General features: G+C 46.0%; 94 protein-coding genes, 1 tRNA gene, 1 pseudogene and 3 other annotated features (1 of these 99 running past the window's edge). Of the genes and pseudogenes, 12 read left to right on the top strand and 84 right to left on the bottom strand.

Going from position 1 to position 115,343, the window contains the following annotated elements; all coding sequences use genetic code 11:
* From yihA to CHL76_RS09820, 24 genes are all read right to left on the bottom strand, one after another.
* Positions 1-502, bottom strand: partial view of a ribosome biogenesis GTP-binding protein YihA/YsxC gene (yihA, locus tag CHL76_RS09935; RefSeq protein WP_079475815.1) — the 5' portion only. It extends 80 nt beyond the left edge of the window; 502 of the gene's 582 nt are visible here — the first part of the coding sequence; it begins with the start codon at positions 500-502; its stop codon lies beyond the left edge, outside the window.
* Complete coding sequence (lon, locus tag CHL76_RS09930) at positions 489-2,822, bottom strand: endopeptidase La (protein WP_094908464.1); 2,334 nt, start codon at positions 2,820-2,822, stop codon at positions 489-491. Before lon ends, yihA begins: the two co-directional genes overlap by 14 nt.
* Before the next feature lie 232 nt (positions 2,823-3,054).
* Complete coding sequence (gene clpX, locus CHL76_RS09925) at positions 3,055-4,329, bottom strand: ATP-dependent protease ATP-binding subunit ClpX (protein WP_079475813.1); 1,275 nt, start codon at positions 4,327-4,329, stop codon at positions 3,055-3,057.
* A 327-nt stretch (positions 4,330-4,656) separates the two neighbouring features.
* Positions 4,657-5,994, bottom strand: coding sequence for a trigger factor (tig, locus tag CHL76_RS09920; protein WP_079475812.1), 1,338 nt, complete (start codon positions 5,992-5,994; stop codon positions 4,657-4,659).
* A 143-nt stretch (positions 5,995-6,137) separates the two neighbouring features.
* Complete coding sequence (locus CHL76_RS09915) at positions 6,138-7,160, bottom strand: tetratricopeptide repeat protein (RefSeq protein ID WP_094908463.1); 1,023 nt, start codon at positions 7,158-7,160, stop codon at positions 6,138-6,140.
* Positions 7,161-7,302: 142 nt separating this feature from the next.
* On the bottom strand, positions 7,303-7,893 hold the full coding sequence (gene leuD / locus CHL76_RS09910) for a 3-isopropylmalate dehydratase small subunit (RefSeq protein WP_094908462.1): 591 nt from the start codon (positions 7,891-7,893) through the stop codon (positions 7,303-7,305).
* 12 nt (positions 7,894-7,905) lie between these two features.
* Positions 7,906-9,321, bottom strand: a complete 1,416-nt coding sequence (gene leuC, locus CHL76_RS09905; protein ID WP_079475809.1) for a 3-isopropylmalate dehydratase large subunit — start codon at positions 9,319-9,321, stop codon at positions 7,906-7,908.
* Positions 9,322-9,338: 17 nt separating this feature from the next.
* A complete protein-coding gene (gene leuB / locus CHL76_RS09900) occupies positions 9,339-10,427 on the bottom strand; it encodes a 3-isopropylmalate dehydrogenase (RefSeq protein ID WP_079475808.1) in 1,089 nt (362 codons plus the stop codon).
* Positions 10,428-10,464: 37 nt separating this feature from the next.
* Positions 10,465-12,018: a 2-isopropylmalate synthase gene (locus CHL76_RS09895; protein WP_094908461.1), complete on the bottom strand. Its 1,554-nt coding sequence runs from the start codon at positions 12,016-12,018 to the stop codon at positions 10,465-10,467.
* 4 nt (positions 12,019-12,022) lie between these two features.
* Entirely contained in the window at positions 12,023-13,027 is a 1,005-nt protein-coding gene (ilvC, locus tag CHL76_RS09890; protein ID WP_079475807.1) for a ketol-acid reductoisomerase, read from the bottom strand.
* Between the two features lie 30 nt (positions 13,028-13,057).
* Complete coding sequence (gene ilvN, locus CHL76_RS09885; protein WP_079475806.1) at positions 13,058-13,576, bottom strand: acetolactate synthase small subunit; 519 nt, start codon at positions 13,574-13,576, stop codon at positions 13,058-13,060.
* The gene (ilvB, locus tag CHL76_RS09880) at positions 13,573-15,300 is read right to left on the bottom strand and encodes an acetolactate synthase large subunit (protein ID WP_079475805.1); all 1,728 of its coding nucleotides are present in this window, start codon (positions 15,298-15,300) and stop codon (positions 13,573-13,575) included. Before ilvB ends, ilvN begins: the two co-directional genes overlap by 4 nt.
* Positions 15,301-15,428: 128 nt before the next feature.
* Positions 15,429-15,681 (bottom strand) — a binding site (T-box leader).
* A 37-nt stretch (positions 15,682-15,718) separates the two neighbouring features.
* Positions 15,719-16,624, bottom strand: coding sequence for a branched-chain-amino-acid transaminase (ilvE, locus tag CHL76_RS09875; protein WP_079475804.1), 906 nt, complete (start codon positions 16,622-16,624; stop codon positions 15,719-15,721).
* Positions 16,625-16,961: 337 nt separating this feature from the next.
* A tRNA-Arg gene (locus tag CHL76_RS09870) sits at positions 16,962-17,038 on the bottom strand.
* Positions 17,039-17,110: 72 nt separating this feature from the next.
* Complete coding sequence (locus tag CHL76_RS09865) at positions 17,111-17,671, bottom strand: metallophosphoesterase (protein WP_158219145.1); 561 nt, start codon at positions 17,669-17,671, stop codon at positions 17,111-17,113.
* Between the two features lie 10 nt (positions 17,672-17,681).
* Positions 17,682-18,278: an XTP/dITP diphosphatase gene (locus tag CHL76_RS09860; protein WP_079475802.1), complete on the bottom strand. Its 597-nt coding sequence runs from the start codon at positions 18,276-18,278 to the stop codon at positions 17,682-17,684.
* Positions 18,279-19,055: a ribonuclease PH gene (rph, locus tag CHL76_RS09855; protein WP_079475801.1), complete on the bottom strand. Its 777-nt coding sequence runs from the start codon at positions 19,053-19,055 to the stop codon at positions 18,279-18,281. It lies immediately after the preceding gene.
* Positions 19,024-19,893 carry a glutamate racemase gene (racE, locus tag CHL76_RS09850; protein ID WP_079475800.1) on the bottom strand — a complete coding sequence of 290 codons (870 nt, stop codon included), beginning with the start codon at positions 19,891-19,893 and terminating at the stop codon, positions 19,024-19,026. The genes rph and racE overlap by 32 nt, the downstream gene beginning before the upstream one ends.
* Positions 19,894-20,121: 228 nt before the next feature.
* Positions 20,122-21,843: a phosphoenolpyruvate--protein phosphotransferase gene (gene ptsP, locus CHL76_RS09845; RefSeq protein WP_079475799.1), complete on the bottom strand. Its 1,722-nt coding sequence runs from the start codon at positions 21,841-21,843 to the stop codon at positions 20,122-20,124.
* On the bottom strand, positions 21,843-22,106 hold the full coding sequence (locus CHL76_RS09840; protein WP_022793139.1) for a phosphocarrier protein HPr: 264 nt from the start codon (positions 22,104-22,106) through the stop codon (positions 21,843-21,845). The genes ptsP and CHL76_RS09840 overlap by 1 nt, the downstream gene beginning before the upstream one ends.
* Positions 22,107-22,448: 342 nt before the next feature.
* Positions 22,449-23,246, bottom strand: coding sequence for a succinate dehydrogenase iron-sulfur subunit (sdhB, locus tag CHL76_RS09835; protein WP_079475798.1), 798 nt, complete (start codon positions 23,244-23,246; stop codon positions 22,449-22,451).
* Positions 23,246-25,024, bottom strand: coding sequence for a succinate dehydrogenase flavoprotein subunit (gene sdhA, locus CHL76_RS09830; protein ID WP_079475797.1), 1,779 nt, complete (start codon positions 25,022-25,024; stop codon positions 23,246-23,248). The genes sdhB and sdhA overlap by 1 nt, the downstream gene beginning before the upstream one ends.
* 39 nt (positions 25,025-25,063) lie before the next feature.
* A complete protein-coding gene (locus CHL76_RS09825) occupies positions 25,064-25,675 on the bottom strand; it encodes a succinate dehydrogenase cytochrome b558 subunit (protein WP_079475796.1) in 612 nt (203 codons plus the stop codon).
* Between the two features lie 390 nt (positions 25,676-26,065).
* Complete coding sequence (locus tag CHL76_RS09820; RefSeq protein ID WP_094908460.1) at positions 26,066-27,415, bottom strand: TrkH family potassium uptake protein; 1,350 nt, start codon at positions 27,413-27,415, stop codon at positions 26,066-26,068.
* A gap of 91 nt (positions 27,416-27,506) precedes the next feature.
* On the opposite strand from CHL76_RS09820, the gene CHL76_RS09815 reads away from it, so the two are divergent.
* Positions 27,507-27,908 (top strand): DUF2507 domain-containing protein, encoded by a 402-nt coding sequence (locus tag CHL76_RS09815; RefSeq protein WP_094908459.1) that lies wholly within the window; start codon positions 27,507-27,509, stop codon positions 27,906-27,908.
* A gap of 54 nt (positions 27,909-27,962) precedes the next feature.
* Here CHL76_RS09815 and uvrC read toward each other — a convergent pair whose 3' ends face one another.
* From uvrC to CHL76_RS09755, 12 genes are all read right to left on the bottom strand, one after another.
* Positions 27,963-29,750, bottom strand: a complete 1,788-nt coding sequence (gene uvrC / locus CHL76_RS09810) for an excinuclease ABC subunit UvrC (protein ID WP_094908458.1) — start codon at positions 29,748-29,750, stop codon at positions 27,963-27,965.
* A gap of 100 nt (positions 29,751-29,850) precedes the next feature.
* Entirely contained in the window at positions 29,851-30,165 is a 315-nt protein-coding gene (gene trxA / locus CHL76_RS09805; RefSeq protein ID WP_022793132.1) for a thioredoxin, read from the bottom strand.
* A gap of 112 nt (positions 30,166-30,277) precedes the next feature.
* The gene (locus tag CHL76_RS09800; RefSeq protein ID WP_094908457.1) at positions 30,278-30,868 is read right to left on the bottom strand and encodes a TetR/AcrR family transcriptional regulator; all 591 of its coding nucleotides are present in this window, start codon (positions 30,866-30,868) and stop codon (positions 30,278-30,280) included.
* Between the two features lie 248 nt (positions 30,869-31,116).
* Positions 31,117-31,515 (bottom strand): DUF350 domain-containing protein, encoded by a 399-nt coding sequence (locus CHL76_RS09795; RefSeq protein ID WP_079477010.1) that lies wholly within the window; start codon positions 31,513-31,515, stop codon positions 31,117-31,119.
* 26 nt (positions 31,516-31,541) lie between these two features.
* The gene (locus CHL76_RS09790; protein WP_094908500.1) at positions 31,542-33,899 is read right to left on the bottom strand and encodes an endonuclease MutS2; all 2,358 of its coding nucleotides are present in this window, start codon (positions 33,897-33,899) and stop codon (positions 31,542-31,544) included.
* Positions 33,900-33,922: 23 nt separating this feature from the next.
* A complete protein-coding gene (gene polX / locus CHL76_RS09785) occupies positions 33,923-35,638 on the bottom strand; it encodes a DNA polymerase/3'-5' exonuclease PolX (RefSeq protein WP_094908456.1) in 1,716 nt (571 codons plus the stop codon).
* Between the two features lie 137 nt (positions 35,639-35,775).
* The gene (locus tag CHL76_RS09780) at positions 35,776-36,348 is read right to left on the bottom strand and encodes a CvpA family protein (RefSeq protein WP_158219144.1); all 573 of its coding nucleotides are present in this window, start codon (positions 36,346-36,348) and stop codon (positions 35,776-35,778) included.
* A gap of 5 nt (positions 36,349-36,353) precedes the next feature.
* Entirely contained in the window at positions 36,354-36,605 is a 252-nt protein-coding gene (gene zapA, locus CHL76_RS09775) for a cell division protein ZapA (protein WP_022793126.1), read from the bottom strand.
* Between the two features lie 117 nt (positions 36,606-36,722).
* Positions 36,723-39,146, bottom strand: a complete 2,424-nt coding sequence (gene pheT, locus CHL76_RS09770; RefSeq protein WP_094908454.1) for a phenylalanine--tRNA ligase subunit beta — start codon at positions 39,144-39,146, stop codon at positions 36,723-36,725.
* A gap of 15 nt (positions 39,147-39,161) precedes the next feature.
* The gene (gene pheS / locus CHL76_RS09765; protein WP_079475788.1) at positions 39,162-40,196 is read right to left on the bottom strand and encodes a phenylalanine--tRNA ligase subunit alpha; all 1,035 of its coding nucleotides are present in this window, start codon (positions 40,194-40,196) and stop codon (positions 39,162-39,164) included.
* 49 nt (positions 40,197-40,245) lie between these two features.
* Positions 40,246-40,464: a binding site (T-box leader), on the bottom strand.
* A 55-nt stretch (positions 40,465-40,519) separates the two neighbouring features.
* On the bottom strand, positions 40,520-41,317 hold the full coding sequence (locus tag CHL76_RS09760; protein ID WP_233133329.1) for a TrmH family RNA methyltransferase: 798 nt from the start codon (positions 41,315-41,317) through the stop codon (positions 40,520-40,522).
* Positions 41,318-41,393: 76 nt separating this feature from the next.
* A complete protein-coding gene (locus tag CHL76_RS09755) occupies positions 41,394-42,482 on the bottom strand; it encodes a M42 family metallopeptidase (protein WP_079475786.1) in 1,089 nt (362 codons plus the stop codon).
* Between the two features lie 266 nt (positions 42,483-42,748).
* Between CHL76_RS09755 and CHL76_RS09750 the strand changes: the two genes are divergently transcribed.
* A complete protein-coding gene (locus tag CHL76_RS09750; protein WP_079475785.1) occupies positions 42,749-43,156 on the top strand; it encodes a sigma-w pathway protein ysdB in 408 nt (135 codons plus the stop codon).
* 43 nt (positions 43,157-43,199) lie between these two features.
* Here the strand turns inward: CHL76_RS09750 and rplT are convergent, their stop codons facing one another.
* The 13 genes from rplT to polA all read right to left on the bottom strand — a co-directional run bounded on the left by rplT (position 43,200) and on the right by polA (position 57,192).
* Positions 43,200-43,556: a 50S ribosomal protein L20 gene (rplT, locus tag CHL76_RS09745; RefSeq protein WP_079475784.1), complete on the bottom strand. Its 357-nt coding sequence runs from the start codon at positions 43,554-43,556 to the stop codon at positions 43,200-43,202.
* Between the two features lie 41 nt (positions 43,557-43,597).
* A complete protein-coding gene (gene rpmI, locus CHL76_RS09740) occupies positions 43,598-43,801 on the bottom strand; it encodes a 50S ribosomal protein L35 (RefSeq protein ID WP_022793119.1) in 204 nt (67 codons plus the stop codon).
* Positions 43,802-43,844: 43 nt separating this feature from the next.
* Positions 43,845-44,399 carry a translation initiation factor IF-3 gene (gene infC / locus CHL76_RS09735; protein WP_079475783.1) on the bottom strand — a complete coding sequence of 185 codons (555 nt, stop codon included), beginning with the start codon at positions 44,397-44,399 and terminating at the stop codon, positions 43,845-43,847.
* A gap of 256 nt (positions 44,400-44,655) precedes the next feature.
* Complete coding sequence (gene thrS, locus CHL76_RS09730) at positions 44,656-46,596, bottom strand: threonine--tRNA ligase (protein ID WP_079475782.1); 1,941 nt, start codon at positions 46,594-46,596, stop codon at positions 44,656-44,658.
* A gap of 329 nt (positions 46,597-46,925) precedes the next feature.
* Entirely contained in the window at positions 46,926-48,035 is a 1,110-nt protein-coding gene (gene mqnC / locus CHL76_RS09725) for a cyclic dehypoxanthinyl futalosine synthase (protein WP_079475781.1), read from the bottom strand.
* Positions 48,036-48,178: 143 nt separating this feature from the next.
* Positions 48,179-49,105: a primosomal protein DnaI gene (gene dnaI, locus CHL76_RS09720; protein ID WP_079475780.1), complete on the bottom strand. Its 927-nt coding sequence runs from the start codon at positions 49,103-49,105 to the stop codon at positions 48,179-48,181.
* An 18-nt stretch (positions 49,106-49,123) separates the two neighbouring features.
* Positions 49,124-50,533, bottom strand: coding sequence for a replication initiation and membrane attachment family protein (locus tag CHL76_RS09715; RefSeq protein WP_094908453.1), 1,410 nt, complete (start codon positions 50,531-50,533; stop codon positions 49,124-49,126).
* 16 nt (positions 50,534-50,549) lie between these two features.
* Entirely contained in the window at positions 50,550-51,029 is a 480-nt protein-coding gene (gene nrdR / locus CHL76_RS09710) for a transcriptional regulator NrdR (RefSeq protein WP_022793114.1), read from the bottom strand.
* A gap of 170 nt (positions 51,030-51,199) precedes the next feature.
* The gene (gene speD / locus CHL76_RS09705) at positions 51,200-51,583 is read right to left on the bottom strand and encodes an adenosylmethionine decarboxylase (protein WP_079475778.1); all 384 of its coding nucleotides are present in this window, start codon (positions 51,581-51,583) and stop codon (positions 51,200-51,202) included.
* Between the two features lie 371 nt (positions 51,584-51,954).
* Complete coding sequence (locus tag CHL76_RS09700) at positions 51,955-52,986, bottom strand: glyceraldehyde-3-phosphate dehydrogenase (protein ID WP_094908452.1); 1,032 nt, start codon at positions 52,984-52,986, stop codon at positions 51,955-51,957.
* A gap of 139 nt (positions 52,987-53,125) precedes the next feature.
* Positions 53,126-53,719 (bottom strand): dephospho-CoA kinase, encoded by a 594-nt coding sequence (coaE, locus tag CHL76_RS09695; RefSeq protein ID WP_094908451.1) that lies wholly within the window; start codon positions 53,717-53,719, stop codon positions 53,126-53,128.
* On the bottom strand, positions 53,692-54,555 hold the full coding sequence (mutM, locus tag CHL76_RS09690; protein WP_094908450.1) for a DNA-formamidopyrimidine glycosylase: 864 nt from the start codon (positions 54,553-54,555) through the stop codon (positions 53,692-53,694). The genes coaE and mutM overlap by 28 nt, the downstream gene beginning before the upstream one ends.
* Before the next feature lie 12 nt (positions 54,556-54,567).
* Positions 54,568-57,192, bottom strand: a complete 2,625-nt coding sequence (gene polA / locus CHL76_RS09685) for a DNA polymerase I (protein ID WP_094908449.1) — start codon at positions 57,190-57,192, stop codon at positions 54,568-54,570.
* 65 nt (positions 57,193-57,257) lie between these two features.
* Here polA and CHL76_RS17070 point away from each other — a divergent pair, with 65 nt between their 5' ends.
* On the top strand, positions 57,258-57,428 hold the full coding sequence (locus CHL76_RS17070; protein WP_158219143.1) for a hypothetical protein: 171 nt from the start codon (positions 57,258-57,260) through the stop codon (positions 57,426-57,428).
* Positions 57,429-57,453: 25 nt separating this feature from the next.
* Here CHL76_RS17070 and pnpS read toward each other — a convergent pair whose 3' ends face one another.
* From pnpS to CHL76_RS09600, 17 genes are all read right to left on the bottom strand, one after another.
* Positions 57,454-59,235, bottom strand: a complete 1,782-nt coding sequence (gene pnpS, locus CHL76_RS09680; RefSeq protein ID WP_094908448.1) for a two-component system histidine kinase PnpS — start codon at positions 59,233-59,235, stop codon at positions 57,454-57,456.
* Positions 59,232-59,942 (bottom strand): response regulator transcription factor, encoded by a 711-nt coding sequence (locus CHL76_RS09675; protein WP_079475772.1) that lies wholly within the window; start codon positions 59,940-59,942, stop codon positions 59,232-59,234. Before CHL76_RS09675 ends, pnpS begins: the two co-directional genes overlap by 4 nt.
* Before the next feature lie 170 nt (positions 59,943-60,112).
* Positions 60,113-61,057 carry a malate dehydrogenase gene (gene mdh / locus CHL76_RS09670; protein WP_094908447.1) on the bottom strand — a complete coding sequence of 315 codons (945 nt, stop codon included), beginning with the start codon at positions 61,055-61,057 and terminating at the stop codon, positions 60,113-60,115.
* Positions 61,058-61,086: 29 nt separating this feature from the next.
* On the bottom strand, positions 61,087-62,355 hold the full coding sequence (gene icd / locus CHL76_RS09665; RefSeq protein ID WP_079475771.1) for an NADP-dependent isocitrate dehydrogenase: 1,269 nt from the start codon (positions 62,353-62,355) through the stop codon (positions 61,087-61,089).
* 114 nt (positions 62,356-62,469) lie between these two features.
* Positions 62,470-63,585 carry a citrate synthase gene (citZ, locus tag CHL76_RS09660; RefSeq protein WP_079475770.1) on the bottom strand — a complete coding sequence of 372 codons (1,116 nt, stop codon included), beginning with the start codon at positions 63,583-63,585 and terminating at the stop codon, positions 62,470-62,472.
* 233 nt (positions 63,586-63,818) lie between these two features.
* On the bottom strand, positions 63,819-64,292 hold the full coding sequence (locus CHL76_RS09655) for a DUF441 domain-containing protein (RefSeq protein WP_079475769.1): 474 nt from the start codon (positions 64,290-64,292) through the stop codon (positions 63,819-63,821).
* A 118-nt stretch (positions 64,293-64,410) separates the two neighbouring features.
* The gene (locus CHL76_RS09650; RefSeq protein ID WP_079475768.1) at positions 64,411-64,809 is read right to left on the bottom strand and encodes an FxsA family protein; all 399 of its coding nucleotides are present in this window, start codon (positions 64,807-64,809) and stop codon (positions 64,411-64,413) included.
* Positions 64,810-64,894: 85 nt separating this feature from the next.
* On the bottom strand, positions 64,895-66,649 hold the full coding sequence (gene pyk / locus CHL76_RS09645; RefSeq protein ID WP_094908446.1) for a pyruvate kinase: 1,755 nt from the start codon (positions 66,647-66,649) through the stop codon (positions 64,895-64,897).
* An 84-nt stretch (positions 66,650-66,733) separates the two neighbouring features.
* Entirely contained in the window at positions 66,734-67,693 is a 960-nt protein-coding gene (gene pfkA, locus CHL76_RS09640; protein ID WP_094908445.1) for a 6-phosphofructokinase, read from the bottom strand.
* Positions 67,694-67,901: 208 nt separating this feature from the next.
* Positions 67,902-68,864 (bottom strand): acetyl-CoA carboxylase carboxyltransferase subunit alpha, encoded by a 963-nt coding sequence (locus CHL76_RS09635; RefSeq protein ID WP_079475765.1) that lies wholly within the window; start codon positions 68,862-68,864, stop codon positions 67,902-67,904.
* Positions 68,865-68,879: 15 nt separating this feature from the next.
* Positions 68,880-69,725 (bottom strand): acetyl-CoA carboxylase, carboxyltransferase subunit beta, encoded by an 846-nt coding sequence (gene accD, locus CHL76_RS09630; RefSeq protein WP_079477008.1) that lies wholly within the window; start codon positions 69,723-69,725, stop codon positions 68,880-68,882.
* A gap of 265 nt (positions 69,726-69,990) precedes the next feature.
* On the bottom strand, positions 69,991-71,226 hold the full coding sequence (gene ystJ / locus CHL76_RS09625; RefSeq protein ID WP_094908444.1) for an NADP-dependent malic enzyme: 1,236 nt from the start codon (positions 71,224-71,226) through the stop codon (positions 69,991-69,993).
* A gap of 114 nt (positions 71,227-71,340) precedes the next feature.
* Positions 71,341-74,637 carry a DNA polymerase III subunit alpha gene (locus tag CHL76_RS09620; protein WP_094908443.1) on the bottom strand — a complete coding sequence of 1,099 codons (3,297 nt, stop codon included), beginning with the start codon at positions 74,635-74,637 and terminating at the stop codon, positions 71,341-71,343.
* Between the two features lie 40 nt (positions 74,638-74,677).
* Positions 74,678-75,637 (bottom strand): DHH family phosphoesterase, encoded by a 960-nt coding sequence (locus tag CHL76_RS09615; protein ID WP_094908442.1) that lies wholly within the window; start codon positions 75,635-75,637, stop codon positions 74,678-74,680.
* A gap of 17 nt (positions 75,638-75,654) precedes the next feature.
* Entirely contained in the window at positions 75,655-76,965 is a 1,311-nt protein-coding gene (locus CHL76_RS09610; RefSeq protein ID WP_079475761.1) for a CBS domain-containing protein, read from the bottom strand.
* Positions 76,966-77,163: 198 nt separating this feature from the next.
* Positions 77,164-77,847, bottom strand: a complete 684-nt coding sequence (locus CHL76_RS09605) for a metal-dependent hydrolase (protein WP_079475760.1) — start codon at positions 77,845-77,847, stop codon at positions 77,164-77,166.
* Between the two features lie 77 nt (positions 77,848-77,924).
* A complete protein-coding gene (locus tag CHL76_RS09600) occupies positions 77,925-78,683 on the bottom strand; it encodes an SDR family oxidoreductase (RefSeq protein ID WP_079475759.1) in 759 nt (252 codons plus the stop codon).
* A gap of 172 nt (positions 78,684-78,855) precedes the next feature.
* Here CHL76_RS09600 and CHL76_RS09595 point away from each other — a divergent pair, with 172 nt between their 5' ends.
* The gene (locus CHL76_RS09595) at positions 78,856-79,296 is read left to right on the top strand and encodes a universal stress protein (RefSeq protein WP_079475758.1); all 441 of its coding nucleotides are present in this window, start codon (positions 78,856-78,858) and stop codon (positions 79,294-79,296) included.
* 123 nt (positions 79,297-79,419) lie between these two features.
* Here the strand turns inward: CHL76_RS09595 and argH are convergent, their stop codons facing one another.
* The 12 genes from argH to CHL76_RS09535 all read right to left on the bottom strand — a co-directional run bounded on the left by argH (position 79,420) and on the right by CHL76_RS09535 (position 95,190).
* On the bottom strand, positions 79,420-80,802 hold the full coding sequence (gene argH / locus CHL76_RS09590; RefSeq protein ID WP_094908441.1) for an argininosuccinate lyase: 1,383 nt from the start codon (positions 80,800-80,802) through the stop codon (positions 79,420-79,422).
* Positions 80,799-82,004, bottom strand: coding sequence for an argininosuccinate synthase (locus tag CHL76_RS09585; protein ID WP_079475756.1), 1,206 nt, complete (start codon positions 82,002-82,004; stop codon positions 80,799-80,801). Before CHL76_RS09585 ends, argH begins: the two co-directional genes overlap by 4 nt.
* A 337-nt stretch (positions 82,005-82,341) precedes the next feature.
* Positions 82,342-84,720, bottom strand: coding sequence for a Lon protease family protein (locus CHL76_RS09580; protein WP_094908440.1), 2,379 nt, complete (start codon positions 84,718-84,720; stop codon positions 82,342-82,344).
* A 121-nt stretch (positions 84,721-84,841) separates the two neighbouring features.
* Complete coding sequence (locus CHL76_RS09575) at positions 84,842-86,035, bottom strand: acetate/propionate family kinase (RefSeq protein WP_079475754.1); 1,194 nt, start codon at positions 86,033-86,035, stop codon at positions 84,842-84,844.
* Positions 86,036-86,064: 29 nt separating this feature from the next.
* Entirely contained in the window at positions 86,065-87,063 is a 999-nt protein-coding gene (locus CHL76_RS09570) for a class I SAM-dependent methyltransferase (protein WP_079475753.1), read from the bottom strand.
* 167 nt (positions 87,064-87,230) lie between these two features.
* Positions 87,231-87,731, bottom strand: coding sequence for a thiol peroxidase (gene tpx / locus CHL76_RS09565; protein WP_079475752.1), 501 nt, complete (start codon positions 87,729-87,731; stop codon positions 87,231-87,233).
* A 31-nt stretch (positions 87,732-87,762) separates the two neighbouring features.
* The gene (locus CHL76_RS09560; protein ID WP_094908439.1) at positions 87,763-88,323 is read right to left on the bottom strand and encodes an RDD family protein; all 561 of its coding nucleotides are present in this window, start codon (positions 88,321-88,323) and stop codon (positions 87,763-87,765) included.
* A gap of 11 nt (positions 88,324-88,334) precedes the next feature.
* Positions 88,335-89,333 carry a signal peptide peptidase SppA gene (gene sppA, locus CHL76_RS09555; protein WP_233133327.1) on the bottom strand — a complete coding sequence of 333 codons (999 nt, stop codon included), beginning with the start codon at positions 89,331-89,333 and terminating at the stop codon, positions 88,335-88,337.
* Complete coding sequence (locus tag CHL76_RS09550) at positions 89,333-90,958, bottom strand: amidohydrolase (protein WP_094908438.1); 1,626 nt, start codon at positions 90,956-90,958, stop codon at positions 89,333-89,335. The genes sppA and CHL76_RS09550 overlap by 1 nt, the downstream gene beginning before the upstream one ends.
* A gap of 97 nt (positions 90,959-91,055) precedes the next feature.
* Complete coding sequence (thiI, locus tag CHL76_RS09545; RefSeq protein WP_094908437.1) at positions 91,056-92,261, bottom strand: tRNA uracil 4-sulfurtransferase ThiI; 1,206 nt, start codon at positions 92,259-92,261, stop codon at positions 91,056-91,058.
* Positions 92,258-93,403 (bottom strand): cysteine desulfurase family protein, encoded by a 1,146-nt coding sequence (locus CHL76_RS09540; RefSeq protein ID WP_094908436.1) that lies wholly within the window; start codon positions 93,401-93,403, stop codon positions 92,258-92,260. Before CHL76_RS09540 ends, thiI begins: the two co-directional genes overlap by 4 nt.
* Before the next feature lie 77 nt (positions 93,404-93,480).
* A complete protein-coding gene (locus CHL76_RS09535; RefSeq protein WP_158219142.1) occupies positions 93,481-95,190 on the bottom strand; it encodes a septation ring formation regulator EzrA in 1,710 nt (569 codons plus the stop codon).
* 266 nt (positions 95,191-95,456) lie between these two features.
* Between CHL76_RS09535 and hisJ the strand changes: the two genes are divergently transcribed.
* The 3 genes from hisJ to rpsD all read left to right on the top strand — a co-directional run bounded on the left by hisJ (position 95,457) and on the right by rpsD (position 97,730).
* A complete protein-coding gene (hisJ, locus tag CHL76_RS09530; RefSeq protein WP_094908434.1) occupies positions 95,457-96,278 on the top strand; it encodes a histidinol-phosphatase HisJ in 822 nt (273 codons plus the stop codon).
* Between the two features lie 13 nt (positions 96,279-96,291).
* Complete coding sequence (locus tag CHL76_RS09525) at positions 96,292-96,798, top strand: GAF domain-containing protein (RefSeq protein ID WP_079475744.1); 507 nt, start codon at positions 96,292-96,294, stop codon at positions 96,796-96,798.
* A 329-nt stretch (positions 96,799-97,127) separates the two neighbouring features.
* Positions 97,128-97,730, top strand: a complete 603-nt coding sequence (rpsD, locus tag CHL76_RS09520; RefSeq protein ID WP_079475743.1) for a 30S ribosomal protein S4 — start codon at positions 97,128-97,130, stop codon at positions 97,728-97,730.
* A 236-nt stretch (positions 97,731-97,966) separates the two neighbouring features.
* Here rpsD and CHL76_RS09515 read toward each other — a convergent pair whose 3' ends face one another.
* The 3 genes from CHL76_RS09515 to CHL76_RS09505 are packed head-to-tail and all read right to left on the bottom strand — an operon-like array spanning position 97,967 to position 103,144.
* A complete protein-coding gene (locus CHL76_RS09515) occupies positions 97,967-99,811 on the bottom strand; it encodes a DUF2357 domain-containing protein (protein WP_094908433.1) in 1,845 nt (614 codons plus the stop codon).
* Entirely contained in the window at positions 99,795-101,843 is a 2,049-nt protein-coding gene (locus tag CHL76_RS09510) for an McrB family protein (protein WP_094908432.1), read from the bottom strand. The genes CHL76_RS09515 and CHL76_RS09510 overlap by 17 nt, the downstream gene beginning before the upstream one ends.
* The gene (locus tag CHL76_RS09505; protein ID WP_094908431.1) at positions 101,840-103,144 is read right to left on the bottom strand and encodes a hypothetical protein; all 1,305 of its coding nucleotides are present in this window, start codon (positions 103,142-103,144) and stop codon (positions 101,840-101,842) included. Before CHL76_RS09505 ends, CHL76_RS09510 begins: the two co-directional genes overlap by 4 nt.
* A gap of 978 nt (positions 103,145-104,122) precedes the next feature.
* Here CHL76_RS09505 and CHL76_RS09500 point away from each other — a divergent pair.
* Positions 104,123-105,268, top strand: a pseudogene (locus CHL76_RS09500) (IS3 family transposase).
* Between the two features lie 84 nt (positions 105,269-105,352).
* On the opposite strand, the gene tyrS reads toward CHL76_RS09500, so the two are convergent.
* Positions 105,353-106,630 carry a tyrosine--tRNA ligase gene (tyrS, locus tag CHL76_RS09495; RefSeq protein ID WP_094908430.1) on the bottom strand — a complete coding sequence of 426 codons (1,278 nt, stop codon included), beginning with the start codon at positions 106,628-106,630 and terminating at the stop codon, positions 105,353-105,355.
* An 86-nt stretch (positions 106,631-106,716) separates the two neighbouring features.
* Positions 106,717-106,938, bottom strand: a binding site (T-box leader).
* 112 nt (positions 106,939-107,050) lie between these two features.
* On the opposite strand from tyrS, the gene CHL76_RS09490 reads away from it, so the two are divergent.
* On the top strand, positions 107,051-110,497 hold the full coding sequence (locus CHL76_RS09490; RefSeq protein ID WP_094908429.1) for a transglycosylase domain-containing protein: 3,447 nt from the start codon (positions 107,051-107,053) through the stop codon (positions 110,495-110,497).
* A gap of 34 nt (positions 110,498-110,531) precedes the next feature.
* On the opposite strand, the gene CHL76_RS17065 is transcribed toward CHL76_RS09490, so the two are convergent.
* Together CHL76_RS17065 and acsA are read right to left on the bottom strand one after the other, a co-directional pair.
* Positions 110,532-110,690, bottom strand: a complete 159-nt coding sequence (locus CHL76_RS17065; RefSeq protein WP_158219141.1) for a hypothetical protein — start codon at positions 110,688-110,690, stop codon at positions 110,532-110,534.
* Between the two features lie 110 nt (positions 110,691-110,800).
* Entirely contained in the window at positions 110,801-112,519 is a 1,719-nt protein-coding gene (gene acsA / locus CHL76_RS09485; protein WP_079475740.1) for an acetate--CoA ligase, read from the bottom strand.
* Between the two features lie 173 nt (positions 112,520-112,692).
* Here acsA and CHL76_RS09480 point away from each other — a divergent pair, with 173 nt between their 5' ends.
* The 3 genes from CHL76_RS09480 to CHL76_RS09470 are packed head-to-tail and all read left to right on the top strand — an operon-like array spanning position 112,693 to position 115,160.
* Complete coding sequence (locus tag CHL76_RS09480) at positions 112,693-113,325, top strand: GNAT family N-acetyltransferase (protein WP_079477007.1); 633 nt, start codon at positions 112,693-112,695, stop codon at positions 113,323-113,325.
* Between the two features lie 33 nt (positions 113,326-113,358).
* The gene (locus tag CHL76_RS09475) at positions 113,359-114,000 is read left to right on the top strand and encodes an acetoin utilization AcuB family protein (RefSeq protein WP_233133333.1); all 642 of its coding nucleotides are present in this window, start codon (positions 113,359-113,361) and stop codon (positions 113,998-114,000) included.
* Positions 113,994-115,160: an acetoin utilization protein AcuC gene (locus CHL76_RS09470; RefSeq protein WP_371862286.1), complete on the top strand. Its 1,167-nt coding sequence runs from the start codon at positions 113,994-113,996 to the stop codon at positions 115,158-115,160. Before CHL76_RS09475 ends, CHL76_RS09470 begins: the two co-directional genes overlap by 7 nt.
* Positions 115,161-115,343: the final 183 nt, after the last annotated feature.

Raw genomic sequence — 115,343 nt, 5'->3', positions numbered from 1 at the left:
CTGATTTAAGATTAAGCGTTTCTTTGACACGCTTTAAATGCCGGGGACGTTTGTTTTTTGTAATTTTGTCCGCCTTTGTGGCGATAATGACTACCGGAAGCTCGTGGAATTTCAGGTAATCGTACATCGCGATATCATCTTTTGTCGGCTCGTGGCGAAAATCAATAATCAAAAAAGCGGCTTTAAGCACATCTCTGCTTTTAAGATATTCTTCCATCATTTCGCCCCAGGCAGCCCGCTCACTTTTTGAAACTTTCGCGTAGCCGTAGCCGGGGACGTCTACAAACAAAAAACGATCCTCGATATTATAAAAGTTGAGCGTGCGTGTTTTACCGGGTTTTGAGGAAGTCCGGGCCAGATTTTTTCTTGCCAGCAGGGAATTAATAAATGAAGACTTCCCTACGTTGGACCTTCCGGCCAAAGCAATTTCCGGAAGCCCCCCCTCAGGGTACTGCTTAGGGCTGACCGCGCTTATCACCAGCTCCGATTTATGAACTTTCATGTTTCTCCTCCAATGCTTCTTTTAACACTTCATCAAGATGTTTCACCGTGATAAATGTAATGTCTTTTTTGATGCTCTCCGGTATATCTTCCAGATCCTTTTCATTATCGGCCGGTATTAGGATCGTCGTTAGACCGGCCCGGTGGGCGCTCATTGATTTTTCCTTCAGTCCGCCGATCGGCAGCACTCTGCCGCGCAGAGTGATTTCTCCGGTCATTCCTACTTCCTTTTTCACTTTTCGTCCGGACAATGCAGACACCAGGGCTGTTGCAATCGTAATACCAGCGGAAGGCCCGTCCTTTGGAGTGGCTCCTTCCGGGACGTGGATATGAATATCCCATTTTTCCTGAAAATCAGGATCCACTCCCCAATCGTCCGCTTTTGCCCGAATATAGCTGAAAGCGGCCTGGGCGGATTCTTTCATAACATCGCCTAGTTTTCCGGTTAACTGGAGCTGGCCGTTTCCTTTTGCAAGAGAAACTTCGATAGATAGAGTTGTGCCGCCAGCCGAGGTATAGGCAAGGCCGGTAGCTGCCCCCACCTGGTCTTCTTCTTCCGCGCGTCCATAGCGGTATCTTGGACGTCCAAGCAGTTCTTCAATTTTCCCTGGCGTTACTACTACCTTTTTATTTTCACCCATAACGATCAGCTTTGCTGCTTTCCGGCAAACCGCTGCAATTTCTCTTTCCAGTCCCCGGACGCCTGCTTCTCTCGTGTACTCGCGGATCAGCTTCAAAAGAGCCCCCTGCCGGAATTGAATACTGCCCTTTGTCAAGCCATTCTCTTTAATCTGCTTTTCTACAAGGTGATTTTTGGCGATGCCTTCTTTTTCAACTTCGGTATACCCGGCTATTCGGATAACCTCCATACGGTCAAGCAGCGGCTCAGGAATGGAATTCATATTGTTGGCGGTGGTGATAAACATCGTTTTGGAAAGGTCGTACGGCTCTTCCACATAATGATCTTCAAATGTATTATTTTGTTCCGGATCTAATACTTCAAGCATGGCTGAGGACGGGTCTCCGCGGAAATCACTTGCCATCTTGTCGATCTCGTCAAGCAGAAATACCGGATTAACAGTTCCAGCTTTTTTCATGCCCTGAATAATGCGTCCGGGCATAGCGCCGACATACGTTCTTCGGTGGCCGCGTATCTCTGCTTCATCCCGGATGCCTCCGAGGCTCATTCTCGTGAAGTTACGGTCGAGCGAGCGGGCAATGGAACGTGCTAAGGATGTTTTTCCAACACCTGGCGGTCCGGTAAGGCACAAAATAGGTCCCTTCACTGATTCTGTCAGCTGTTGTACAGCTAAGTGCTCGAGCACCCGGTCTTTGACTTTTTCGAGGCCGTAATGATCTTCGTCGAGCACACGCTGGGCACGCTTAATGTCGAGCTGGTCTTCAGTTTCCTCATACCACGGTATATCCACAAGCCATTCGATATATGTCCGGATAACGGAAGTCTCTGCAGAAGCCCCAGGCATTTTTTCGTATCTCCGGAGCTCCCTTTCGGCCTTTTCCTGAACCTGCTCCGGCATGTTTGCCTGCTGAATTTTTTCCCGCAGTTCATCGACTTCGCTTTCTTTTCCATCAGATTCTCCGAGTTCTTTTTGGATGGCCCGCATTTGTTCGCGCAGGTAGTATTCCCGCTGCGTCTTTTCCATGGATTTTTTCACGCGCTGGCCAATCTGGTTTTCAAGTCCTAATACTTCTTGTTCTTTCTGCAGAATATCGATAATTTTACGAAGCCGCTCCGATGCAGTGAACTGTTCAAGCAGCTCCTGCTTCTCTGCCACTTTTAACGGCAGATGGGAACTGATCATATCAGCGAGCCGGTCAGCTCCTGCTATATCCTGCACCGACTGTATTGTTTCACTGGAAATACGCTTGGAGGCAGTGGCGTATTGTTCAAAAGCCTCGAGTGCTTTTCTCATAAGCGCCTGCTCTTCAGCCGAATCTGTATGCTCTTCTGTAGGCAGTACTTCCATTTCCACTTCGAAAAAATCGTCTTTGTCGATAAACTCTTTTATTTCTGCGCGTTCCAGACCTTCCACCAGCACACGGATAGTTCCGTTTGGAAGCTTCAGCATCTGCTTGATTTTTGCCACCGTACCGACATGATACACATCAGCTTCTCCCGGATTATCTACTGATAAATCTTTCTGCGTTACGAGCAGAATGCGGCTGTCTTTCGCATTAGCCTGTTCAAGGGCTTCTACTGATTTATCTCTTCCCACATCCAAATGAAGCACCATCGAAGGGAAAACAAGCAGCCCGCGAAGCGGCAGCATCGGAATGGAGATCGTGGTTGTATTTGGCATTCATTAACACCTCTATCGTCAAATTATGTTCGTTTGCTGGGCAATAATACAGTTGTTACGTTCTAAAGGTATACTATTTATTTTATCCTATTTATAAATTTACTGTCTATGAAACATTACTCATTGACAGGAAGTGGCGTATAAATACTATGTATAAATAATCAGAACCCCCGCACCATACGGATGCGGGGGTTTCTGTATAAGGTCCCTTTTCATTCAGGCGAAAAACCGTTTATGCACTTTCTTTCGGTTTGTACTGTTTTAATGTCACTTCTTTGCCGTCTTTTGTTTTTAGAAGAGGGGATCCATCACTATCTACGCTTTCTGCTGTAATAGTGCAGGAAACAATTTCTTCTTTGGAAGGCAGATCATACATGACATCAAGCATGATGCCTTCGATAATGGAACGAAGTCCCCGAGCCCCGGTTTTACGCTCAATTGCTTTGCGGGCAATCGCACGTAGCGCGTCTTCAGTGAATTCAAGCTCCACTTCGTCCATTTCCAGCAGCTTCTGATACTGCTTAACGAGCGCGTTTTTCGGCTGCGTAAGAATTTCAATCAATGCTTCCTCGTCCAATTGCGACAAGCTGGAAATAACCGGGATACGGCCGATAAATTCAGGAATCAGGCCATAACGGAGCAGGTCTTCCGGCAGAATCCGGCTCATGTATTCATCGTGGCCCATCTCTGCATTTTCAGATTCCGCTCCGAAACCGATAATTTTACGGCCGAGACGTTCTTTTACAATCTGCTCGATACCATCAAATGCACCGCCGCAGATGAAAAGCACGTTGCTTGTATCGATCTGGATGAATTCCTGATGAGGATGCTTTCTGCCGCCTTGCGGTGGAACACTTGCTGTTGTTCCTTCCAGAATTTTCAGGAGGGCCTGCTGCACCCCTTCCCCGGACACATCACGAGTAATAGACGGGTTTTCTGATTTACGGGCTACTTTATCGATTTCATCAATATAAATAATCCCTTTTTCAGCTTTTTCTGTATCGTAATCAGCTGCCTGGATCAACTTCAGCAGAATATTTTCCACGTCTTCGCCTACGTACCCTGCTTCTGTTAAAGAAGTCGCATCCGCGATCGCAAACGGGACGTTCAGAATACGGGCCAGCGTCTGGGCTAATAACGTTTTCCCGCTACCGGTCGGGCCTAGAAGCGCTATATTACTTTTGGCCAACTCCACATCGTCGGTTTTCTTAGTCGAATTTACACGTTTGTAGTGATTATAGACCGCTACAGAAAGTGATTTTTTCGCTCTTTCCTGGCCGATAACATAATCATCAAGTGTCTCATTAATTTCGTACGGCTTCGGAATTTCTTCGAATTCCACTTCTTCTTCTGAACCTAATTCTTCTTCCACGATCTCCGTGCACAGTTCGATACATTCATCACAAATGTATACCCCGGGCCCGGCGACCAGTTTACGAACCTGATCCTGAGTTTTTCCACAGAAGGAACATTTCAACTGACCTTTTTCTTCATTGAATTTAATCAACTGGTTCACCCCTCACCTAAATATGAAACGCTTGAAACAGCGTAATGTATACAATCAAACCGTCTGATTGAGCCTTCCAGCTATTCTTCTCAGCGCGGCATATTCTCTGTTCTATCTACAAACAAATATTAATTCTTCGTTTACTATATAGGAGATTTTTAAATAACACAATTATTGCGCTTGAGTTGAATTGTATCATACTTTCCTATGGAAATCGAAACAATACCCTCCGCCCTGCGCAGGTCAAAACAATTGGGTTTTGAGCGTTTTAGGCGGAAAAATCCTGAAGGCACACTTCACCCTCAGGATTTTTACAGCATTTATGCCTTATTCGCTTTCGGCTTCTTCAGCTTCTGGTTTTTCCTTCTTCGGTACAGTTTTGCTGTGCTCTACAAGGTAATCAATCGCACGCTGCAGACGAAGATCCTGTTTCAACATATCCACGCCGCCCTGCATTTCGATGAGGCTGCGGATTTCTTCTTTATCACGCTGGTACATGTCAGCCATTTTTTGAAGTTCGTTTTCCACGTCTTCTTCACTTGCTTCGAGGTTTTCCTGCTCGGCTACAGCTTCGAGTGTCAGATTCATGCGGACACGTTTTTCAGCTTCCGGCTGGAACTGCTCTTTCATGCCTTCTTCGTCCGTACCAGTAACCTGCTGATACATTTCAAGAGTCATTCCCTGGGACTGGAGACGCTGGCTGAATTCCTGAAGCATACGGTCGGATTCTGTGTTGATCATTGCCTGCGGAATTTCTGCTGAAGCTTTCTCCGCTGCTTGTTCAACTACTGTGTCACGCTCGTGATGCTCTTTTTCATGCTCACGATCATGTTCGAGCTGATGGCGCACTGCTTCTTTAAGTTCGTCGAGTGTTTCTGCTTCGTGCTCTTCTACGTCCTTCGCGAATTCATCGTCGAGCTCTGGAAGCTCTTTACGCTTGATTTCATGAAGTTTGACATGGAAGACAGCTTCTTGCCCGGCAAGGTTTTCAGCATGGTATTCTTCCGGAAAAGTAACCGTAATGTCTTTTTCTGTACCCGGCTGCATGCCTACAACCTGCTCTTCAAATCCTGGAATGAAGGAATCGGAGCCGATTTCAAGCGAATGATTTTCCGCACTGCCGCCTTCAAAAGCTTCTCCGTCTACGAAGCCTTCGAAATCAAGTACAGCAGTATCCCCGTCCTGAACTTCGCCTTCTTCGACCACGGCAAGATCTGCATATTTGCTTTGAAGATTTTCAAGCTCTTCATTCACTTCTTCATCTGATACAGAGGTATCGAACTCTTCTACTTCAAGCCCTTTAATTTCGCCGAGCTCTACTTCCGGCTTCACGGTAACTGTTGCTGTGAATTTCAGGTCTTTGCCCTTTTCCACTTCTTCCACATCAATTTCCGGCCGGTCAACTGGTTCAATCCCCGCTTCATCCACTGCTTCGGCATAAACATCCGGAAGCAGGATATCCAATGCGTCCTGATATAAAGACTCTACTCCAAAACGGCTTTCAAAAAGCTTCCGCGGTACTTTTCCTTTACGGAATCCTGGAATAGATACATCGTTTTTCACTTTATTAAATGCTTGATCCAGAGCTTTATCAAACCGTTCCGACTCTACGTCTACGGTTAAGACTCCCTGGTTTCCTTCTTTCTTTTCCCAACTGGCATTCATTCAAATTCCCTCCAAATAACTAGGTTCTACCGTGTAAACAACTACCCTATTATAACATAACACTAAACCATTTCAATGAATGAATCATTTTCCGCTAAACTTACTCCCACAAGGGATTAAACAATACTCTCAAATGGGGTGTTTCAGATTTCCTGAATGAACCCCTGAATCCTTTCATATTCCTGCTGCATCGACTTAAATCCTGGTTCAGCCACCCCGTAAAAATCCCTGATACCCTGTTCGTCCGGGAGCGGTTCAAACTGCCGGAGCGTCTCGAAGTGCAGAACTGCTGCCAGCACTTCAATCTGGACTGAAGGCGGGAAAGGATAGTAGTACAACAGCAGCTGCTGCAGCAGCTCTTTTGCATGCTGCAGAAGAACCGGGTCTTTGTCGCTGAGCGAGCTGTCCAGCAGAAACGAGGACTCCTTATATGAACTGCTTTCTTCCAAAGCCGGCAGCGTCGAGGGGGCAAATTCCCCTTTCCTTCCCAGCTTCTCCACCCATATAGTCTCCTCGACCTGCCAGTCCTTTAAGAGCAGCAGAAGGAAACTCTTCATTAAAGGAGAAGTCTCCGGGCGGGCAAGCAGCTCCCTTATCGCAGACATCCATGTTTCCGGCCCTTCTTTTCGAAGCACGTTTAACACATTCAGTTTCTGCTCCTCCGTGCCCATTTGAAGTATCATTTCCCATTCCACCGGCAGCGAAGAACGGTCCTCCAGTATTGGATTATTATATTGTTCTGTATCAACTTCCGTCTGCATCATTCCGCCAGCCAGGGTATACAACTCCTCGAACTGCTCCCGAAGATGGCTGGGGATGCTTTTTGTCTCCTGTACTTCGTCCAGCGTTTCAACTACCTGGTCGTACCTGCCCAGTTGGGCCAGGACCGGCACATATACTTGCAGGATTTCGAGAAAATCACTGGTCCTGTCTTGCAGCAGCTCTTCCCCCCATGCGGCTGCCTTCTGCATTTGCCCTGCTTCAGCATACGCCAACAGAAGACCATAGGAAGCATCCGGGTTAACACTGTCATGCATCAGTGCATGACGAAACACATGTACTGCCTGTTCTTTTTCCCCCGCTTTCAGTTGTTCAAGTCCCTGCTTAACCAATTGGCTGGCTGTTCCGGGGAAAGAAACAACCTTCTGCTTCGGCATTTTACCCATCTGAAGCCTCCTTCTGTGCAAATCCGCTATGCCAGTAGATCATACATTTTCGGGCGGGCAGGTCAAATTATATATATGTATAAAGCTATGCAGCAAATCTTAATGTACAAAAGAAGACGGCCGCTATGGGCCGCCTATCCCGTTAAACTTTGACCCGTTTTTCATACGCTTCGATGTCTTCTTCATATTGAAGCGTAATACTAATTTCATCCCATCCGTTTAACAGCATCTCTTTCCAATAAGGATCTATTTCAAATGTCGCCTGAAAACCTTCATTTTTATCAGAGATCTGCTGATTTTGTAAATCTACTGTTAAGTGGTACTCTCTATTCTTCCCGTTCTGCATCAGTTCATAAACCTGATTTTCGGGCAGTCTTACCGGCAGTATACCGTTTTTAACACAATTGTTGTAAAAAATATCTGAATAGCTGGGTGCGACAATAACCCGAAACCCATAGTCCTGAAGGGCCCACGGGGCGTGTTCCCTCGACGAGCCTGAACCAAAATTGTGATCAGCAATCAAAATCGAAGCATTGACTGCCGATGGATAGTTCAGTTCAAAAGAAGGGTCTTCTTCCCCGTCTGACTTGAAACGCCAGTCGAAAAATAAAAATTGACCGAACCCAGTACGCTCCACGCGCTTTAAGAACTGCTTCGGAATAATCTGGTCTGTGTCCACATTAGCCCTTTCCAGTACAGCCGTATTTCCTTCATGCACCGTGAGTGCTTCCATCCCGGTCCCTCCTTATGACGAAACTGTTTTATCTAAATTGCGCACATCTACGAAGTGTCCATAAATAGCAGCTCCTGCTGCCATAGCCGGACTGACCAGATGTGTCCTTGCACCTTTTCCCTGCCTGCCTTCAAAGTTCCTGTTGGAGGTGGAGGCACACCGCTCTCCCTCCGGCACGAAATCAGGGTTCATACCGAGGCACATGCTGCACCCCGAGTCTCTCCATTCAAATCCAGCTTCCTTGAATACCTGGTCGAGTCCTTCCTCTTCCGCCTGCAGCTTTACCTGCTGGGAGCCCGGCACCACCATTGCCCGGATGCCCTCAGCTACTTTGTTGCCGCGGATAATTTTAGCAGCTTCACGAAGGTCTCCGATCCGTGCATTAGTACAGGAACCAAGAAACACATGCTGCACATGGATATCTGTAATTTTCGTCCCGGGCTCCAGTGCCATGTAATCCAGCGATGTTTTAATCACTTTTTTTTCAGTGGCATTTCTGCCGTCTTCCGGATACGGAACGGTGCCATGGATACCTACACCCTGAGATGGATTGGTCCCCCATGTTACCATTGGCTCAATTTCGTCTCCGGCGATCACCACGCGTTCATCGTATTCGGCTCCTTCGTCTGTAGCAAGCTGGCGCCACTGGTTCACTTTTTCATCAAACGCTGCACCTTCCGGTACAAATCGGCGGCCTTTCAAGTAATCAAACGTTACCTGGTCCGGGCTGATCAGACCGGCACGCGCGCCGGCTTCGATAGACATGTTGCATATCGTCATCCGCTCTTCCATTGTCAGTCCACGGATTGCCTCGCCTGTATATTCCAGTACATAACCGCTGCCGAAATCAACGCCGAATTTTGCAATGATCGACAAAATAATATCCTTGGCTGTTACCCCGGTGCCCAGTCTTCCATCCACATGGACCTCCATCGTTTTCGGAGGAGACTGCCACAACGTCTGCGTGGCAAGCACATGCTCCACTTCACTTGTACCAATTCCAAAAGCAAGAGCTCCAAAAGCACCGTGAGTAGACGTGTGACTGTCACCGCAAACTATCGTTTTCCCTGGCTGGGTCAGTCCGAGCTCTGGACCGATAATATGCACGATACCGTTATTTGGGCTGTGAATATCAGCAAGCTCCACGCCAAACTCTTTACAGTTATCAAAAAGAGTATCAATCTGCTTTTTCGAAATGGCGTCTGTAATAGACTCCCGGTTCAACGTCGGCACATTATGATCCATCGTCGCAAAGGTCAGATCCGGCCGCCTTACCGGGCGTCCGCTCAGCCGGAGTCCTTCAAAGGCCTGCGGGGACGTGACTTCGTGGACCATGTGAAGGTCAACATACATTAAATTCGGTTTACCGGCTTCGGCACGAACTGCATGCTCATTCCAGATCTTATCAATGATAGTTCTAGGCTTCATGGAACTTCCTCCTTTTATTATTTTAATGCCAGCCTTTCAATATGACGGCATACAGCTTTTGTGATTTCGTCGGTCGAGGCAGCAGAGGTTTCACCCCTGCTTAGGTCTGCTGGAAGAAGCCCCTCTAAAAGTACCTGTTCAATAGCTTCTTCTACGACATCTGACTCTCTCTGAAGGCCGAATGAATATTTCAGCATCATGGCACTTGAAGCGATCGTAGCCAGAGGATTGGCTATTTTCTTTCCGGCGATATCAGGTGCCGACCCGTGGACCGGTTCATATAAAGCTGGCTTTTCACTGCCTATGCTCGCAGACGGCAGCATGCCGAGTGACCCTGTCAGCATGGACGCTTCATCGCTTAAAATATCTCCAAACATGTTTTCCGTTACGATGACATCCAGCTTTTTGGGATCATACATAATTTGCATGGCAGCGTTATCTACAAGCATATGCTCAAGCTCCACGTCCGGGTAATCTCTGGCTGTTTCTTCGGCTGTTTCCCGCCACAGGCGGCTTGATTCAAGAACGTTCGCTTTATCAACTGATATTACTTTTTGCGTGCGTAAACGGGCAATTTCAAAAGCCTGCTGAACGATTCTTTGAATCTCTGATTTTTTATATACTAATGTGTCCACCGCTGCTTCTTCCCCATCGATGGTCCGGCGTTCTCTCGGCTCACCAAAATAGAGACCTCCGGTTAGTTCCCGGACAATCATCACGTCGACTCCATCAATAACTTCTTCACGCAGAGGCGAACTGTGCAGCAAACTTTTGAAACTGCGGACCGGGCGCAGATTGGCAAACAGTCTTAATTCTTTACGGATGCGGAGCAGCCCCTTTTCCGGACGTTTTTCTCCCGGAAGGTGGTCCCACGCCGGGCCTCCTACTGCCCCGAGCAGAATGGCATCGCTTTTTTTACAAATATCAAGCGTATGAGCAGGAAGCGGGTCATCGTACTTGTCCACCGCACCTCCGCCGATATCTGCATACTCAAACGTAAATGAATGGTTAAACGATGTTTCAACCTGCTTCAGCACCTGAGCTGCAGCCTCTGTTACTTCCCGTCCGATACCGTCACCGGGCAGGATCGCAATCTTCTTTTCCATCTCGATCTCTCCCTTGTCCGCTGCTTCAGTAATTATTTTATGGCGTGGATATATTTGCTACTTTCGGCTGGTTTTCTGCACGCCGCTGGTTCATTACACGATTCACCGCGTTAATATACGCTTTTGCAGAAGCTTCAAGCACATCGTTATCTGTTCCGCGTCCACTTGATTCTGTTTCTTCAAATGCCAGGCGCACAAATACTTCTGCTAACGCATCGCGGCCACCGGTGGTGGACTGGATACGATAATCCTGAAGTGTAAATCCTTCACCAACAATTTTTTCAAGCGTGTTGTAAAGAGCTTCCACACTTCCCGAGCCAGTACCTGCATGCTCGAGGCGCTCTCCTGCCTGATCCAATACCGTAACCGTAGCAGTTGGTATATTGGCGGTTCCATACGTGACCTGCAGAGTTTCAAGAGTATAGTATTTTACCGCATCGCCGGCTTTCTCATCGGCCATTAAAGCAAAAATATCTTCATCCGTAATCTCTTTTTTCTTATCTGCCAGTTCTTTAAATGATTTGAAGACTTTATTGATCTCTTCTTCGGTGGCATTGTAACCAAGAGAAATAATTTTTTCTTTAAAGGCGTGCCGGCCGGAAAGTTTGCCGAGCACCATCCGGTTCGCTTCTACACCGACAAGCTCCGGCGTAATAATTTCATACGTTGACGTTTCTTTCAATACGCCGTCCTGATGAATACCGGATTCATGGGCAAAAGCATTGTCGCCGACGACGGCTTTGTTGTTTGGAACCTGCATACCCATCAGGGAACTGACAAGGCTGCTCGTCCGTTTAATTTCGTTTAGCGTAATATTGGTCGATTTGCCATAAAAATCATTCCGGATATGCAGAGCAACTGCAATTTCTTCCAACGAAGCATTGCCAGCACGTTCTCCAACCGCGTTGATGGTACATTCCACCTGCTCGGCGCCGCCTTCTACAGCAGCCAGCGAGTTAGCGGTCGCCATGCCGAGATCGTCATGGCAATGCGCTGACAGTACAGCTTTATCGGCGTTCGGTACCTCATTCTTAATATAGCGGAACATACTGCGGATTTCCTCCGGCATAATAAAGCCGACTGTGTCCGGCAGGTTCACTACGTCGGCGCCGGCATCGATAACTGCTTCGACGACTTCTGCCAGGAATGGCAGCTCTGTCCGGCAGGCATCCTCTGCAGAAAACTGGACTTTGGCAAAACGTTCTTTTGCATAGCGTACCGCGTTAACCGCTGTCTCAATTACCTGTGCCTGTGTCATATGAAGCTTGTGCTCACGATGGATGGGGGAAGTAGCCAAAAACACGTGAATTCTTGGCTCCGCCCCTCCTTTTAACGCTTCCCAGCAGGCATCGATATCAGAAGTAAGCGCCCGGGACAAGCCGGTTACTGAACTGTTTTTGACAGTATCCGCGATTTCCTTTACAGAACGGAGGTCGCCTTTAGAAGCAGCTGGAAATCCCGCTTCAATAATATCAACACCCAGACGTTCGAGCTGTTTCGCAATTTGAAGCTTTTCTTCAAAGTTCAGGTTGACGCCCGGCGTCTGCTCTCCATCTCGAAGCGTCGTATCGAAAACGTTAATGTTTTTCACAGCATTACACTCCCTTGGAATTTGGGTTAACAAACGGCATCATTTCGCGGAGTTCACGGCCTACCTGCTCAACGAGGTGATTTCTTTCCCGGGCGTTGGTAGCGTTGAATTCTGGACGGTTCGCCTGGTTTTCTGCAATCCATCCTTTAGCAAAACGGCCGGTTTGAATATCAGTCAGAATGCCTTTCATGGCCTGTTTGGTATCTTCTGTTACAATGCGCGGTCCAGCCTGGAAATCTCCCCACTGGGCGGTGTCTGAAATAGAATAGCGCATACCTTCAAGACCGCCTTCATACATCAAATCAACGATCAGCTTCAGCTCGTGCAGGCACTCAAAATAGGCAATTTCCGGCTGATATCCGGCTTCAACAAGCGTTTCGAACCCGGCTTTAACAAGCGCGGACGTTCCGCCGCAAAGAACAGCCTGTTCCCCGAAGAGATCGGTTTCTGTTTCTTCCTGGAAAGACGTTTCTAAAATACCGGCACGACCGGCGCCAATTTGTTTTGCATAAGCAAGTGCAGAGTTCATGGCATTTCCACTTGCATCCTGATACACAGCATACAGGGCAGGCACACCGGCTCCCTGTTCGAATGTCCGGCGCACAATATGTCCCGGCCCTTTAGGTGCTACCATGAATACGTCCACATCTTCCGGTGGCACAATCTGGCTGAAATGAATATTGAAACCGTGCGCAAACGCAATCGCTTTTCCAGCTTTAAGCTCCGGCTTGATTTCTTCTGTGTAGATCGTCGGCTGATACTCATCCGGAAGGAGGATCATGATAACGTCTGCTTTTGCTGACGCTTCTTTTACAGAATATACTTCAAATCCATCCTCCGACGCCTTGTCCCATGACTTTCCTCTGCGAAGTCCAATGATAACGTGAACGCCGCTTTCGCGAAGGTTTTGGGCGTGGGCGTGGCCCTGAGAGCCATAACCTACGATTGCTACTGTTTTCTCCTGAAGTGCTGCCTCATTTACATCGTTGTTATAAAATACCTTTGCCATTGCTAGAACCTCTCCTTTTATGAATACTCATTAATTAATAATGGAATACCTGGTTTGATCATTGCTTTTTTTCGTAGCTCTTTGGAAAGCCGTTACACCCGTGCGGGCCATTTCTTTAATGCCGTACGGCCTTAAGAGATCGATGAGCGCCTCTACTTTCGGTGTGTCCCCAGTTACCTGAATCGTGACGCTTTCTCTGCCGACATCGATGACTGTGGCACGGAACGGGGCAATTAAATCCGATATTTCTCCACGCTGGCCGGAACCTGTCATGACTTTAATCATCGCGAGTTCTCTGGCTACAATCGCTTCATCGGTAATATCACGGACTTTTAGTACGTCCACCTGTTTGTTCAGCTGCTTGATGACCTGGTCGAGCCCCCGTTGGTCACTCACGTTCACCACGAATGTCATTCTCGACACCTCCGGGTTTTCCGTCATCCCAACCGTGATGCTTTCAATATTAAAATGACGGCGGGCAAACAGGCCCGTAATGCGGTTCATTACTCCTGTTGTATTGTTTACTGTCGCTGTAATGGTCCGCCTCATGGTTTCACTCCTTCCATTTGATGATGCCCCTGCCCGGGAGCGATCATCGGATACACATTTTCTTCTTCGTGTACTCTGCAGTCGATAACCACCGGGCCATTATAATTAAATGCTTCTTCAAGCACTCCTGCTACTTCATTTTCGTCAGTGATTTTGTACCCTTTAATATCGTACGCTTCCGCCATTTTCACGAAATCCGGCTGGATCGGGAACAGGGAGTTCGAATACCGCTCTTCATAAAAGAGCTGCTGCCACTGGCGGACCATACCAAGGGAGGCATTATTGACCAAAAGCACTTTCACCGGCAGATTCAGCTCCTGCAGAATCGATAGCTCCTGCATTGTCATTTGAAAGCCGGCATCTCCAAGAATAGCTACCACCTGACGGTCCGGCTCAGCAAACTGGGCACCGATTGCAGCTGGAAACCCGAATCCCATTGTTCCGAGTCCTCCGCTTGTCACCCAGGCGTTCGGATGGTCGAATTTATAATACTGGGCAGCCCACATTTGGTGCTGGCCAACGTCCGTCGTGATAATCGCTTCGCCATTAGTTTTCTCATACACTAACTCTGTAAGCTTCTGCGGTTTAATATACTCAGAGCCTTCCTTGTACCAGAGCGGGAATTCCTGCTGCCATTCGTCCACTTTCATTCTCCAGCGCACGCTTTCGCCAGGCTGTGGGTTTACTTCATTCAAAAGGCGAAGGGCTTCTTTGGCATCCCCCACTACCGGGATATGCGTTTCAATGATTTTACCGATCTCTGCCGGATCAACGTCAATGTGGGCGACTGTCGCTTGCGGGGCGAAGTGCTCCAGATTCCCGGTGACACGGTCGTCAAAGCGGGCGCCAATATTGATAAGCAGGTCAGCTTCGTGGAGGGCCATATTGGCTGCATACGTTCCGTGCATTCCGGCCATGCCAAGCGCCAGTTCATGAGTACCTGGAAATCCGCCAAGTCCAAGAAGCGTTGAAGCAACCGGAATCTGCTGCTGTTCAACGAATTCAAGCAGTTCCGGGGAAGCACCGGCATGCAGAATGCCCGCTCCGGAGAGAATTACCGGACGCTTGGCTTTCGTTACTGCCTCGGCAAGCTTGCGGATCTGAAGTTTGTTTGGTGTGTACGTTGGCTGGTAGCCAGGGAGGTTCGGCTCATCATCGTAATGAAACATTCCAGAGGCAATGGATACGTCTTTAGGAAGGTCAATTACGACCGGTCCCGGACGCCCTGTGGTAGCAATATGGAATGCTTCCCTGATAATTCTCGGCAGGTCTTCTACCGTTCGTGCCTGAAAATTATGCTTCGTGATCGGCATCGTAATACCCAGGATATCTGCTTCCTGAAAAGCGTCCGTACCAATCACGGAGGTAGCTACCTGACCGGTCACAACCACAAGAGGGAGAGAGTCAATCATAGCGTCAGCAATGCCGGTGACCACGTTTGTAGCTCCTGGTCCTGACGTTACGACACACACACCGGGCTTCCCTGAAACTCTTGCATATCCCTCTGCTGCATGAATGGCCCCCTGCTCATGCCGCGAAAGGATATGACGGATACCGGTACGGTAGATTTCGTCGTAAGTGGGAAGAATAGCCCCGCCGGGATAGCCGAAAATAGTGTCTACATTTTCCCTGGCCAAAGCCTGGATCAGCATGCTTGAGCCACTCATTTCCTGGTTTTCGTCTTTCAGTTCGCGCCCTTTTACTTCTCTCACTCTTGTATTCATACTCGCTCCTCCTTTTATACTCAAATCTTTTCTTTCTCACTGCCTGCCTCTATATACGCCCTCCGAGAAGGGAACTACTGGATAATAAAAAACGCCCTTTCACCTCCAATAGACAGCTGCTGCTGCTCTAAAGGGGCGAAAAGACGTCTGCTTTTCACGGTACCACCCTTTTTTACAATAAGCTCGCACTTATTGCCTTAAGAACCGCTTTTCCGGTTCGGTTTGCCATAACGGAGGCCCACTCGGCATCCGGCTTTCCCTACTCAGGTTCAGGAAAGCTCTCAAGGGGGAGTTCAATACGATTTCCTGCTGCTCTTTCAGCCACGGCAGCTCTCTGTGAAGGAAAATACATTATTTACTGGTCCCTGTCGTCGATTTCTCAATACTATTTAATTATATTGTACATCTATTCAGTCAATTAGCCAATCTCTATGCGGGAATTGTCTGAATAAACTTTTACTCCGTCCTCTACTACTTTCTGTCTGAAAGCGCGCAGAAGACGGTTTGTTTCTTCTCCCGGCTCCCCGTCCCCAATTATTCTTCCGTCTACCTTCACAACGGCAATGACTTCTGCAGCTGTGCCGGTCAGAAAGACCTCCTCGGCGGTATAGACGTCGTGTCTTGTAAAGGCCTCTTCGCGCACGTCGTATCCCATGTCTGCAGCCATTTCCAGAATCGCCTGCCGGGTGATTCCCTCTAAAGCTCCAATGTATCCCGGCGGCGTCATCAGCGCTCCATTTCTAATAATAAAGATATTATCTGCGGACCCTTCCGCGACATACCCCTGATCGTTCAGCATCAATGCCTCACTGACGCCGGCCAGGCTTGCTTCCATTTTCACCAGTATATTATTCAGATAATTTAATGATTTCACCTTAGGACTTAACACATCCGGCCGGTTCCGCCGGGTCGCCACTGTCACAATTTCAAGGCCGTGCTCATAAAATTCTTTTGGATAGATTGCAAGCTCCTCTGCGATAACTATGATAGAAGGATTTGCACACGATGCAGGATCCAGGCCAAGGTTTCCTACGCCTCTTGAAACGACAAGCCGGATATAAGCATCTTCAAGTTTATTTTTCTGCAGTGTCTGCCTGATGATTTCCGTCATCTCTTCTTTAGATTGAGGTATATCAAGCATGATCGATTTCGCAGAGTGGTATAAACGCAAAAGGTGTTCATCCAGCTTGTAAATATTGCCATTGTATACGCGAATGCCTTCGAAAACGCCATCGCCGTATAAAAAACCATGATCATATACGGAGATTTTGGCATCTTCCTTTTTGACGAATTCTCCGTCCAAAAATATCCATTGTTCCGACACTGATATCACCTCTGCGTCCCTTCAATCTATCGTCTGCCTTTCTAATTTAACAGGGTAATGTGTACACCCTCAAAAGGCAAATGTTCTTTCTCTGACTACATTTTTAACGTTTGACGTATATATTACGCCCAATCTAGTTTGTGGTCAACCATTTTAAATAAACTTTTTAGATAATTTGTACTTCTGCATCAGATATAAGTTCCAGTGTCCACTATGCTGAAATATAATCTTCCATATTTTCCGCTTTTCTCTTTTCCAACAGCGGTTTGAAAGTAAAATAAAAGGGACAGAAAAGGAGGCCCCTTTTCTGTCCCTTGAACATATCGATAATTAAAAATGGCGTCCCAGGCAGGACTCGAACCTGCGGCCTACAGCTTAGAAGGCTGTTGCTCTATCCAGCTGAGCTACTGGGACATCTGTTTTTTGCGACATTCATTATGTTAAAATATTTTTCCTTAAAAGTCAATAAAGGTTTCCAGAGGGATTTTATTCACCCTCTGGAAACGGAAAGCTTTTTGAAAGATCAAGAAGTTCATTGCCTGAGTCTCTCTCGTAAAAATGGACGTTAATCGACTGGCCCTGATTGGAGACATTTACGATAGCATACGTCTGTTCGGGCCGTTCCTGCGGAAGCAGCAGGCTTCCGGGATTCACAAAAATTGTTCCGTCTTCTTCGAACGCCCCAGCTACGTGAGTATGGCCGGAGCATACCAGGTCAGCGTTGATTTGCTCAGCTTTAGAAAAGAGCGAAGCATACGATGTTTTTACCTGGTATAAATGTCCGTGAGTAAGATACGTTTTAATGTGCCCCACATCTACCGTTAATTCATCAGGGAAATTTCCCGGACTGTCGACATTGCCCTGTACGATGTGCACATTATTTAACATTTTGTCATCCGGCGAGGCTTCCGAATCCCCGCAGTGCAGCACAGCGCTTACTCCTTCCTGATGACGGTCCAGTACCTGCTTTAATACTTCTTCGCTTCCATGATTGTCGCTTACCACTAAAATGTCCATTGATTCTGCCTCCAACTCTTTATGATTCATAAAATTATTTTCAGCTGTCCAGCAGCAGCTTCCGGCCCTGAGCCCAAAGCTTTTCAAGCGCCCTGCCCCGATGACTGATACGGTGCTTTTCTTCTGCATTCAACTCTGCCATCGTCTTTTTGTAGCCTGGCAAATAGAACACAGGATCATAACCAAAACCGTTAGTTCCAGCCCGCGCCTCTGCTATTTCCCCTTCACACGTTCCCGTAAATGTATGCACACTTCCGTCTGGCAGTGCCACGGCCAGCACACAAACAAAACGGGCGCTGCGTCTATCACGAGGAATATGCTTTAATTCCTGTAAAACTTTTTCCATGTTCGCTTCGTCATCTTTGTTTTCTCCTGCATACCGGGCAGAGTACACGCCCGGACGGCCGTCTAAAGCATCAATCTCCAGACCTGAATCGTCTGCAATCACTGTACAGTTGAGATGGTCTCTCACAGCCTCTGCTTTAATAATGGCATTTTCTTCAAAGGTAACGCCTGTTTCAGGGATATCGTCAATCTTTTTCTCCAGTAAAGATTCCACTTTATACTGACTGCCAAACATGTGTTCAAACTCTTTTACTTTGCCAGCGTTTTTTGTAGCTATTACGATCGTTTTCAATTACACCATCCTTCCGCTGCCATCATCTGAAAACTTTTCTTCGATAGAAGCCGCTGCGGGCCCAATAACCTGCTTTTGAAGCTGAATGATCTCATATACTCCTGTCTCTGCAGTATCGAGCATATCATTAAGCTGCCCTCTTGTATACGAGGCTTCTTCCCCTGTACCCTGTACTTCTACGTATTCCCCGTTTCCAGTCATCACTACGTTCATATCTACATTTGCCTGTGAATCTTCTGAATAAGCAAGGTCGAGGATGGTCTTCTGTTCAGCGTCAAGCCCTACAGATACAGCCGCTAAATAATCCGTTATGGGAAAGCCTTTAAATTTCCCCTGCTCGTGGTAGGACTGCACAGCCATAGCAAGTGCAATAAAGGCTCCTGTTACCGAAGCGGTACGAGTCCCTCCGTCAGCCTGAATGACATCGCAGTCAATCCATACGGTGCGTTCACCGAGAAGTTTTAGATCCACTACCGCCCGGAGCGCACGCCCAATTAAGCGCTGAATTTCCATAGTCCTTCCCGTAAGCTTGCCCCGTGCCGCTTCCCGGATATTACGGGTTTCAGTCGCTCGTGGCAGCATCGAGTATTCTGCCGCAATCCATCCTCTTTTCTCCCCACGCATAAAAGGGGGGACCCGTTCTTCAATACTCGCCGTACAAATCACCTTTGTCTGTCCAAAGGAAATCAGCACCGAGCCTTCAGGATGCTTTAAATAATCTGTTTCAATTTGAATAGAACGAAGTTCATTCCATTCCCTTCCGTCCAATCGATTCATACAATCTTCCTTTCTTTTCACTCCCGGTAAACCTTCCGCTAGTATCAAGCCGAATAGAAACTACCTGTTCTATATGCTGGTCCATCCATTGGTTTGCTATGTTTCGGAATTCTGTTTCAGGGCCTGTAGTATAAAACCTGTGAATTGGAGGAATATCTCCCGCATTTAAGGTTTCATGATAATTAAGCAGCGTGCTTACTTCCCTGGCTGTTTCATCGCCGGAGGAAATCAACTGGATGTCCGGCCCAACTGCTTCCTGGATGACACTTTCAAGCAATGGGTAGTGAGTACAGCCTAAAATCAGCGTATCATACGAAACGTGCTCTAATGGCAGCAGTGTCTGCTTCACGATATCGAGAACGGCCTTCCCCTCGCATTGCCCCTGCTCAACAAGCGGAACGAATGGCACACATGCAAGCGAGGTGACTTCTACCTCTTCATTTATGGACTTCAAGGCCCGTTCGTATGCGCCGCTGCTGACGGTGCCACTCGTACCGATAACGGCTACCTGATCTGTCTTTGTTACTTTCAGTGCGGAGATGGCTCCAGGAGTTATTACACCTACGACCGGAATGTCCAACGCCTGTTTTACTTCTTCAAGAACCACGGCTGTTGCTGTGTTACAGGCGATCACAAGCATTTTAATATTCTCAGACTGCAGCCGCTCAATCATCTGCCAGGTAAAGATCCTTACTTCTTCAATCGGCCGCGGGCCATACGGACATCTGGCAGTGTCCCCTATGTATATCATTTCTTCTTTTGGCAGCTGCCTTAAAATTTCCCGGGCAACAGTCAGGCCTCCGAGGCCTGAATCAATAACGCCAATAGGTTGTTTCATGTTTGCTTCTCTCCATTTTCAGCCCGTGTTGTCCGGACTTGGACTAACCAGGTTTTTTCACTCTATGCCCTGCCTCAGGACTACTACCAATATTATAATTTTTGTAAAGAGCTTTTTCACTCAGGAACATCAACTTTTTCAGTATACAAGAAAATGAGCGTTTCATCACCCACAAAAAAGCCTGGAACCTATCAACGGTTCCAGACTTTTCACTTGCCTGCGTCCTGCTTACTGAATGATAAACCCTCTGTTTTCCACAAGCTCAGCGATTTCATCCGCTGTGGCACATTTCATCGCTTCTTCTACAAGCCCTTCTGCATCTGTTTTCTTCAACGAACGCAGCTGGGTTCTTGCCGGGAGCACTGAGGTGGCGCTCATGCTGAATTCATCCAATCCTAGCCCTAACAGAAGAGGAACCGCTGCAGGTTCGCCAGCCATTTCGCCGCACATTCCTGCCCACTTGCCTTCTTTATGAGCAGCGTCGATTACGTTTTTAACTAAACGAAGAATCGCCGGGTGGTAAGGCTGATACAGATGAGCAACTTTTTCGCTCATCCGGTCCGCAGCAAGTGTGTATTGGATTAAATCGTTAGTACCTATACTGAAGAAGTCCACTTCTTTAGCAAAAATTTCTGCTGCCGCCGCTGTGGAAGGAATTTCTACCATAATACCTACTTCAATATCATCGGAAACTTCGATATTTTCACCCTGGAGCTCTTCTTTTGCCTCCGCGAGCATCGCTTTGGCTTCACGGACTTCTTCTACTGTAGCAACCATCGGGAACATAATTTTTAACTTCCCGTAGGAGCTCGCCCGCAAGAGAGCGCGGAGCTGTGTCCGAAACATATCTTTTTTTTCGAGGCACAGACGGATCGCTCGAAAGCCGAGAAACGGATTCATTTCTTTTGGCAGATCCAAGTATGGAAGTTCTTTATCGCCGCCGATATCAAGCGTACGTATAACTACTGGTTTTCCTTGCATGCGCTCAAGCACTTCTTTATAAGCCTCAAACTGCTCTTCTTCAGAAGGAAGTTCATTTCTGCCCATGTACAAAAACTCTGTCCGGTATAAACCGATGCCTTCTGCTCCGTTAGCTAAGACGCCGTCGAGGTCGTTCGGGGTACCAATATTAGCTGCCAGTTCTACCGTGTGCCCGTCCTCTGTTTCCGTCGGCTCGTTGACCAGCTTCGCCCACTCTTCTTTCTGGCGGTTAAACTGTTCTAGCTTTTCTTTGTACTCCTGGACTTCGGCATCACTTGGATTAACGATAACCCGGCCCTCCAGGCCGTCTACAATCAAAAGGTCGTCCTGATTAATCGTGTCCGTTGCTTCTTTTGTGCCCACGACAGCCGGAATTTCCATCGATCTGGCCATAATAGCAGAATGAGACGTACGCCCGCCGATGTCTGTAGCAAAGCCTCGAACATATTCGTTCAATTGGGCCGTATCAGACGGGGTCAGGTCATCAGCAATAACTACTACTTCCTGGTCAATCGTTGCCAGGCTGGTGTTCTCAAGACCAAATAAATGCATAAGAACACGTTTTGACACATCCCGGATATCTGCGGCGCGCTCTTTCATGTATTCATTATCCATGTTCTCAAACATATCCACATACATATTGGCTACTTCGCTGAGAGCATATTCTGCATTGGCGCTCTCTTCCGTAATTTTACTGGAGACACCATCCATAATCTCAGGATCCTCCAGAACGAGCAGATGGGCAGAGAAAATCTCCGCCTGGTCTTCTCCCATGTCCTGAAGTGTTTTTTCCTTAATCACCTGAAGTTCATGCTTGGACTCCTGAACTGCTTCTTTAAATCTTGTGATCTCGTCCTGGGCGCTATCCACCGTTTTTTTACTTACGTCTAATTCCGGTTCTTCCAAAAGAAAAGCTTTTGCAATCGCTATTCCTTTTGAGGCAGCAATCCCTGTCAGGCTGGCACTCATTATTCTCCAAGCCCTTCTTTAATCACTTGATCCACTGCTTCCATCGCTTCCTCTTCATCGTTGCCTTCAATTTTAACCGTTACCTCGGATCCTTTTCCAACGCCGAGAGACATAACGCCCATGATGGATTTCAAGTTTACCGATTTGCCGTTGTATTCTAAAGAAATGTCTGAAGAAAACTGGCCGGCTTTGTTTACAAGCTGCGTCGCCGGACGCGCGTGGATTCCTGTTTCGTTTGTAATAGTGAATGTTTTTTCCTGCATGATTTATACCCCTTTTCAATATAGATCGCTTTCACTAAGAAGCACGCACCATGTGCGCTTTTCTGGAAAGCAGGCTTTTTATATTGTACTTCACCCTTAATAAAGTCGCAACTGCGATCTGCTCCATAAACCCGGAGCCTTGTACACTGCTATTATCAACGGTTTCAGTATGTAAATACTGTTATATTGTACCACTGAGTTTTATGGGAAACAAGAATAGGCGCAGCAGCCGGCTTTCTTATAGTGAACAAAGCTGCTTTCGCTGTATTGGCAGGCAAAACGGTCAGTGACTTTTCATAAATATAATAAAAAAGACAGCCCGGGGGCTGCCTTTTTATTGTATTAGTTTCCGCCGCCAAAAAAGTTTTTAAACGACTGAATGTTTGTTTCACGATTCATCGCTGCAATGGAAGTTGTTAAAGGGATCCCCTTCGGACATACTTCCACACAGTTCTGAGAGTTACTGCAGCTGCTGATGCCGCCTTCGCCCATCAAAGCTTCCAGCCGGTCGGATTTATTCATTTCTCCTGTCGGGTGGGAGTTGAATAAACGAACCTGGGAGATAGCTGCCGGTCCGATAAACGAAGAATTATCATTTACGTTCGGGCAGGCTTCGAGGCATACTCCACACGTCATGCATTTGGAAAGCTCATATGACCATTGACGTTTGTTCTCTGCCATTCTAGGCCCAGGGCCCAGGTCATATGTGCCGTCAATTGGAATCCATGCCTTCACTTTTTTCAGCGAATCAAACATCCGGCTTCTGTCTACCTGAAGATCTCTCATAACCGGGAATGTTTTCATCGGTTCTAGACGAATCGGCTGCTCAAGCTGATCAATAAGGGCAGTACAGGACTGGCGGGCCGTTCCGTTAATAATCATCGAACATGCACCGCATACTTCCTCTAAACAGTTCATATCCCAGATAACAGGGTTCGCCTGATTGCCCTGGCTGTCGATAGGATTTCTACGGATTTCCATTAGAGCAGAAATGACGTTCATATTTTCTCTGTAAGGAACCTCAAATTCCTGGTCATAGGAGGGGCTGTCCGGGTCGTCTTGCCGGGTAATTATAAACTTCACTTTTTTTGCGTCGGTTTCTTCCGGGTTACGCGTTTCTTGTGCTTGTGCATCACTCATTAGTTACTTGCTCCTTTCTCAGAAGATGCTTTTGCCTGGGAGTAGTCCCGTTTTCTCGGCTTAATCAGCGAAGTGTCGACATCTTCATACTCAAATTCAGGGTGATTAGTCTGCGGGTTGTATTGAGCCTTCGTCGTTTTCAGGAAGTCTTCATCATTACGCTCCGGAAACTCTGGCTTATAATGCGCACCGCGGCTTTCATTACGGTGGTAAGCCCCCAGAGTCATCACGCGGGCCAAATGAATCATTCCTTTAAGCTGGCGCGTAAACATGGCCGCATGGTTGTTCCATTTGGAACTATCGTGCATGTTGATATTTTCCCAGCGCTCGAGAAGCTCCTGGAGCTTGTCATCTGTCTCAAGCAGCTTATCATTATGCCGGACCACGGTCATATTGTTTGTCATCCACTCGCCAAGTTCATTATGAAGTGCATATGCATTCTCAGTGCCGTCCATATTCATAATTTTGTCGAACTCCTGCTGTTCTTCCTGTTTCTTTGTTTCAAAAAGCGAAGAAGAAAGATCTTCCGCTGATTTCTCCAGGCCGTTGGCGTATTCTACTGCATTCGGCCCGGCGACCATGCCGCCGTAAATAGCGGAGAGCAGAGAGTTGGCACCAAGACGGTTACCACCGTGCTGGGAATAGTCGCACTCACCGGCGGCGAAAATGCCGGGGATGTTTGTCATTTGATTATAATCTACCCACATGCCGCCCATGGAATAGTGTACGGCAGGGAAAATTTTCATTGGAACTTTCCTTGGATCATCACCCATGAACTTTTCATAGATTTCCATAATACCGCCGAGTTTTACATCAAGCTCCTGCGGATCTTTATGGGAAAGATCCAGATAAACCATGTTTTCTCCATTAATGCCCAGTTTCTGGTTAACACAAACATCAAAGATTTCGCGTGTGGCAATGTCCCTAGGAACCAGATTACCATAAGCCGGATACTTTTCTTCCAGGAAGTACCATGGCTTGCCGTCTTTGTATGTCCAGATGCGACCGCCTTCCCCGCGCGCAGATTCACTCATCAGACGGAGTTTATCGTCGCCGGGAATAGCAGTAGGATGAATCTGGATGAATTCGCCGTTGGCATAGTTAACACCTTGCAAATAAAGCGACGAAGCAGCAAAGCCGGTATTAATCATTGAGTTCGTAGATTTTCCGAAAATAATGCCGGGGCCGCCTGTAGCCATAATGATCGCGTCTGCACGGAATGTTTCAATTTCCATCGAACGAAGATTTTGGGCGGCAATGCCTTTACAGGTTTGTTCTTCATCGAGAATAGCTGAAAGAAATTCCCAGCCCTCGTATTTGTTAACAAGGCCTTCCACCTCATAGCGGCGAACCTGTTCATCCAGTGCATATAACAGCTGCTGTCCCGTCGTAGCACCAGCGTATGCCGTACGGTGGAACTGCGTGCCTCCAAAACGGCGGAAGTCAAGCAGCCCTTCCGGAGTACGGTTAAACATAACGCCCATGCGGTCCATCAGGTGTATAATCCCTGGCGCTGCTTCTGTCATAGCTTTCACTGGAGGCTGATTTGCTAAAAAGTCGCCTCCATATACAGTATCATCAAAGTGTTCCCATGGAGAGTCGCCCTCCCCTTTTGTATTGACAGCACCGTTCATGCCGCCCTGAGCACAGACAGAGTGAGAACGTTTTACCGGTACAATTGAAAACAAGTCCACTTGAGAACCTGCTTCAGCGGCTTTGATTGTTGCCATCAGTCCTGCCAGCCCGCCGCCTACGACAATAACTTTTCCATTACTCATGCGGATGTTTCACTCCTTTAGTTTAGTAAAAAGCTTATCTTATACGAATGCAAAAATAGCCCGCAGGCCAATCACAGACATTGCTACGAAAACGACCAGCGTAAAGTATGTTGCAGCCAGCTGGGCTTTTGGTGTAACCGTAATGCCCCATGTAACCAAAAAGGACCATAAACCGTTAGAAAAGTGGAAGGTAGCAGACAGTATGCCTACAATGTAAAATGCGAGCATCCAAGGATTCGCTACAATGTCCGCCATCATCTGGTAGTTCACCTCAGCGCCAAAGAACTGCGCCTGCACCCATGTATCCCAGACGTGCCAGGTAATGAACACCAACAGGAAGACGCCGGTGATACGCTGAAAAATGTACATCCAGTTACGGAAATAGCCGAAGCGCTTCGCGTTTGCTTTACCCTGAAATACGATAAAAAGTCCATAAATACCATGAAACAATATAGGAATATAAATGAGAAACATCTCTAAAAAGATACGAAACGGTAAGTTTTCCATAAAGTGAGCCGCACCGTTGAATGCTTCAGCACTCCTTGTCGCGAAATGGTTTACTACAAAGTGCTGCATCAAAAACAGTCCAATTGGAATGATACCAAGAAGCGAGTGCAGCCTCCGGGCGGCAAATTCCTTATTTAAAGCCATATTCATCCTCCTCCATTAGCATAAAAATTCTCTCTCCATCCTGTTAGTCTGTAATGCTTTCTTTTCCGGCTCCATTACCCCCTTGCTGAACTTTCCACCGCCCGCACAATAAACAGAAGTACAGCTTTCCGTTCTCTATGTACATATATGCCGGCTGCGCTTCCTGCTTCTTTTCCATTAGTGCAAAATGCATATGCATGCAAGATACAACCAATTAGTCACAAAATGGAAAAGAAATATTCAAGGAATTGTACGAAACGTTACGTTAATTGTACTCCCCCTAAAATTACCCGTCAAGAAAACGTATACAGCATTTCAAATGTATGTTATTCATTCTTTATGCGCTTCACTCTCCCGTCAATAAAGAAAGCCGGAGGACATCCTCCCCGGCTAGCCAATAATTATGCGTTCTATTGGATATCTATAATGAGATTTTGTCTCTTTCTTTTTCACCGAGAATAAAAACACTAAAATCCCTACGCGTCCAATAAACATCAGGCACATGAGCAACAGATGGCTCGGAGTGGAAAAGTCATCCGTTAATCCGGTGGAAAGTCCACAGGTTCCGAAGGCCGAGCTTGTTTCAAAAATAATATCAATTAATTCTACTTCCGTATTGCCACGCTCGAAGGCACTGATTAAAGTAATCGCTGCAAGCAGCCCTACAATAAAAAAGGAAATGACAATAAAAGTCCGCTGCTTATCCTCCGGGTCAATCTGGCGGTTGAACACTTTTACATCTGAACGTCCGAGCGCAAAGCTTCGAATGGTTAAAAACATTACCGCAAGTGTAGTAGTACGGATACCTCCCCCCACACTCGACGGGCTCGCTCCAATAACCATTAAGCCGGACATCAGCAGAAGCGTCGGCATGGAAAACGCCGAAACGTCCATCACCGATAATCCAGCACTTCTTGTAGTCGCAGAGTTAAACATCGAGAAGAAGAACTGCTGATGCCATGCCATGCCGTCATAATAAAATCCGAATTCAAGCGCCCATATACTGACGGCACCAAGTACAAACACGAGAAAATAAGTAGTCGTCGTCACTTTTGTGAACAGGCTGAAATTAAAGCGTTCTCGGTTTGTTAAGTATTCCCTGACCTCCATCAGAACCGGAAATCCAATAGCTCCAGCAAAAATCAATGTTATTACCACAAACAGGACGTAATAGTCTTCAGCAAACGGAATGAGAGACTGTCCTGTAACGTCAAAGCCGGCATTGGTGAAAGCACTCAACGCCGCAAAGCCTCCCTGGTAGTAAGCCTCCCAGGTTGAATCAAAGTAACGCAGAAAGTAGGTGCCAAGTATCAGCATCCCCATTGCTTCGATCCCTAAAGCAAGAAGCAGAATGTTCCTCATTAGCTTGACCATTCCCGAAAACTTGTACTGATTCTGGTCCACCATAATCAGTAATCGCTGAGATAAATTAATTTTTCTTCCAAAAACCATCCACACAAAGGTGCCGAGTGACATAATTCCAATGCCGCCTACCTGCATTGCCAGCGCTAAAAATGCTATCCCGACAGCGCTCAGCGTGTCAGATACCTGAATGACTGTCAGGCCGGTTACGCTAACAGCTGATACTGAGGTAAATAAAGCTTCGATATATGTTAATTCATGCCCCGGCTGGTGGGAAATAGGAAGCCAGAGCAATAAACTGAACAACAGCATTGAAAAAACGTAGGCACCGATGATCATACGAAATGGCGTCATTTTTTCTGCAAAAATATTTTTCATATCGGTCCCTCCGTCATAATCGTGCATTAGTATATCATGTATGATTTTGGGAATCTATAGAGATTTCCAACTCCAGCATGTATAATATCAGATGAAGAAAGTGGTGATGGAAATGGAAGAAGAAACAAATAAATCAACTGCCTTCGGGTATGAATTGCTTCGAAAAAATGTCCTCCCTGATATTTTAGGCTCGGACGAGCATGCAATATTATACTGGGCGGGTAAACAGCTTGCCCGCCGCTATCCCTGCAGTTCACCGGCGGAAGTAGCTGATTTTTTCCGCGATGCCGGCTGGGGTGAGATCGAATGGAAAAAAGAAAGAAAAAAGGATGCCATCGCTGAACTGTCTTACTATGCCAAGGAAGCTCCATATACGAAAGCGTTAGAGGGCGGATTTTTGGCAGAGCAATGGTCACAGATGAAAAATACGTACGCCGAAACCTACATAGAAGAAAAGCAAAAATCTATCACTATGCATATTAAATGGGAGTAATCCAACCGCTGTCTCAAAGCAAAACGTTCGCTGATACGCATCAGCGAACGCTTTTTATTTGGAAAGTGTAGAATCTTCTTCCAGCCTTTTCATCAGTTCCATAATAACGTCATCCGGAAGCGAAAGTTGTTTAAAATCCTCAAAGGATGCTTCCTTCATTTTTTTCACCGATCCAAAATGCTTCAAAAGCATCTGCTTCCGTTTTTGTCCAATTCCATTAACATCATCTAAAAGGGAAGAGAACATCGTTTTTCCACGCGTTTGGCGATGAAATGTAATCGCAAAACGGTGCACTTCATCCTGAACGCGCTGCAGCAGGTAAAAGGCGGAGCTGTGGCGTTCAAGCGGCACTCTTGCAGCTTCCTCCCCCATTAAAAGCTCTGACGTTCGATGCTTGTCATCTTTGGCAAGCCCGGCTACGGGAATATTTAGGCCAAGTTCGTCTTCGATAACGCTGACAGCTGCACTTAACTGTCCTTTTCCGCCGTCAATAAGAATTAGATCCGGAAGCGCGGCTTCGTCCTTTAACAGGCGGATGTATCTTCTTCGTACGACTTCCCGCATTGACGCATAATCATCCGGTCCCTGCACGTCTCTGACCTTATATTTTCTATATCCTTTTTTCCAGGGCTTGCCGTCTACAAAAGTAACCATTGCCGCTACTGGATCTGTGCCCTGTATATTTGAGTTGTCGAAGGCTTCCATGCGGTATGGCGTATCAATGCCCATTGCTTCTCCGAGCTGTTCAACCGCTTTAATTGTCCGCTCTTCATCCCGTTCAATCAATGCGAATCGATCACTGAGCGCCTGCCGCGCATTTTTCTCCGCCAAATCAAGCAGTTCTCTTTTCTGGCCGCGCTTTGGCTGCTGAACCCGCACATTTACAAACTGTTCAGCTATCGCTGCATCTACTGAGCCCGGGATGAATATTTCCGATGGCTTCATGTGCTGCTCCTGCATATAAAACTGTCCCAGAAAGGTTAGAAAATCCTCTTCCGGCTCCTGATACATTGGAAAAAGGGAAACGTCCCTTTCAATTAATTTTCCCTGTCTCACAAAAAATACCTGCACACACATCCAGCCTTTATCATAGCTGTAGGCAAAGACGTCTCGGTTAACCTGGTCTTTTACAGACATTTTTTGCTTTTCCATCACAGAGTCAATATGCTGTATTTGGTCCCTCAGTTCTTTGGCCCGTTCAAACTCCAGCTGTTCGGAAGCAGTCTCCATTTTGGTTTGAAGCTCCGCCCGGATTTCATGGTGGCCGTTGTTTAAAAAACGGGCGATCTGCTGAATCATATCGTCGTACTGGTCTCTTGTCACCGTAAACTCACATGGAGCCAGACACTGGCCGATATGATAATACAAACAGACCCGGTCTGGCATCGTCCGGCATTTACGCAGCGGATATAATTGGTCGAGCAGTTTTTTCGTTTCATTTGCCGCACCGGCATTCGGGTACGGGCCGAAGTATTTCCCCCCGTCCTTTTTTACTTTTCTCGTGATAATAAGGCGTGGATGCTCTTCGTTGGTAATTTTAATATACGGATAGGACTTATCATCTTTAAGAAGCACATTGTATTTTGGTTCATACTTCTTAATTAAGTTCATCTCAAGAATCAATGCTTCTAGATTAGAGGACGTCATAATATATTCGAAATCGGTAATTTCCATCACAAGCCGCTGGGTTTTTCCATCATGCGAACCGGTAAAGTAGGATCTCACCCGGTTTTTTAACACTTTTGCCTTACCTACATATATAACGGTACCGTGTTTATTTTTCATTAAATAACAGCCAGGCTGATCCGGCAGAATCGCCAGCTTTTCCTTTAATTGAGTCATGTGCCCAACCCCTCTTGGCGTGTAGTATCTATGGTGTTTTCCTTCTTTTAAAGAAAAGGAAACAAAAAACTGCCGGCCCAGAGACCAGCAGTTTCGTGTTTTACAAATGTTTGTTCAAAAGCTCCACCAGTTGTTCTTTAGGCTGAAAGCCGACAACCTGTTCGACGACTTCGCCGTCTTTAAAGATCATCAGAGTTGGAATGCTCATTACGCCGTATTTTCCGGCTGTTTCCTGATTCTCATCTACATCCAACTTAGCAATTTTAATTTGTTCGCCCATTTCTGTGTCGATTTCTTCTAGTACTGGAGCGATCATTTTACAAGGCCCGCACCACGGTGCCCAAAAGTCCGCAAGTACTACTCCGTCGGACGTTTCACCTGCAAAGTTTTGGTCCGATACATTGACAATAGCCATGAATGGTTCCTCCTTTATATCTCTATCTTTGCATTTATTCTTCGTTATTATAGCATTCCCGCGCTTTACTGGCTAACGTTTAGCTTAAACTTTTCCAATGGTGCTGCCTGGGCTATACTTCTGTCCGCAGCGCCTGATACATTATTTCCGAAAGCAGCGGGCCCTGGGCTGCCAGCGAATAGCTTCCCTTTTCCATCACCCACGTAGTGATGGCTTCATTGAGTATCCCGACAAAACAGATCCTGCCAATCTCTGTGGAAAGTGATCCAGGGAAGACCTGTTCTTCTTTTCCCCTGTTAATAATATCAATAACCGCCTGAAAAAATGGAGACAGTATGCGCTGCATATTGTCATGGATCTCCCCTTTTGTCTGCAAAAGTTCAAAGTGGGCAAGCGTAGCGAGCTCCGGTCGATTTTCCATGAATTCAAGCTGCAGCTGGGCCATTTCAAACAATTGCTCTTTGACAGAAATGGTTTTTTGCATAATTATCTCCAGCTTTTGCATGAACTGCTGCATATTCTCTTCAAAAATAGAGATTAATATATGCTCTTTATTATTAAAATACAAATAAATAGTTCCGTCTGCTACCTTTGCTTCTTTAGCAATGTCCGACACTTTCGCCTGGTGATAACCGTGCTCAGCTATCACTTTCATTCCTGCTTCGATGATCTGTGCATGCTTTCTGTTTGGATTTTTCCCCATTTTATCCGTCACCCTTTCAAACAAAACCATCCATCATGCCGGTTTTCGTTTCACCCTGACGAAATATGCCTTTAAAAACGCCTCACTCTCGTAACAGAGTAAGGCGCTTCTTGCGTTTGGGTAATACTGGCATAGTATTTAAGTTAGTTCTAAATGTACATAATCCGCGCAGGAATGTCAACCGAAACGCACTTAAATAGTCCTAAAAAATTAACTATTTGTGGCTAATAAATTACATTTTTTTCTATTTAAATGATAATCCCGGCTCCTATTACAAAAGATATTCCTACGGAAATAATAAAGGAAATGATTCCTACTGCACGGTTATCTTTACTGATTTCCTCATCGACTTTAAACATGGGAGTAAGAAATTCAAATATAAGATAGCTTAAAATTAATAGTACAAACCCAAAAAATCCCCACAAGAGCATAAACAAGATGCCGTCATTGTGCATGATGGAATAATGAAGAATGTTGGATACCCCAAACAGCTTTCCGCCGGTCGCAAGAGCGACAGCGATATTTCCTTTTTTTATTTCTTCCCAGTTACGATACGGGGTAATAATTTCAAATATCCACAAAAAGATTACCAGAGAGAGCACAGCAACGCTGAAGTTCCCGGCTGTATTTATAAAAGCATTGTCCATCCACACATCCACATGCACCCCTCCGCTTATTTAAGTTCTGCCACGGTGTTACCGATCCCGCCTTCGTTCATGCCGCCATCTCTGGTGGATTTGATACTGGGATGGTTTCTTAAATATTCTTTTACGCCTTTACGAAGCGCCCCCGTGCCTTTGCCATGGATAATGTGGACTTCACGGTAGCCAGCCAGCACCACTTCATCAAGATATTTTTCAAGGCGCTGCACCGCATCCTCGTACCTTTCACCACGCAAATCCAGCTCGGGCCTGGCCGGGGCGGCTGTAGAAGTTGTGGATACCTGTCGCTTGGGCTCTTTAGCGGGCTCTGATTTAAGCTTCTCCATTTCTTCAGGCTTCGCTGTCATTTTCATAATACCAAGCTGCACCTGGAATTCGTTGTCATTCACTTTTTCCACGATGTGTCCGCGCTGTCCGAAGCGAAGCACCTTCACTTCATCCCCTACTTCAAAGGTACGCTCCTTCTGTGCTTTTTGTTTCACTTGTTTTTGCTTTTTGGTCATCGCAGGAGCCGCCTGTTCCATCTGGCGACGGGCTTCAATCAGGCGGTGCTCTTTAATCTCGGCCCCTTCTTTCTGCATTTCCTTCAGCTCAGCAATAATTTCTTCCGCCTGGGCTTTCGCCTTATCAACTTCGTTCTTCGCTTTGCCTTCGGCGTTTGCGATAATCTGGTCCCGTTTTTGCAGCACTTCGTTCCAGGCATTATTTAATTCCTGCCAGAGTCTGGCCGCTTCCTGCCGGAGGTCATCCGCCTCCTGCCAGACTGATTCTGTTTCTTTTCTTTGTTCATCCAGGGAAGCAATCATTGTTTCGACCTGTTTTGTATCTGTGCTCATTTCTTTTTCCGCATTCGAAATAATGGCATCAGGAAGGCCAATTTGCCTCGAAATGGCAAATGCATTACTTCGGCCTGGCACGCCCACAAGCAGGCGGTAAGTCGGCCTCAATGTTTCCACATCAAATTCAACGCTTGCATTCATCACCCCGGCACGGTTATACGCATAGCCCTTCAGTTCACTGTAATGTGTGGTGGCGATCAGCTTCCCTCCGGCCTCCTGAACATAGTCCAGGATACTGACCGCAAGAGCCGAGCCTTCTTCCGGATCGGTGCCGGCGCCTATTTCATCAAACAGTACAAACGAATTGCTGTCCACCTGCTTAACAATATCTACAATATTTGTCATGTGGGATGAAAACGTACTTAAGCTTTGTTCAATCGATTGTTCATCCCCAATATCGGCAAATACTTTCGAAAATACAGCAGCTTCTGCTTCTTCTTCTGCGAGCACAAACAACCCGGACTGGGCCATAAGCGTAAGAAGCCCAGCCGTTTTCAGCGTTACGGTTTTGCCGCCTGTATTAGGTCCGGTAATAACAAGAGTTCCAAATTCGTCTCCAAGTTCCAGGTCAAGCGGCACCATTTCTTCCGGGTCAATAAGCGGATGCCGCGCCTCCATAAACCGGAATCTGCCTTCATCGTTCAGTTCCGGCTGCACTGCTTTTTGGTCTCTTGCATAGTAGGCTTTTGCGAATGTGAAATCAAGTTCGGTCAGCGTATTCATATTCACCAGAATCTCTTCCCCATCTTCAGCAATATACGAAGAAAGCTCCTGAAGAATCCGCTCAATTTCCCGCTGTTCTTTCACTCTTGCCTCTCTTAGTTCGTTATTCATCGAAACGACCGCCTGCGGCTCAATAAAAAGAGTAGCCCCTGTTGAAGACTGATCGTGGACAATACCGCCAAAAGACGAACGGTATTCCTGCTTCACCGGCAGCACGTACCGGTCATTACGTATCGTTACGATGGAATCCGACAGTCGTTTTTGCTGATCCGGTGACCTGGTATACTGTTCAAGCTTCGAACGTACCGACGATTCAAGGCTTCTCATTTGCTGGCGGAGGCCGCGCAGGGCAGAGCTTGCACTGTCAAGAACCACCCCGTTTTCATCTATACAATCCCGGATTTGCTTTTCAATCTCCGGCAGCGTCACTATCTGACGTACCAGACCTTCAAGCAGTGGAAGATCCACCGTTTCTTCTGTCATATCCAGAATAAATGAGCGTATCCGGCGCCCGGCGTACAGCGTATCCGAAACCTCGTTCAACTCACCGGCGTTCAGCATGCCTCCGATTTGCGCCCGGCGCACGTGGGCGTGGATCTGGCGTATACCGCCAAGCGGCGCCTGCCCCCGCAGCCGGATTACTTTGGCCGCTTCTGCGGTGAAGTTCTGTGCTTCTTTCGCTTCTCCCAGCTCCCGGTAGGGGTGCAACTGTTCTATCCGCTCTTTTGCCAGAGTCGAACCAGCATGAGCCTGCAGCTGTTCCTTCATTTTTTCGTATTCCAGCACACGAAGTGTTCTATCATTCACCAATGCTCACCTCTTTGGTTGTTCTATTGTTTCTTATGCTGCAGCCATTTCTTTAACTGCTCTGCAGACATCGTATTTATTACCTGGTCTGGCTGGAGAAGTGCCTTTTTCGCAATAGATATGCCAACATCCATATGATCAAGCATTCCAGAATTATGGGCATCCGTATTGATTGCAATACGGACATCGTGCTCGGCAGCTTTTCTCAGCCAGTCGGCTGAGAGATCAAGACGGTTGGGGTTGGCATTTAGCTCCAGTGCCGTATTCGTTTCGCCGGCACGCTTCATCAGCCGGTCCAAGTCCACCTTGTACCCATCCCGGCGTCCCAGCAGCCTTCCCGTAGGGTGTGCAATCACATTTACCTCCGGATGCTTCAGAGCCTGCTCCATCCTGTTCATAATTTCTTTTTCTGATTGGGAAAAGGAGGAATGGATGGAAGCAATGACAACATCGAGCTCTTTGAGCACGTCATCGTCAATATCAAGCGTTCCGTCAGGCCGGATATCCATTTCAATACCGGCAAAGATTTGAATATTTTTTTCTTTTTCTCTGACGTTTTGTATTTCTTCCATCTGCCTGCGGATTCTGTCTTCATCCAGTCCATGGGCAATGCGGAGATACTTGGAATGGTCCGTGAGCGCCAGCCATTCATAGCCGTGTTTTTTCACTTCTTCCACCATCTCCCGAATTGAAAGAGAGCCATCGCTCCACGTAGTGTGCATATGAAGATCACCGCGGATGTGTTTTTTTTCTATATAAGGATACGGCTCTTGGAACGTATCCGTTTCGCCTCTTCCCAGTCGTGCTTCTGGCGGAATAAAATACAGGCCAAAGTGAGCGTAAAATTCGGTTTCATCCTGAAACGTTGTTTTACGTCCGTCTTTGTCTTCAATGCCGTATTCGCTTAATTTTTCATTTCGTTCCTTTGCGAGCTGACGCATCTGCACATTATGGTCCTTAGAGCCGGTGAAATGATGCAGGGTGCTCGCAAAATCTTCTTCCTCCACCAGACGAATGTCTACTTGAACATTATATTCCCCTTTAATTTCAATGCTGACCTTGCTTGTGCCATCGTTAATGACTTTGGCTACTTCGGGCAGCTCTACCAGTTGTTTACGAACATGTTCCGCATCTTTTACACTCATAATATAATCCAGGTCCTTCACTGACTCTTCCACCCGGCGAAGACTGCCCGCCCGCGCATATTTTCGTACATCTCTCACTGTTTCAAGAGACGCTTCGAGCTTTTGGGCCATTTCAAGCATATAGGCAATCGGAAGCCGTTCCGGACGCTTTCCTTCCTCCGCGAGCGCTTCCAGTATTTTCTGCTCCGTTTTCGCCCCAAAGCCTTCGAGACTCTGAACTTCGTGGGTTAAACACGCCTGCTCCAGTGAGTCCCGGTCTGTTATGTCGAGCTCCTGATAAAGCTTTGACACTTTTTTTCCTCCGAGCCCTGGAAGCTTCAGCAGCGGAATCAACCCCTCCGGAACTTCTTCTGTCAAAGTGTTCATCAATTCAGTTTCCCCGTTATTTTCCCGCCATTCCTTTATTAAAGCAGCTGTTCCTTTACCGATGCCCTTCAGAGTGCCTGCCTCATCGATTTCACCCAGCGAACGCTCATCGTATTCAAGTGCCTGTGCTGCTTTGCGGTAGGCAGAAATTTTAAAAGGATTCTCTCCCTTAATTTCCATATATACAGCGATTGTTTCCAAATGACCGATAAGATCTTTTTTATTCATGCTAATCTCCTCCACACGTCAGCTTTAATCATGTTAGGCATTCTTTTTTGAGTATAACGGGAGTTAACAATTCTGTCTAAATTCATGCCGCCGTGCTGAAGACATAAAAACAGACTCCCCTGTGACACGCAGGGAAGTCAACCTTCATTCTCTATTGGGCCATCCATGTTCCCGGGCTCTTCCGGCATGATTTGCTCGTACCAGCCGGAAAGCCATGGGGTGTCATGTAATATAAAGTTCGCGATTACCGAGTTATTCACTACTGGTTCAAGGGCCGGAAATGGCATCAGCATTGCTGCAGCCAGAACAATAAATAAAATAACATACGTTTCCAGTACACCTAGCACACCGCCAAGCCAGTAATTGATCGTTCTCAGCACCGGCAGCCTGGCGATACCGCCTGCCGCTCCGGTTAAAAAGCCGGCAACAATACGGGTGCCAACAAATAAGAGAAGAAAAGCGATAGAATAATAAAACAGGCTGCGGGTGTCAAAAGCAGCCAGGAACGACCCTTCCGGCTGCTGGCCAAACGGGTAGGGGATCCATTGTTCTAGCATCTGTGCCACTTCTTCATAAAATAAAAACGCAACAACGAATGCTGCAACCAGGCTGACGAGGCGGAGCAGCTGAAGAACAAAGCCCCGCTGAAGCCCCGTGAAAAAGCTGCCGATTAAAATCACAACAAGCAGAACATCTATTACTATTTCCATAAGCATTATCCTTCAGAATCTTTGTCCTTGTTCACTTCTTCTTTAAGTTTAATATAATCATCCACTACATTTAAAGCCGTCAAAACCGCGAGGCGCGTTGTATCCAAATAAGGATTGTATGCTTTATATTCCTTCATTCTCTTATCTAAATAATTGGCTACCTGATTAATATGCGAGGGTTGTTCATCACCGACAATCGTGTACTGCTGGCCGTATATTGTAACCGTAGTGCGTTTTTTACTTTGATCATCAGCCACGTTTTCCGCCCCCTGTTCTTAAGTGTGCCTTTTCTTTAATAGTAACAGAATAAAAAGGCTCTGAATATATTTCCCTGTGAAGCTGCTTCGTTAAACCGCCAGATGCCCGCCAGCCATTTACTGCCTGAGCTCTGCCCCCGTTTTTTCTTCCAGCATGCGAAGGACCTGGTCGTGGGCAGAGGTGACTTCTTCATCAGTCAGCGTCCTTTCCGGATCCAGATACACAAGGGTGAACGCCAGGGACTTTTTGCCGGGCGTCAAATTTTCGCCCTGATAAACATCAAATAAAGAAGTGCTGTATAATGTGCTGCCGCCTGCGGCCTCGATCACATTTTTCACGTCAGCTGCAGGAACGCTTTCATCTACGACGATCGCAATATCGCGGGTAGTGGAAGGAAACCTCGGCAGCGCTTGATAACGCACCGGTGTTTCAGCTGCCTGAAGCAGGGACGTTAAATCAACCTGGAGAGCGTACGTTTCGGCAATATCCCAATCCCCGGCGGTCGTTGGATGGATTTGGCCGACATAGCCCACTGTTTCTCCATCGAGCTGGATGTCAGCTGTGCGGCCGGGATGCATATCACTGCGTTCAGCCAGAGTAAACGAAGCACGGCTTTCCACGTGCAGTTCCTCAAGAATGCCTTCTGCAATTCCCTTTATCACATAAAAATCTGCTCTTTTTGTCTCTCCCTGCCATAAGTGGCTTTCCCACCTGCCGCTTACTACCGCAGCAAGCATAATGCGTTCTTCCGGCTGAACGGCGGCACGTTCTTCTTCGGAAAGAAACACCGAGCCCATTTCAAATAGGGCAATGTCCTTCGTCTGGCGGTTGCGGTTATAGCTGACTCCTTCAAGCAGCTGTGGAATCAGGCTCTGACGCAGCACTCTGCGGTCTTCGCTCATCGGCATAGTCACTTCCATCGTATGCTTTTCCGGATAAAGCGTAAAACGTGAGGCAGAGCCGGCAGTCGTCAGGGAATAGGTGACAGCTTCACTCAAGCCGGCACTTTCCAAAAAGCGGCGAACCGTCCGCTTTCTTTTTTGTTCCGCCGTTAAACTCCCAGCCGTCGTTGCCCCTTTTGGCAGTGTACTCGGAATGTCCTGATAGCCGTGCATACGGGCGATTTCTTCCGCCACGTCCTCTTCGATGTGAATATCCGGACGTCGGCTTGGGATATATACTTCGATACTGCCCGTTTCTTTATCAGCCACTTGAAAACCAAGGCGTTCGAGAATATGGACCATCTCTGAACCACTGAGCTCCATTCCCAGCAGCTGATTGATGCTGCGGTCGCTCACCGTGACCCACCGGCCGCCAGGCTTTCGATGATCCTCCTGTTCGATGCCCTGCAGAATAGAAGCCCCCGCGTGTTCAGCAAACAAATACGCTGCCCGGTCTGCTGCCTGCTCTACCCTTTCTGTGTCGAGACCCCGTTCATAACGGACACTTGCATCGCTTCGTATCCGTGTATCTTTGGAGGCCTGGCGAATTAATGACGGATGAAACAGAGCTGCTTCAAGCAGGATATTTGTCGTCCCGTCGCCGACTTCTGAGTGCTCTCCGCCCATCACTCCTGCGAGCGCCGTCGGCTTTGTGCCGTTGGTTACGACTAAATGTGCACTTGAAAGGTGATGCTTATTGCCGTCAAGCGTCTGTATTTCTTCGTCTTCGAACGCTCTGCGCACAAGTACTTCGTCAGAGCCGAAAGCGTCAAAATCAAACGCATGCAGCGGCTGTCCATATTCAAGCAGCACGTAGTTGGTAATGTCCACGATGTTGCTAATCGGCCGGATGCCTGCAGCCATCAAACGGTTCTGCATCCAATACGGAGAAGGCTTCACCTGGATGTTTTCGGCAACTCTCGCCCCGTAATAAGGGGTGTCCTCCCCGTTTTCGATTTTCACATTGACCGCAGCCGACGCAGATTTATCGCTTTCTTTTACAGAGGTCCTAGGAAGCTTCACGGTACGGTCGAGCTGGGCTGCTACTTCATATGCAACCCCGAGGACGTTCAGGCAGTCGGCACGGTTTGGCGTAATATCGAGATCCATTACCGTGTCATCCCAGCCAAGGGCTTTTATTGCGTCCGAACCGGTTTCCGGATTTTCATCAAAAACAAAAATGCCTTCAGCCACATGTTTTGGAACCAGCTTTGCTTCCATACCGAGCTCCTGGAGGGAGCAAATCATGCCATTGGACTCCTGGCCGCGGATGTCCGTCGCTTTAATTTCCATGCCCCCAGGCAGCACGGTGCCTGGCTTTGCAACTACAACCTTCTGCCCGGCCGCCACATTATCAGCGCCGCAGATAATCTGCACCGTCTCTGCTCCCTGATCCACCTGGCAGATGTTTAAACTATCAGCGTCGGGGTGCTTTTTGGCCTCGACAACGTAGCCGACCACACATCCCTCAATTGGTTCGGAGCGCCGGTACAGAGCGTCCACCTCTACGCCTCCCGTAGTCAGGCGGTCGGCAATTTCCTCGGGAGCAATATCTTCAATATCTACATAATCTTTCAGCCACTTATATGAGATCAACATGTCTGTATTCTCCTTTTATACTCGAGTGAATTGTTTTAAAAAGCGCATATCGTTCGTGTAAAAATGCCGGATATCATCGATGCCGTATTTTAAGAGGGAGAACCGTTCCACTCCCATGCCAAAGGCAAAGCCGCTATAGATTTCGGGATCAAAGCCGCTCATTTCAAGCACACGCGGGTGTACCATTCCACACCCGAGCACTTCGATCCATCCAGTATGCTTGCAGATGCGGCAGCCTTCACCTGCACAGATGCCACATGAAACGTCAAGCTCTGCAGATGGCTCTGTAAACGGGAAGTAACTCGGGCGGAGACGGATTTCTCTTTCCTCCCCGAAATATTCCTTCACGAATGTTTCAAGCACTCCTTTCAAATCACTCATTCGAATATTTTCGTCAACCATCAGCCCCTCAATTTGCATAAACTGATGGGAATGGGTAGCATCATCATCATCCCGGCGGTATACCTTGCCCGGGCAGATGATTTTCACCGGGCCTTTGCCTTGGTGACGCTCCATCGAACGGGCCTGGACGGGAGAGGTCTGCGTACGCATCAGCAGATCGCTGCTGACATAAAAAGAGTCCTGCATGTCCCGGGCCGGATGATCTTTTGGCAGATTCATCGCTTCAAAGTTATAATAGTCGGTTTCTACTTCCGGGCCTTCTGTCACTTCAAAGCCCATCCCGATAAATATGTCTTCGATTTCTTCAACCACGCTTGTCAGCGGGTGCTTCGCCCCGCGTTGGACCGGGCGTCCGGGAAGTGTCACGTCCAACGTTTCATTTTTGAGTTTTTCCTTTAATGCTTCGTCAGCAAGCATTTTCGTCTTTTTCTCCAGACGCTCCTGGATGGCTTCACGTACTTCGTTTCCCTTCTGGCCGACCACAGGACGCTCTTCCTTGGACAGCTGCCCCATTCCCCGGAGCACTTCCGTAATAGGACCTTTCTTTCCTAAGTATTTTACTCTCACCTGCTCCAATTCTTTTGTATCTCCAGCTTTTTCAATCTGCTGCAGCGCTTCCTGCTGCAGCTCTTCCAAACGTTCTATCATATCCTGGTTCCCTCCATTTTTATGCCAAATAAAAAGAGCCCTCTCCCTGAAAAGGGACGAAGGCTCGCGGTACCACCCTTGTTAGCTGCAGTGCACAGCTCACTTTCCTGTAACGACAGGTTCCGGCACGCTTTTCTTCCACGAGGAATACTCCAGCGGCTGCTCCGAAGTGAATTCACAAATCCTTACTGTAAGGTATTTTCAGTCCACGATACCTTTTCCCTGGTCAGCAGGAAGCAATGCTACTACTCTTCATCTGCGCATTTGTGTTTATACGTTTCAATATGCATTATTATAGAAAAAGCCCGGCCCAATTGCAACCATCACCAATCCGTCTGCTTCAAATGGTACAGCAGGATGCCGGCTGAAACCGCAGCGTTTAATGATTCTGCCTGTCCCGGGATCGGAATATACAGGTTCTGATCGGTCCGCTCGAGCCATTTCTTTTGCACACCTGCTCCTTCATTGCCAATGATTAACGCAAAATAGGGCTGCGGCTCCAGGGCTGAATACGACGTTCCTTCTTCAAGTGAAGTCCCAAAGCACGGAATATCCGTTTCCTGCAGCCATTCCAGCCATTCGCCCAGATCCTCCTGCAGAACCGGAACATGAAACAGTGATCCCTGCGTCGCCCGGACCACTTTTGCATTGTATGCATCCACTGTGCCTGCCCCGAGAACAACTACACCTTTTCCAAGCGCGTCGACCGTCCGGATGATTGTTCCCAAATTGCCAGGGTCCTGAATGCTGTCGACTAAAACAAAAAAAGAATACCCGCCGCTTTTGACATTGGAAAATTCAGGAACCCTGCATACAGCTACGATATTTTTCGGCGTTTCGGTCGAGCTGATTTCTTTCATGACGCTTTCTGTTACTTCCGTTGCCGGAGTTGGTATTTCATTAAAAACCTGTGGCCACTCTTTGTGTTCTTCGATGAAAATTTCTTCAATCCAGGCCTGCGACTGCACGGCTTCTGTTAACGCGTGGTCTCCTTCAATTAAAAAGAGGCCCGATTTTTCCCGTTCTTTACGTTTATGAAGTTTTTTTATTTCTTTTACTTTTGGATTTTTTGCCGACTCTATCCGCTTCACTTCGTTGTCTCCCCCAGTATTTTCTCTCATCGTAGCACATTTTGCCTGGCGGCAGTAAGAAAACGAATAACCTTTCCATCCGTAATGGAAGGAAAGGTTATTATTTTTATGCGTCGTACGTTAACGAATCTACTGTCTTCCGGTCTAAGCGCTTAGCAATTTCTACGATTAACTGCACGGCATGCTCAAAGTCATCCCTGTGCAGAATAGCCGCATGGGTATGAATATAGCGGGTCGGAATTGTAATAGCCATCGATGGCACTCCTTCTCCGGATAAATGAATAGAGCCGGCATCGGTGCCTCCGTTCGCCATCATGTCGAACTGAAAAGGAATTTCTTTTTCTTCAGCTACTCCTACAACGAAATCACGCAGTCCCTTGTGGGCGATAACAGAAGCATCCATCATCAAAAGCTGCGGTCCTTTGCCAATTTTTGCTTTAGCCTCGTTGCTTGCCACACCCGGAGTGTCACCGGCAATGCCCACGTCAACAGCAAAGCCAATGTCGGGCTGAATTTGGTTGGTTGCTGTTTTCGCACCGCGAAGGCCGACTTCTTCCTGAACTGCACCGACACCATAAATTTCATTCGGATGGGATTCGTTTTCGAGACGTTTGAGTACTTCGATTGCAATGGCACAGCCAATGCGATTATCCCAGGCTTTTGCCATTAGAAACTTTTCATTATTCATCACTTCAAAATCACATACCGGCACGACCGAATCGCCTGGGCGTACGCCGAAGGATTCTGCTTCTTCTTTACTCGAAGCCCCGATATCAATAAACATATCTTTAATTTCCATCGCTTTCTTGCGCTGCTCTGCCGGTAGAATATGCGGTGGTTTAGAACCGATGACACCAGTAATATTTCCTTTTTTCGTCATTACCCTCACCCGCTGGGCGAGCATCACCTGGCTCCACCATCCACCAAGAGTCTGAAATTTCAAGAAACCATTTTCATCAATCCCCGATATCATAAAACCAATTTCGTCCAGATGGCCGGTGATCATCAATTTCGGACCGCCCGCCTGGCCGGTTTTTTTAGCGATAAGGCTTCCGAGCCGATCGGTACTCATTTCATCAGCATACGGTGAAATGTACTGAGTCATCACTTTTCTCGGTTCCTGTTCGTTCCCCGGAACGCCGTTTGCGTCCGTGAGGTCTTTTAGCATCTGCAATGTCGGATCTAATTCTGCCATTTCATGCTGCCTCCTTTATGTATGGTTGTTTTACGCACACATGCAAAGGGAAAATATCATTAATGTCTTAAACTAATATTCTCATCAATACAAGCAGTGTGGTACAGGTTCTTCCATATTCAGTATAAAGAACTTTGCCCCGGGGCTCAAACATAATCTATCTTGCCCGGGTTCAGGTGAAACTTTTTAATATACTGTGCGTATATATTAGAAATGCTGAGGCTCATGTACGCTTAATCCGGTATATGCAAAGGAGGGTGTAAAGATTGGGAATTCTTTTGCGACTGCTGTTGCTGATTGCTCTCATTATAATCATATATTCGTTTTGGAAATACTGGAATAATTCAAGAAGAAAATTAGAAGCCGCCCATCAAAAAAAACAATTCTATCTGCTTGATGACCAGCAAAACGTACGTAAAAACCTGCTCGCTACGCATAAAGGCGTCATGTTTGAAGGAGAGAAATACGTAGGTACGACCGAAAAAGCATTTGAAGTGGTTACGATTTCGCTCTGGGTGATTGAAAGTGAGCATTTGCGCGGCTTCCAGCGGGAGGATTTCACCTTCCTTGAGCGGGAAATTCTTGCTCTTTACCCGGAGGCTGCCATTGAATGGAACAGCCCGGTGAAAGAGTTTATGCAGCAGCTTGAAGCGGAGCGGCCGGGAAAACGATAAAAAGCGGAACGCCCTATTGACGGGCGCTCCGCTTTTTTGCATTTTAGTTTAGGTTTGATTTCGCTTTTTCAGCAAGTTCTGCGAATGCTTTCTCGTCGTTTATCGCGAGGTCTGCGAGCATTTTACGGTTCATTTGAATACCGCCCTGCTTCAAACCATGCATCATGCGGCTGTAAGACAAGCCATTCAACCGCGCTGCTGCGTTGATACGCGCGATCCAGAGCTTACGGAATTCGCGTTTGCGCTGGCGACGGTCCCGGTAAGCATACTGCAGGGACTTCATTACCTGTTCCTGCGCTGTTTTAAACAGCGTATGCTTTGAACCTCTATATCCTTTCGCGAGTTTTAATACTCGTTTACGTCTGCGACGTGCCACATATCCGCCTTTTACTCTTGGCATCGTCAACCCCTCCTTAGCTTATATTAATTATTTGGTCTTGCTTATTTTTTCGTTTTCGGCAGTAGTGTCTTGATACGCTTGTAGTCGGATTTGGAAACAAGCTCCGGTTTACGAAGGTTACGCTTTTGCTTTTGGGATTTATGCGAAAACATATGGCTCGTGAATGCGCGTGCGCGTTTTACACGGCCGCTTCCTGTTTTGCGAAAACGTTTTGCTGCTCCGCGGTGAGATTTCATTTTTGGCATAAGTGACATCCTCCTTTTTTAATATAACGGGAAAAACCGCTGTCTACTCTTCTTTGCTGGATTCTTCTTTTTGTTCACGTTCCTGTTCTGCTTTTGGAGCAAGCATGAGGAACATGCTGCGGCCGTCCATTTTTGGCTTCGTTTCAATCGTACTCACGTCTTCACACTCTTTCGCAAACCGGTCCAGTACTTCTTTACCAATGTCAGAGTGGGTGATCATACGACCGCGGAAGCGGATAGCTGCTTTTACTTTATCGCCTTTAGATAAAAACTTCCGTGCATTGCGAAGTTTTGTATTAAAGTCGTGTTCTTCGATGCTCGGGCTCAAACGAACTTCTTTAACATTGATCGTTTTTTGCTTTTTCCGGGCTTCTTTTTCTTTTTTCTGCTGTTCAAAACGGTATTTACCGTAATCCATAATACGGCAGACAGGCGGTTTCGCATTTGGAGCGACAAGAACGAGGTCAAGGTTTTCTTTCCCGGCCAGCTCTAAAGCTTCATTTCTTGATTTTACTCCAAGCTGCTCTCCGTTAGCGTCGATGAGTCGAACTTCACGGGCACGGATGCCCTCGTTTACCTTTTGGTCCTTACGAATAATAAGCCACCTCCAGAAATTTAGTGCGCGGGGCTTCCACGCAAATGCTTACCATTGGCACAACGAAAAAACGTGCAGGCACCCTCTGAAGCAGAGAAGCGCCCACACGTATACAGAATATATGCTCTACACATTCAATATATTGATAAAAACCAGCCAACGTTTGTCGGTCAGGTGAGAAGCGGGCGCTTCTTCTTTAGGGATTAATTATTTTCACACTAGGACATCTTAGCACGGAGCCAATAAAGCGTCAACCATTTTAGCGATATTCATTAATGGCCCCAGTTACATTTTCCACAAAATCTTCTAACGGCTGCGATTCTGAGTCCTGCTGGCCGTACCTTCGTACATTTACGGCGTTTGCTTCCTGCTCCTTGTCTCCGAGCACAAGCATGTAAGGTATTTTTTGCGTCTGGGCTTCACGGATTTTATAGCCGAGTTTTTCATCCCTTGTATCCACTTCCACCCGGACATCTGAGGCCTGGAGCGCCAATTCCACTTCTTTGGCATAATCAAGGTGCACATCAGGAGAGACCGGTATAATTTTTACCTGGACAGGAGACAGCCACGTCGGCAGGGCGCCTTTATATTCTTCAAGCAGAAAAGCGATGAAGCGTTCCATGGTGGAAACGATTCCCCGGTGGACTACTACCGGGCGATGCTCGCCGCCGTCGCTTCCGACATACGTGAGATCAAAGCGTTCAGGCAGATGGGTGTCAATCTGGACGGTCGAAAGCGTCTCTTCCTTGCCCATCGCTGTTTTCACCTGCACGTCCAGCTTCGGGCCGTAAAATGCTGCTTCTCCTTCGGCTTCTACATATTCAGCATCAATAGCATCCATCGCTTCTTTAAGAATACGTTCGGAATTCTCCCACATCTGGTCGTCGTCCACATATTTTTCTTTATCTTCCGGATCCCGGTAGGAAAGCCGGAAGGTGTAATCTTTGATGCCAAAGTCATGATAGACTTCACGAACGAGCCGTACAGCACGGATGAATTCATCCTTCAGCTGGTCAGGACGGGCAAAAATATGCCCGTCATTTAGCGTCATCGCCCGTACTCTCTGCAGTCCGGCAAGCGCCCCGGATTTTTCATAACGGTGCATTGTTCCAAGCTCTGCAATGCGTACCGGCAGATCGCGATAGCTGTGTTTCTTATTTTTGTACACCATCATATGGTGTGGACAGTTCATCGGCCGGAGTACGAGTGTTTCATTATCCATTTCAATCGGAGGAAACATATCATCCTGGTAGTGGTCCCAGTGGCCCGATGTTTTATAGAGTTCAGACGAGCCGAGCACCGGCGTATACACGTGGTCGTAGCCAAGACGCACTTCTTTATCTACAATATAGCGTTCGATGATCCGACGGATCGTCGCGCCATTTGGAAGCCAAAGCGGCAGGCCCTGGCCTACTGTCTGGCTGGTCGTGAATATGTCGAGCTCTCTGCCTATTTTACGGTGGTCCCGCTCTTTAGCCTCTTCAATCATTTTCAAGTGATCATCCAGTTGGGACTGCTTTTCAAACGCCGTCCCGTAAATACGCTGAAGCATTTTATTATTGCTGTCCCCGCGCCAATAAGCTCCAGAAATATTCATCAGCTTAAACTTTTTCAGCTTAGACGTCTGCGGCACGTGGACGCCCCGGCATAAATCGACAAATTCGCCCTGCCGGTATAGTGCAATTTGCTCTCCTTCCGGAATGTCTTCGATCAATTCCAGCTTCAATTCATCGCCAAGCTCTTTAAAAAAGCGGATCGCTTCGTCCCGGGACACTTCCTCACGAATAATTTCAAGATTTTCATCGACGATTTTATTCATTTCTTTTTCGATTTTTGGCAGGTCTTCCGGAGTTAGCTGATGCGGCATGTCAATATCGTAATAAAAGCCGTTTTCAATTACTGGCCCCACCCCAAGCTGTACGTCATCAAAAAGCCGTTTCACGGCTTGGGCCATCGCATGTGCCGTACTGTGCCGGAGTACTTCAAGCCCTTCCGGCGATTGGTACGTGATGATTTCGATCTGTCCATTTTCCCTAAGTGGCGTGCGGAGATCGACCATTTTTCCATTCATTTTCCCTGCCAGTGCGTTCTTTTTCAGTCCGGAGCTGATCCCGCCGGCTACTTCCTCTGTCGTTGTGCCAATGTCATATGATTTTTCATTTCCGTCTGGAAATATGAGGTTGATTGTCTGTTCTGCCAATGTGAATTGTCCTCCTTTTGTAACTGTAATAAACAGAAAAATACATAAAGAGCCCGCCCCTCGAAAGGGGCGGGCTCAGCCGCGGTTCCACCCTAGTTTCCGCCCCACTCGCAGAGACGACTCTATCCGGGTAACGGCCGGGGACCCGCCGACAGATACTAAGGTTCCCTGCCGGAGCTCCGAGGGGGTAAAAATAAAACGGTTCGTGGAGAACTTTCAGCCGCGGTTCTCTTCTCTGGGACGCCTGTTTTATTTTCATGTCCTCTTCTTTGCATTTTCCTTTTCGCTATTTCAGCATAGCGAAAAGCTCCTTATCATGCAACCAGTAGTTAATTTTGCATAACAAAGTCTTTTTCGCTGTTTTCTTCTCCTTCAAACACACGGAGTGTATGGTACTTCGTATTCCGCTGCGCTGGCGTGTAGCCTGCTTCCCGTATTAAACGAAGGATCCGGTTGATGTTTACCTTGTGGGTGGTGCCCGCTGAAGAAACGACGTTCTCTTCCATCATCGTACTGCCAAAGTCATTACAGCCGTAGGAGAGGGAGCGCTTCCCTGTCTCTGGTCCAGCAGTCACCCACGAGGACTGGAAGTTCGGGATGTTGTCCAGGAATAAGCGCGAAATGGCTACGTTCCGGAGATAACCCTCTGGTGTAATACGTTCGCCTTTCATGCTCGTGTAGTCCTGCTGGAAGGTCCAGGAAATGAATGCCAAAAAGCAGTTGGATTCGTCCTGGGCCTCACGAATGCGCCAAAGGTGTTCGGCCCGTTCTTCGTTTGATTCGCCAAAGCCGATGACCATCGTTGCGGTACCGTGCATGCCAACTTCTTTAGCCATTTTCATGCAGTCGATCCATTGGTCGGCCGTGCACTTCAGCCGGCTGATCCGTTTTCTTGTTTTCTCTGTAAGAATTTCGGCACCGCCGCCAGGAAGAGAGTCGAGCCCTGCTTCATGCAGAGCCGTCAGTACTTCTCTCAAGGAGAGGCCGGATACTTCCATCATTTTGTACACCTCTGCCGGAGTAAACGAGTGCATCGTCACATCCGGAAAATGGTTTTTTATTTTCTTGAGCAGGTTTGTATAGTATTCAAATGGGAGATTCGGGTTGGTCCCTCCCTGCATCAAAATTTCGTCTCCTCCAACGTCCTGGAGTTCTTTAATTTTCTGCAGAATCTGGTCATCTGAAAGAAGGTAGCCCTCTTCTGAGCCCGGGCGGCGATAAAATGCACAAAAGCGGCAGAATGTATCGCAGACGTTGGTGTAATTGACATTTCGTCCTATGTTAAAGGTAGCAACAGGCTCGGGATGCCAACGTTTTTTAATTTCATTTGCTGCCGCTCCCATTTTTTCTATTTCATCGCTTTCATACAAGCGCACAGCGTCGTCCATGGTCAGTCGTTCTCCGTTTAATGCACGTTCTAATATTCCATCAATGCTCATTTTTGTATACCCTCCAGAAAATTCCTTTGTGGCGCTCGCATGAAAATACCGCGAATCCAACCCATTTTCTGCATGCTGGGCGCTATCATCATGTTAGCATATTTATTTGTATTATACACATAGAATGTCCTGTATATTACCAATTATCCCCGGCGGTTCTGCCCGTCCATAAATACTTCTTCTGTGAACGGACGGATCCGTTCCATTATTCTTTTTGCTTTCAGCCGCTCATTTCCGCCTTTCTGGGAATAGGTCAAATGCTCTTCAAGTTCACTGTAATCATAATTAGACGTATAGACGGTAGGCAGCTTTTCCATCATCCGGTACTGTAGAATGACGCCTAAAATATCATCTCTTGTCCAGGCGCTCATCGACTCGGCTCCAAGATCATCGAGGACGAGTACCGGTACACCTTTAACGCTGTCCACCTTTTCCCGTACGGTATTGTCCGATAACGATTCTTTAATCTCCCGGAAAAAGTCCGGCACATGCACAATCATCGAGCCAATACTCCGCTCTGCCAATTCATTCATAATAGCCCCGGCAATATACGTTTTGCCAACCCCGAATTTTCCGTACAGGTAAAGGCCCTTTCCATCTTCACCGGGAACGGTGGTCGATGCAAAATGAAGTGCTGTGGTCCCGGCCTTCGCTCTTGACTGGTGGTCCATATCCACCTGGTCAAAGGAAGCGTGCAGTATTTCTTTCGGAATATAATAGCTTTTAATCAGCGACTGCCTTTTTTTCTTTTCGTCATCGTGTACTTTTAATGAACAGCGGTGATAGGCAACCGTTACTTTTCCCTTGTCTTCCATCAGCTCTGGCTGATACCCCTGCATCAGGTTGGGACAGTTTTCAAGCCCTGGACAGGCATCACAGTTGCTGCGCTCCCGTTTGTATTCAAATAAAGCCGCCTTATTTTTTTCGTATTCTTCCGTAGGTATGTGCGGATGACGGTGCTTAAAATCGATCACTCCCGGATAGGCAAATACTTCTTTTTCAAGTCTTGCCATCCGCTCTTTCCAGCCTTTATCCATCCATCCGTTTAACGAGGAACCAATCGAATCCATCCAGCTGCCTCCTTTCGTTTAACGATTCGCTCTTTCCCGGCGTTCTTTCAGCATTTCCTCAAAACGTTCCCTTTCCTTCGAAAGCTGTTCATCCCTCGCGGTATTTACATCTTCTGCTGGCTTATTTTCCGACTGTTCTTCTTTTTCCATCCATTTCGGCAGCTTATCGTTTCGAACATACCCCTGCTGCCGTTTGTTTGCATAATTGTTTTTAGGCGCCATTCGTTCCTGGGCCTGCTTGTGCTCTTCTTTCGCAAGCTTCATGGCGTCCTCTACGGTATGTACTTTTTTCCTTGTCCACTGGCCCGCAATTTTATAAACGAGCGCTTTGCTTAATTTCATATTGTTATTCTGCATCACGTAATCGGTCAACACGTTGACCACTCCCGGGGATAAACGGTAGCTGAACAAAAGCTCTTCAACAAGGTAGATATCAGACTCCGGCACTGTGGCTCCGCCAGCAACAGAGCGAAGAAAAGTCACCGGGGAGGTTTGTTCATAAAACTGCTTCATCTGCTCCTGTTCAGACAGGGGACGTCCTTTTGCCGGGGTATGCTCCCTGTGTTCTGTTTGCGCACGATTCCCGAGCGCCGGGGGAGCTGCCCCGTGCTCCATGCGATAATGATTTTTCGATTTTCTGCGCAGGTCTTCTATATTTACTTCGTCGTCTGCCGATAAAGACTCCTGAATCACTTTTCCCATATCAATCGGTGAGAGCTGGTACACAAAAGCAAGACGGCGGACAGTCTGCTGCAGCGACGGCGTTAACAGCTGCGTGCTGTTAAGAAAGGAAGGAAGTGAAGCCTTTAATAGTTCCATATCGAACCCATTCTCTTCAAGCTGCAGACGCGATGGTTCACTGCCTCCTATAAATTCAGTCCCTTCTTCCGCCGGAGGCGGTTCGGAAGCCATTTCCGACGCATGCAGAGAAGCAAACACTTCATTGAAGGAAGCCGTAATTTCTTTTGCTTCTTCAGGTACAGCTGTAATACCGAAGCGCTGCCGCAGCTGAATGTATTTGTTTTTTCCGAGGCGATTATACAAAAATACGCTTAAAACGTCGTCCTGGAAAAAAGCCCGCGGCGACATTGGAGGCTGGATGTCATAAACAAATGTTTTGTCCTGCGCCTGTGTCTCTAATTCATAAACTCTGAGAAGGCCAATGCCTTCAAGCATGCGCCGGGCGGCATAAATTTCATTTAGAGGCATCTGCAAAAAAGCCATCAGCTCGTGATGGGTGGCTTCGGAGCTTTCATAGCAGTCTTTTTCCAATTTATTCTGCAGGGTCTGGTAGAGAGCGATCGCTTTGCTTCCAACTAACGGCTGGTAGAGCATAGACATTGTTTTATCGGTGCTCTCGCTGAATTCTTTGCTTGTGCGAACATAGTACCCGTCCACCGGTTTTACTTCCATCCAATGCAGACTCAAAGCGCCGCCCTCCTTTTTATGATTTAGATGAATCCTCTTTGTTTTCTTTATCAATCAGCTCTTTTAACTCATTGATAAATACATTTATATCACGGAACTGGCGGTAGACAGAAGCGAAACGGACATAGGCGATTTCATCAATATCTGCGAGTTCTTCCATGACAAGCTCTCCAGCTTCCTCGCTTTTCACTTCCGTCCGTCCCTCTTCCCGCAGTTTATTTTCCACCCTTGAGACAATACCCTCGAGCGTTTCCATCGGGATCGGCCGCTTTTCACAGGCCCTGATCAGGCCCCTTAGCATTTTTTCCCGGCTGAATTCCTCCCGGTTTCCATTCTTTTTCACTACGACAAGCGGCAGTTCTTCCACAATCTCAAACGTAGTGAAGCGGTGGTGGCACGTATCACACTGGCGACGGCGACGAATGGACCGGCCTTCATTACTCGGCCTCGAATCCAATACACGTGTGCCATTGGAGTAGCATACTGGGCACTTCATTATTATCATCTCCAATTTGATGGACGATCTCTATTTTTATTGGTTCTATCATATCACACTAGCTCCTGTCAGGAAGATGACAATTTGCGTATTTCTTTGAATTCCTCTTCCTGCGGGCAATAAAAAACCGTTCAAGCACATCGTATGCTTGAACGGTGTTCATATACGCGTTATAAGGCGTTTGCTTCCGGGCGCTGCACGCGGATAGGCCCTGTACCACGGGGTATCTCTATTGTTTCTTCTGCTTCGGCACCGAGTGAGCCTGCAATATATTTTGCTGCCGTGTTCGGATCAATGTGATCGCCGCACGTATACACGTCAATGCTGGCATAGCCATGCTCCGGAAAGCTGTGAATCGTCAAATGCGATTCTGAAATAATAACGACTCCGCTCACACCCTGCGGAGCAAATTTATGAAAGATTACTTCTCTTATTTCAGCGCCTGCTTTCAAAGCGGCGTTTACAAAAATACGTTCGATTGCGTTTACATTGTTTAAAGTTTCTTCGTCACAACCCCACAGCTCGGAAATGACATGGCGTCCCATTGTTTCCATGGTACGTTTCCCCCTTTGTTTCTTTTTCTTCCATCATTAGGTCGCTTTATTTCATCGGCCCGTCACGTTTTAAAGGTTACTCTGGGGGAAAGTTAGTCCAATTTGGCACTAACCCTTGCAGTAACCGTTAGCAGGCCTGGAGATGTCTGAAAAACATGCATTTTTGCCATTAAGTTCAACGACATGCAGGCACGAAATCCAGTATACGATGTTTATTTGCAATTTGCAACCAGTTTTCCAGTGCAGAGGCTTTGAACCTTGCATATCTCTCTTCAATGCTTATATACGCTTTGTAGCTTCCGCGTACGATATTGCAGAAAAATAAACAAAAAGCGCCCCGCTTACGGGACGCTTTCCCATATTGACGATCTTTAAAACGAAGCAACAGAAGAATAGCCTACAGCTGGTTCACCAACCATCTTTACCAAATCTACGACCCGGCAGGAGTAGCCCCACTCATTATCGTACCAGGCAAGCACCTTAACCTGGCGATCGTTGATTACCATTGTGGAGAGCGCGTCGATGATCGATGAATGTTCATTTCCATTAAAATCCGTTGAAACGAGCGGATCCTCACAGTAGGAAATGATTCCTTTAAGCTCTTGTTCTGATGCCGCCTTAAGCGTTTGGTTAATTTCTTCTTCCGTCACCGGACGCTTCATGTCAATTACCATATCCACAAGCGACACGTTTGGTGTCGGTACACGAAGCGCCATACCGTTCATTTTCCCTTCCATGGAAGGAATCACCTCGGAGAGCGCCTTAGCTGCCCCGGTAGACGTCGGGATGATCGACTGTCCGCAGGCTCTTGCCCGTCGCAGGTCTTTATGGGGGTTGTCCATGTTATTTTGATCATTTGTGTATGCGTGCACGGTCGTTATTAAACCGCTTTCAATTCCGATTTTATCTTCAAGCACCTTTACTACCGGCGCAAGGCAGTTTGTCGTGCAGGAAGCATTCGATATCACGTGGTGGTTTTCCGCATTGTAATCTTCTTCGTTTACGCCCATCACGATAGTGGTATCGACTTCTTTTCCCGGAGCGGTTAATACTACTTTTTTCGCCCCAGCTTCTATATGCATTTCAGCATCCGGGCCGCGGTTGAATTTGCCTGTCGCTTCGACCACAATATCTACGCCAAGTTCTTCCCACGGAAGTTCAAGCGGATTTCGGTTTTGAAGCAGCCGGACCCTTCTACCGCCCACTACCATTTCGTCTCCTTCATATTTCACCTCAAGCGGAAACGGGCCATGCACACTATCATATTTCACCAGGTGAGCCAGTGTTTCAGGAGGATACATAGCATTGATGGCTTTCACTTCAACTTCTGGGTCCATCATTGCCTTTCGAAAAACCATACGCCCAATTCGTCCGAAACCGTTGATCGCTATGCTTGTTTTCATTTAATATCCTCCTCTGGAAATATGTTATACTTTTATAAGTAAAATCTAAAAATAGTATAACACATTGATAGCGTATTCTTGCAACCTATTTTTAAAAAATAACCACTTTCTTTTAAGGAAAGTGGCTATGCATACGTTTTTATATTATTTTCCACTGACGGAGCAGTTCGTTCACCTGGTTTTTTGTTTCTTTTTCTGTGCCCGAGTTATCAACTACTGCATCTGCCAGATGTCTTTTTTCTTCAAGGGGCATCTGCGATTTGATTCTTGCAGCTGCATCCTCTTCGCCCCGGCCATCACGATCGATAAGCCGCTGCTTCTGTGTCGATTCATTTACGTAAACGACGATCACACGGTCGACCAGAAAATTTAAATTGTTTTCAAGCAGAAGCGGAATATCAAGCACCACATGCTCGTTCCCTTCACGCACAAGATTATCCCGTTTGGTCATCATACGCTGCCTGACAGCAGGGTGGATGATTTGGTTGAGCACCTGACGTTTCTCCGTGTCATTAAAAATGACCGAGCCTAGCTTTTTTCTGTCGAGCGTCCCGTCAAGCTGAAGGATTTCCGGACCAAAATGCTCAATAATCTGTTCAAGGGCAGGCTCTCCTGGTTCCACCACTTCCCGTGAAATTACATCCGCATCAATCACGGGAAGCCCCTGCTCCCGAAGAGTGTCTGCCACCAGTGATTTACCGCTTGCTATTCCGCCTGTAAGGCCGATAACCATTTCTTCCCCTCCTTCGTCTGGCATACTGGACAGTAATGAGTACCTCTGCCCGCTACTACGGCCCGCTCGATTTCATGCCCGCACACTTTGCACGGCTCTCCTTTTCTTCCATATACATACAGGTTTAATTGGAACGCACCAGCCTGCCCGTCCCCGTTCACATAGGAACGCACTGTGCTCCCTCCCTGTTTGACTGCTTCTTCTATCACTTCTGTTATTTGCCTTCGAAGCACCTCTATGACTGGCTCACTAAGAGTTGCGGCCGGAGCGTCAGGCAAAATGCCCGACCGGAACAGTGCTTCATCCACGTAAATGTTCCCAAGGCCCGCAATAATCGATTGATCGAGCAGTACTGCTTTGATGCTGCGTGATGTTTTCTGAAAACGGGTGCTCAAATACTCAGCTGTAAAAAACGGATCAAGGTAGGGCTCCGCTCCCAACTGATTTAGCGGTTTTTCGCCCCATTCCTCGCCGCGGTCAAATACATGCATGGTGCCAAACTTACGTACGTCACGATAGCGGAGCTCCGTGCCGTCGGTGAAATGAAAACGCACATGCGTGTGCTTATCCGGCTCCCCGCCGTCACTCCATTCATATCGGCCTTCCATGCGCAAGTGGGAGACAACTGCCAGATCTTCGAGATAAATAACTAAAAATTTTCCTTTACGGTGCACCCGATCAATCGTTTTGCCCCCAAGCATCATTGAAAAGGCTTCATGGTCATCGGGCCGCTTAATAATGTTTGGCCAGTATACTTTTACGTTTTCTACGGTTTTTCCAACGGCCGTCTGTTCTAAGTTCCGGCGGACCGTTTCAACTTCCGGTAATTCGGGCATTCTTTCCTCTCCTTATTTCGCATCGTACCATGTCGGCCCCTGGGCCACGTCTGCCTTTAAAGGGACCGACAGCTCAATTGTCTGTTCCATCAGCTCCGGCACAAGCTCCTGCATGATTTCCACTTCGTTCTGTGGCACTTCAAAAATCAATTCGTCATGCACTTGAAGCAGCAGACGGCTGGCTAAGCCTTTTTCTTCAAGGGCTTTACTTACATCCACCATTGCCTTTTTTATAATATCAGCAGCCGTCCCCTGAATAGGAGTATTCATGGCCGTTCTTTCAGCAAAGCTGCGCTGGTTAAAATTGCGGCTGTTCATGTCGGGGAGGTACCTGCGGCGGTGCAGAAGCGTCGTAACAAACCCGTCGCGCCTGGCCTCATCTTTAATATCATTCATGTAGTTCTGCACATTAGGATAGCTTTTTAAATAGCTTTCAATGAATTCTTTCGCTTCGTTTCTCGTGATGCCAAGACTCTGTGAAAGCCCATAGTCCGAGATCCCGTAAACAATCCCGAAGTTCACGGCTTTCGCACTTCTGCGCATGTTTGATGTCACTTCGTCCTGCCCGACGCCGAAAACATCCATCGCCGTTTTTGTATGAATATCCATGTTGTTTTGAAAGGCTTCTTTGAGTCCTTCATCGTCCGCGATATGAGCGAGCACCCGGAGTTCGATCTGCGAATAATCTGCCGAGAGGATGGACCACCCGGATTCAGAAGGAATAAAAGCTTTCCGGATACGCCGGCCTTCTTCAAGGCGGATCGGAATGTTTTGCAGATTCGGCTCTGTCGAACTCAGCCGGCCTGTCTGGGTAATTGCCTGGTTAAACATTGTATGGATTTTGCCGGTGGATGGGTGAATTACTTTTAAAAGTCCTTCGATATACGTAGATCTCAGCTTCGAAATCTGGCGGTACAACAGCAGGTTTGGAATAATTTCATGCTGATCCCGGAGCTTTTCGAGTACATCTGCCGACGTGGAGTAGCCAGTTTTTGTTTTTTTAACAGCAGGGAGCTCAAGCTCTTCAAATAAAATCGGCCCAAGCTGTTTCGGTGAATTAATGTTAAATTCACGACCAGCCTGTTTATAAATTTCTTTTTCAAGCTCGGCAAGACGGCCGTCCAGTTCATCACCGATAGTCTCAAGCTGGGAACGGTCCACGCAGATCCCCTGGGTTTCCATTTGTCCGAGCACGAGCGACAGCGGCATTTCCAGTTCTTTAAACAGTTCGAGCTGCTCGTTTTGCTTTAGATCCTCCTCGATTTTCCCCTGAAGCCGGTAGACCGCTTCACCTTTACGGATCAGGTGCTCTGCCAGTGCTTTCTCCTCCGGCTTGGTGCGCTTTGCCCCTTTGCCGTACACAGCTTCGTCGGTATCCACTACCTGCAGATTCCGGCGTTTCGCTATATCAGACACATGATGAGACGATACGGAGGGATCAATTAAATACGAAGCAATCAATGTGTCATGGGTAATCCCCCGAAGCTCCAGGTCATTCCACCCAAGAGCAACCACGGCACGTTTTGTATCAAATGTATATTTTTCCCTCGATTCGTCTTTAGCCCATGCCTGAAATGCTTCGCTCTGCAGTGCATTCTCCGTGGAAATAAAATACCGTCCGGTTTCGTTGATAACTGCTATCCCCCATATGCTCCCGTGATGGTAATTTTCTTCCGGCACTTCCACAACCAAAGCCGACGGAGACACAAGCATGTCCTCCTGGACGTCTGTAACATGCTTATACGCCAGTTCATCGAAGATCTGCTGCGCTTCATCCACATCGTCAAATTTATTTAACAGCGTTTGAAATTCCAGCTCACGGAAAAGATCCGTTACTTCTTTTACATCGTAGTCTTCATGCTTTAATTTCGAAAGCTCGAGATCGAGGGGGGTATTTCGGTATATAATGGCGAGTTCCTTGCTCATTTTCGCCTGCTCTCTATTCTCTTCGAGTCGCTCCTTCATCTTTTTCCCGGAAATTTCATCAATGGATTCCAGTACTTTGTCCACAGAGCCGTATTCCTTTAACAGCTTTAATGCGGTCTTTTCCCCGATCCCCGGGACGCCTGGAATATTGTCCGAGCTGTCTCCCATAAGGCCTTTCATATCAGTGATTTGAAGAGGATCAAGGCCGTACCGCTCCCGAATGGCATCCGGGTCGTATAATTCCGTATTCGTTATTCCTTTTTTGATAAAGGAAACGTGAACACGGGGGCTGACTAGCTGCAACAGGTCCCGGTCCCCGGTATAAATGCGCACGTCCCAGTTTTCCTCTTCGGCCTGCTTCGAAAGCGTACCGATAATATCATCCGCTTCGTAGTTTTCCTTCTCGATGTAAGGAACTTTAAAAACGTCCAGTACCTCACGAATAACTGGCAGCTGTTCGGATAACTCAGAGGGCGTTTTTTCCCGGCCGGATTTATACTCACTGTAAGTATCATGGCGAAAAGTTGTTTTCCCGGCGTCAAATGCGACAAGCACATGGCTTGGGTCCTCATCCTCTAAAATTTTCAAAAGCATGGTTGTAAAGCCGTAAATGGCATTGGTATAAACGCCTTTATCGTTATTTAAAAGAGGCAGGGCAAAAAATGCCCGATAAGCAATACTGTTTCCATCCAATAACACTAGTTTACTCAAATTATTGTCCTCCTTATTTCAAAAAGCCAAACCGGCTTCTTATGTATAGCACCTAATGTACTTTCATGTTCATCGTTATATTTTATCATACACCGCGTGCAGCGTCAGAACGTCCACTTGAAAAAGCACAAAAAAAGAACGAAAGCCAAGGGGTGCTTTCGTTCCAGAGGGGATGCAGCCCGCTGCAGAAACAAGCAGCGGATGAAAACCCGTTCGACCACTATGTTATAACATAAATGTAAATGACTTATGGATTAGAGATTAAGAATTTGTAAATTCTTCCTCTTCCATATTCCGTGACTTCGGAAAGCGCAGTGTAAATGTCGTCCCTTCGTTTTTTCTGCTGTGCACTTCGATACGCCCGCCATGGGCATCCGTCAGGTGTTTAACAATAGCCAGCCCGAGTCCAGTGCCTCCAGAGCCGCGGCTTCTGGCTTTATCAACACGATAGAACCTTTCAAAAATACGCGGCAGTTGTTCGGGACTAATGCCAATGCCATTGTCCTCCACTTCAAGCACTGCCTCTTCCGCTTCTTCAAACAGCCGGACCTGCACTTCACCGCCTTCTTTAGTATAAATAATCGCATTGTTTATCAGGTTAATAATAATCTGTTTTATCCGGGCTTCGTCCCCGTCCATATAAATTCCAGTGTCAATACGGGAAGTGAGCAGCAAGTGCTTATCGATCGCTTTAGATTCAAGAAGCCGCAGGGCTTCTGTTATTGTGCTGCTCATGTCAAAACGGGTCCGGTTTAATTCAAAGTAATCCTGTTCAATTCTTGAAAGTTCCAACAGATCACTGATTAAATCCTGAAGCCGGTCGCTTTCTTTCCACATAATTTCCAGGAATTGCCTGCTTAACGCTTCATCATGCATGGCCCCGTCAAGGAGCGTTTCGGTAAAGCCTTTTACTGATGTCACCGGTGTTTTTAATTCATGCGAAACGTTAGCCACAAAATCTTTTCGCACTTCCTCAAGCTTTTTCAACTCTGTAATATCATGCAAAACGAGTACGATACCCCGCAGCTCTTCATTTTCTCCAAGTACTGGTGCCCCGTATACATGGAAAAAACGCACTTCAAGCTCATGCAGCATCTGGACGGTGGCGCTCGTCCGGCTTTCAGTTAAAAATATCTTCTGGATGAGCTTAATGATCTCTTTTTCATCCATCGCTTCATAATACAATAAATTGAGCCATTCACTTGTATCCTCTTCAAAAACGCGGGAGCAATAGGCATTCATCAGTGTAATTTCGCCGCGGCTGTTTATAAAAACCAGCCCGCTCTCCATCGTATTAATCAGGGTCTCAAGCCGTTCCTGCTGCTCCTGGTTTTCCTTTGTCACGCTTTCAAGGTTAAATGCGAGCACGTTAATAGAGCGGGTCAGCTGGCCAACCTCATCCTGGGCGCTTCCATAAGCACGGGCACTGAAATTGCCTTTAGCCAGTTCATTGGCCGTTTTTGTAGCCTGGGTGATCGGTTTGGTCAATTGATTTGTCACTTTGGTTGTAATGTATAAAATGATTAAGAGCGCTACACCAAAGCAGCCAATCAACGTTCCCCAAATCAGCCAGTTAATCGCGTTAATCCGTTCGACAGGTATCGCAAGTCTCATATAATACGTATAGTTTTCATACGAAAAAGGCACCGCGTAATATAAAAGCTCTGCTTCCAGCGTATTACTGTATCGGATGTTACTTCCTTTACCACTTTCACGGGCCTCCTCTATTTCCGGACGTCCGAAATGATTGTCGAGTTCCTCTGATTCAGCTTCTGTTTCTCCAATAACCTCTCCGGTTTCATTCAAAATCGTCACACGGACATCCAGCTGACTGCTTATATTCTGGGCCAGTGCTTCCCAGTTTCCTTCCTCCCGCTCTTCAGCAATAGAGGCAGAAAGGTTGGCCTCTCTTTCCAGACTATTCTCGAGCTCCTCCACATAAAGGGAACGGACAATTTGCCCTATCACAAGCCCCACGACGGTCAAAACGATTAAAATAATCGCCATCAAGGCTACAATCAAGCGGGTGCGGAATCGCTTCATGCAGGCGCGGGCTCCTCAAATTTATAGCCAAGACCACGGACTGTTTTGATGTATACCGGTTTTTTCGTATTCGGTTCAATTTTTTCACGTAGATGACTAATATGTACATCGACAATTCTCGTGTCTCCGACAAATTCGTAATTCCATACTGCATTCAATAGCTGGTCACGCGTAAGCACCCGGCCTTTATGATTAATTAAGTAGACGAGCAGTTCAAATTCTTTCGGAGTCAGTTCAAGTGCTTCTTCCTGCACGTATGCTTCATAATTTTCCGGATATACTGTTAAGTGACCGATGGTTTTACTTTCTATTTTTTCCATTTCCGTTTCCTGCCCGGAATAGTCCACTCTACGCATGATGGCCTTAACACGGGCGACCAGCTCGCGCGGGCTGAACGGCTTTGTCATATAATCATCGGCTCCAAGTTCAAGACCGAGCACTTTATCAAATTCTTCGTCTTTTGCAGTAAGCATCAATATTGGAACCTGTATTTTTTCAGTCCGGATTTTCCGGCACACCTCGAGGCCGTCGATCTCTGGAATCATCAGATCCAGCACAATTAAATCGTACTTTACCTGCTGTGCTTTCCGGATTGCTTCCACGCCGTCATAAGCGGTATCCACCGTGTATCCCGACTGTTCGAGATTGTATTTTAACAGCGTTACGATAGATTCTTCATCGTCTACTACCAACAACCTTGTTGCCATATGAACCCTCCGCCTCTCAGCGCCCCCCTTGGCCCTGATTATTTTCCCGAGCTGCTGCATCTGTCACATTCATCATACTATAAGCGAACAGTACAGCTCAATGTTTATCGCTTTTCGTCTGCAAGCAAAAAAAGACTGCCTGTACGATACAGGCAGCCCGCAGTACTTCTTTAATCGTTCGGTAAGGCCTTCATGACATCACGAACAGAATCAGCAGAAGTATTCAATTGGTTTTGTTCTTCCTCTGTCAGCTCGAGCTCGATAATTTTTTCCAGTCCGTTACCGCCAAGAATGGTCGGGACTCCGAGGTAAAGATCATCATATCCATATTCGCCTTCAAGATAAGCAATAGATGGGAGCACGCGCTTTTTATCCTTCAAAATAGCTTCGACCATTTCTGTAAGAGCAGCAGCAGGGGCATAGTACGCACTTCCATTACCAAGAAGCTGCACAATTTCTCCTCCGCCCTTGCGTGTGCGTTCAATAATGGCGTCAATACGTTCCTGGGATATGAGCTTAGTCAGCGGCACTCCGCCAGCGTTCGAATAACGGATCAGCGGTACCATGTCATCTCCGTGGCCCCCAAGAACGAATCCCTGGATGTCTTCCACAGAAATACCGGTCTCCTGGGCAACAAATGTGCGGAAACGTGCCGTATCGAGCACCCCGGACTGGCCGATAACACGGTTTTTAGGGAAGCCGGATTCTTTATACACAGCATACGTCATTGCATCTGCCGGATTCGTGAGCACGACAATAATGCATTCCGGTGAATGTTTCACAATTTCTTTTGTGACAGATTTCATGATTTTTGCATTTGTATTAATCAGATCATCCCGGCTCATTCCCGGCTTTCTTGCAATACCTGCTGTAATTACGACAATGTCCGACCCAGCTGTATCAGCGTAATCCGAGGTGCCGGTCACATTAACATCCGACCCATTTACCGGAGTCGACTCGAGCATATCGAGTGCTTTCCCTTTTGTCGGTCCTTCATTGTCCGGGACATCTACAAGCACTACATCCCCGAGCTCTTTCTGGGCAACCATAAGAGCCGTAGTAGCGCCTGTAAAGCCGCCTCCTATAACTGATACTTTTCTGCGCGTAATAGCCATGCGTGCTCATCTCCTATCAATTGATTGGATTACATATTGCTGATTAGAGCGTCACCGAACTCAGAGCACTTCACTTCTTTTGCTCCGTCCATCAGGCGTGCGAAGTCATAAGTAACGACTTTGCTTCCGATGGTTTTGTCCATGGATTGAAGCACAAGCTCGGCAGCTTCATTCCAGCCAAGGTGACGAAGGAGCAGTTCACCGGACAGGATTACAGAAGATGGATTTACTTTGTCCAGGCCGGCGTATTTTGGCGCTGTGCCGTGTGTCGCTTCGAAAATAGCGTGCCCTGTCTCATAGTTGATGTTGGCGCCCGGCGCAATACCAATACCGCCAACCTGTGCAGCGAGGGCGTCGGAAACATAGTCGCCGTTCAAGTTCATCGTGGCTACTACATCAAACTCTTTCGGACGTGTCAGAATCTGCTGCAGGAAGATGTCTGCGATAGCATCTTTTACAATGATTTTGCCTTCACTTACCGCTTTATCCTGGGCAGCATTTCCTGCTTCTTTGCCTTCTTTTTCTACGATTTCATCGTATTCGCGCCATGTGAAGACTTTATCCCCGAATTCACGCTCCGCAAGGTCGTAACCCCAGTTTTTGAAGGAGCCTTCTGTAAACTTCATGATATTACCCTTGTGTACGAGGGTTACACTTTCACGGCCTTCATCAAGAGCGTATTGAATTGACGCACGCACGAGACGCTCAGTACCTTCTTTGGAAACAGGTTTTACGCCGATTCCGGATGTTTCAGGGAAACGGATGTTTTCGGATCCCATTTCGTTTTGCAGGAAGTCGATTACTTTTTTCACTTCATCCGTGCCTTCCTGGAATTCAATGCCGGCATAGATATCTTCTGTATTTTCACGGAAAATCACCATGTTGACGTCTTCCGGGCGCTTCACTGGAGAAGGCACTCCTGTAAAGTGCTGAACCGGGCGCAGGCACGTAAACAGGTCAAGCTTTTGGCGCAGCGCCACGTTCAGGGAACGGATGCCTCCACCGATAGGAGTAGTGAGTGGGCCTTTAATAGCGATTAAGTATTCACGGATAGCATCCAGGGATTCTTCCGGAAGCCATTCGCCTGTTTTGTCATAAGCTTTCTGTCCTACAAGGATTTCTTTCCAATGAATTTTCTTTTCTCCGTTATAGGCTTTTTCTACAGCTGCATCCAATACTTTCTCCGCTGCTGCCCAGATGTCCGGGCCGATGCCGTCCCCTTCGATATACGGAATAATCGGTTCGTTTGGCACCGTTAAGTTACCATTACTAGTTTGAATTTTTTCTCCATTAGACATGAATAAATCCTCCTTTAATATAATAAACCTTTACTTTTCCCGGGCACTGGACCGTGCCCGGGGCTGCTGAAGCTGAAAGCAAGACAAGCGAAGTGCTGCTTTTTAAAGTCTTTCTTACCGCTCTTCAAGAGAAACATACTTTTTGTTTTCCGGGCCAACGTATTCGGCGCGCGGACGGATTAAACGATTGTTTTCATACTGCTCAAGAATATGGGCAATCCATCCGGACGTGCGGCTGACAGCAAAAATTGGCGTGAACAAGTCATGGTCGATGCCGAGACTGTGATATACGGACGCCGAGAAGAAGTCCACGTTTGGCAGCAATCCTTTTTCATTTTCAATTTTTTCTTCAACCTTCATCGACATGTCATACCATTTCGATTCTCCGGTCACTTCTGTCAGCTGGCGGGACATTTCGCGCAGATGCTTGGCACGCGGATCACCGGTTTTATATACCCGGTGGCCAAAGCCCATAATCTTTTCTTTGTTATCAAGAAGCTTCTGCACATGACTGTCTACATTTTCAGGAGTGCCGATTTCTGTAAGCATTTCCATCACACGCTCGTTGGCGCCACCGTGAAGCGGGCCTTTTAATGCCCCGATAGCAGCTGTGACTCCAGAGTACATATCCGAAAGGGTAGCCACACATACACGGGCGGTAAAGGTTGAAGCATTCAGCTCGTGGTCGGCATGCAGGATCATCGCTTTGTTAAATGCTTTGATGGACGTTTCATCTGGCTCTTCTCCGTTTAGCATATACATAAAGTTTGCCGAAAAGCTCAGTGCAGGATCGGGTTTGATTGGATCTTTACCTTTTCGAATTCTTGCAAAGCCTGTGACGAGAGATAGAATTTGTGACTGCAGACGCACAGCTTTGCGCTGGTTTGCTTCTTCGCTCATGTCGTCAGCTTCACTGTCATATAAGCTTAACTGGGACACTGCAGTACGAAGGGCAGCCATAGGACGCACTTTATCAACTGAATACTGTTTCATATAATCAAAGACCTCATCCGGAACGCTCATATTATCCATGAGCGACTGGCGGAAGTTGTTATATTCTTCTTTGTTTGGAAGCTCTCCGTACCAAAGCAGGTAAATAACTTCTTCAAAAGATGCATGCTCTGTCAGGTCATCAATATGATATCCCTGATACTTTAACACATCATCAACAATGGAGCTGACACTGGAAGTTGTAGCTACAACGCCTTCTAAACCACGAGTTGAACTCATTACACAATCTCTCCTTTAATTCAAAAAGTATAACGTATGTACCGAAGAAGAAAATGCTTACATTTTCCTTTTAATAAAACATACGTTTCAAAACAGAACGGTTGGTCTGTTTTTGTCATAAAAACCCATTGTACTGCTACTTTTTGGAGGTGTAGCGCATTCAATTGTGTACACAATAATGACTATTTCCCTGTTTAGGCAGCCGGAGAAACACCCCGGCTGTTATTCAGCCGTTATCCACCGAGAGAGGAAAACCACTCTACGGCTCTCATCGCAATATATGCGATGCCAGCCCCGATTAGAGGGCCGACGGCTATACCGTTAAACAGAGCTACTGCTAATATAGTTCCAAGCACTAGTGCAGTGGTAATATGCGGGTCGCTCTGAAGCAGCTCTACACCCCCCTTGGCGATAAGAGCCACCAGAATGCCTGAAGCAAGCGCAATCCATGCATAATAGGAACGAACTGCTTCGCCGAGCTGGCGAAAGCCAATATCCCCGGTAGCAATAGGAACCAGAACCGCAAACGTCAAAATAGTAACAGCAATTTCAATGCCTTTTGCCTGCATAAACGGAAATATTTTATCGCCCAGCCCTGTCCATTTAATAACAATTAAAGCAGCAACGGCTACAATTAGCGACTGGTTTTTTGCGAAAATTCCCACCGCAAGCAGTATAAGTAAAAAAACTGAGGCTTGCGATAACAATGCATGGTCATCCTTCCAAATTAAACGCTCCTAATAATCCTACCACATTTGACAATTTCATGTCATGTGCGCCCGGAAAGTTTTCAGAAGTTTCAATCGGGCGGGCGGGGCGTCAGGATTACCACCTGCGCCCCATTACTCTTATATTCCCGTTATCTACCATTTTTTTAAACCATCTCTTTAACACAGCTTTCATTCCTCTTCTCGACCACGGGATCAACAGGCTGAAGCCAAGAGCGTCTGTGATAAAGCCTGGGGTGAGCAACAGCGTACCGCCGACAAGAATACATACACCATCGAGGACAATATCTCCAGGCATTTCTCCCCGCTGTGTCTGCAGCTGCAGCGTACGGAACACCTGCAGGCCTTCCCGTTTCGCCAGCCAGGCCCCAAGCAGGCCGGTTGCAATAATGAGTGCAATTGTCGGCCATATACCAATCGTATTGCCGGCTAATATTAGCACCCCTACTTCTGCAGCCGGTATAATAATCAGCAGTAATAAAAACCATTTAGCCATCTGCCCGCCCCCCTTCGTTTAAGTTTTTATCCAGCCCCCGGCGTAACTCAGGCGCCGCAAGACCAAAAAGAATAATCAGAACCGCTTACAGCACACTGGCGTGCCCGCGGTAAATGTCGCCTCTTGAAGCATCGACAGTAATTTCTTCGCCGTCTTCAAATAAGCTTCTGGCTTCTTCTACACCAACTACTACAGGAATACCCAGGTTCAAGCCTACCACCGCGGCGTGGGAGGTTAATCCTCCTTCTTCTGTGACAACTGCCAACGCTTTTTCAACGGCTGGCATCATGTCTTTGTCTGTTGCCTGGGTGACGAGCACGGCGCCTTCTGTCATTTTGGCGTTTGCTTCTTCTGCGCTTCCGGCAACGACTACTCTTCCCGCTGCGGTGTAACGGCCAATGCCCTGTCCTTTGGCGACCGTTTCACCGATTACGTGAACTTTCATCAGGTTGGTTGTTCCCGTTTCTCCTACAGGCACCCCGGCAGAAATAACAACAAGATCTCCGCGGCTGACGAGTTCTTCTGATAGAGCCTTGCTTACAGTTACATCAAGCATTTCATCGGTGGTACTGGATTTCGTGCCCAACAGTCCCTGGACGCCCCAGATTAGCGCAAGCCGGCGGTAGACGCGTTCATTGCTTGTAACCGCAATAATCGGCGACTCCGGACGATATTTCGAAACAATACGTGCGGTATACCCGCTTTCGGTAGCGGTAAGAATCGCCGAAGCATTCAGCGAATGGGCGGTGTAGGCTACGGACTGCCCAATGGAGTTGGTAATTGAAGGCTTGCTTTCTTTTGTTTTTTCGTCCAGTGTATTGCGGTACTGCAGCGAAGACTCTGCTCTCAGCGCAATATTGCTCATGGTTTCTACTGATTCCACCGGATAATCTCCCGCTGCTGTTTCTCCGGAAAGCATGATAGCGTCTGTACCATCAAAAATGGCATTTGCCACGTCACTTGCTTCCGCCCTCGTCGGGCGTGGGTTATGCTGCATCGAATCAAGCATCTGCGTAGCTGTAATTACCGGCTTGGCGAGGAAGTTGCAGCGTTTAATCAGGCGCTTTTGTACAAGCGGCACTTCCTCAGGCGGAATTTCAACGCCCATGTCTCCGCGCGCCACCATCAACCCGTCGGACACTTCAAGAATTTCCTCGACGTTGTCGATGCCTTCCTGGTTCTCAATTTTCGGCACGATGAACGTATCTTCTGCTCCGTGTTTTTCCAGGAGCTCGCGAATTTCCAAAACATCAGAAGCCCGGCGTACAAATGAAGCGGCAATAAAGTCGACGTTATTTCTAATTCCGAATTCGATGTCATCCGCATCTTTTTCTGTTATGCCTGGCAGATTGACCTTCACGTTCGGGAGGTTAACGCCTTTTTTGTTTTTCAGTTCGCCGTTATTCAGCACTTTCGTATGAACTTCTTTGTCTTCGATACCGGTTACTTCAAGCTCAATCAGTCCGTCATCGAGAAGAATTTTTTTGCCGACTTCCATATCTTCGGTTAAACCACCGTGAGTAACGGAGATTTTTTCTGTTGTGCCGACGACTTCTTCCGTGCTGATGATCAACGGCTGTCCCTTTTCAAGCTGGATGGCGCCGCCTTCCATCGTATGAGTACGTACTTCCGGCCCCTTTGTGTCAAGCAGTATTGCCACATTTTTCTTCAGCCGGGCAGAAACTTCGCGAATGCTGTCAATCCGGGCCTGATGCTCATCAAAATCCCCATGGGAAAAATTAAGCCTCGCTACATTCATCCCGTTTTTAATTAATTTTTCCAGCGTTTCCGGCGCTTCACTTGCCGGTCCTATCGTGCATACAATCTTTGTTTTTCGCATGATCTTCCTCCTGTTCTCTCTCTGAAATCCTAGTTTATTGTATCATAGAAACTTTTCATCCGCGGTAAAGCCTTTGCCCCGGAATTAAATCGACAGCTCCTGGGATAGTTTGTACATGCCAGAGTCCACCTGATGCTTCTGCTTAAGCACTTCTGGAATCGATTTATCAACGATCTCATTTTTCTCGATACCGACCATTCTTCCTTCTTTTCCATTCAAAAGAAGTTCAACAGCTCTTGCGCCGAGACGACTTGCAAGTACCCGGTCAAAACCGGTCGGTGACCCTCCACGCTGAATGTGGCCAAGAACGGTTACCCTTGTTTCGAGATTCGTTGTTTCCTGGATCTTCTGGCCAAACTCTGTGCCGCTTCCTACGCCTTCGGCGATAATGATGATACTGTGCTTCTTACCCCTCGCATGTCCGCGACGTAGACGGCTGACTACCTGATCCATATCATACTCTTCCTCTGGGATTAAAATCGTCTCGGCACCGTCGGCCAGGCCGGACCAGAGAGCGAGATCACCGGCGTCTCTGCCCATTACTTCAATAACGTATGTACGTTCATGTGAAGTGGCGGTATCCCGGATTTTATCAATCGCGTCAATAACTGTGTTCAAGGCTGTATCAAAACCAATTGTATAGTCTGTGCCCGGAATATCGTTGTCGATGGTCCCTGGTATTCCAATCGTTGGGTAGCCAAGCTCAGTTAATTTTTCCGCTCCACGGAACGAGCCGTCACCGCCTATAACGACCAAAGCTTCAATGCCTCTTGCGTTCAGCTGATCTACAGCCTTCTGTCGTCCCTCCGGCGTGCGGAATTCCTCGCAGCGGGCAGTATATAGTTTTGTTCCACCGCGGTGAATAATATCACCTACGTCGCCAAGCTCCATTTTTTCAATGTCACCTTCGATCAGCCCGGCATAGCCGTACTGCACGCCATAAACTTCAAGATCATGGTAGATCGCCTTCCGAACAACAGCACGTATGGCTGCATTCATTCCGGGCGAATCTCCTCCGCTCGTTAACACTCCAATCCGTTTCATTCCATAACTCCTTCCCTTTGCATTCCTGTTTATCATTATACCCGTTATAGACCCGATGACACAAAAGTAATTATATTTTCGAAAGCTGCTATTATTAAAAAACCAAGTCAAAATTGCCATCTCGCACAGTTGCCCGCACCTCTTTTCAATTGCAGCTGAACAGCAGGAGCGGTTCTATTTCACAAAAAAAGCGCCACCCGGCGCTTTCCTAAAAATCACTTTCTTCAAACGTGCCCATTTGCTTAAATTTTTCATACCTTGATTCTATTAATTCATTCGGCGTTAATACAAGCAGGTCCTTTAAAGACTGTTGAAGCGTCTTCCGTAAAATAGCCGTTTGTTCTTTTGGATCATGATGCGCCCCTCCCCGGGGTTCTTTCACAATCTCATCAACCACACCAAATTCTTGTAAGTCTCCAGCCGTAATACGCATAGCTTCTGCAGCTTCCCGGGCATATGAAGCATCCTTCCATAAAATAGAGGAAGCACCTTCAGGGGAGATGGTCGAGTACCATGAATTTTCGAACATATGTACATGGTTCGCCACTCCAAGCGCAAGCCCGCCTCCGCTGCCGCCTTCTCCGATAACAACACTAATTACCGGCACTTTCAGGCCAGCCATTTCCATCAAATTCCGGGCAATGGCTTCACTCTGGCCGCGCTCTTCCGCCGCTTTTCCAGGATAAGCGCCCTTCGTATCGACAAAACAGATCACCGGACGGTTAAATTTTTCCGCCTGCTTCATAAGCCGAAGCGCTTTGCGGTACCCTTCCGGATGCGGCATCCCGAAATTCCGGCGGACGTTTTCCTTCGTATCTCGTCCGCGTTGATGGCCGATGACAGTCACCGGGCTTCCTTCAAAAAAAGCGATGCCCCCAACAATCGCTTCGTCATCTCCAAACAGACGATCGCCATGCAATTCGATGAATTGCTCAAACAAACTGTCGATATAATCGAGAGTGGTGGGGCGCTCCGGGTGCCTTGCGATCTGCACACGCTGCCACGGCTTTAAATTGTTATATACTTCGGCTTCGAGCTGCTCTAGCCGCTGTTCCAATTTCTCTATTTCTCCGCTTAAATCGATATCCTTCTCATCTGTAAAGCTTTTTAATTCATCGATTTTGTTTCGGAGCTCCATGATTGGTTTTTCAAAAGGAAGATGATTTTCCATTGGCACTGACTCCCTTCACGTATGCATCTGCACGATCGCAGACAAAGTGTTTTTCATATCCTGCCTGTGTAGCACCTTGTCAAGCTGGCCGTGTTTAAGCAAAAATTCTGCTGTCTGAAAATCTTCGGGAAGCTCTTGGCGGATCGTCTGTTCAATTATTCTTCTGCCGGCAAAGCCGATCAATGCTTCAGGTTCGGCAAAATTATAATCCCCAAGAGAGGCGAAGCTTGCAGAAACGCCCCCCGTGGTGGGATGGGTCATAACTGAGACAAACAAAAGCCCTGCTTCATCCATTTTTTTCAGTGCTGCGCTGGTTTTAGCCATCTGCATGAGGCTGAGAATCCCTTCCTGCATCCGGGCTCCGCCCGAAGCAGAAAACAGAATGAACGGGGCATGGAGGTCAAGGGCCCGCTCGATTGCCCGGGTGATTTTTTCTCCAACTACCGAGCCCATACTGCCCATCCGAAATGCCGGATCCATCACGCCCAGGACCACCGGGGTGCCGCCGATCGTTCCTTCTCCTGTGACGACAGCTTCCTTATGGCCGGTTTTTTTCTGGTCCTTTTCAAGCTTTTCCTTGTATTCCGGAAACTCCAGAGGGTCTGCCGAGACCATATGAGGGTTCAGCTCGTGAAAAGAATCCTCATCAAGGATCAAATCAATCCGTTCGGAAGGAGTCATCGGCATATGATGACCACAATGCATACAGACATTGGCATGTTTTACTAATTCTTTTGTATAAACAATTGTTTTGCATTTGGGACATTTTGTCATAACGCCCTCGTTCATGGTTTTCGGCTGTTCCCTTTCAGCCGGCATTGAAGCATATTTTCGCCTTTTACTGAATAAATCTTTGATCATCATAAAGACACCTTCTTCATATTTAATGCTTGGCTGCTCCGCAAATAATAGAAACGCAAGCAGACTGCAGCGTCCCGGAATGTATTTCACCGTTCAGCTGGTGTACATAACGCAGCGCTGTTGTTTTATTTGCAGACGTACATCAGGAGCGACCGTTTTGTCAGCGATCGCTCCTGCTATTAGTCTCCCACATAGTTTATCACAGACAAGCTCTAATACATAGGAAAAGCCAGACATCTTCAATGGTTAGGTCTATAGGCCTTTATTATTCTTCAATATCGGAAAGAGCCCTGGTTTTCTCTTTGATTTTCTCCGGATCGGCGTTTTTCCTCGCCACGCCTGTTTCCATGGCTGTTTTTGCCACCGCCGCAGCTACTTCCGGAGCGACTCTTGGATCAAACGGGTTTGGAATTACATAGTCTTCGTTCAGTTCATCTTCCGTAATCAGCTCTGCAATAGCGTATACAGCTGCTTTTTTCATATCTTCGTTAATGTGAGTGGCGTTCACATCGAGAGCTCCGCGAAAAATACCCGGAAAGGCCAGCACATTGTTTACCTGGTTTGGAAAATCGGAACGGCCGGTACCGATCACTTTTGCCCCAGCGTCTTTAGCATCATCCGGTGTGATCTCGGGGTCCGGGTTGGCCATCGCAAAAATGATCGGGTCATCATTCATGGACTCTACCATTTCTTTTGAAAGTACTCCCGCTACGGAAACGCCTATAAACACGTCTGTGTTCTGAACGACCTCTTTTAGCCCGCCGGAAACATTCTCATTGTTCGTTACTTTTGCGACTTCTGCTTTCATGTCGTTCATGCCTTCCGGACGGCCTTCATAAATAGCGCCTTTAGAATCGCATAAAATGACATCCTTCACCCCGAAACGGCGCAGAAGCTTAATAATGGCAATTCCCGCTGATCCTGCCCCGTTAATAACTACCCGTATCTCAGACAAATGCTTTTTATTGAGCTTCAAAGCATTGATCAAGCCGGCTACGGTAACGATCGCTGTGCCGTGCTGATCGTCATGAAATACAGGAATATTTGTTTCTTTTTTTAGGCGCTCTTCAATAACGAAGCAGTTAGGGGCTGCAATATCTTCCAGGTTGACACCGCCAAATGTTGGCTGCATTAACTTTACCGTCTCTACAATTTTATCTACATCATTTGTTTCAAGACAGATAGGAAAAGCATCCACACCGGCAAATGATTTAAAAAGAACCGCTTTTCCTTCCATCACCGGAAGAGACGCTTCCGGGCCGATATTGCCCAGCCCAAGCACGGCTGAGCCGTCAGAAACGACTGCCACCATATTGCCCTTCATTGTATATTCGAATACTTTTTGTTTATCATCAAAAATTTCTTTGCAGGGCTCAGCTACTCCCGGAGAATATGCCAGGCTTAAATCTCTTCCATTTTTCACCGGTACTTTCGATACGGTTTCGAGTTTCCCTTGATTCTGTTTGTGAATATGTAGTGCTTCTTCGCGGGTGGTAGGCATAGTGCCACTCTCCTTCAGCATTTTTTATATTTTAATGATAACCCTGTGCTTACAGAAGCACATTCAGTGTTTCGTTCAATTTAATTATAAACGTTACCTATTATAACAGAATAATCAGTCAGCGGCATCTTTATTTGATTTTAATATAATGGATTCTTTTGAAACAACCTTTTCAAGTCCTCGCATGCACGTGTCCCCGGCGTCCGTTTTTAAGCTGTTTTCAAGCTGGAAAGCACGTCCCTGTTGCCCGTCATAGATGAGGACCGTCACCGCTCCAGGCGATTGCCGAAGTACTTGTTTGACCCGGCGCAGCACTTGTCCCTGCTCATCTTCCGGCAATTTAACATACAGCGTGTGTTCTGCCTGTTTTTCGATTTCCGGCAGAGAGAGGCAGCTCTCCGCAATCATCTTGTCCCCCCGGGACTGCTTGTCTGTCCGTCCCTGAACCAAAAGAATTGATTTTTCTGCAAGCAGTGATTTTACATTCCGGTAAACATTCGGAAAAACTACCACTTCAAGCTCTCCAGTCCCGTCGTCTATCGTCAGGAAGCACATGGATTGTCCATTTTTGGTGCGCACAGTCTTCACCGTCCTCACAAACCCGCCAGCCCAGCGCAGCTGATTATCCACGGGAAGAGAGCTTCCAAGCTCCCATAACTCGAAGGCAGCAAAAAGTTCCTTATACGCCTCCAGTGGATGGCCGCTTAAGTAATAACCGGAGGCCTCCTTTTCCATTTCGAGCTTCTCTTCCCAGGAAAGGGGGGCGGCCTCGATCCAGCGCATCCGAGGAGCCAGTTCTGTGCCAAATTCCTGAAATTCCTGTTCCCCTTCAATTATCCGCAGTGAACGATCAAGTGAAGCGAGCAGCGTAGACCGTTCCACTTCAAATTCATCAAACACACCGGCCTGGATCAGATATACAAATCCCTGCCGCCCAATCGCTCTAGTATCTACCCGGTGAAGAAAATCAAGCCAGTATTCAAAACGCCCGCTGCTGTTTCGTTCCTTCAAAATCATCTGGATATTACTTTTTCCTACCTGTTTAACAATATTCAAGCCAAAACGAAGATTCCCCTCCTCAATACGAAAACCATAACCACTTTGATTGATTGAAGGGGGGAGCAGCTCAATACCAATTTCCTTTGCTTCCCGCTGGTATTCCAGAAATTTTTCTTCACTTCGCACATGGCCTGACATCAACGATGAAAAAAACACGGCCGGGTGGTGAGCTTTGATATAAGCCAGCTGATAGGAAATCACACTATAGGCCACCGCATGGCTCTTATTAAAACCATAATTGGCAAATTGTTCAATCCAGCTGAAAATTGTTTCTGCTTCCGCTGTCAGCACGCCGGAAGCCCCTGCTTTTTCAAGAAAACGCTTTTTTTCTTTTTTCATTTCACGAGCGTCTTTTTTACTGATAGCCCGCCGGAAGGAATCCGCCTCCCCCATTGAGTACCCTGCCACTTTTACAGCAATCTGCATAATCTGCTCCTGATAAACGATGATGCCATATGTGGATCCAGCAATATCTTCAATATGCTCAGGAAGAGCAGGCATTTCTTTTATTCCATGCTTACGTTCTGCATACAAAGGAATCTGAGCCATTGGTCCCGGCCGGTAAAGTGCGCTCACTGCAGCAATGTCTTCAAAGCGGTCGGGCCGGATCTGCTGCAGAGCAGACTTCATCCCTGCTGATTCAAGCTGGAAGATGCCGTTGGTTTTCCCTTCGCTCAGCAGTTGGTAAGTTTTTTTATCATTCATTGGAATGTGCCTTAATTGAAAATCATTTTTTTCTTTTTGGACTGCTTCGGTCATATATTCAAGCAGCGTTAAATTCCGGAGCCCCAGCAGGTCAATTTTCACCAGCCCCAGCGCTTCAAGGTCTTCCATCGGGTACTGGGTCAGTAAGAGCACACCATTTCTATCCATTAAAGGAGTGTAGGAGTCAAGCCGGCCACTGCTTAATACAATACCGGCCGCGTGAATGGACGTTTGGCGCGGCAGGCCTTCTAAATAGGAAGCAGCCCGGAGCAGTGACTCCACCTTCGGTTCAGTCTGCTGCCACTGCTGCAGTTTTTTATCACTGGCTGTTTTTCCGGCTATAGAATCGGTCCCTGAAAACATGCCTGCTGTCCGGTTAATGAGTCCCTGTGGAATTTCAAGCACCCTGCCTGCGTCCCGTATCGCAGCACGAGCTCCGAACGTATTGAATGTAACAATCTGCGCTACGCATGTTTCCCCGTATTTTGTCCGCAAATACTGCAGTACCTCTTCACGCCGATGGTCCGGAAAATCAATATCTATATCCGGAAGCGCAGCCCGTTCCGGATTCAGAAACCGCTCAAACAGAAGACCGTACTGCAAAGGATCCACATCCGTAATGCCGATAAGGTAGGACACAAGCGACCCTGCGGCCGAGCCTCTCCCAGGCCCTACATACATCCCCTGTTTTTTAGCAAACGCAACAAAATCCTGCACAATTAAAAAATAATCTGCAAACCCGGCATCAATAATAACGCTAAGTTCATGCTTCAGCCGCTCCCGCGCATGTTCTGAAACAGTACTATAACGTTTTTGCATTCCCTTTTCCGCTAGCTTTTTTAAATACAGAGAAGCTGGCTGCTCCCCGGGGGTTGGAAATACCGGCATGTGCGTTTCACCTAATGAAAGGTCTACGTGACATTTGTCAGCTATTTTTCTCCAGTTATTGAGATGGCCGGCTTCGTACATCTCAGTCGCCTTCTCCTGCCACACTTCCAGTGAAAAGGGCTTCCGGTCAATTACGGTATCTTTCCAGACCCTGCCGTCCTTCACTGCCTGCAGCAGTTTATAGGCCCGTGCCTCTTCAGATTTTTGCATATTAATCAACGGAGAAGCCACCATGGAGATGCCAAATCGTTCCGCTGCCTCTCTCCACTCCATTTCCTCTTCCATTTTCGGGGCTTCAAGCCAAAGAACACCAGGCGCAAACCGTCTGCTCCATTTTTCAAAAAATGCATACAAGTCATTTTTGCTTTTCCTGAAGGTGCCGGGTTCGCTCTGTTCAAGCGGCAGGATAAAAAGACAACCGGCAGAATCCGCCAGTTGTTCCCATGTGACCTGCTTGTCCTGTTGTTTGTCCCCAGCCCACTGCATGAGCTGCTTGTATCCCCCGTTGTTTTGCGGCAGTGCAATTACCGGGAATTCCTGGTCTTCTGCGCCATCTCCCTGAACCCACAGCTCTATTCCTGGAAGGCTTTTCACCTGGTACTGCCGGCAGAGACGGTAAAAAGCCACTGCCCCGTGCATCGTGTCCCGGTCCGTGACCGCAGCTGCCGGCCAGCTGTATTCTTTTGCTTTGCGGACGAGATTCTCTAGCCTGATAGTGCTTTGCAACATGCTGTATTCCGAATATACGTGCAGTGACATATTCCTGATCCTCCCTGTGGCCGGCTAGGTGATGGGCGTTTTATCTATGCTTCCAGTTCCGGCAGATGTCCTCGAGCGCCTGTATAATGTTTTCTGTTTCCTGCCTGTTTTCTGCTTTGGCTCCTGCTGCCATAGTGTGGCCGCCCCCGCGGTATTTAACAGCAAGCTGATTAATCACCGGTCCGCGCGAACGAAAACGCACCCGGTACGACCCCTGTTCTTCTTCTACAAAGAACACCCATGCAACAACCCCTTCTGTGTCTGCAAACGAATTGATCACTGCTGAGGATTCATTGATGGTTATGCCGTATTTACGAAGCATTTCCTGGGTTAGGTACATGTAAGCCGCCCCATCCTCTGTCAGGGTAAAGCTTTGAAGTACCTCTCCGCGTAGACGCACCAGGCTCTCAGGGTTCTTATACATTTCAGCATAAATTGCTCCCGGTTCAAAATCGAACGCAAGAAGTTCAGCTGCCATGCGCATCGTGTTTGGCGTAGTATTGCTAAACTGAAAACGACCGGTATCTCCAATAAGGCCGGCGTAGCACAGCCGGGCTGTTTCATTCGGAACTGTCCATCCGTAGGATTTTTGGGCAAACAGAATCAATTCTGTAATCATTTCGCACGTGGAGCTTTTTTTTGTATCCACCCACATCGGTTCCCCGTACGGATCTTCGTTCGGGTGATGATCGATTTTAATAACCGCTGCTCCCTGGTCCCAGCCTTTGCCGTCGATCCTTGCCATATTGGCAGTATCGCAAACAATCACCAGCGTTTCGGCATCCACTTCAGTCAATTGTTCATCCATAGTCGTTAAAAAAGAAAGCGAAGGCTCATTTTCTCCGGTAGTGCCCACCTGCTTGTCAGGGAACTGCTTTTTAATCCACGCAGCCAGGCCCGCCTGGGAGCCGAGAGCATCCGGATCGGGACGCTCGTGCCGGTAAATCATAATTTTATCGTACTGCTCTATCGTCTGTATGATTGCCTGAAATATTTGCATTGTCTATCCCCCATCGATCAGCGGTCGAGTAGCTGTACCATCATCATCGCCTTGCCGACGATCGCGCCTTCATAGTACAATTCCACATCCACTTTCCCGTGTTTTCTTCCCACTTCAAGTATTTTCCCGTTCAACTCAATTTTGCTTTCAATCTGTACCGGCCGGATAAAGTAAAGTGTTACATTCTCTACCACCATATCGCCTTTTTTGTAGTCTCTAAGCAGACGTTGGCCTGTCTCCGTAACAAGAGACATGATAACCCCGTTTGCCACCGTACCGAGCGCATTGGTCATCTGCGGCGTAATATCGCACTCAAACATAAATCCCGATCCAGGAGGGGCTTCCCGGAAACGGCTTGTTACCGTATCTTCAATGGTTTCCCCGACGTGTGGCTGGCGCTGAACCATCTGCAGTGCTTTTAATACGTCCTGCCGGCTGATAACTCCAAGCAGCTTTTTCGCATCGTCCATTACCGGAAGCAGTTCGATACCTTCCCATACCATCGTATGGGCTACCGAAGCCACAGACGTCCGTTCACTGACCGTAATTGGAGATTTTGTCATCACTTTTTCGATAGGAGTCTGAACCGAAGCGCCTAATACGTCCTTCGCAGCTACCATTCCCTGAACTTTCATGTCTTCGCTGATCACCGGATATCTACTGTGGCCGGTTTTTTGGTTCATTTCATGCCATTTTTCCACTGTATTATCCACCGTCATAAAATACGTATCCTGTAGCGGAATTAAAATATCATTTACTACCACAATTTCTTTTTTAATGAGTTGGTCATAGATCGCCCGGTTAATCATGGTAGCTACCGTAAACGTGTCATACGTCGTTGTAATTACCGGCAGGCCCAGTTCATCCGCCAGAGAAATGACATGTTCATTCGTATCAAATCCGCCGGTAATTAAAACAGCTGCTCCTGCTTCAAGGGCAAGTTTATGCACCTGGTACCGGTTACCGACAATGAGGAGGTTCCCGGGCTCCACGTACCGCATCATCGCTTCAAGCTTCATGGCACCAATCACAAAGCGATTCAGGGTTTTATGAAGCCCATTTCTGCCCCCAAGCACCTGGCCGTCAATAATGTTAACTACTTCAGCATAGGTTAGACGTTCGAAGTTTTCTTTTTGCTTTTTTTCGATACGTATCGTGCCGACTCGTTCAATCGTACTGACAATTCCCTGGTTTTCTGCTTCCTTAATTGCACGGTACGCTGTACCTTCACTTACTTCCAGGTTCTTTGCAATTCCACGGACGGAAATTTTTTCTCCTACGTCCAGGGCCAGTATGTAATTTAATATTTGTTCATGTTTGGTTGCCATAGGCACAGTACCTTCCTTTTTATTTACGCACTTACCGGTAGCGCTCTGTCCGCGTAAATTTCTAACTGTATTACTTCTGTTTCATTATCTGTACTATTACATTATACGGTTCAGAAACCCTCCCTTCAACTGCCTGCCGGCAATTGTATTAAAAAAAACCGTTCAGTCTGTTTTAATGACTGAACGGTTTTTTAAATTCTATAATTCAATCGAGCCGCCGGCTTCCAGTGCTTTTCCTTTCAGTGGAGAAAGGGAATCTACAAACTGCTGCGGATCCTGTTTGATAGGCGGCATGGTATTGTAGTGGATTGGAACCGTATAATCCGCATTCACCCATTCCGCTGCCGTTTTGGCATCCTTAGGACCCATTGTAAAGTTATCACCAATAGGGACGAATAAAAGATCAATATTGTTTCTTTCCGCGATAAGCTTAATGTCAGAAAACAAGCCGGTATCGCCCATATGATACACTTTCTTTCCTTCCGCTTCGAAAATAATGCCACTTGGCATACCCGTATAAATAATCTTTTGTTCCTCTTCAAGGAAGTAACCGGAACCGTGAAATGCCTGAGTTAACTGTACGTGGCCGAAATCAAACGTATAGCCGCCGCCAATATGCATTGGGTGCGTTTCTACGCCCTGCCAGCCAAGATACTGAGCCAGTTCAAACGGTGCCACTACAAGCGCATTATTTCGCTTGGCGATATCCACTGTGTCTCCGACATGGTCAAAATGACCATGAGTCAGCAAAATGGCATCTGCTTTCACATCGTCCGCATTTAAATCAGTTAATGGGTTATCTGTAATAAATGGGTCAATTAAGATTGTTTTGCCGTTTGTCTCAATCTTTACTACTGAATGACCATGATAAGATACTTTCATGTATATCCTCCTCCGCAATCAAAAACTGTTTCCGGGGAACTATACCTTTTACCAGCCTAACTTAAACTGCCTTCCACTTACCTGCGTTTATGAAGCACATCTATCCCGCCGGTCACTTCAATTACAGAGCCTGTAATCATATCCGCATCGTCATCCGTTAAAAATAAAATAGTTCTTGCAATGTCGCCGCCCGTTGCTGGCCTTCCAACAGGAACAGAATGGTCACTCACCTGTCTGCCTGCATGTATATCCGCTTCCTTAAACTCTTCTGTCACTATGCCCGGACAAACCATGTTTGCGGTAATACCGTAGGATGCTTCTTCTAGAGAAATTGATTTTGTCAAAGACACCAGGCCGCTTTTCGCCGCTGCATATGCTGAACGATAAAGCCATCCCGGCGCTGTAGGAGCACTCTGAAAACCATAAGTAATAAAACGGCCGAACTGCTGCCGGCGCATAATCGGTATCGCTTTTTTTGCCAAATGGAAGGCAGCACTCAGGTTGCCATCAACCATCCGGTGCCATTCTTCATCGGAATAATCTGCCAGCTGCTTTTTTTCAAATATGTAAGGGCCAGCATTATTTACGACGATATCAAGTCGGCCAAAGGCTGAATAAGCTTCTTCCACCATCCGCTCTACGTCCTGCTTTGAGGCCATGTCCCCCTGGACGAACTGGATGCGGCTGCTTTCCATTTCCCACTGCTCTTTCATTTTATAGTAAGCCTCGTCTTTTTTCCGGTAAGTAACGGTCAACGTATAACCTTTTTCTTTTAAAGCTTCAGAAACTTTTCGGCCGAGGCCTTTCGTGCCTGCTGTAATTAACGCGTGCCTCATCGTTATTCACCCGCCTTTATGTCATCCATTAGTTATGTAATAATGAAAATTATTTGAACATTTTCTGTTCTGTTTTCCCGGCACATCCTTTTACCTACACACTATCGTTTTAAATTAAAAAAATAGGGAAAATTATCTACAGGAAATAGAAATCCTACGACAAAAGGGGAGGATGGCATTGAGTAGATACGAAGTTATTATTGTTGCCGTCGATGGCTCAGACGAATCCAGAACAGCTTTTAAAAAATCTGTTGAGATTGCGCAGGAGCAGCAGGCAAAACTAATCATCTCTCATGTTATTGATACGAGAACATTTGCCACAATGGAACGGTATGACCGTACTATTATTGCACGAGCAGAAGAATATGGCAACGAACTGCTTGAGAACTATACAGCAGAAGCAGAAAATGCAGGGGTTCCTGACGTCGTCTCCTCATTGGAGTTCGGTTCTCCAAAAACAAAGATCCCGCGTGAGCTGGCCAAAAACTATGAAGCAGATTTAATTATCACTGGGGCTACCGGTCTGAATGCTGTTGAACGCGTCTTTATTGGCAGCGTTTCGGAAGCCATTGCCCGCCATGCGAAATGTGACGTCTTAATTGTACGTAAATAACTGCCAGCTAAGGCCCCGTGTCCATACGGACGCGGGATTTTTTATCTCCGCCCAGGCGGCATTCTTTTCCACATTAAAAAGACCCCGCCCAAAGATTTACTCCGGACGGGACAGCATCTGTATTTATAACTTTTGTTTTATTACCTTTTTCCCCTGCTCGATGGCAGACCGGACCTGATCAAAGCCGGTACCGCCTTCACTATTTCTGCGGCTTACCACCGTCTCAGGCTTTAAGACCTCATAGATATCTTCTTCAAAGGCTTCATTTGCTTCTTTAAATTCATTCATGGAAAGATCTGCAAGATACTTATTGCTTTGAATGCAATCAAGCACCAATTTGCCGACAATCTCATGAGCTTCCCGGAACGGGACTCCTTTAACGGCGAGGTAATCCGCGAGTTCTGTCGCATTAGAGAAGTCTTTGCTCGTGGTTTCCGCCATTTTTTCTGTACGAACTTCCATCGTTTCCACCATTCCCGCAAAAATATCCAGAGAGCCTTCAAGGGTGCGCACGGTGTCAAACAGTCCCTCTTTATCCTCCTGCATATCTTTATTATACGCAAGCGGCAGCCCCTTCAAAAGCGTATACAGTCCCATAAGGTTTCCATACACCCGTCCGGTTTTTCCACGAATAAGCTCTGCCATATCCGGATTTTTCTTTTGCGGCATGATGCTGCTGCCTGTCGCAAAAGAGTCATCGAGTTCAATAAATTGAAATTCTTGGCTTGACCAGAAGATCATTTCTTCAGCCAATCTGGACAAATGCATCATAACAGTGGACGCCGCGCTCATAAATTCCAGGGCAAAGTCCCTGTCGCTTACAGCGTCCAGGCTGTTTTGATAAATATCATCAAAGCCGAGCTCCTCTGCCGTCTGGCGGCGGTCGATAGGAAACGTTGTGCCGGCGAGGGCCCCTGCTCCGAGAGGAGAAATGTTCGTGCGTTTTAAGCTGTCCTCAAAGCGCCCGTAGTCCCGCTCAAGCATCCAGAAATAAGCCATCATGTGATGGCCGAAAGAGATAGGCTGTGCCCGCTGCAAATGGGTATATCCAGGGATAATGGTTTCGACATGCTCCTCTGCCTGCAAAAGCAGCGCCTGCTGCAGGGCCCGGATAGACTGCATAACAGTGTGCGTGTGATTTCTTACGTACAGATGAACATCTGTAGCCACCTGATCGTTACGGCTCCGGCCTGTATGGAGCTTGCCGCCGACCGGGCCAATTTCATCAATTAAAAACTTCTCGATATTCAAATGAATGTCTTCATTTTGGATCGAGTATTCCAATTCTCCATTTTTTGCTTTGGCAAGCACCGCTTCCAGTCCGCGATGGATTTCGGCTGCTTCTTCTTCGGTGATGATTTCCTGATTCTTCAGCATATGTACGTGCGCAATACTTCCCTGGAGATCTTCTTCCACCAGTTTTTGGTCAAAAGGAATGGATGCCCCAAAGGCATCCACCCATTCTTCCGCTTGTTTTGTAAAGCGCCCGCCCCATAGTTTGGTCATACATTAACACCTTTCTTGTTAACTGCACTTTGTACTTTGGTCGGCAGACCCCACAGCTGAATAAATCCGACAGCTGCATTATGATCAAATTCGTCGTGCGTGGAGTAGGTAGCCAGGTTTTCATTGTACAAGGAGTAGTCTGATTTTCTTCCTTCAATGATAGCATGGCCTTTAAATAATTTCACCCGTACAATGCCTGTCACGTTAGTTTGCGTTTCTTTTAAAAACGCTTCAAGCGCTGGCCGTACCTGGGAGAACCACAGTCCTTCATAAATTACTTCACTTAATTTTTTTTCAATAACCGGTTTAAAGTGAGCCACTTCTTTGGGGAGCGTGAGGTCTTCAAGCTCTTTGTGCGCCTGAATCAGCGTCATAGCTGCTGGGCACTCATAAATTTCTCTTGATTTAATTCCTACCATTCTGTTTTCCACGTGATCAATTCTGCCCACGCCGTGCTTGCCAGCAACGTCATTTAATTCCAGAATCAAATCTTGCAGTTCATAAGCCTGGCCGTTAAGCGCCACTGGCTTGCCCTGCTTGAATTCAATTTCGACGATGTCTGCTTCGTCCGGTGTTTTTTCGAGTGGATTCGTTAAATCATACGCGCCTTCCGGCGGTGTAGCCCACGGGTCTTCTAGAACACCGCACTCGTTGCTTCTGCCCCAGAGATTTTGATCGACAGAATATGGATTATCGAGGTTTACAGGTACAGGCACGTCATTTTCTTTTGCATAAGCGATTTCTTCATCTCTCGACCATCCCCACTCCCGAACAGGTGCGAGTACCTCGAGGTCAGGATTAAGAGCCTGAATACTGACTTCAAATCTTACCTGGTCGTTTCCTTTACCAGTGCAGCCATGCGCTACGGCATCAGCATTTGTCTGCTCGGCAATCTCAACCAGTTTCTTTGAAATTAACGGCCTTGATAATGCAGATACGAGCGGATATTTTTGTTCATACAGCGTATGTGCCTGCAGGGCCGGAAGGACGAAATCTTCGGCAAATTCTTTTTTCGCATCTACTGTGTATGACTGTACAGCCCCTACTTCCAAGGCTTTATTTTTTACAAATTCCAGATCCTTCCCCTCTCCTACGTCCAGGCCTACCGCTACTACTTCGTAACCCTGACTGCTCAACCACTTAATTGCTACTGATGTGTCCAAACCGCCTGAATAGGCGAGAACTACTTTTTTGTCTGCCATTCTTATTCCCCTCCAGATTATAATTGAATATTAATGCTTGATAAATTATTTTTATACATCATTTTGAAAAAATTAAAAGACTGTCGTCTTTGTTTTATGATTACTGTATTCAACTTCTTTCATTACTTTAACAAGCCCACAAAGAATTTGCAACCGGAAAATACAATTTTTTAGTATAAAAATTTATTTTTTTGATATTTTATGCGTTATCCGCCCTATAACATGCAACCTGATGTATGTGCATGCATGAATCAGAAACGACTTTGTATACTTCTGTTAACCAGCCGGATAAACACACAAATAAGCAGAGACGCCTAAGCAGGCCTCTCTGCTGCATTTATTCCTGGTGCTTTTCTGCCATTTCCATTAAACGCTGCTGCACATTACCGTAAACAGTGTTAGAAGCGTAAAATCCATTTTCTCCTACCTCACCGGCATGTTCACTCATAAGTATTTCCATGCCTTCTTTCACCGTGTTCACCGCCCAGATATGGAAATCACCGGCCTCCACTGCCCGCCTAATTTCATTTCGAAGCATTAAGTGCTTAGCGTTCTGCGTCGGTATAATTACACCCTGAGTTTTTGTGAGTCCCTGCTTTTTGCATACATAATAAAATCCTTCAATTTTTTCGTTCACTTCTCCAATCGCCTGCACATCACCGAACTGATTAACAGCTCCAGTTACGGCAATATCCTGGCGGAGAGGCACTTCAGCCAGAGAAGACAGGAGAGCATACAGTTCCGTGCTTGAAGCACTGTCACCGTCTACCAAATGATAGGATTGTTCGAAAGTAATGCTTGCTGCAAGCGGCAGCGGCCGGTCGCTTGCAAACTCTGCCTGCAGATAGCTCGTCAGCGTATGGAGGCCTTTCGTATGAAAAGCACCTGTGAGCTGGGATTCCCTGTCGATATTAACGATGCCTCCACTCCCGGCATACGTTCGCGCCGTAACGCGAGTCGGGTAACCAAATGAATAGTCTCCTGTATGAGCAACAACCAACGCGTTGATCTGGCCAACTTTTTCTCCGCTCGTCGCGATATTGATTGTTCCGTCCTCGATCGACTCGTGAATAGCCGCTTCAGGCTGAGCCGACCGATAGTTTGTTTCTTTTAAAGCAGCGTGCACATGGGCCTGTTCAATAATAGCCGATTGTTCCTGCGCTGCCCAATAATCCGCTTCAATTAATAGAGATGTTACTTCGTGAAATTTAATGGAGAGCTTGCGCTGGTGTCCTGCTTCCCTGGTGCTGTAATCAATGAGTCTTGCTACTGCTTCTGATGCCAGGGGGCGCAGCCGTTTATTTTCACAAAAACAGGCCAAAAAAGTGGCGTACTGCCATATGTTTTCTTTCGTCCGCTCCATCATAGTAGTAAAATCCACTTTTACTTTAAAAAGCTTGCGGAATGTTTCATCTTCTTTTTGCAATTTTTGGTATAACGCATTGGTCCCGACCAGGAGAACCTTTGCCTGAAAAGGCACTGGCTCCGGTTCCAAATAAGTGCTTGCAAATATATCGGAATCCTCATAGGGGGTCTCAAGCCGGATATAGCCCATCCGCATAGCTCTTTTCAATGCTTTCCATGCAAACGGATGGGACATCAATTCGGCAGCATGCAGTATTAAAAAACCGCCGTTTGCCCTATGAAGAGCGCCGCCTCTAATATGGGAAAAATCCGTAGGACTCCCCCCGTTGCGGCCAATTTCCACTTTCCCGAACAAATTGACATATGTCGGGTGAGACTCATAAACGACAGGCGCTGCGGAAGTATCACTATTATCCACTAAAATATTAATTTCATAACGACGGAACGAAAAAGTCGATACAGGCGGCCGGCCTTCCTGCGTTTCTTTTACAGGTAGGAATTCCTGCCAGTGCTGAATAATGTCTTTTTCCATGTCCGACAAAAAATTATGTAAGCTTTCATTGATATATTCGTCCTTTAAAGTCGCAATAAAACCTTGAATGGATGTTTGCACCATCTGCTCGTCTGCTTCCCTGAGCTGGCGTCTTAAAACACGCTTTGCCACCTGCTTTTGCCTCAAAAAGTCATTTACCTGTCTGGTAATCGTCTGTGACTCTTCCATTATATAGTCCTGCCGGCTTTTTGAAAGCTCGTTATAGCTTTCATCACTATGAGGCTCCCCGTCTTCTTTAAGCGGAACTGCAACGATGTCTTCTTCTGTTTTTTCGAGAGCAAATCCTTTCACAGAGGCTTCCTCTTCAAGCTTCTCCCAGTGTTCATTAATTGCTTTTTCGTGCTTTTCCGCCATAGCTACTTTTTTCCGTTCAAATGATTTACTGCGCAGCGTCGTCGCGATCTCTTCCTGCAGATCCTCAATTAGCTCTTTAATATCTTTAGCAAACGGCACAGCCATGCCGGCGGGCAGGCTTATTACCTTCGGCCTCCGGGGGTCTTCAAAAGAATATGTATAAATCCAGTCAGCCGGCGCCGGTCTTTTTTCCGCTGCTTCTTTTGCTTTTCTGCGGGCGTATGTCGTTTTTCCAAGGCCGCTCGCCCCGGTTAAAAACATGTGATAGTTTTCTTCCTGAATATCCAAACCCATCTCCATAGCTTTCACTGCACGCTCTTGTCCAATCATTCCCTGAGTCCTGTCTGTTAATTCTTTCGTCGTATGAAAGGAAAACATGCGCGGGTCGCAGCGCTCCGCTAATGCTGAGACAGGAAGTTTGCAGCGCATTTCGGCTGTTTGCATATGTCTGTCTCCTTTCAAAGTACTGTTACTCCTTATTTCCCATTATACAGAGAATATATGCAGAAATATCATATATTTTGCAAAAAACTCCTGCTTCATCGAAACAGGAGTTGCCTCTTACTTATTGGATTTGACCGAGCCGGACGGTATCGCGGGCGATCATAACTTCTTCATCAGTAGGAACTACTGCCACAGCCACGCGTGAAGAGTCCGACTGGATGAACGTTTCACCCGAAGCCTGTCCATTTTTCTCTTTATTAATTTGGATGCCCATGAATTCAAGGCCTTCCATGACTTTTTCACGAACCAGTGCGCTGTTTTCCCCTACACCAGCAGTGAATATAACTGCATCAACACCATCCATACTGGCTGCATAAGTACCAATATATTTATGCATCCGTGTCAGATAAACATCCAGAGCGGTTTGGGCTCTTTCACTGCCCTCCTCCGCCTGCTGAACGACATCCCGCAAATCACTGGATGCGCCGCTTACGCCGAGCAGCCCGCTTTTCTTATTCAGTGTATCAATAACTTCTGCAGCTGTCTGGCCGGTTTTTTCCATTAAATAAGGAATCAGGGCGGGATCAATGTTGCCCGAACGAGTTCCCATCATCACGCCGGCAAGCGGTGTAAAGCCCATTGAGGTATCGACCGAAATACCGTGATCCACGGCTGTTATACTGGCACCGTTTCCGATATGGCACGATATAATTTTTAGGTCATTTTGCGGACGGTCCATTAACTCTGCCATTCTCTGGCTGACATACTTATGAGAAGTTCCGTGAAAACCGTATTTACGCACGCCGTATTTTTCATAGTATTCATAAGGAACGCCATACAGGTACTTTTCTTTCGGAATCGATTGGTGAAACGCTGTATCAAACACCGCTACAGAGGGAACGTCCGGAAGAATATCACGGAACGCTTTAATACCGACAATGTTGGCCGGATTATGAAGCGGTGCCAGTTCGCTTACATTTTCGAGTTCATTCAGCACCTGATCTGTAATAAGGACAGAATCTGAAAAGGTTTCTCCTCCGTGAACTACCCGGTGGCCTACCCCTTCAATATCATTCACGTCGGTAATTACATCATATTTTGTTAATGAGTTCAGTAAAGCTTTCACAGCCTCTTCGTGATTTTGCAGTGATGGGTATTCGGTTTTCTTTTCTCCCTCTACTTCTACCGTAATAAAAGGCGTCTCCAGGCCAATCCGTTCGACGACCCCTTTAGTGATAATTGTTTCTTCAGGCATTTGCAAAAGCTGAAATTTCAGCGAGGAGCTCCCCGCATTAATAGCAATAATGGTAGACATTCTTTCTCCACTCCTAAACATTACTCTCTTTATTTATTGATAAACCCCTCTTGTACAAACCAGTCATTAATTCGCTTCATCATATCCTGAAGAGCTTCCTGGCGGCTGAACGACGGCAGTTCTGCCAATAGCGCCTGACCTGGCTGCTTTACCTCAGGACTTTTCTTTTGAAGCATCCATATGCTTTTGGAGGCTTCTTTAGCCTGAAACATTGTTTCGGGGAGCTGAAGAAGCCCGAGTGTATGCGCATGTCTTTTCACATACGCCTGAAGCTCCGCTGCTTTTTCATCTTCAAACAAATTGTTGGGGATGAGAAGTACCATAAAACCTCCTGGCTTCAGCCGGTTCATCATCCCCTCCACAAGCAGGTGGTGCACGTAGGATTTTCCGTCCGTACTGCCCATCTGGTACAATTCGGCAATTTGGTTTTTCGGGTAGTAACCGACTGGAAGGTCACTCATCACTACATCCGGAGCGGAAGCGCCAAATTGTTCAATACTGTCCTGGTGAAACAGCTGAACAGCATGTTCCTGGAGGTTCGCCAGCGTATAGGCAATCTTGATTAACGTTTCGTCAACTTCCGAACCGTATGCTTCAATATTTTTTTCCGTCAGTTGATTTAATACAGCTGAGAGAAGATTCCCTGTGCCTACGGCTGGGTCTGCGATTACAAACTCTTTACGGCCATTCATTAGTTTGTCGACTAAATATCCCATGAAAATAGCCACGGCATCCGGGGTAATAGCATGGTGCTGCTGCACGGATTGCTTCATTCCTTTAATCAAGGCAAGCTGAAATGCTTTGCGGATATCTTCCTGTTCCATTGCTTCAGGCATTTTCTCTTCCAGGCTTTGCTCGAGGCGTTCTTTTTCCTCGGCAGATATACGCTGAACCACTGTGCCCTGAAAGATATCTTCCCCGGCTTCGGCTATCGCTTCTAAATACGTTATGCTCAGCTCCTGCTGTATCGTTTTCGTAAGGTCATCCAGCAATTCAAATAATTGCTCCACCGGTGTCGTTTCGGTCATGACAAGCCCTCCTTCTGCAGCGTAGTGCTTCTCCGCTCTCGCTTTACAATACGCCAGTATAGCAGATGTGTTCTGTAAAGAGAAGTAATGAAAACAGAAAAAAGCACAATCACTTCCCTGGTATCTGCACAAAATAAATGACGCCTTTGCAGGCGCCATTTTCTTCCTTAGTCTGTATTATTAGCCGCGTTAATTGCTGCTTCATAATCAGGGTGGTTCGTTCCTTCTGAAACGATCTCCTTATAAGAAACCTTTCCTTCACTATCTACTACAATTACAGAACGCGCCAGCAGTCTCATCTCGTCCATTACCAGGCCGAACTGTTTTCCAAAATCCAGATCTTTGTGGTCGGAGAGGACCCGCACATTTTCAATACCTTCTGCAGCACACCAGCGCCGCTGGGCAAAAGGAAGGTCACAGCTGATAGTCCATACTTCTACATTTTCAAGCGAAGCAGCTTCTTCGTTGAATTTCCGTGTTTGTTGCGAGCAGACACCGGTATCAATGGAAGGCACTACGCTGATCAACCTTACTTTACCAGAAGCATCACTTAGCGATACCGGAGTCATGTCATTAGCAAGTACAGTGAAATCGGGAGCGCTGTCTCCGACTTCTACTCTGCCTCCTACAAGTGTTACAGGTTTTTCTTTAAATGTTACTGCTGTCATCTTACTCCTCCTTCACTATTATCCTCGGGCCTTATTTTCTTGAATGAATGACCCTCGTGTCCGCAATCATATCATGGATGCCTGCCTTTTGTGGTGTGAAGGCTACCACAATATACGCCAGATTTGTAATAACGAGGCTTCGGTAAGCAAAGCGCAGAACAACTTCCCTGAAAATAATGTCAGACCATTTTAATTTTTCCCGGTTCACCCGGACAACTCTCAGCCCGAAAATCATTTTGCCGAGTGTCTGGCCATAAAATTTTGTCATTAACACAAAATAGCCGTAGGTAATTATCGCATTACACACAGCGTATAAAGTGATAAATCCCCAGATTTCTCCTTCTCCAGTAAAGTAAAAAGGAGAAAGAAGAAGGCCGTTTAACGAAAAAAGAATTATCAAATCGGTAAGGTATGCCCAAAAGCGCATCCAAAATCCCGCGAACAGATCTTCGTTCGTGCCATCACTTTCGCGGGAATTTTGTTTGGCCGGCTTCCCATATAAGGAATTACCGCCACGGTTGCTTTCTGCCGGGTCCTTTTGTTCCGTTCCCTGCTCATCTTCCGGATAGCGGCCGTTTGTAGTCGTGGTCATCGTTATCCCTCCTATCCTTCATACAAATACATTGGCCGCGGGCTGGCGCTTCCGACTGATTTAAGCAATTCCTGAAGCCCAAGCAGCTTTTCATCAGAAATGAACATTCCCTGCACAGTATTTTGCAGCAGCGACTGCCAGCTGAATCCGTCTGAAGTGTAACGTTCCACCGTAGCATCCCCCAGTTCAAGATCTTCTTCCATCATGGAAATGGTGTCCTCCGTCGTTCCAAGCTCGTCGATCAGTCCGTTTTCTTCTGCCTGCTCACCAGTATAGATACGGCCGTCAGCTAAATTCCGTGCTTTTTCTTCACTAAAGCCTCTTCCATCGATCACGACCTGCAAAAAGTCTTCGTACATATCGTCAACGATTCCCTGCATAATTTCACGGTCTTCTTCCGTAACTTCTTCTGTAGGGGAGCCAATGTCTTTAAATTCGCCGCTGGTTATGTTTACACTATCAATTCCCAGGTTTTCAGCTAATTCAGAGTAGTTCAGGGAGGACATAATTACCCCTATCGATCCCGTAATAGTAGCCGAGTGAGCGACAATTTTGTCTGCAGGCGCCGCCAGGTAGTAGCCACCGGAAGCCGCCGTATTTCCCATTGATACATACACAGGTTTATTTTCTTCTTCCTGCACCTCAACGACGGCATCGTGAATCTCGTCACTTTCAACAACTCCTCCGCCCGGGCTGTTCACATTAATAATAATGCCGTCCACGTCTGCGCTTGACCCGGCTTCTTCCAGGTTGCTCAGAAACTCTTCATGGTTATATCCTTCGCCGGAAAAAGCTCCCGAGCCGCTTGAGGATTGAATCGTACCTTCTACATCAAGCATGGCTATTCGGTTATCCGAAGAACCCCTTTTTACTATGTTTTCCTGATTCTGCTGATTTTGCGCCTGGTTCGATACTGTATTCCACAGTGAAAAAGCTGTCTGGGCACCCAGGGAAACGATAAGAAGCACCGCTGCCGCCAGTAAAGCAAACCATCTTTTTGCATTCATCATTATTCCTCACTCTCGTTAATAATTTCAATACTGCTTTTTTCCGGGTAAAAGACGACTTCATCCCCTACAACGGTTGCTTCCACTTCAGTTGTTAATATCTCTTCTGGTTCAATTTGAAACAGATCGTTTTGGAGTATTGTAAAGTCTGCTTTGTAACCAGGGGCGATTCTCCCCAAATCATGCTCCCGGCTGATCGCTTTTGCGCTGCCGCCGGTATAGAGATCCACCGCTTCGTAAGGAGTCAATTTTTCTTCCGGTCTATATCCATCATGCTTCTCCCCCGGGTTTTTTCTGGCCACTGCTGCATAAATCCCGGTTCTCGGATCCACCGATTCAATAGGCGCGTCTGAACTGCCTGCGCAGACAATGCCCTGATCAAGAAGCGTTTTCCACGCAAAGGAATAATAAAGCCTTTCTTTACCGAGACGCTCCTCCACCCAGGGGAAGTCCGAAAGCACAAACCGGGGCTGCAGATCAAGCGCCACCGGCAAAGCCTTTAACCTTTCCACCAAATCCTTTCTTGCGATCTGGACGTGAATGATCCGGTCTCTTACTCCTTCCGGCACAGGCCAGGCTTCTAAAGCATCAATTACATATTCCAAAGCCAAATCGCCAATAGCGTGAACAGCCACCGGCATATTTTCCCTTCGGGCATCCGCAACCAGCTGCTTTAGCTCTTCTCTCGAATGAATGGCCACTCCGGCCGTTTCAGGAGCATCATTGTAAGGCCGGCTGAGAAGGGCTGTGCGCCCGCCAAGTGCTCCATCTGCAAATATTTTCATGGCACCTAGCTCCAGGTTGTTTTCAAGGAGTCCATAAGCATGACCCTGCTGTATAAAATCTGGAAATACTTCGTGATGCACGAGAAGATGGGCCCGAAAAGAAGTGTCTGCCAAAATATTTCTAAACGTATTCAATGTTCTCTTAAACCCGCCATAGTAATTAAGGTCTTCAGTATGGCCACCGGTCAGTCCGCACTGATGCATATAGCGAACCGCCTTCCCGAGTGCATCGTGAAGGTATTCTTCGGAAACCTCTGGTATTTCATTTTTCACTAAATCGGCTGCCTGGTCCAGCAGATAACCTGTAGGCTCTCCTTGCCTCGATTTAACAATAATGCCTCCTTCAGGGTCCGGGGTGTCTTTATCAATACCAGCCGCATCCAGGGCGCGTGTATTAACCAGTGCTGCGTGGCGGCATATCCGGGTCAAAAGCAATGGATGGCCGGGCACTAAATCATCAAGCTCCTCCCGGTGGAAAATTTTCCGGTCCGGAAAATTGTTTTCGTTCCACCCTTCTCCGATGACCCACTCTCCGGCAGGAATTTCTTTTGTTTTCTCCTTAATCAGTGCAGCCATTTCTTCTGCAGAGGTGCACTCTGACAAATCCAGCTGGATCATCGTTTCCCCCAGCCCGATCATATGTAAATGACTGTCGGTAAATCCCGGATACATTGTGCTTCCATTTAAATTTACCCGGCGGCTAGATGGACGTTGCAGCTCTTTTTCTATCTCTGACAGGCTGCCTGCTTTTTCAATGATTCCATCTGAAGTTAAGACTGCCTCCACCTGCTCTCCTTCTTTTTCCATCGTATAAATATTTCCGTTATACCAAAGTGTTTTCACAGCATTAACCGCCTCTCCTTTTTACGGGCGAAGGCCCGTTTTGTTTCAGGACTTATAAAATTCCATTTTATACCATACTTTTAAATAAAAAAATACGTTAAAGAAGGTCTTCAAATTCTTCTTTTTCACTTTTTACGTTAGACAAAGAGATAGTCTTCGTTTCAGCTACCGCCTCATTAAACAGCTCTTCTTTATTTAAACGTTTTTCATACTTATAGACTAAACCAATTTTCGGTTTGGTCGCCGGGCTTTCCGGTTGAAATACGGTACAGCAGTCTTCATACGGCCGTACGGAAATATCATATGTGCCTATACGCTTTGCGATGCTGATGATCTCTTCTTTGTCCATAGCAATTAACGGCCGCAGTACCGGAATATTCGTGACCTGATTAATGACATTCATGCTCTCAAGCGTCTGTGACGCTACCTGTCCCAGGCTCTCCCCGTTTATTACTGCTTTGGCGCCTTCCTGCTCTGCTATTTTTGTGACGATTTCAAGCATGGCCCTCCTTGTAATTGTCATTGTATGATCGTCCGGCACCTGGCTCCGGATAGCTTCCTGAACCCGGGTAAAAGGCACCACATGGAGATTGATATTTCCACCAAACCGGCTAAGGGCCCGAACGATGTCTTCTACTTTTTGTTTCGCCCGTTCGTTTGTATACGGCGGGCTATGAAAATGAACAGCCTCGATCGTCACTCCCCGTTTCATGGCTAAATATGCAGCAGCCGGACTATCAATACCGCCCGAAAGCATACTCACTACTTTTCCGCTTGTACCTGTCGGCAGCCCTCCCGCTCCAGGGATCCGCCCGCAGCTGACGTACGCCCCTTGTTCGCGCACATCAATTTCCACGGTGACATCCGGGTCTTTAACGTCCACTTCGACTTCCTCAGTATGGTGAAGAATATAGCTGCCAACACTCGGGGCAAGCTTTGTCGAATGAATGGGAAAATCTTTGTTGGACCTTCTTGCTTCTACTTTGAAGGTTGTTTTCCTGCCCTCGTATTCCGAAAACATTTGATGGGCCGTCTGCTGTATTTCCTCTTCTGTTAGATCTGCCTTTCTTGCATAGCTGATTGACGATATGCCAAATACCGGTTTTACTGCCTCAATTACTTTTTCAGCAGGCTCGCCGAGCAGGTTTACCGCAATACGCCCGTATGTCCGCCTTACTTCGCAGCTCGGAAAGCCTTTCACCGCATGGTCAATGTTTTCCCTTAATTGACGCTCGAATTCTTTTCGATTTTTACCTTTTAAAGCAAGCTCTCCGAAACGAATTAATAAATACTCTTCTCTCATTGCTGTTCCTCCATAACCTTTTTTAACTGTGGCAATATCTCTTCACATATGCTGCATAAATAATCAGCTTCCTGCTTCTGTGTGTCCGCAGAGAAGCTTATTCTCACCGCACTCTCCGCTAGTTTTTGTTCCCCTGTAACAGCAAGTACAACCGCAGAAGGCTCTGAGTTTTTCGATGCGCATGCCGTTTTGGTAGAAATGGAAACGCCTCTCCCCGCTAGTGCTTCAACGAGCACTTCTGGTTTGATACCGGGGAAGGAAACATTCAATATAAAAGGGGAGCTTCGTGAAACAGACGAGTTGAGCACTCCGCCGCTTTTCTTCAGCCGTGCAGCAGTCCATTTCTTTAATTCTTCAATTCTCCTGCTGTTTGCAGCATAATTTTCTTTCGCTAAGCGAAGCGCTTTGGCCATAGCTGCTGCTCCTGCGATATTCTCTGTTCCTGAGCGAAGCCCGTTTTCCTGCCCGCCTCCATGCATTAATGGCTCAAGCGTTGTTCTTGGATGCTTATACAGCATTCCTGTTCCATTCAATCCGTGAAATTTATGAGCTGAAACAGTGACAAAGTCCAGCCCTGCTTTCTCAATATTTAGCGGGCTTTTAGCTGCCCCCTGCACATAGTCCGTATGAAAATAAACGTTAGGATAGTGCGTAAGCATTTCTCCAATAGCTTCTATGGGCTGTACCGTTCCGATTTCGCTGTTCGTGTGTCCAACTGTAACAAGAATAGTATCCGGCTTCAGCGCCCTGCGCACCTCTTCAACGCTGATGCGTCCTTCTCTGTCCACCGGCAGGTATGTAACTCGATACCCTTTTTCTTCTAGATAGACACAGCTTTCCATCACTGACGGATGTTCGACGGCTGTAGTTATAATGTGGCGCCCAATATTTTTCCTCGAGGCTGCGGCCCCTTTTATCACTATGTTGTTCCCTTCTGTACCACCACTTGTGAACAAGCAGCATTTTGCCTCTACGCCTAGTTCTCGGGCTATCTGGCTTCTCGCAGATTCAAGCAGACGTTCAGCCTCGCCACCTTTGTGGTGAAAAGACGAGGGATTGGCAAAATAGCTTTCGGACGCTTTTTTGTATGCGCTCAGCACTTCTTCGTAGGGCTGGGTCGTCGCACTATTATCAAAATACATTTCAAATTCCTCCCAGCATTCATTAACATCATAAAAAAGAAGCCTGAGTTCAGGCTTCTTAGCTATTTGCTTGTCGATTATGCTTCTGTCAGCTGTACGTTAGATTCCTGCAGCACTTCTGTAACGAACCGGTCATCCACTTCCCGCACAGACGACGAAGCCACCTGCAGCGCATTCTCATACTGACCTTTGCGGAAAGCACTTTCTGCTTCTTTCAGGCTTTGGTCGAGATCCGGAGCATTCATGCGATATAAATTCCCTCGTTGAATGATACGCTCCGTCATCAGCGCCTGCTCTTCCATGCGCCGAAGCATGGTGGAAACTGTACGGACGCTTTCTTCTGCCTGGGCCACCGAATCGCGCACCTGGGCCATTTCAAGCGGAGTCTCGGAAAGGGCTGCAGTGGCATGGGCGATCTTGTCGTTTGCCGATTCTTTTTCATTCAGCAGTATCGGCGGAAGCTTGGGCAGTCTTGTTCGCTGCATTCTCATTTCTTCAATGCGATTTTGGCGTTTTAGTTCCTCAAGAGTTTCCATTGCCTGAGTCTCGTCTTTCCGAAGTACGCCAAGCTGGTTTTCTGCTTCCTGGATTCCTGCTTCTACTTCTTCCTGTTTTTCAAGAGTTTGTTTTAATTCCATCTCAATATGTGTATAAGAATGTTCTTTGGTTTCTTTTTGCTCCTGCAATTGTAATACGCTTTTTCTTATCCCATCAACCTGTCGCTTTGATGAAGCAATCAACTGTTCGGATTCCGGCGGGATACGATAATTGGCTTCAATAAATTCTTTTTCCACCAATAGCGTCTGCATCCGCGTAGATAACTGATCCCGTCCTTCATGAGCCTTCGGCAGCAGCCGTTCGACCTCTGCGCGGGCTTCCACTTCTTCTTCAAGAATACGGTACACTTCTTCGTTGTAAGCGTCCATTTCAGTGAGCCGTTCTGCCACACCGTCCAGGTCAAGATTCTCAATGCGGGCCTGCAATTGTTCAGCTTCCGCTTCATTTTCATTCAGCCGCTGTTCAAAAGCAAATGCACCCATCGCATACCCCTGATCTTCCATTTCATAGAGGCCTGCACGCAGGGATTTCCATTCCTCGGGTAGGCGCCGCCGTACTTTAGCAAGCATATCCGGAACTGCATACAGCGATGCTTCTTCGCGTTTTAAATCTTCATCGAGCCCCTGCCTAAGCTGCTTCGCTTCAAATTGATTTCCTTGTTCCACCGCCTGGTAAAAAGCTTCAAAAGAAGACTGGAGATCGCGCATATGCTGGTCAAAAAGCGGCGCAGTCCTGCCCAGTGTATGCCAGTTTTGGGAGACAAACCGTTTTATTTCTTCGTATTTCTGTTCGGACTCTTCAATGCCCCGGCGGTTCTCAGATTCATTATGTACTAGCTCTTCTATTTCAAGGAAAATGTTGTTGATCTCTTCTTCAATACTGGCAAGCTGCGTATCGACAGCAGTAGTAATTTCCGAAGCCTGATTGAATTTATACTTATCTGCTTTTTCTTCGGCATCGTAAAGGGCCTTTTCAATATCCGGCAGATGCTTTCCTACAATTTCATCCCAGTCTTTACGCCACGATTCAAACTTTTCTTCTGTTTCTCCCGACATCGTCATGCCTTTGACTCTCGCGATTTCTTCAGCCACAGGCTGGTCAGCCATATTCGCCCTCGCGTCCTCCAGGCGGTCTACTTCCCTGTAAATGCGTCTGCGTCCCCATGCTCCGTATATAACAAACGCGGCGATAATAATAACCAGAACTATAATTACAATTGTTGTCGCCAAATTCCTCACTCCAGTTTTTCCCGCTGTGCATCCTTGTTTTTCAATAATTTACACGTTATGGGTTATACTTATCTCATACTTTAGTAGAAATGAATGTAAACAAAATATTTTTTCAATTATGTTTGCTTTAACTTATGATAACATGTAAACGCACTGATTGTTATATGACGATAAAGAAAATTTTGAGAAAATCTATTTTCCTTATTTCCTTATCTACAACATTCGATTTTTCATTATATTTTCCATAAAAAGGGGAAATTGTACCTATGCCAATCACCCGTGACGGCCATATCCATACTCCGTTCTGCCCGCATGGAAGCAAAGACTCGTTTCATACCTATATTGAAGCTTGTATTAACAATGGAATAAAAACGATTAGTTTTACTGAGCATGCTCCTCTGCCTGAAGGCTTTACCGACCCTGTGCCTGATAAAGACAGCGCCATGCCGATCGAAAAGCTCGATCAGTATTTAGATGTCTTAAACGATCTTCAATTAGAATATATTAATGACATTATTATCAAAAAAGGGCTGGAAGTAGATTTTATTGAAGGGTTCGAGAAAAATACAGAGACATTTATGGACACTTACGGCTCTGAGCTTGATGATTGCATTCTCTCTTCTCATTTCATTAAAATAAATAGCGAGTATATATGTATAGATTTTTCTCCAAGTCACTTTGATCGTTACGTACGTCTTTCCGGGTCACCGCAAAAGGCAGCGGAATTGTATTACGACGCCGTGCTCCGCTCTATCCGGACCCCCCTTGGAAAATACGCGCCAAAAAGAATTGGCCATATGACGCTCATTCGTAAATTTCATAAAAATTACGATCATGATTTCCTTGTTAGAGACACTATCGAATCTATTTTGCAGGAAATTAAACTCCGGGGCTTTGAACTTGATGTAAACGGCGCCGGGACAACGAAACATCGCTGCCTCGAGCCGTATCCGCATCCATCCGTAATTCAGACTGCAGCGGAAATGGGGATACCTCTTGTGTATGGTTCCGATGCCCACGCCTCTTCAGGATTATTAGCAGGAAGCACAGATATTTCAGTTCTCACTGCAGGACAATTACAACAATAAAAGAGGGATATTTATGTCTTTTCAACCAGTTTCTTACGACACGTCTTTAGAAAAAAGCTACCATACTTTATGTCAGCAGGCGAAAGCTTTATTTTCCGGAGAAAATGACCCGACCGCCAATTTGGCTAATGCTTCCGCGCTGCTTAATCAATTTTTATCTAACGTCAACTGGGTGGGTTTCTATATCTGGAGCGAGGCAGAAAATGAACTGGTACTCGGACCGTTTCAAGGACTCCCTGCCTGCAACCGCATCACCCCGGGCAAGGGCGTTTGCGGTACTGCTTATGAGAAAAAACAGACGGTCCGCGTCGAGGATGTCCATGCCTTTCCCGGCCACATCGCCTGCGACGCTGCCAGCCAGTCGGAAGTAGTGGTCCCGCTGTTCACTCCTGAAAAGGAAGTATACGGCGTGCTCGACATTGACAGTCCGGTCCTGAACCGTTTTTCCGAACAAGAAGCATTCTTTTTACGCCAGTTTGCCGATGAAATTGAAAAAGGGCTGTTTCCATCTGGAAATTAATCTTCCCGTTCCAAACAACCGGGGGTGTTCAATTTAAGCACCCCCGGTATTTTTGATTTCCTCAGAAACCGTCAATTCATTTCACGCACTTCTTTTCAGTTTAAACGTATTGACTTGATAACTGTCAAAAGTTATAATGACGGTTGTGTAAAAGACAGCCTGGGCAAGCCTGGCATGTGCTTTCCATTTTGCTCCTTGCTCCTTGCAAGGTGTGTTGCGTAACCCCTAGCTGTCGGGGCGAAGACATACGAGGGCAAAATGAGCATGACGGGAGATTCGCCAACAGTGTTTTTATACCAAAATTTGTTTTTATAGAGGAGGATGCCATTATGGCACGCTATACAGGTCCAACCTGGAAAAAGTCCCGCCGCTTCGGCATCTCTCTCAGTGGTACAGGAAAAGAACTCGAAAAACGCCCTTACCCGCCGGGAGAGCATGGCCCAACGCAGCGCAGAAAATTATCCGAATACGGTGTGCAGCTGCAGGAAAAACAGAAACTCCGCTTCATGTACAACTTAAATGAGCGCCAATTTCTGCGCACATTTAATATCGCTGGCAAATTGCCTGGTGTACACGGCGAAAACTTCCTGATTTTACTTGAATCCCGTCTCGATAACCTTGTTTATCGTCTCGGTCTTTCCCGCACGCGCCGTGGCGCACGCCAGCTGGTTAACCACGGCCACATCACTGTAGACGGTAATCGTGTAGATATTCCGTCTTACCGTGTAGAGCCTGGAAAAACCATCAGTGTTCGTGAAAAATCCCGCAACATGAGCGCTATCCAGGACGCAATTGAAGCAAATTCTTTCGTCCCGGAATACCTTACGTTTGACGCTGATAACCTTCAGGGTACCTACAGCCGCTATCCTGAACGTTCTGAGCTTCCTGCGGAAATTTCCGAAGCACTTATCGTTGAGTACTACTCTCGTTAAACTTTGTAGTTGACAAGATAATATTCAAAAAGCCCTTGAAAAGTTGGTGAGCCAACATTTCAAGGGCTTTTTCATTTTATTTCAGAAAAATTTTTAGAGCACAAGGTATAGTATCATTAGAAGGAAAGCAACCTTAAAATTCATCACCCCGCCTCATGCTTCTCATGTTAGAGCCTTAATGAATCCCCAAGCTTTCTATATAGAAACGAAAGAGTCAATCACTCCTTGTAATCAGTCTACAAATATTCTCTTAAGAGTTGATTTAGTTCATTTTCACCTATAGTCTGTGAAAAGTCTTCTTCTTGCGGAAAGAATTTCAAATAAGTAATTGGTTGTTTTTCGATTTGGACATCTTTAACTCCAACACCAGCATATAAACATACTACTTGATCTACACAAGTCCCTCTTCGTTCTGTTCCATTATAAAAAAACGAGTAATAAGAGGCTAATTGCTCTGTGGTTTTATTAACATAATTCTTTTTAAATATATTGTGGAATTTTGAAAACTTGGCATCCAAAACAACACAATGTCTTAATGTTAATTTATCATGTTCTTTTTCGAAAAAGTCTATTTTTATATCAGGTTTTTTCTTTGAATTCAACGTGTAGAAGAGTTCGTCATTTTCGTTAGCTTCTTCTACAGAGTTTGCGTGATAATGATCATACCACACGTGAATTTCGCGATTATTTTTTCTTAATATAAATTGAGTACCTTCAGGTATACGGTCCTCTAAGTAAACATTTAAAATGTTTTCATCTAATCCTTGAACTGTTGTATATCCTTGTTTTTCTAAAATATTTAAAGCTTTAAATAAACAAAAGTATTCGTAAATTTGCCAAGTCTGTTTCAAAATAGGAGAGAAGGTTTTTACTTCTCCATCTTCCTTTTTTAATTTTTTCGCATTGTGAAATATCTGGTCTATAGCCACATATGTTCTTTTTTTTAAAATAGGTTTTCGAAAAGTACGCTCCACTTGTTCAAGTAGAGGCGTTCTCAAAGAGTAATTTATCCTATATTTCCATCTCTTTAATACATTTAAAAAATCCATTAAATTTTGGCTTTGGCTTTTTGCTTGGCGTAAATCTTTTTGCGCCATTTTTTCTTTACTTTTCACGTCACGCTTGGCATTTTCCCCTGCGTCTTGTCTGCTCTCCAAAGACTTTATTCTTTGTTTGTATTGAATTATATCTTCTTCTATGGATTTTAATTTTTTCTGAACCTGCTTGTAATCATTATTAACTAATCTTTCAACTTCATTTATATCATTTTTCCAACTCAACAAAATATGATTTAACCATTGGTTATATTTAGTATTGTACTCTAGCTTTTTACGCTTATTTAAATAGTACGGTTGTTGCGTTGAACTGGCATTCTTAGCCAGTCCCTTTGTGGTGTTAGCCCACCTAATACTCCTATGGTCCATCTTCATAGCGTTCAAAGAGGGTGAATAATTAGTTACTATCTGATTATGTGGGAGCTTAAGAATTTTAGTTATAGAATAAGAAAAGTTGGCGTAATGTTTTTTTAAATATCTTGTATAGTCATAATACCAATATTGAGGTAAATCAGCTGATTCTTCTCTCAATAGAGATTGATTACTAAATACAAAGTCATAGATTATATCTTTTACTTGTTGATCTAAATATTGATGAACAGATTCGACCTGATTCTTATCCAAGTGCAAAGGAAGTACATAAATCCCTCCTTTATAAATTTTCCCTTTATAATTCACCTCTAAGAAATAAACCCCCATGCGCCAAGGGAATTCTTCCTGATCGCCACCTGAATAAATCTGACAAAGGAAATCTTTGTCGGTAGTTGCGCCTTTTTGAATTACTTCAAGTTCGTCGGATTCAGTATAACGACTTGTGTTAATTTTCACTTGAGCATGGTGTTCATCTTCTACATCGTCCTTTTTAAAACAGTATGCAATTCTAGCATTTTCTTTTAAAACGGGAATAGCACTAAAATCTATTTCCTCTTCTTTTTTCCACAGTTGATCCACAATATATTTATTAAAAAAGTTATCTTGAAAATATAATGTTATCGGTATCTTTTCACCGTTACAATGTATAGCCATTTTGAGTCAACTCTTTCGCTTTTTGTTTCAAATATTCAATTGACTTTTCACACTTTAAACTTTCATTTTCTGATAAAATCATTCTAATTCGTCCAGGTTGGTAATCCTCTTGGTAAATACCCACCAAATCTTCGATTTGATCTTGGTGCCCTCTAACTTTAGATAATATGCGTTGCTTAATTTGATAGTCAAAGGCGTCTTTGCGATCTATAAAAGGAACATCTTCTTCATTCTTTGGTACATTTTGTAAGTAACTAGCAATTTGGTTTACAATTCTAAACGACACACCGGTTTGAGAATCATAGTTACTAATCTCATCATGCAACTTATCTAATATACTCAATTCGTCATCTTCCAAAGCAGCTATAGAAATATTCTTTTCTATCCAAGATACAAAGTTTGCAGTGGTAATAGGAACATTAGGGCTCCTAATTTCAGTTTTCTCTTTTTCTTCGTAATCTTCAACTGTATCAACTTTTTCCTCTTCATACTTTTTCGCTTCTAAAAAAGATAATTTATCAAGAATAATGACATTGCTACGATCTAACATACGGTTTGAAAAATCTCTTGTGGTCTCATCAAAATTTGCAGTCCCAATAAAAAGTACATTACTACCAATTTCAATCCCATTTGCAAAGTGTAGTTGCACACAATTAACATTTTGGTTAAACAAACGTAAAAGACGTTTCTCATTCTGAAACTCTAATATGGAAATAAAATCACTAAAATAGTGTTCAACTTGACCTAAGTTCATTTCATCAAATAAAACCATGTGCATCTTATTTGGATTTTGACTCGCTTTGTATAAGAAAGAAGCCAAACCTATTTCGCTCTCGTGATAAACTCCAGTTTGCTGATTTAGAAAGCCCAATAAATCACTTGGCTCAGTAAATGAAGGTTTCACAGGTATAAATAATAGGTTATCTCCTTCCTCCATTTTAAGAGCCTCAGCGTACAACCGAGCTAGCTCAGTTTTACCGGTACCGCTCATTCCACCTAGAATTGTAAAATTCGATGTTTTCACTGAGGTATGAAAATTATACAAATCATCTACGGAATATCTTAATTTTTTACTACGCGCTAAATAATCTAACCGTTTCATAAAATCACTTTCGCTGATGTCCGAATTATCATCACTTTTAAAGATATTAAAGTTTACTTCATTTTTGTTCTCTTCTTTTTCTACTGCTTTTTTGTTTTTTGCATTACGGTACTTCATAACCATCGGCACAGTTTCTCCGCGATCATTACATTCATCAACCCACTTGTTCTTTTCTTCAACGGGGGCAAAGTTTATTCCTTTTTGGCCTAATCTTAAATAACTCTCAAAACTTGAGGGCTTTTCAATGCGACGAATTCCTTCCGGATTTTCGCAAATATATAAATTATCATTCATTTCGTATTTACGGAAAACGTTTTCATCTTGGATTAAATAAAGGTATTCTCCACAAGTTATAAATTCCGGAATATCCATAGTATGATTATAATTGGTCAATTCTATAGGATTACCGCTCATTAATCTACTTTCAAACATCTGATAAGAATAGTGAGTATAGTTTGGTATTGCCACATAATGTTTTGATGAAGCAACTTCTTCATCAATTTTTTCATCAAGTACAATTTCTAAATTATAGTGGTATTTGTCCCTAGCTCTGTCATATGATAAAAATGGCTTAAATAAAATTAATCTATTTTTGAAGTGATTACGTAAAAAATTGACTGAATCTTCTTGCTGGGTATAACCGTATCTCTCTAAGTACCTCATATTTTTATTATCAAAACCTATATAAACTTCTGTGGAAGGTTTTCCTAAATGAGTCTGAAGTATCTGAGGCTCTTTCGATAATGGCTTAATATAAAAAATTATTGATTCCCTTCCATAGTTCCCTTGTATTGTAACAGCCTTGCCCGGATCTCTCCCTAAACGAGGAAGATTAAGACTATCTTCTGCCAACTTTCCTACAATATAAGATTTTTCTATTCTATTTTTCTCTTTTAGGTTAAGTTCCTTGCGTTCGACTATGTCTGTCATAAAATTATCTGCTCCTTTTGATAAATGAATTCAATTATCTGATCTAAATAATCCATGAAATTAAATCCTGACAATTCAACAAAGTTAATCTCTTTTTGTTTAAGATAATTTTCGTGTCTTCTCCATTTTTCCGTGCTTTCATATGATACACGAGTGATACAAAAGCAGTGCTCTTGAAAAAACATAATATTGTCTTGCCGTAAATGCTTTGAAAAATCGTCTATACTTACAGTACGCTTTTTAAACCATTCAAATTGATCAAATATATCGTCATTGGTTACAATCAAAACATTCTCAAACTGCAACTTTTCTTGTATGAGTAGTATAATTTGGTAATAATTCTGTCGTTGTTGATCTAATCTTTTTTTCTCTTGTTGTTCATTTTGTAATTGACTAGTTAACTGTCTTTTTTCATTTTCCAAGTATTCTATTTTATCTTGAAGATAGTCATTTTCTTTTTTAATCTTAGCGTAATTTTCTTTTAGGATTTGGTACTCTTTTACTTCTTTTTCATATTCATAAATGTTTCTTTGTTTGTCTTGCAATTCATTTTTATGTTTTTCTTCTAATTGAGTAAAATAAATAATAATCACATGTATTAGATATAGGTTATTTTCTGCTAATTTATAATTTTCATTTTCAAGTAAATACATGGTCAGCGGAATATACTTTTCACTTACTCTAGCTTCGATTAATTCTTTAGCTAAATTATCTTCGCTCATGGCAACATTCCTAGACATTCTTTCAACTTTTTCCTTACCTAACTCTTTGACAAGTTGTTCTTTTAAACTTTTTAATAATCTTTCAATTTTGAGGTCGCTTTGCAAGTTTTCTCTAATCAATTCTAGCTTTTCCCGACTTGATGTTTCATTAATAATACCTTCTAAAATAAATTTATTATTTTCAATATTATGAAGTAATTGACTATAATATTGGTTATAAATTTCTGCATATTCTTTTCTTAATATTGAAATAATGGTTGCTTTTGAAGTTTGCCAAGGGTGGACTTCAATCTGAAAACAAAAATCCTCAAAACTCATTTTTTTAATGGTTTCTACTTTATCTATGTCACTTTTTATAAAGAATTCATATATATCTCCAATTGAAGTATGTTTCTTTCCTCGTTTTCCTTTCTTTTTCCCTGCCTTATTAAGCTCATTTCGAATTGCAGATATTAGCATTGGCTCTGGAGCTTTTTCAATGTTAAAAGTAAATCCTTGAGCGTGGATAGAAAAATATTTACAAATTTGCACGGCTTCACTTTTCGTTAAAGATTTGCTCAATAGTTCAATTTCATTCAATGATTATCCTCCTCCTGTATATTATTTTGGTCCCCCATTCAAAAAAACCACCCTTTCTTTAAATTAATATATTCGCAAGACTAATATATCATAATTATTTCTAATTTTGTAAAAATACTAAGTTTTTTGAATGGCAAATAAACTTAACAAATAGTTGTCTGACAAAAAATTTAGAACCTCAATATTAATTATCTTAAAAATAAACATACTCTTATGTTGCAGTTTTGAAAACACGAGTTGGCGGAGGAATCCTGACGCCGGACATGCTGCAGCACCAAGCGCTGTAGTTTGGTCATCCACCTGGGCTATGCGAAAAACCAGGGCACCAACGAATGGTGAGCGTTATGATTGGCGGATTCCAGAAAGGCCTTCACACTCCCGTTGCGATGCTCCTGGGTCCAGCCTTCTATCAGCTTTTGCATATACCGGACAACCGGAGCGGGCATAAAGAACCAGAGATTCGATCTCTTATCTATAGAAATAATTGTTAATTAATCTGCAAAATAAGAATAACTTGTCATTTTGATTAAAAATGGCAAGTCCATTACGAATTCAAAGATTATCTACTCTTTTAGAAAGATACAATACAAAACCGTTCGCTCCTCGTGGATTGCGATATACTCATGTTAAACTTCTATTGTGTCATAGAAAGGAGCAGGAATTTTAAAAGTTATTGCTAAAAGTCTGGAAAATACACTTCAAACGATTTTAGATATTTACGGTCATCCCTTCTTAGATTGAGAGGAAGAAATCGTTCAATTATTATCCGAAGCTTCAGCGTGAGTGCACCTGGAACCGTTTTGAAATGATACTGTTTAAACAATGATATAAAAAGGGATGACAAGACAGTTAAGCACTACTTTCGTTAATAGTAAAAAACCCTGTGCAGGAAATGAAGTGACCTAAATAAATGAGACTAATAAAAGCACCTCTCACGTCGTATTCGTAGTAGGATCGACAGATGGAGGTGTTTTTCTTATGGGAGAAAGCAAACGACGGTATCCAGCAGAAGTGAAACGGGAAGTCTTTCGGCTTAAATAGGAGGAAGGAGGGAGCAACCAGTCGCTTATGGGTGCCTTCGGCATTAAGAATGGATCGCAAATCAAGCAGTGGGCCAGATTGGTCCAAAACGGAGAAGAGTATCGCTTTCGTCAGCCGGTTGGCAAGCAGTACACATACGGCAAAGGACCGTAAAACAGCGAAATCGACCGGTTGACAGCAAGTGGAGTACTACGAAATGAAGGAGGCACTGCGGGGAAAGTACCAGGAACTCGAAGGGAGGTGGCCCCGGAAGTTTTCCTCGCCTTCGTCGACCAGCACCGGCAAACATATACGGTAACGTTCTTGTGTCACATGTTTGGGGCGCCCCGTGCCACCTATTACCGTTGGTGTCGGAAGTCGTGGGAGCCATCCGGGCTCGACTAGCAGGTCATCGCCCTCTGCCGTTCCCTGCAGTTTCGGGTGGAGCACCGGACCATCCGGGGACTATTGGAAAAAGATCATGGCAATCATGCCCATTGGTGCACTTTACAGCGTATCATGCAGAAGTACGACCTTCAGTGCCAAATCAAACCTAAACGGGCTCTAAAATCCGCCGGACGTTCCGATATGGTGGTGCCAAATCGGCTGAATCAACAGTTTCAGGCCCGGCAGCCGAATGAAAAATGGGCCACGGACGTCACGTACCTACCGTACGGACAAACCATGTGGTATTTATCCACTATGATGGGCCTTTACAACAATGAAGTGCTGGCGTATACGATCCCCGGTCGACAGGATACGGCCTTGGTACTCGAGACCCTGGAACGGGCCTACGCCGGCTGGGAAATCAACGGCACGGTCCTTCATAGCGATCAGGGATGCCAGTACACGTCTTATGCCTTTCAGGAAGAAGCGCACAAAAAAGGCATTATCACAAGCATGTGTCGCCGAGACAACTGCTTTGATAATGCCGTCATTGAATCCTTCCATTCCTCACTAAAGTCGGAAGGATTCCGCACCCCAAGAGGGTCTACTATTATACTAGAAAACGTGCAGACGTACATGTATTATTACAATTATCAGCGACCCTTCACGAAATTAGCCTTCCACACGCTAATGGAATACCGAACGGCGGAAGGCTAGGTGCTTTATCTTGTCTCATATTTCTAGGTCAGTGCAAAGTCTGCACGGGATTTTTATATTTATCCGGCTGTTTCCGGCCAGTGTTTATCTATAGTTTTTTAAAATCAGAAAATATTTCTTTTTACCCCGGCGCATAATAATAAAACGGTTATCAATCAAATCATCATTCGCTACCGTTTTTTCTGTACGCTGTTCCCTTTCACCGTTAATATATATGGCTCCGTTTTGCACATCTTCTCTGGCCTGCCGTTTTGAGCCAGCTATGCCGGACTGAACCAACAGGTCCACCAGATTTTGTTCTTCTGCTTCCATCGTGTACGATGGTACATCTTTAAAGCCCTGGGCTATTTCATCTGCTGTAAGTGCTGTCAGCTTTCCTCCACCAAAAAGAGCCTTCGTAATGTTTTCAGCCTGATTCAGTGCTTCCCGGCCGTGGACAAACGAGGTGATTTCCTGCGCCAGCCTTCGGTGGGCTTCTCGTTTTTCAGGCGCTGTTTGCATTTTTTCTTCAAGCTCTTTCATTTCTTTCTGATCAATAAACGTAAAATAGCGTATAAACTTTAATACATCACGATCGTCCGTATTAAGTAGAAATTGATACATTTCGTATGGAGACGTTTTTTCAGGATCGAGCCATATCGCATACCCGGCTGTTTTTCCAAATTTCGTGCCGTCGGCTTTAGTCACCAAAGGAATAGTCATACCGTAAGCAGGAGATTTTTCCGCGTCTTCATGTTCCAAACGACGTATCAGCTCTAGACCAGCAGTAATATTGCCCCACTGATCACTGCCACCGATTTGAAGCGTACACTGATGATTTTTGTACAAATAGTAAAAATCAATTGACTGCATGATCTGATAACTGAATTCAGTAAAAGAAATCCCTTCCTGAATCCGGGACTCCACTGATTCTTTCGCAAGCATGTAATTGACGCTGAAGTGCTTCCCGAAATCTCTTAGAAAGCTAATCAGGGTCATGCTCCCAAGCCAGTCGTGGTTGTTCACAATTTCTGCACCGTACGCACCATCAAAATCAAGGTATTTTTCGAGCTGGCTTCGAATTTTTTGCGAAAAACCTTCCACAATTTCCGGTTCGTTCAGAGAGCGTTCTGCATTTCTTCCACTCGGGTCCCCAATCATACCTGTCCCCCCGCCTACAAGCGCAATCGGCTGATGCCCATGAAGCTGCATCCGGCGCATTAAAATAATAGTCAGCAGGTGGCCAATATGCAGGCTGTCTCCAGTAGGATCAAAACCACAGTAAAAACGAAGCTGGCCGTTGTTTAACTGATTCTTAAGTCCCTCTCTTTCTGTCACCTGATTCACAAGCCCTCTTTCTTCTAATTCCTCCCAAATGCCCATAACTTTCCCCTTTCTGGTTTAAGAACACTCACAACTTGGATATATAAGTGTAGGTACATAAAAAGTCCCTTTTCGTTTTGAAAACGAAAAGGGACGATGATGACCGCGGTACCACCCTTATTGGAAGCATACGCTTCCCGGCTTCATGTTGATAACGATGCATTACACCGTTTCAGGTCTTTGGTAAAAAAGACCTGAAAGAAGCTCTGGATGTGTAATTCGCCAAAGGCTGCAGGTCGACTTTCAGCAAACGTCGACTCTCTGTGACTGTAGGTCCTATGGTTACTTTCATCCTTCATAGCTGTATGTTATAGTTTGTTTTCAAGTTTGCGCTCTTTTATTTTTAGCACAAGACTTTCAAAACTGTCAATGTATGAATCCATAGACAAAGCTACATAGAGAAGGGAGATCGTATTAATTATGGGGCGTCACGACCAAACAAGCTCAAGAAACACCTTACGCATTGTTGGTCTTTCATTTCTAACCCTATTTATTGTTTTTATTCTAACCTTTGTATTTATCGGGTCAATCGGTGCAGGCTTTTTCGCCTCTTTGGTTAAAGGGCAGGAAGCTTACACGGAAGAAGAAATGCAGGAATCAATATATAGCTACGCCGAAAATAGCACCGTTCATTTTGCCAGTGGGGAGCAATTAGGAGAACTGCCTTCGGAATTGGAGAGGCAGCGGGTAGAACTCGATAATGTTTCAACCAACCTTCAGAACGCCTTTTTATCCACAGAGGACAGAGCTTTCTACGAGCACAACGGGATTAATCCTCAATCATTAATGCGCGCTACATATCAGGAGGTAACAAATTCCTCTACTCAAACGGGCGGTTCGACATTAACTCAGCAGATTGTTAAAAACCAGCTGCTGACCAGAGAGGTATCCTTTGAACGAAAAGCCAAAGAAGTTGCTTTGGCCTTGCGAATGGAGACTTATTTCACTAAGGATGAACTGTTTCAAGCCTACATGAACATTGTCCCGTTCGGCCGGAATGCCAATGGAGAAAATATTGCAGGGGCTCAGGCAGCCGCACAGGGAATCTTCGGTGTTGATGCTTCTGAACTGAATATCGCCCAGTCTGCTTATATTGCCGGTCTTCCACAAAACCCATACACATACACTCCATTTGAAAGTAATGGAGATGTTAAAGATGACCTTTCTGCAGGTTTGAACCGTAAAAATGAAGTTTTGCATAATATGCTTGAGATAGACTCCATTTCTCAGGAAGAATTTGATGAAGCAATGAACTATGATATCCGCAGCAATCTTGCTGAGCCAAAAGAAGAAGTAGCCCAGGAGTACCCTTACCTGATTAACGAAACCCAGCGCCGGGCAACGCAAATTATGCGTAAGCAGATGCTTGCAGAAGATAACGTCCAGCTCGAAAACTTATCAGACGAAGAGCGCCAGGAGACCATCCAGCAGTATAACCAGGAAGCAAGCCGGGAAGTCTCTGAAGGCGGCTATGATATCGAACTGACGGTTCATAAAGATACCTATGATGCGATGCAGCAGGCCGTAGAGGACAATGAATACTTCGGACCTGAAAAAGAAGGCGAAGCAGAGCAGGTCGGCGGCATGATGATTGAAAATAACAGCGGTGCTATTTTAAGTTTCGTCGGTGGCCGCGATTTTGAAACAAGCTCGTTAAACTATGCCACCCAGACGCGCAGACAAAACGGTTCTACAATGAAACCACTGCTTGATTATGGGCCGGCAATTGAAGAAGGAATTTTACATCCCGGGCAGACGCTGCTTGATATTCCTACCGAATATGGAGGAGACGATGACGAACTCAACAACTTTGACGGAGAGTATGAAGGCTTTATTGATGCCAGAAGCGCTTTAGCCGAATCACGTAACATACCGGCAGTGCGGGTATTTGATATGCTTGACGAATCGACAAGAGAAGAAGCCCTTACTGATTTGGGCATGGGCAATGTAGTCGAAAACGGCATTTCTACTTCCACTGCGATCGGCGGACTAAGCCGCGGCGTAAGTGTAGAACAAAATACAAGTGCGTTTACAACTTTCCCTGCCGGCGGTGAGCACCATGAGCCTTATATGGTGGCTTCTATTACCGACAATACAGACGAAACTGTATTCGAGCATGAAGAAGAATCCACCAATCCTTTTTCTGAACAAACGAGCTTTCTTATTACAGATATTCTGCGAGACGTATTAGGCCCAGACGGCACAGCAAGTTCTCTTCCCGAGCGCCTGAATATTGACGGTGATTGGGCTGGAAAAACAGGTACCACAAATAACCAGATAGACTCCTGGTTTGTGGGCTACAACCCCAACGTAACCTTTGGTTTGTGGCTTGGGTATAATGAACAGATTAGCATTGAAGACGCACAGGGACTCTCTTATTCGCAGAGAACCCAGCAGATCTGGGCAGATGTTATGAATGCCGCTTCTAACACTGAAGATGATTTAATCGGTGCTGGAGACACATTCTCTGAGCCGGAGGGGATTTCTACAGAAGAAATATGTGGACTTTCCGGCAAACAGCCTACTGATTTGTGTGAAGAAGCGGGTCTGGTAAATGAAGATATTCTCAATGAAGAATTCGCTCCGACTGAAGAAGATGACAGCCTCGAAGAAGTTGAATATGTAACTATCGATGGAGATCGTTACCCTGGCTATGATGATACTCCTTCTGAATTTATGGAAAACGGCATTTCTTTAAATGAGAATTATCTTTTAGATGGCGATGAAGAAGAGGTTCAGGAATATTTGCCGGACGACTGGGATAATGTTGTCCCGGATGAAGATGCTCCTGAAAATAACAGAGATCCGTCCAGGGTCACCGGGGTATCCAATGATGGCGGCACTCTTACTTGGTCAGCTTCTAGTGACAACGATGTGATTGGCTATCGCATCTTTAATGATGGCGAGAAGGCCGGCAATGTTATCGACCGTGAAACCACGGAATTCGATACCAACGGAAATGGAGAATATACCGTTCGTGCTGTAGACACTCACGGCAGGGAATCAAACGATTCCAACGGGGTTGACGTTGGCGGTTCGACTGACGATAGCGACTCCAATAATAACAATGGAAATAACGACTCCGGCAATGAAAGCTCCGAAAACAATGAAGATGCCAACAGCAACAATTCCGGAAACAACAATAATAATTCTAACGATAATAATGATGAAGATAACGGCAGTGATAATTCTTCAAATAACGGTAACGATAATCAAAATTCTGGTGACTCTGGCGCTAACGACAGCTCCAGCAGCAGTAACGAAGAAAACAGTGCCGATGAAAACAATGAAAGCGAAGGCGGAGATAATTCTTCTTCAGATTCTTCCAGTGATAGTTCAGGGACATCTGAGGACAACTCTGAGGAGCCGTCAAACAATGACAGCTCCGATGAAAGCACAAACGAATCGAATACTACGGATGAAACAGAAAATGGCGGAAGCTCTACAGACGAAGAAGAATCCAGTGAAGACTCCTCCCCTTCAGAGGGAAGCAGCGACAGTGAAACCTCTGACGACAGCAGTAATGAAGAAGATTCTTCTGCCCCTTCTGAGGACGGCTCCGGGGACAGCGACAGCTCCGGCGACGCRTCCACCGATGAAGAGGAGTCCACGGAGGATTCCTCTTCTGCTCCTTCCGGGGACGGCTCCGGGGACAGCGGCAGCTCCGGCGGCGCATCCACCGATGAAGAGGAGTCCACGGAGGATTCCTCTTCTGCTCCTTCCGGGGATAGCGATGCCGAGAGTGACGAAGATTCCAGCACTTCCTCAACAAATAGCGAAGCCCCTGGCGAAAGTTCCTCGCCAGAGGCCTCAAGTGGTACTGAAAATGAAACAGAAGAAAGCTCTTCTTCTGAACAGGAAGAATAGAAAACAAAAAACCGTTATGTAGTGAAATTAAGACTTATGCGATTTGAGCCAGTCCAATCCATACTAGTAATATTGCGAGTGGTACTGAAACTATTCCCGCTGTCCGCAAAAACCGGCGATTTTCTTTACTTCCTTTAAATATTAAGAAGAAACTTTCCAACAAAAGAATAAGACCGATAATTAACGCAACCAAAGCGATCTTCCTCCTTTTCATTTCTTTTATTTATCATACCCGAAGGAATATTAGAAATAAAGAAGCCCCCGTACATAATTAAGTACAGGGGCTTCTTGCGTTTTCCTGCTCTAATCCTCCATGGTGGAAAGATCCCCGGTTGGCAGATCAAGTTCCCATGCTTTCAAGACACGGCGCATAATCTTACCACTTCTTGTTTTCGGAAGTGACTTCCGGAATTCGATCTCTTTTGGAGCCACGTGTCCGGCAAGTTCCTTCTTTACAAAACTTTGAATTTCTTCTTTCAGTTCATCCGAAGGTTCATATCCTTCCCGGAGAGCTACAAATGCCTTAATAATTTCTCCGCGCACAGGGTCAGGCTTCCCGATAACGCCTGCCTCCCCTACAGCCGGGTGTTCAACCAGTTTGCTTTCTACTTCAAACGGCCCGACTCTTTCACCAGCAGTCATAATAACATCATCTACACGTCCCTGGAACCAGAAGTATCCATCTTCATCCATATAAGCGGAATCACCAGATACATACCAGCCGTTCAATTCAAAGTAACTATCGAACTTTTCTTTTCTATTCCAAATAGCCCGCATCATCGAAGGCCAAGTTGGTTTAATCGCCAGGTTGCCCATCCGGTTTGGAGGTAGTTCATTACCCTGGTCATCGACAATAGCTCCGTAGACTCCAGGAATAGGTTTCCCCATAGAACCGGCTTTGATGGTCATAGCAGGATAGTTGCATATCATCATTGCTCCGGTTTCTGTCATCCACCACGTATCATGAATACGGAGATTGAATGCTTTTTCGCCCCAGCGTACAACCTCTGGGTTCAACGGTTCTCCGACACTTAAAATGTGACGCAGCGAAGAAAGGTCATAGTCTTTCATAAGCTCGTCTCCGGCGCTCATAAGCATCCGAAACGCGGTTGGTGCGCTATACCAGACAGAAACATTGTAGCGGTCCAGTGTGTCATACCAATCCTGCGCACTGAAGCGTCCGCCGCGTACCACGTTTGTCACACCAGCGAGCCACGGGCCAAAAATACCATAAGAAGTACCAGTTACCCAGCCTGGATCAGCTGTACACCAGTATACATCTCCGTCTTTCAAATCCAGGACCCATTTTGCTGTCTGGTAGTGTTGAATCATAGCATTATGCACGTGATAAACACCTTTTGGTTTTCCAGTAGAGCCTGATGTATAATGCAGGATCAGTCCATCTTCCCGGTCTACCCATTCCGGTTCGAAATCGCTGCCTGCCTGCTGCAGCCTTGCATCAAAATCCAAAAAACCGCCTTTTTCATCATCCACGCCTCCATGGATGAACACCGTTTCCAGGTTGGGAAGATCATCAAACGGCACCCTTTCCACTAACTGAGGGGTCGTGACCAGCGCTTTTGCTTCGCTGTCTTCCAGTCGGTCCCGGACAGCTCCTTCCATAAACGCTTCAAATAACGGCCCCACGATAGCACCTACTTTAATTGCCCCGAGAAGGGCAAAATAAAGTTCCGGGGAACGGGACATGAATATAAAAACACGGTCCCCTTTTTGAATACCTGCTTCTTTCATTACATTTGCTGCTTTGTTTGTGTATTTTTTCATATCCGCAAATGTGTACTCCTCTTTGCGGCTTCCATCTAAATAATGCAGTGCGACTTGATTTTGTTTATCAGGATTCTCCGCATGGCGATCAATTGCTTCATATGCCATGTTTACCTTTCCTGTTTCGTGCCAAGAGAATTGTTTTTCAATTTCCGACCAGTCAAAGTTTTGTTTTGCTTCTTCGTAGTCTTGTAGGTTGTAATTTCCGTCAGTTGGTGGAAGCGTTTGCACTTTCATTTGAAACATTCCCTTCTGTCGATCTTAATTTGCACAAATTCATTATAATATAAGTTCATATATTGTTCAATTCTTTCATTTCTTAATATTCACATTTCTTCCACCAATCTGAAGTATTTTTCTGATATGATAATAATGTAAGCAGTACCATAGGTGGATGAAGGATGGTGTACATGATTCACAAAAAGACCTATTATTCCAGGGAAATCGCATGGAACAACCACACTCTGCTCATGGAGGGCCCTGTTTCCGGTAAAACACTTCACGATTATGACTTTCATCCAGGACTTACAGCGTTTCGTTCTCATGAAGAACAAAAGAAGGCATTAATTGGCATTGCTGATCTTCCTGAAGGAAGAATTAACATTGTCGCTGACGGCAAAACGATTGTCGGCTATGTCACTTTTGTCTATCCAGATCCTTTAGAGCGCTGGTCCGAAGCACGGTTGGACAGTCTTCTCGAACTAGGGGCCATCGAAATAGCCAAAGAATACAGAGGGGCTAAAATCGGCAAACGGCTATTGGAGTTTTCTATGCTCGATGACGCCATGGAAGATTATATTATTATTACGACAGAGTACTATTGGCACTGGGATCTCAAATCCAGCGGGTTGACCGTATGGGAGTATAGAAAGCTGATGGAAAAAATGATGAACGCCGGAGGTCTTGAATGGATGGCTACTGACGACCCCGAAATATCCTCCCATCCTGCAAACTGTTTAATGGTAAGGTTAGGCTCCCGTGTGTCAGATAATGATGTTCAACAGTTTGATAATGTTCGTTTCACTAATAAATTTATGTTTTAACCGCCTGTTTAGAGGAGGAATGTTTGCTTGTTCGTGGAAGAAATCATGGTTAAAGACGTCATAACAATTGAACGTACTACACTCATCCGTACGGCTTTAGAGCTTTTGGAAAAACATCGCATCCGGCATATACCTGTAATTGACGAAAATGATTACGTTGTGGGGATTGTCGCAGACCGGGATATCCGCGATGCCAGCCCATCTATTTTTCAGCCGGGGGACGATAAAAAAGAATTGGAACAGCCTGTTTCTACTATTATGACTGCTCCCGTTATCACAATCATGTCATATGATTTAATGGCAGATGCTGCTGTAGTGCTGTATGATAACGATATCAGCGCACTTCCAGTCGTATCTTCAGATGAGAAGCTTGTGGGCATACTAACTGAAACTAACGTTTTGCATACATTAGTTAAAATGACAGGCGCCAATCAGCCGTCTTCCCAAATAGATGTTGTTATCCCTAACTTATCCGGGCAATTAGCAGAACTATCACTGATTTTTAAAGAGAAAGGCACAAATGTTATCAGCGTATTGCTCTTTCCGCACAGTGATACCGACAAGCAGGTGCTGAGCTTTCGGGTGCAGACAATGGACCCCCGCAGACTAATCTCTGCCATAGAGGAAAAAGGCTATACCGTACAATGGCCGAGAACACCGGAGCCGGGATCATGATGAATCACGCCCTCGTTTATTCTCCGGATATGCCGCAATATAAATTTAATGATGATCACCCTTTCAGCCCATTGCGCCAGCAAATCACCTTTGATCTTCTGCTTGAAATGGGGGCAATCAGTGATGATAAGCTTGTGCCTTCACGGATGGCGACAGATGAAGAAATAATGCTTGTGCACGACCAGCACTATCTGGAGGCCGTCAAGGCAGCCGGAAAAGGTGAACTGAGTATCGGCGTCGCAAATAACTACGGGCTCGGCACCGAAGACACGCCTATTTTTGACCATATGCACGAAGCTTCTGCTACACTTGTTGGCGGCACTCTACAGGCTGTAGAAACCGTTCTTTCAGGTAAAGCATCTCACGCTTTTCACCTTGGCGGAGGCCTGCACCATGGCTTCCAGGGAAAAGCTTCAGGTTTTTGTGTATATAATGACAGTGCCATTGCTATCGAATACGCACGTAAGCATTTCGGGGCACGTGTTTTATATGTTGATACTGATGCCCATCATGGAGACGGTGTCCAGTTTTCTTTTTACGAGGATCCGGACGTCTGTACTCTCTCCATTCATGAAACAGGAAGATACCTGTTCCCAGGAACCGGCAGCGTTGGCGAAAAAGGAGCCGGTCAAGGCTACGGCACTTCGATCAACATACCTGTGGATGCATTTACTGAGGACGAGTCTTTTTTACATTGCTACGAAGCAGCCCTGCGTGAAGCTGCCGAGTTTTTCAAACCGGATGTCATTTTTACGCTTAACGGGGCAGACGCACACTACTTCGACCCACTCACCCATCTTTCCTTAAGCATTGAGTCGTACAAAGCTATCCCAGCCATCGCTCATCAAGTAGCTCATGAATACTGCGAAGGCAGATGGATTGCCGTCGGCGGCGGAGGCTATGATATGTGGAGAGTCGTACCAAGAGCCTGGGCAGCTGTGTGGCTTGAAATGAGTGAACAGACCCACTTGTACGAACAAAACTGCCCGGAAGATTGGCGGAGCCGCTGGGGAGAAAGTGCTCCCATTGAGCTTCCTACAAGATGGCAGGACCCGGAGCATATGTACGCCCCCATCCCGAGGCGACCGGAAATTGAAGAAAAAAATATACGCTCATTAGAAAAAGCCCTTTTTCATATTAGAAATGAAAAAAGACCATAAATATAAAAAATAGGGAAGCAGTTAAACTGCTTCCCTCAGATTGTAGACAAAGGCCTCCGAAAATGAATTTCGGAGGCCTTTGTTTGTGCTGTTGAGGGAAAAAGAAGCATCCAACGGCCGGCGCACGTCTGTCGCCACCGCCAGGTGGCGAGTTTTTTGAGGTTCATCACCGCATAAACAAGC

The organism is Marinococcus halophilus, from assembly GCF_002265875.1.
Taxonomy (GTDB): Bacteria; Bacillota; Bacilli; order Bacillales; family Marinococcaceae; genus Marinococcus; species Marinococcus halophilus.
Note: the sequence above shows the minus strand (reverse complement) of the source record. Positions and strands in the feature narration are given on the sequence as shown.

Coding starts and splice junctions, on each gene's coding strand:
- CHL76_RS09675 (WP_079475772.1), bottom strand. CDS start 59,942: ATGGCAACAAGGTTGTTGGTAGTAGACGATGAAGAATCTATCGTAACG.
- rpmI (WP_022793119.1), bottom strand. CDS start 43,801: ATGCCAAAAATGAAATCTCACCGCGGAGCAGCAAAACGTTTTCGCAAA.
- rph (WP_079475801.1), bottom strand. CDS start 19,055: ATGAATCGATTGGACGGAAGGGAATGGAATGAACTTCGTTCTATTCAA.
- pheS (WP_079475788.1), bottom strand. CDS start 40,196: ATGATAGAACGTTTGGAAGAGCTGCAGCAGGAAGCGCTGCAGCAGATT.
- CHL76_RS09815 (WP_094908459.1), top strand. CDS start 27,507: ATGAAGAAAGTGGTGATGGAAATGGAAGAAGAAACAAATAAATCAACT.
- CHL76_RS09580 (WP_094908440.1), bottom strand. CDS start 84,720: ATGCAAACAGCCGAAATGCGCTGCAAACTTCCTGTCTCAGCATTAGCG.
- rplT (WP_079475784.1), bottom strand. CDS start 43,556: ATGCCAAGAGTAAAAGGCGGATATGTGGCACGTCGCAGACGTAAACGA.
- sdhB (WP_079475798.1), bottom strand. CDS start 23,246: ATGAGTGATGCACAAGCACAAGAAACGCGTAACCCGGAAGAAACCGAC.
- tyrS (WP_094908430.1), bottom strand. CDS start 106,630: ATGGGCATTTGGGAGGAATTAGAAGAAAGAGGGCTTGTGAATCAGGTG.
- ptsP (WP_079475799.1), bottom strand. CDS start 21,843: ATGAGTGCCAGCCTGACAGGGATTGCTGCCTCAAAAGGAATAGCGATT.
- CHL76_RS09755 (WP_079475786.1), bottom strand. CDS start 42,482: ATGGCAGAATTAGATCCGACATTGCAGATGCTAAAAGACCTCACGGAC.
- pnpS (WP_094908448.1), bottom strand. CDS start 59,235: ATGAAGCGATTCCGCACCCGCTTGATTGTAGCCTTGATGGCGATTATT.
- CHL76_RS09865 (WP_158219145.1), bottom strand. CDS start 17,671: ATGAATCATAAAGAGTTGGAGGCAGAATCAATGGACATTTTAGTGGTA.
- pfkA (WP_094908445.1), bottom strand. CDS start 67,693: ATGAAACGGATTGGAGTGTTAACGAGCGGAGGAGATTCGCCCGGAATG.
- CHL76_RS09615 (WP_094908442.1), bottom strand. CDS start 75,637: ATGCAAATATTTCAGGCAATCATACAGACGATAGAGCAGTACGATAAA.
- CHL76_RS09620 (WP_094908443.1), bottom strand. CDS start 74,637: ATGTCACTGCACGTATATTCGGAATACAGCATGTTGCAAAGCACTATC.
- CHL76_RS09540 (WP_094908436.1), bottom strand. CDS start 93,403: ATGTATTTTGATAATAGTGCGACGACCCAGCCCTACGAAGAAGTGCTG.
- trxA (WP_022793132.1), bottom strand. CDS start 30,165: ATGGCTATTGTCAATGTATCGGACCAAAACTTTGCAGGTGAAACGTCC.
- ystJ (WP_094908444.1), bottom strand. CDS start 71,226: ATGCCTACCACCCGCGAAGAAGCACTACATATTCACAAACAGAATCAA.
- dnaI (WP_079475780.1), bottom strand. CDS start 49,105: ATGGATTCGATTGGTTCCTCGTTAAACGGATGGATGGATAAAGGCTGG.
- CHL76_RS09825 (WP_079475796.1), bottom strand. CDS start 25,675: ATGGCTTTAAATAAGGAATTTGCCGCCCGGAGGCTGCACTCGCTTCTT.
- sppA (WP_233133327.1), bottom strand. CDS start 89,333: ATGATGAATGCAAAAAGATGGTTTGCTTTACTGGCGGCAGCGGTGCTT.
- nrdR (WP_022793114.1), bottom strand. CDS start 51,029: ATGAAGTGCCCAGTATGCTACTCCAATGGCACACGTGTATTGGATTCG.
- CHL76_RS09635 (WP_079475765.1), bottom strand. CDS start 68,864: ATGGAAAATCATCTTCCTTTTGAAAAACCAATCATGGAGCTCCGAAAC.
- ilvC (WP_079475807.1), bottom strand. CDS start 13,027: ATGGCAAAGGTATTTTATAACAACGATGTAAATGAGGCAGCACTTCAG.
- icd (WP_079475771.1), bottom strand. CDS start 62,355: ATGTCTAATGGAGAAAAAATTCAAACTAGTAATGGTAACTTAACGGTG.
- CHL76_RS17070 (WP_158219143.1), top strand. CDS start 57,258: ATGTTCATCGTTATATTTTATCATACACCGCGTGCAGCGTCAGAACGT.
- hisJ (WP_094908434.1), top strand. CDS start 95,457: ATGCCAATCACCCGTGACGGCCATATCCATACTCCGTTCTGCCCGCAT.
- CHL76_RS09700 (WP_094908452.1), bottom strand. CDS start 52,986: ATGAAAACAAGCATAGCGATCAACGGTTTCGGACGAATTGGGCGTATG.
- sdhA (WP_079475797.1), bottom strand. CDS start 25,024: ATGAGTAATGGAAAAGTTATTGTCGTAGGCGGCGGGCTGGCAGGACTG.
- mutM (WP_094908450.1), bottom strand. CDS start 54,555: ATGCCCGAATTACCGGAAGTTGAAACGGTCCGCCGGAACTTAGAACAG.
- CHL76_RS09510 (WP_094908432.1), bottom strand. CDS start 101,843: ATGACAGACATAGTCGAACGCAAGGAACTTAACCTAAAAGAGAAAAAT.
- CHL76_RS09650 (WP_079475768.1), bottom strand. CDS start 64,809: ATGGCTAAATGGTTTTTATTACTGCTGATTATTATACCGGCTGCAGAA.
- CHL76_RS09840 (WP_022793139.1), bottom strand. CDS start 22,106: ATGCAGGAAAAAACATTCACTATTACAAACGAAACAGGAATCCACGCG.
- leuB (WP_079475808.1), bottom strand. CDS start 10,427: ATGGAAAAGAAGATTGCGATCCTGCCCGGTGACGGTATCGGACGGGAA.
- mqnC (WP_079475781.1), bottom strand. CDS start 48,035: ATGAGCATTGATGGAATATTAGAACGTGCATTAAACGGAGAACGACTG.
- CHL76_RS09560 (WP_094908439.1), bottom strand. CDS start 88,323: ATGACCACGACTACAAACGGCCGCTATCCGGAAGATGAGCAGGGAACG.
- pyk (WP_094908446.1), bottom strand. CDS start 66,649: ATGCGAAAAACAAAGATTGTATGCACGATAGGACCGGCAAGTGAAGCG.
- racE (WP_079475800.1), bottom strand. CDS start 19,893: ATGAAACAACCTATTGGCGTTATTGATTCAGGCCTCGGAGGCCTGACT.
- ilvN (WP_079475806.1), bottom strand. CDS start 13,576: ATGAGGCGGACCATTACAGCGACAGTAAACAATACAACAGGAGTAATG.
- mdh (WP_094908447.1), bottom strand. CDS start 61,057: ATGGCTATTACGCGCAGAAAAGTATCAGTTATAGGAGGCGGCTTTACA.
- polX (WP_094908456.1), bottom strand. CDS start 35,638: ATGAATAAAAAAGATCTTATCGGTCATTTGGAAACAATCGCTGTATAT.
- CHL76_RS09780 (WP_158219144.1), bottom strand. CDS start 36,348: ATGGAAATAGTAATAGATGTTCTGCTTGTTGTGATTTTAATCGGCAGC.
- uvrC (WP_094908458.1), bottom strand. CDS start 29,750: ATGACTCAATTAAAGGAAAAGCTGGCGATTCTGCCGGATCAGCCTGGC.
- speD (WP_079475778.1), bottom strand. CDS start 51,583: ATGGAAACAATGGGACGCCATGTCATTTCCGAGCTGTGGGGTTGTGAC.
- coaE (WP_094908451.1), bottom strand. CDS start 53,719: ATGGTTATCGGCCTTACAGGCGGAATAGCAAGCGGTAAATCACTGGTG.
- CHL76_RS09800 (WP_094908457.1), bottom strand. CDS start 30,868: ATGGGGAAAAATCCAAACAGAAAGCATGCACAGATCATCGAAGCAGGA.
- argH (WP_094908441.1), bottom strand. CDS start 80,802: ATGACCAAACTATGGGGCGGGCGCTTTACAAAACAAGCGGAAGAATGG.
- CHL76_RS09820 (WP_094908460.1), bottom strand. CDS start 27,415: ATGAAAAATATTTTTGCAGAAAAAATGACGCCATTTCGTATGATCATC.
- acsA (WP_079475740.1), bottom strand. CDS start 112,519: ATGAAAGTGCAAACGCTTCCACCAACTGACGGAAATTACAACCTACAA.
- CHL76_RS09570 (WP_079475753.1), bottom strand. CDS start 87,063: ATGACCGAAACGACACCGGTGGAGCAATTATTTGAATTGCTGGATGAC.
- ilvB (WP_079475805.1), bottom strand. CDS start 15,300: ATGAATACAAGAGTGAGAGAAGTAAAAGGGCGCGAACTGAAAGACGAA.
- CHL76_RS09795 (WP_079477010.1), bottom strand. CDS start 31,515: ATGGACAATGCTTTTATAAATACAGCCGGGAACTTCAGCGTTGCTGTG.
- accD (WP_079477008.1), bottom strand. CDS start 69,725: ATGATCAAAGATTTATTCAGTAAAAGGCGAAAATATGCTTCAATGCCG.
- CHL76_RS09480 (WP_079477007.1), top strand. CDS start 112,693: ATGATTCACAAAAAGACCTATTATTCCAGGGAAATCGCATGGAACAAC.
- thiI (WP_094908437.1), bottom strand. CDS start 92,261: ATGAGAGAAGAGTATTTATTAATTCGTTTCGGAGAGCTTGCTTTAAAA.
- CHL76_RS09605 (WP_079475760.1), bottom strand. CDS start 77,847: ATGAAAGTATCTTATCATGGTCATTCAGTAGTAAAGATTGAGACAAAC.
- CHL76_RS09515 (WP_094908433.1), bottom strand. CDS start 99,811: ATGGCTATACATTGTAACGGTGAAAAGATACCGATAACATTATATTTT.
- CHL76_RS09525 (WP_079475744.1), top strand. CDS start 96,292: ATGTCTTTTCAACCAGTTTCTTACGACACGTCTTTAGAAAAAAGCTAC.
- leuD (WP_094908462.1), bottom strand. CDS start 7,893: ATGGAAGCACTCACGGTGCATGAAGGAAATACGGCTGTACTGGAAAGG.
- CHL76_RS09915 (WP_094908463.1), bottom strand. CDS start 7,160: ATGGGTAAAATGCCGAAGCAGAAGGTTGTTTCTTTCCCCGGAACAGCC.
- CHL76_RS09610 (WP_079475761.1), bottom strand. CDS start 76,965: ATGGCAACCAAACATGAACAAATATTAAATTACATACTGGCCCTGGAC.
- CHL76_RS09575 (WP_079475754.1), bottom strand. CDS start 86,035: ATGTCTACCATTATTGCTATTAATGCGGGGAGCTCCTCGCTGAAATTT.
- tig (WP_079475812.1), bottom strand. CDS start 5,994: ATGAATGCCAGTTGGGAAAAGAAAGAAGGAAACCAGGGAGTCTTAACC.
- lon (WP_094908464.1), bottom strand. CDS start 2,822: ATGCCAAATACAACCACGATCTCCATTCCGATGCTGCCGCTTCGCGGG.
- CHL76_RS09595 (WP_079475758.1), top strand. CDS start 78,856: ATGGCATTGAGTAGATACGAAGTTATTATTGTTGCCGTCGATGGCTCA.
- rpsD (WP_079475743.1), top strand. CDS start 97,128: ATGGCACGCTATACAGGTCCAACCTGGAAAAAGTCCCGCCGCTTCGGC.
- pheT (WP_094908454.1), bottom strand. CDS start 39,146: ATGTTGATCTCATATAAGTGGCTGAAAGATTATGTAGATATTGAAGAT.
- citZ (WP_079475770.1), bottom strand. CDS start 63,585: ATGAGTTCAACTCGTGGTTTAGAAGGCGTTGTAGCTACAACTTCCAGT.
- leuC (WP_079475809.1), bottom strand. CDS start 9,321: ATGAAGCCTAGAACTATCATTGATAAGATCTGGAATGAGCATGCAGTT.
- CHL76_RS09760 (WP_233133329.1), bottom strand. CDS start 41,317: ATGAGAGAAAATACTGGGGGAGACAACGAAGTGAAGCGGATAGAGTCG.
- CHL76_RS09585 (WP_079475756.1), bottom strand. CDS start 82,004: ATGGCAGACAAAAAAGTAGTTCTCGCCTATTCAGGCGGTTTGGACACA.
- CHL76_RS09600 (WP_079475759.1), bottom strand. CDS start 78,683: ATGAGGCACGCGTTAATTACAGCAGGCACGAAAGGCCTCGGCCGAAAA.
- tpx (WP_079475752.1), bottom strand. CDS start 87,731: ATGACAGCAGTAACATTTAAAGAAAAACCTGTAACACTTGTAGGAGGC.